Below are 115,343 nucleotides of genomic sequence, written 5' to 3' on the forward strand. Positions count from 1 at the left end.
GCGTATATTACGCGTTCCTCCTGCAGAGTCAACCTCTATTTCAGAAGTTTTTCTCCGGCGGCCCAGTCTCCTGTGCCTCTCAACCCGTTTCCCGTTGCCGGTGTGCCGTGTTGATGGAGGCGCATTATAGGGCGTTCTCGGAGGCTGACAAGTGTTTATTGCGAAAAGATTACCATTCGAAGTAATTTTCATCAATTCGCGCTATTTAGCTACGATTTGCCTGGTAACTGTGCAAAATCATTAGCAAAAGTACGTACCTGCTGCCAGTCCGTGTATTCAACCTCTTTGGTTGAATCGGTCTCACCGCCGGTCATGCGCATAATTAACTGAATCATAACGCGGTCAAACCAGCGATACCGCGGATAATAGAGCGCGCCCGCGAACACTCCACAGCAATCGGGTTGCCAGGGCGAGTGTGACAAGAACTTCTGCGTATAGGCATTGGTTTCAGGAGAACGCTTCTCAGGTTTGCGCGCCGTCAGGTTCACCGAAAAGAAACCGCTGGTACGCTGCTGCAAGTCATCAAGGTGTTGTTTGACGAACTTATCGACTACCGGCTGAAAATGGCCGTAGCGGATAGATGCGCCAATCAACACGCGATCATACTGTGCCCAGTCAGGCGGAGTGACATCCTGAATGTTCTGCACATCACATTGCTGCTGCTGACGGATCACATCAGCAATAGAAGAAGCAATCTTCTTTGTTTGTCCGTCGCGAGTGGAATAGAGAATCAGCGCTTTCATGTCAGCATCCTTATTAATTATTCACGCCAGAAAGTAGGCGTGAACAGCACCAGCAAGGTGAATACCTCGAGACGCCCGAATAACATGGTGGAAATAAGAATCCATTTCGCCACGTCATTCATTGAGGTGAAGTTATCGGCTACGACTCCTAAGCCCGGCCCGAGGTTATTCAGCGTCGCAGCAACGGCAGCAAAAGCTGAGAAGTCATCGACGCCGGTGGCAATGATCGCCAGCATGCTGATCAGGAACACCAGCGCATAAGCCGAGAAGAATCCCCAAACGGCTTCAAGTATACGTTCCGGCAGTGCCCGATTGCCGAGCTTAATGGTATAGACCGCATTAGGGTGAACCAGACGTTTAAGCTCACGGTTACCCTGCTTACATAACAGCAGTATGCGGATCGCCTTCAAGCCCCCCCCGGTCGAACCGGCACATCCGCCAATAAAAGCGGAGCACAACAGTAGTACTGGCAGGAATAACGGCCAACGTGCAATGCTGTCGGTAGTAAATCCCGCCGTCGTCGCCATTGAAACCACCTGGAAAAAGGCCTGGTTAAGCGTCTGCCAGCCGCTGTCATAAACATTATGGAACCAGAGCACCAGCGTACAGATCAACACCAGCGTCAGCTGAACGCCAATAAACATGCGGAACTCAGGGTCGCGCCAGTACACGCGCAGATTGCGTCCGCTTAACATGGCAAAGTGCAGGCCGTAGTTACAGCCAGAGATCAGCAGAAACACCGCCACGATGGTATTAATGGTGCCACTGTTAAAGTAGCCGATGCTGGCATCATGAGTTGAGAAGCCGCCAATCGCGATAGTTGAGAAACTGTGGCCGATAGCATCAAACGCTGGCATTCCCGCCAGCCACAATGCCAGCGCACAGGCCACCGTCAGCAGAACGTAGATCAACCAGAGTGTTTTGGCCGTCTCCGCGATACGTGGTCGCATTTTATTATCTTTCAGCGGCCCCGGCATTTCAGCGCGATAAAGCTGCATGCCCCCGACGCCCAGAATCGGCAGTATCGCTACCGCTAACACGATAATCCCCATGCCGCCAAGCCACTGTAGCATCTGCCGATAGAAGAGGATCGCCTTAGGCAACGTGTCCAGGCCCACCAGCGTAGTGGCACCGGTCGTCGTCAGGCCAGAGAAAGATTCAAAGAACGCATCCGTCACCGAAAGATGCGGCTGCTCTGCAAAGATAAAGGGCATCGCCCCTACGCTGCCCAGCACCGTCCAGAATAGTACGACAATCAAAAACCCTTCACGCGGTTTGAGCTCGGTTTTCTTTTTGCGATTCGGCCACCACAGTAACGAGCCGATGACCAGCGCCATCATAAAGGTCTGGCTGAACGCCCGCCCCGCGCCATCGCGATAAATTAATGCGACCAGGCCGGGCAAAATCATCGTCACTGAAAAGAGGATCACCAGCAGACCGACTATGCGGGTAATGGCGCGAAAGTGCATTCAGCCGTTCCTTTAAATAAAAAGATGAACATCAAGGTATGAGCGGGATCAGCGATAACGCGCCCCGACTAAAGTCTGACAGATTATTTTTGAATCCGTCGATCTGTCTGTAAGGTAGAGCCAGCGTCAACGCAATGCGATCCTGAAACTGACTGTCGGTCACCTTACCTTCAAAACGCTGTATCAGCCGTTCAATATCACTGAGCTGTGCATAGTCGCATTGCAAAGTGAACAATTTCATCAGCACTTTGCGCTGTCGCGGCAGCTGTTTCAGCCCCTGCTGGACGCCACCGCCATACGCTTTCACTAAACCACCGGTTCCCAGCATAATGCCGCCATAATAACGCACCACCACCGCGGTAATCTCGCCAATATTCGCGCCCATCAACTGCGCCAGCATCGGTTTTCCTGCGGTGCCTGAAGGCTCACCATCATCGGAAAAACCGAGCTGCTGAGAATCATCCGGCGCGCCCGCTATCCAGGCCCAGCAGTGATGCCGGGCCGCGGGATGCTCACTTTTAACCTGCTGGACAAACGCGCGCGCTTCCTCTGCACCCTGGGTATGTGCCAGGAGCGTAATGAAGCGACTCTTTTTAATCGTCTGCTCACTGCTGCTCAATGGCACAGCGGGAATATCAAAGGCTTCCATCAGGCCAGATGCAGATCGCGGGTCATGTTCTCAACGCGATGCGCATGGATCACCACGTTATCCTCGATACGAATCCCGCCATAAGGCCGAAGCGCATCAATTGCCTGCCAGTTAAAGTGCTGACTGAAACGACCTTCACGCAGCGGCGCCAGTAAAGAGTCAATAATATAGAAGCCCGGCTCAATGGTTAATACCATGCCCGGTTGCAGCACGCGGGTGCAGCGAAGATAAGGATATTGCGCTGGCGCGGCGAGATGAGTGCCCTGATCATCCTGCATAAAGCCAGCCACGTCATGCACCTGCAGACCCAGCGGATGCCCCAGACCATGTGGCATAAACGGACCGGTCAGATCTTCAGCCACCAGCGCTTCTTCGCTAATCCCCTGCACCAGCTCAAACTTCAGCAACATCTTCGCAATACGCTGGTGCATCTGGAGATGATAATCGGTGTAGCGCACGCCCGCTTTCAGCGTAGCGATCAGCGCAAGCTCTTCGGCGTTCATCGCCTCAACCATTCTGCCATAGAGCGAACTGCTCTGCGCCGCATAGCTGCGGGTCAGATCGGCGGCATAGCCAAGATACTCAGCACCGGCATCAATCAAAAAGCTGTGGCGCTTCGCCGGTGGTTGATGATCCAGCCGGGTGTAGTGCAGCACCGCAGCGTGTTCATTCAGCGCGATGATATTGCCGTAAGGCACATCAGTATCGCGATGCCCGGTTGCTGTCAGATAGGCCTGGTTGATATCGAACTCGCTTAAGCCTGCAGAGAATGCCTCTTTCGCTGCGCGATGACCCGCAACCGCCAGCTTTTGCGCCTGGCGCAGGCAGGCAAGTTCATACTCGGTTTTGATGCTGCGATGGAAATGCAGGAAGTCGATCACCGCTTTCGGATTGATATTGCCGGAAGTGATACCGAGCTGAGCCGCACGCGCGTTAACCGGGCCGATATAGGCGACGTTATCGCGCTGTGCAGGCAGCAGTTGCGCAATCTCATCGGCATTTTTCAGGCCGATAACCTCGACATCCCCGGTCCAGAAGCTGTCCGGCAACGGTTCAACGTTGTGCCAGTAATCCACCGGAGAGTAGAACCACAGTTTCGGTTTGTTCACCCCGTCAATCCACAGCCAGCAGTTGGGAACCTGCGTTACCGGCACCCAGGCCTTGAACTGCGGATTTACCTTAAACGGATAGGTGTGGTCATCCAGAAACACCGTCAACAATTCACCGGAATGGATCAACATCGCATCCAGTTTATTGCGTGCCAGCACCTGCTGCGCCCGTTGTTGCAACGTGGCGATATGCGCGTGATACAAGGTCTTCAGTGAATCCATGGACGTCTCTCCAGTGTCGCGAAATGGCCGCAAGTTTAGCATACCCCTTGTGCAGATGCCGAAGTCGGCGCAGCTGTGATCTTGTTAGCAAATAAGCAAAGAGCAGTTTGCAAATAATTAACATCGCTCCCACACTCACGATCATCTGGTATGACCAGATCACCTTTCGCGGTTTCAGGAGACGCACATGCTCTACCAAGGCGCTAACCTTACTCTTCACTGGCTGGACGATGGCATCGCCGAGCTGGTTTTTGACGCTACGGGCTCGGTCAACAAGCTCGATACGCAAACGGTCGCCAGTCTGGGCGAGGCGATTGCGGTGCTGGAACAGCAGCCAGCACTGCGCGGCCTGCTGCTGAGCTCCGCTAAACCTGCATTTATTGTCGGGGCAGATATCACCGAGTTCCTTTCGCTGTTTGATGCCCCCTCCGAAAAACTAAGCCAGTGGCTGAGTTACGCCAACAACATCTTCAACCGCCTGGAAGATTTGCCGGTACCGACTCTGGCCGCCATTGACGGCTATGCGCTGGGTGGCGGATGTGAATGCGTACTGGCAACCGATCTGCGTATCGCCACTGCTGACGCACGCATTGGGCTGCCGGAAACCAAACTCGGCATCATGCCGGGATTTGGCGGCAGCGTGCGATTGCCGCGCCTGCTGGGCGCCGACAGTGCGCTGGAAATTATTGCGGCGGGAAAAGATGTCGATGGCAATGCCGCTCTTAAACTCGGTCTGGTTGATGCGGTGGTGTCTCGCGAGAAACTGCGTGAGGCGGGGATCATCATGCTTAAGGCCGCTGCCACTGATGGCAGCTGGCACGCGCGCCGGGCCCCTAAGCTGGCTCCGCTGAAACTCAGCCCGATTGAAGCGGCCATGAGCTTCACTATCGCGAAAGCCATGGTGCTGCAAACCGCAGGCAAACATTATCCCGCGCCGCTGATGGCAGTAAAAACCATTGAAGCCGCAGCCAGTCTTGGCCGCGATGACGCGCTGAAACTTGAAACCGCAGCGTTTGTGCCACTGGCCCAGTCTGATGAAGCACGCGCGCTGGTGGGCATCTTCCTCAGCGACCAGTACGTAAAAGGTCTGGCGAAAAAGCGCGGCAGCGAAAGTGGCGCACCCGCTCAGGCGGCGGTGCTGGGTGCAGGCATCATGGGTGGCGGTATCAGCTACCAATCTGCCTGGAAAGGCGTGCCGGTCAGAATGAAAGACATTAATCCGCAGGCATTAACGCTGGGGATGAACGAAGCCAGCAAGCTGCTCAATAAACTGCTGGAGCGCGGCAAAATCGACGGCAATAAACTCGTCAGTGTAATCGCCACAATCCAGCCCACACTGGATTACGCCGGTTTTGAACAGGCCGATGTGGTAGTGGAAGCGGTAGTAGAGAACCCGCTGATCAAGGCCAAAGTGCTGGCTGAAACCGAACAGCATCTGCGTGAAGATGCGATTCTGGCCTCCAATACCTCGACCATTCCCATCAGCCAGCTGGCGCAGGCGCTGCAGCGCCCGGAAAATTTCTGTGGCATGCACTTCTTCAATCCGGTGCCGCGTATGCCGCTGGTAGAAGTGGTACGTGGCGAAAAAACCAGTGAAGCGACCCTGAGTAAAGTGGTGGCCTGGGCCAGTAAAATGGGTAAAACACCGATCGTGGTGAATGATTGTCCCGGCTTCTTTGTTAACCGGGTGCTGTTCCCCTATTTCGCCGCTTTCAGCCTGCTGCTAAGCGACGGCGCAGACTTCCTTCAAATTGATAAAGTGATGGAAAAACAGTTCGGCTGGCCAATGGGCCCCTCATGGCTGCTGGATGTGGTGGGCATCGATACCGCACATCACGCGCAAAGCGTAATCGCTGATGGTTTTCCGGATCGTATGAAGCATGACTATCGCGATGCGATCGATCTGCTGTTTGATGCCGGTCGTTTTGGCCAGAAAAATGGCAAAGGCTTCTGGCGCTGGGAAGAGGATAAAAAGGGCAAGCTGACAAAAGTGGCTGATACCGAAGTGAATACCCTGCTGGAGCAGGTCTGTCAGCCTAAGCGGGTCTTCAGCGACGAAGAGATCCTCAATCGCATGATGCTGCCAATGCTGAATGAAGTAGTGCGCTGCCTGGAAGAGAAGATCATTGCCTCGCCAGCTGAAGCGGATATGGCGCTGGTCTATGGTCTCGGCTTCCCGCCTTTCCGTGGCGGCGCTTTCCGCTATCTCGATACCCTGGGCAACAGCACTGTGGTGGATCAGGCCCGGCGCTATAGCGCGCTCGGTGGCTTATATGCCCTGCCTGCGCTGCTGGTGCAGAAAGCGCATCAGCATGAAAGCTGGTATCCCGCCGCCAAACCGATTGATGAAGCCGCGCTGAAAAGCGCCTGAGGGCAAAAAGATGGAAAATGTGGTGATTATTGATGCGGTGCGCACGCCAATGGGACGTTCAAAAGGCGGCGCCTTTCGTCACGTGCGCGCTGAAGATCTCTCTGCGCATCTGATGCGCGAACTCCTGAGCCGCAATCCGGCGGTGAACCCGACATCACTGGACGATATCGTCTGGGGTTGCGTACAGCAGACGCTGGAGCAGGGATTTAATATTGCGCGTAACGCCGCGCTGCTGGCCGAAATCCCGCACTCAGTGCCAGCCACCACCGTCAACCGACTGTGTGGCTCTTCAATGCAGGCGCTGCATGATGCGGCCCGCGCCATTATGGTCGGTGATGCGCAGTGCTGTCTGATCGGTGGCGTGGAGCATATGGGACATGTGCCGATGAATCACGGCGTCGACTTTCATCCCGGTCTGGGCCGTACCGTGGCAAAAGCAGCAGGCATGATGGGCTTAACGGCTGAAATGCTGGCGCGGATGCATCATATCAGCCGTGAGGAGCAGGATGCGTTTGCCCTGCGTTCGCACCGGCGGGCATGGCAGGCCACCCAGCGCGGGGACTTTGCAACCGAGATTGTCGCCACCTATGGTCACGACAGTGACGGTATTCTTAAACGCTATGACTTCGATGAGGTAATTCGCGAGGAGACCAGCGCCGAAGGGCTGGCGGCACTCCAACCCGCCTTCGATCCGGTTAACGGCACCGTCACGGCGGGTACGTCGTCGGCGTTATCAGATGGCGCGGCCGCCATGCTGGTCATGAGTGAATCACGCGCCCGTGAGCTGGGGCTGACACCGCGCGCGCACATCCGCAGCATGGCGGTGGTGGGCTGTGATCCTTCAATAATGGGCTATGGACCGGTACCGGCCAGCAAACTGGCATTGAAACGGGCGGGACTGAGCGTCAGTGATATCGATGTGTTTGAGCTGAACGAAGCCTTTGCCGCGCAGACGTTGCCCTGCATCAAGGACTTAGGTTTGCTGGAACGGATGGATGATAAGGTCAATCTGAATGGCGGCGCGATTGCGTTAGGTCATCCGCTGGGCTGCTCCGGCGCACGCATCAGCACCACGCTGCTGAACATTATGGAGCGACGCGATGCCCGTTTTGGCCTCGCCACCATGTGCATCGGCCTGGGTCAGGGCATTGCGACCGTATTCGAGCGTCTGTAATACGTTGAGTCTTACTTTGTCAGATTTACCCGCCGTGAACCGGCGGGTTTTTTCTGTCTGCTACAGGCTGCTAAAGGGAATCAGATAAAGGCAAACGCATCGCCATACATCTGTGACTCCACTGCGCCACGCTCGGCACAGAAACGATCGCGGGCAATCTTCGCCATCTCAAAACGTCCGGCGATGTAGATCTCATGCTCGCTGAGCGTACTGAAGTCCTGCATCACTGCCGTCAGAACCGTGCCTGAACGGCCCTGCCAGCCTGCTTCGGGCTGCTCGACCACCGGGATCACCTTCAGGTTCGGGTGCTTCACCGCCAGCGCATCCAGCTCTTCCATATCATAAAGATGCTTGAGTTCACGTCCGCCCCAGTAAATGGCGATATCACGGTCTGGCTGTTCCGCCAGCGCAGTTAGGAGAATCGAGCGGGCATAGGAGAACCCGGTGCCGCCTGCAATCAGAATCAGCGGCTTACTGCTCTCTTCACGCAACCAGGCATCGCCGTGCGGTATATCAACCGTGATCTGACGATCGTTACGGATACGATCCATGACGGCCATGGCATAGAGGTTCAGATCGGACGCGCCGATATGCAGCTCAATAATATCTTTTTCCATCGGCGTTGAGGCCAGTGAGAATGGACGCTTGTCACGCTCATCCATCACTACCATCAGGTACTGTCCCGCGCGAAAACTGAATTCCGCTTCAGGGATCAGGCGAACGCGATAGACCGTGTCGGTAATCGCCTCAACCGAAGTTACTTTACAGCTTAACGTTGTCATGCGTTCCCTCTGTCGGGTCGTCTTTGTGGTTGTGCTCGCCATCAACGCTGTGGCGGCTGATCAAAAATACCTAGCTCATCCCAGATAGCATCAATGCGCGCGGTGACCGCCGGATCTTTGACGATGGGGGTACCCCATTCGCGCTGCGTTTCACCTGGCCACTTATTGGTTGCATCCATCCCCATCTTCGACCCCAGCCCGGAAACGGGCGAGGCGAAATCGAGATAGTCGATAGGGGTATTTTCCACTAATACCGTATCCCGGGCCGGATCCATACGCGTGGTGATCGCCCAGATCACGTCGTTCCAGTCACGCGCATTAACATCATCGTCACACACAATAACAAATTTGGTGTACATGAACTGCCGCAGAAACGACCAGACGCCAAACATGACACGTTTGGCATGTCCTGCGTACTGCTTTTTAATCGTCACCACCGCCAGACGATATGAACAACCTTCAGGCGGCAGATAGAAGTCTACGATCTCCGGGAACTGCTTCACCAGAATCGGCACCAGCACTTCATTCAGCGCCACACCTAGCACCGCAGGTTCATCTGGTGGCCGGCCGGTGTAGGTGGAATGATAGATAGCCTGATGACGCTGCGTGATATGCGTAACAGTAAAGACCGGGAAGCTATCTACTTCATTGTAGTAGCCGGTGTGGTCGCCGTAGGGGCCTTCTGACGCCATGTCACCTGCTTCGATATAGCCTTCCAGCACGATTTCTGCACTGGCGGGTACTTCGAGATTGTTCGACAGGCACTTTACCACTTCGGTTTTATTACCACGCAGCAAACCGGCAAACGCATATTCTGACAGCGTGTCGGGCACGGGCGTCACGGCACCGAGGATGGTGGCGGGATCGGCACCCAGCGCCACGGAGACCGGAAAAGGCTCACCCGGATGCGCTTTAGTCCACTCCTGAAAATCGAGCGCGCCGCCACGGTGCGACAGCCAGCGCATAATCAGACGGTTTTTGCCGATCACCTGCTGCCGGTAGATGCCGAGATTCTGCCGCTCTTTATGTGGGCCGCGCGTCACGGTCAATCCCCAGGTAATCAGCGGGGCCGCATCGCCAGGCCAACACTTCATCACCGGAATGCGCGTCAGATCGACCTCATCGCCGCTGAACACCACTTCCTGACAGGGTGCATTGCGCAGGCGTTTGGTCGGCATGTTCAGAACCTGCTTAAACTGCGGCATCTTATCGAACAGATCGCGGAAGCCTTTTGGCGGCTCCGGCTCTTTCAGAAAGGCCAGCAGTTTACCCACTTCGCGCAGGGCGCTGACGTCCTCCTGGCCCATGCCCATTGCCACGCGCTTTGGCGTGCCGAACAGATTGCACAGGACCGGCATATCGTACCCTTTCGGGTTTTCAAACAGCAGAGCGGGGCCACCGGCACGCAGCGTACGATCGGCAATTTCGGTCATTTCCAGTTCAGGATCGATCGACTGGGTAATGCGCTTTAGCTCACCGCGCTGTTCGAGCAGCGCGAGAAAGTCTCTTAAATCATGATATTTCATGCGGCTTTAGCTTTCCGGCCAGAGTGAATCGGCCATTATAGGTCTGATTAAGCGGATATGCTGAGGTTTATATGGCAGCCTCACAGGCAGACATCAATTTCCAATCATCTTTGCTGCTGCCATCTGGCATGTTAAGAAAAGTCTCAGTTTATTTTCTTTACAGAACGCTTTACCCTGCCCCTGCGCTATAACTCTGGCAGCAGGTTTGCTATTCTTAGCGTCCATTCAATGGGAGCAGTTATGGAATCCTGGTACTTACTCTATTGCAAACGTGGACAGCTATTGCGCGCGAAGGAGCATCTGGAGCGGCAGGAAGTGCATTGCCTCAGTCCGATGATCGCTCTGGAAAAGATCGTGCGCGGTAAGCGCACCACGGTAAGTGAGCCACTGTTTCCAAATTATCTGTTTATTGAATTCGATCCGGAAGCGATTCACACCACGACAATCAGCAGCACGCGCGGTGTCAGTCATTTCGTGCGCTTCGGCACCACTCCCGCGACCGTGCCGTCGGCAGTGATTGAAGCGCTCGAGACCGACGTCCCGCAAATTCTGCTTGACCCTGAGACCCCCCAAAGCGGCGATGAAGTGGTCATCATCGAAGGGACGTTTGAGGGGCTGCGCGCCATTTTTGCCGAACCAGATGGTGAAACGCGCTCGATTCTGTTGCTTAATTTGCTGAACAAGCAGGTGATGCGCAGCGTTGATAACAAGCAGTTCCGCAAGATTTAAGCCAGTCTGAACAACGTCCGCGCATTATGATCGATGCGAACAGCCAGTTCCTCTACATTCTCACCCCGCCATGTCGCCACCTGATGCACAATATGCGGTAAAAAGCAGGGTTCATTCCGGCGTGAGGTCGGACGCGGGCGCATGTCGCGCGGCAGCAGATAAGGCGCATCGGTTTCCAGCAGCAGGCGATCGGCTGGAATCAGCGGCAGCAGTTCGCGCAGCTCCATGCCACGACGCTCATCGCATACCCAGCCCGTAATCCCCACCGATAATCCCATTGCCAGACAAACTTCCAGCTCGTCACGTGTGCCGGTAAAGCAGTGGATCACCGCACCCGGCAGTTTTGGCAGCCAGGGCGCAAGCACGGCAGCGAAACGTGCATGGGCTTCACGGCAGTGCAGAAACACCGGCATATTGAGTTCTGCCGCCAGAGCCAGCTGCGCGTCAAACGCATACTCCTGCTGCTCATGAGCCGACAGGTTTCGATTGAAATCGAGTCCGCACTCACCGATAGCAACCACATCCGGTTTTTCGGCCAGGCGACGCAGGGTGCTGGCGATTTCCGTTGACCATTCGCTGGCATGATGAGGATGAACGCCCGCGGTAGACCAGCAGAACCCTGGTTGATCTTCAGCCAGTCGCTGAGCCTGCTGACTCTCCAGCGCATTAGTGCCGGTAATAAGCATGCCGGTGACGCCCGCATCACGCGCGCGTTTAACCACCTTTTGCCGGTCAGAGGCGAATTGCGTGCTGGTCAGGTTCACACCGATATCAAACATAGTTTTTCCCACAGTTTATAAACAAAAACCGCCCAACAGGGCGGTTTGGATTGATCGCTTCCCGCCAGTGCGGGTAAAGCTGTCAGCATCAGGAGTCGGTGTTCTCTTCCTCATCCTGTGACCAGCGGCCTTTACCCACATAGTAACGGGAAAAGAATACGCCGACTTCAAACAGGCAGTACATCGGAATAGCGAGCAAAGTTTGGGAAAAAACATCCGGCGGTGTGAGCAGCATCCCGACGACGAAGGCGCCCACCAGAATATAGGGACGTTTCTTCTTCAACTCATCCGGGCTGGTGATCCCAGTCCAGCACAGCAACACAATCGCCACCGGCACCTCAAACGCCACGCCAAATGCCATAAACAGCGTCATGACAAAATCGAGGTATTTGGAGATATCTGTTGCTACGGTGACGCCGATCGGTGCTGTCTTGGTGAAAAAACCAAATGCCAGCGGGAAGACCACGAAATAGGCAAAAGCTACGCCAAAGTAGAACAGAAAGGTGCTGGAAAACAGCAGCGGCATCACTAGCTTGCGCTCATGCCGATATAGCGCCGGAGCAACAAACGCCCAGACCTGATAGAGGATCACCGGCACCGCAAGAAACACCGACACAATAATGGTCAGCTTAATTGGGGTGAAAAACGGCGATGCCACATCGGTCGCGATCATGCTGGATCCCACTGGCATCTGACTGATCAAGGGTGCCGCGACCAGCTGATAGATGTCGTTGGCGAAGTAAACCAGCATCAGGAAAATGGCTAATACGGCAATGATGCAGTTCAGTAGTCGCTTACGCAGCTCAATCAGGTGACTGATGAGCGGTTGGGTATCTTCAACGGCCATTATCGTTCATCACTTGCAGAAGAGGAGGATGTGGAATAACGCGCAGGATCGGCTGACCTGGAGATGTCGCCAGCGGGCGCCTGTGCCGGTGCGCTGGCCATAGCGGTTGGTGCTGCGGCAGAGGATTGCACCGCCGGACCTGATGAAACTGCTGAAGAAGCCGGTGCCGGAGCAGTGGCGACTGCAGAAGGTGCAGCAGAAGGTTGCACCGTCGCACCTGATGAAACCGCAGACGGCGTCTGTGCCGGGGCACTGGCCTGGTGTTCTGCAGTAGCCGGTGTCGCCGAAGGATCCGCCGGCGCAGGCTCAGATACCGGATGAGCCGCGGGCCTGTGCTGAGCCGAATGGATGGTGTTAGCCTCGTCTTCCTCTTTTTCAATGTCGATGCTCTGACTGACCGAGCGTTTCATTGAATCCGCAGTTTTACGCAGCTCTTCCATCGACTCTTTTAGCTCAGGTGAGAGCGTGCCACGGCCTGCTTCTTCCACCTTTTTCAGGCTCTCCTGCAACTCCTGAAGCTTGAGTTCCTGCGCCAGTTCATGTTGTACATTGGCTGCCAGAGAACGAATCGCCCTAATCCAGCCGACCACGGTTTTCACCGCAACCGGTAAACGTTGCGGGCCGAGTACAATCAGCCCGATCACGAACACCAATACCAGTTCACTAAAACCAATATCGAACACGGTTTACACCTGCTTATCGTTCTTGGTTTCTTCTTTATTAGCCGAAGTGTGCTGTTTGTCAGCCAGCGTTTTGGCAGCGAAGTCAGCGTCCTGCTCTTTCGGTTGATCCTTTTTATCATCCTCGTCACTCATGGCTTTTTTGAAGCCACGAATCGAAGAGCCTAAATCGGAACCCAGATTACGTAATTTGTTGGTACCGAACAGAAGTACAACAATCACGGCAATGATTAACAATTGCCAGATACTGATACCGCCCATGAGATAGCCTCTAATATTCTGTGAAAACGATGAGGTAATGCACCACAGAGTGCCCTTTTTAACCGGGCCTGAGCCAGCGACATTACCTTTTTTTAGACTGACGTGACAATCAGTTTGTCTTACGCCAGCCGATTAACCAGGAGACGATTCCCGCTGCCATCAACACCGCCGGGAAAAAGTCCCAATCCGATCGGGTGAGCAGCACAGCCGTTCCGCTTAACAATAACGTTGCACCGACGCCAAACAGGTAACGCGCCTGATGGTGACGGACGCGCTGCGCATTCAAATCGCCCACTAATTTATCGACGCTGTGCCGTAAAAGCTTGTGCTGCCGCATACTGTCGTAAAAGAGTTCTGGCAACTCAGGTAACTTTTCAGCCCAGAATGGCGCTTTTTCTTTAACCGCACGGATAATGGCGGGCAAACCGACCTGATCCTTAATCCACTCTTCCAGAAATGGCTTGGCTGTCTTCCACAGGTCGAGCTGTGGATAAAGCTGACGGCCAATGCCTTCAACATAGAGCAGCGTTTTTTGCAGCAGGACCAGCTGCGGCTGCACTTCCATATTAAAGCGGCGTGCGGTGTTAAACAGGTTCAGCAACACATGCCCGAAGGAGATCTCAGCCAGCGGCTTTTCAAAAATCGGTTCGCAGACCGTACGGATCGCAAACTCGAAATCTTCGACGTTGGTATCGGGCGGTACCCAGCCTGAATCAACGTGCAGCTCTGCGACCTTACGGTAGTCACGATTGAAAAAGGCGATAAAGTTCTCTGCCAGATAACGCTTATCTTCTTTGTTCAGCGAACCCACGATACCGCAGTCAATGCCGATGTATTGCGGATCTTCCGGATGTTCATAGCTGACAAAAATGTTGCCCGGATGCATATCCGCGTGGAAGAAGCTGTCGCGAAAGACTTGGGTAAAGAAGACCTGCACACCACGTTCTGCCAGCAGTTTCATGTTCACGCCATGACGCTCCAGCGTGGCAACGTCTGAAATTGGGATGCCGTAGATGCGCTCCATCACCATCATGGTTTCGCTGCAGTAGTCGGAATAGACTTCCGGCACATACAGCATGCGGCTATCTTCAAAATTCCGCCGCAGTTGGATGGCGTTGGCCGCTTCGCGTAACAGGTTCAGTTCATCAAGCAGGGTTTTCTCATAATCACGCACCACCTCGACCGGACGCAGACGACGGCCATCCGGCAGCAGACGCGGAACCCAGCGTGCCAGGCGATAGATCAGCTTCATGTCCGCTCTGATCACCGGCAAAATATCGGGGCGAATCACTTTGATCACGACTTTCTTGCCGTTTGATTTCAGCGTGGCCGTGTGCACTTGCGCAATCGATGCCGAAGCCAGTGGCTTAATATCAAAATCATCAAACCAGGTTTCAATCGGCGCGCCCATCGAGGCTTCAATCTGCGCTTTCGCTTTGACGCCATCGAACGGCGCAACACGGTCCTGCAGGATTGCCAGTTGATCGGCGATCTGCGGCGGGAAGAGATCCCGGCGCGTCGACAGCATCTGACCAAACTTGATCCAGACCGGTCCCAGCTGCTCCATCGCCATACGCATACGTGCGCCGGTCGGTTCATGCTGATGCAGATTCGGGATCCAGAAAACAGAGCGACGCCACAAGCGAAACAGGAAAGTGAGGCGTGTCTGAGGAATCAGTTCATCAAGGCCATAGGTCAGAAAGACCTTCATGATCAGATATAAGCGGCGGATCTCACCAAAACTCATTTTGCCTCCAGCTGCGCCAGACGCGCATCAAGCGCCTCAAGCGAACGTTCCATCGCGTCAACCTCCTCAGAAAACCAGGCTAATTCCAGCGAGCCAGGCGCAACACGCCACTCTTCGGTCATGGCCTGTCCGAGATAATTCTGGCGACGCTGCACCCCGCCTTTGAAAAAGCGGAAGGCCTGTTGTGAGCGCTGACTGATGCCCTGTGCAGCGATATCGCCGACCCAGGGAGCCAGATATTCTGCCGGATCCAGCTCAGCCAGGTCCATCAGCGCGGAGAAATGCTGCACCACCTGGAGGTCACCTTCAACCTGCAGCTCACCGCTGCGGATCAGCGGCGTCAGCTGCTGGCGATCGCGCAGCTTCGGCAGAGTTTTCAGCGAGGTGATCACCGTGCAATCACTGCGATCCTGCCAGTCCGCTAACACGTCCAACTGCTTTTCACTAAAGACCAGCACCAGCGGATGAGAGAACTCATTCAGGCGCAGCGTCAGCACTTTGCCATTCAGGCGTTGCCGCGCCGGTTTAAGGCCACGATCGCGATAGAGAATACGGTTCAGCGCCGTTTCCAGGCCCGCGGTAATCAAGGGCGTCAGGTTCATTACCATTTCACTCAGAACTTAAATCCACGATGCAGCGCTACGATACCGCCGGTCATATTGGAGTAAGTGGTATTTTCAAAACCAACATCGTTCATCATCGCTTTCAGGGTCTCCTGATCGGGATGCATGCGGATCGATTCGGCCAGATAACGGTAGCTCTCTGCATCCTGGGCCACCAGTTGTCCAATGCGCGGCAGAATGTGGAACGAGTAGGCGTCATACGCTTTGCTCAGCGGATCCAGTACCGGCTTAGAGAACTCCAGAACCAGCAGGCGTCCGCCCGGCTTAAGGACGCGGAACATAGAGGCCAGTGCCTTCTCTTTTTCCGTGACGTTGCGCAGCCCAAAGGAGATGGTGATGCAATCAAAGTAGTTATCGGGGAAAGGCAAAGCTTCTGCGTTGGCCTGCACATAACTCACGTTGCCTACCACACCCTGATTGCGCAGCTTTTCTCGGCCCATCGTCAGCATGGAACTGTTGATATCCGCCAGTACAACCTGACCAGTTTCGCCCACCAGGCGAGAGAATTTAGCGGTCAAATCGCCGGTCCCCCCCGCCAGATCCAAAACACGCTGGCCACGACGTACACCGCTGCTGTCAATGGTAAAACGCTTCCAGATACGATGAACGCCAAACGACATCAAATCGTTCATCAGGTCATATTTTGCCGCTACGGAGTGAAACACATCCGCGACTTTGTCAGCTTTTTCGCTTTTGGCGACCGTCTGAAAGCCAAAATGAGTGGTTTCCTGCTGTGATTCATCTGCCATCGGTTTTACCTGCTCCACAAACAATACTTCCCGAAGTGTATCAGAGTCACGGAAGTCAGGCACGCTGCGCCCGTACTATTCGTGGAGGCGTCTCACACGCTTCTCACTCTCATCCGCATCCCTGTCATCACCTGCATCGTCATCCGTCCGGTTTTCCGGCATGGCGCGTTCGGCCAGCTGAGGATTGATTGGCCGTTTAATCTCCACACCCAGCGTACGGAATCCTTCAGTCTGCGCAATCAGGTTGCCGCGCCCTTCTGCCAGCTTTTTCATTGCCTCGCGATAGCTGTTCTGCGCCTTATCCAGGCTATGACCAATGCCGCTCATGTCATCGACAAACAGCCGCATCTTGTCATAGAGCCGCGTTGCCCGATCGGCAATACGCTGCGCATTGCGGCTCTGATGCTCATAGCGCCACAGGTTATTGATGGTACGTAATGCCACCAGCAGCGTGGTGGGACTGACCAGCATAATGTTCTGCTGCAGCGCCTCGCCAATCAGCTCAGGCTGGCGGTCAATGGCCAGCAAAAAGGCGGGCTCAACCGGGATGAACATCAACACATAATCCAGCGACCGTAAACCGGGCAATTGTTGATAATCTTTTCGCCCTAACAGACGGATGTGCGCCCGCATAGCGCTGACATGCTCCTGGATAGCCTGCTCACGCTCGATCTCATCATCCGCATTGAAGTAGCGCTCATAGGCCACCAGGGTCATTTTGGCATCCACTACCACATCTTTGCCCTGCGGCAGACGCACAATCACATCCGGCTGCATCCTGCCCTGCTGTTCTGACTGAATGCTGACCTGGGTTTCATATTCGTAGCCTTCACGCAGCCCGGAGGCCTCCAGTACGCGACTCAGCACTACTTCACCCCAGTTACCCTGGATTTTATTGTCGCCCTTCAGCGCTTTGGTCAGATTGAGCGCCTCCTGCGCCATCTGCGCATTCAACTGCTGTAACTGCCGGATTTCATGGGTCAGGGTATGCCGCTCACGCGCCTCTGCGCCAAAGCTTTCATGAACCTGACGACGGAAGCCATCAAGCTGTTCACGCAATGGGCCAATCAGCCCGTCCAGACTTTGCCGGTTCTGTTCATCGACGCGACGGCCGCTGTTTTCAAAAATACGGTTGGCGAGGTTTTCAAACTGGGCACTAAGGCGTTGTTCGCTGTTAGTCAGCAGGCGCTGTTTCTCTTCCGCGGCGAAACGGGTCTCTTCAAGGCGAATGGTCACCTCGCGCAGCTCCGCTTCCTGCGCGCTGTTGACCTCCAGCTGATTGCGCAGTTCACGATTAAGCTGCTCACTTTCATTACGCCAGTAATCAAGCTGCTGCAGTCGCTCATTGGCGCCGCTCAGTGCCCCATGAAGCTGACGAAGCTCCTGTTCACGCTGTTGCGTCTGCTGCTGAAGCTGTTCGATTTGCTGCTGCTGACGCTGTTGCGCCTCTTCCAGCAGACGGCGCTCGGTCTGAAAACTGGCGACCTGATGGCCGGCACGTAACTGTGCCAGTATCCAGCCAATCCCTAACCCGGCAAGTGCCAGACAGGCGCTGATGATGATGTGCTGATCCATGATTTCCCCGCGACTCTGGCTGCTGAGGAAAAAGGTAGAGTCGCACTGTATGAATGTCCAGATAATTTTGCAAGACTCAGCGCCCTACAGTCCCACCCCTGTCGCTTTCCCGCCTGCCACTCATCAATCAGAAAAAACGGCATTGGCCGCAGCATTCACCCTTTTTCACCTGTGCCAGATAGCGCCAGGCCGTCTCTCCGGAGGTGATTGCTACGCGCTGTCTGCTGCCCTTAGCGGCGCTCGAGTCGGCACCACGCACAATAAAGCGCTTCACCTCAGGATCGTCCATCACCAGGAAACGCCACAGGGTCGGAAACAGCGTTTTCTTGTGGGACGTATCGAGCTGTTGGACGCGCGGCTGCTCAAGACGCTGCCAGACATGCTGCGGCACGCTGTCATCAAGGTTGAAGCGGCAGACCCAGCCGGGATTGAGCTCAGGTGCCACTTCAACGTTGTTAATTAAGGTTTCGCCGTAGCGCGGCTGATCGCTACAGAGGCAGAAAGCGATGACATTCTGCTGCAGATGAGTGAGATCGACAGGCTCAGGTTGCGGAGCGGTAAACGCGGCGCGCTGCCCCTGACTGAAACGCGCATCAGAGCGCATCAGCGGCGCCAGGCCATGACGCGCCACCTCGTCCTTTTTATCCAGCCAGCCGCACACGTCGGTTAAACCCTCCAGCCAGGTTTCAAAGGCCGTAGCCTGCACTGCGGGCGGCGACTGATAAATCTTCTGGTAGATTTTATCCAATTTCTTGTACTGGCCCAGACGCAGCAGGCAGAGCGCGTAGTCGCTCAGCACCTATATCTGATTGGGCATAAAGCGCAATACCTCTTCACAGCATTGGGTGGCCCTGCGTAGTCGCCCTGTTGCATGGCGGCACGGAAACGTTCGGCACCGCGTTCCAGCCGGGCATGGAATGCGGCAGGATTAGCGCCAGGGGCAGGACGTCGGACAGAAATGGTATTGCGCATAAAAACGCTCAGGTTTCACTGATACTACGCGCCGCTAACGACCGGCAGCGGGTTTTGAGTCCGGACAAAAAACCTGCTGCCAGATGCGGTCGTTATAGTAAGCGACGCGCCGCTTCGACCACAATCTTCACTGCATCATTTTCTGTCTGTTTCATAGTGACCGCATCCGGGATCTCTTTCTGAGTACGGTTCACAATGACGCCCGCCACCATGCCGGCGCGCAGACCCTGGCTGGCGCACATGGTTAACAACGTAGCGGATTCCATCTCATAGTTGAGAACGCCCATCTCCTGCCACTCTTTCATTGATCCCTTAAAGCGACTGACAACGCGACCCGAGACGGTGTCGTAGCGCTCCTGGCCCGGATAGAAGGTGTCAGAGGAGGCGGTGATGCCGATATGCGTTTTGGCACCGCAGGCTTCAGCTGCGGCAACCAGTGCAGTCGTGCAGGTGAAATCCGCCACTGCCGGGAACTCCATCGGCGCAAAATGCAGGCTGGCTCCGTCCAGGCGAACTGACGCGGTGGTCACCAGCACATCGCCGACATTGATATGCGGCTGGATAGCGCCAGTGGTGCCGACTCGCAGGAAGGTATCTACGCCAAGCTGTGCAAGCTCTTCGACCGCAATCGACGTAGAAGGGCCGCCAATGCCGGTTGAGCAGACAACGACGGGCTTACCATCAAGTTTTGCCAGCCAGGAGGTAAATTCACGGTGTGAGGCGAGATGCGTGGCATCTTCCATCAGTCCGGCAATTTTCTTCACACGCTCCGGATCGCCCGGCACAATCGCCAGGGTAGCGCCCTGCAGATCGGCTTTAGTCAGGCCAAGATGGAAAACGTCAGACTGTGTCATTTTCAGACTCCTGTTGAGGGAAGGTAGCGCGCCACTTTACGCCAGCACGCCCGATAAATATGTGACAACATTCACTTAAGAAAATGAAAGTTACATTTCGTGGAAGCAAAAATGCGATCTATACCACAAAATCACCTCTTCCTGGTCCGGATAGCCCTCGGTGAGGCTGTGTCAGGGACAGCGCAGTGCTAAAGAGGTGGATGATTATGTTCGCTGTTGATTCTGTTACCCAACACCTGGCGCATACACTTTCCGGCCAGGCTATAGTTACGTGATTGCGCAAATGATTGCACGGAGAGAATAATGAAACCCAGTGATAATATGGCACATAAACCGGCGACGGACGGCTTTGCCCCTGCCGTGCAACCCACCGCCTCCACCACCATTATTACCGACAGCCCGGCCATTCACGCGGGTGAAACCTCAGTGCCCAGCCAGGGCGAAAACATGCCAGCATTTTTTGCAAAACCGCACTCAGCAGAAGGCCCGTTGCCTGTCGTGCTGGTGGTGCAGGAGATCTTTGGTGTACATGAACACATCCGGGACATTTGCCGTCGTCTGGCGCTGGAAGGTTATCTGGCGATTGCACCTGAACTCTATTTTCGCGAGGGCGATCCGGCTGAGTATCATGATATCCCGACGCTGTTCACCGAGCTGGTCAGTAAAGTGCCGGATACCCAAGTGCTGGCCGATCTTGATCATGCTGCCAACTGGGCCGCACGTAACGGCGGTGATATCCGTCGCATGGGCATCACCGGTTTTTGCTGGGGTGGCCGCATCAGCTGGCTCTACGCAGCGCATAACCCGCAGCTGCGCGCTGCAGTGGCCTGGTATGGGCGGCTGACCGGCGAGCGCACGCTGAAGCAGCAGAAGCACCCTATTGATGTCGCGGTCGATCTGAGTGCGCCGGTATTGGGCTTATATGGCGGTCAGGATGAAGGCATTCCGCTGGAGAGCGTCGAGCAGATGCGTCAGGCGCTGCATGCCGCCAATGCGACCGCAGAGATTATCGTCTATCCCGAAGCCGGACATGCCTTTAATGCTGACTACCGCACGAGCTACCATGCTGAATCTGCCAATGATGGCTGGCAGCGGATGCTGACCTGGTTCAGGCAGTATGGCGTTGCATCGCAGTAACATCACGCATGCTCGCCGCACAGACTGCTGAACAGTCGAAATCAGGGTCAATCTGACCGTAACGGAGTAATTCAGGGAACATGGGCAGAAGAAGAAAACGTCCCGCGCTATGGACAAAAAACGCCGGGAACGTTTTTGAACAACGCAACGCGTTGGCCAGGCTACGGGCGCGCCCCAGGGATGAGGTGCATCATCGCGCGTGCTGAGCAGCCAGAAATTGGCTTAAGCGTCTTTCGAATCTGACTAAGTTTCCTTCGCAAGCTCAATTTCACAGCGGATCGGGGCAATATTTGTCATAAAACAGGGGCGCTTCTGCGCCCCTGTTTTTTCGTCACTCGACCAAATTTCCTACACCGTTTCACCTCGCAGCTTTTTCGCCGCCGTCACCATGTTCGCCAGCGCCTGACGCGTTTCCGTCCAGCCACGCGTTTTCAGACCGCAATCCGGGTTCACCCATAGACGCGATTCCGGGATCCGCTTCGCCGCCTTCCGCAACAGCGTTTCTATCCACTCCACGCTGGGAACGTTAGGCGAGTGGATATCATAGACGCCAGGGCCGATTTCATTCGGATAGTCGAGGTGTTCAAACGCCTCCAGTAGATCCATGTCAGATCGCGAGGTTTCGATAGTGATCACATCCGCATCCAGCGCCGCAATCGAGTCCATAATGTCGTTGAATTCGCAGTAACACATATGGGTGTGAATCTGGGTTTCATCCCGCGCTACCGCCGCATTCAGCCGGAAGGCCTCCACCGCCCAGTTCAGGTAGGCGGCCCACTCAGACTGATGCAGGGGCAGACCTTCACGCAGGGCAGGCTCATCAATCTGAATAATCCCGATGCCTGCTTTCTCCAGGTCCTCCACCTCATCACGCAGTGCCAGCGCGATCTGTTTCGCGATGGTTTCACGTGACACATCTTCACGCGGAAATGACCAGCAGAGGATGGTCACCGGCCCGGTCAGCATTCCTTTTACCGGCCTGTCGGTCAGCGACTGTGCATAGCGGGCCCACTCAACGGTGATCGCCTGCGGACGACTGACATCGCCGATGATAACCGGGGGTTTCACACAGCGTGAACCGTAGCTCTGAACCCAGCCATTCTGGGTGAAGACAAATCCCTCCAGATGCTCGCCGAAGTACTCAACCATGTCGTTACGTTCCGCTTCACCGTGAACCAGCACATCCAGCCCTAGCCGCTCCTGCTCAGTAATCGCCTGTTTGATATGTTCAGCGATACCGGTGCGGTAATGGTTGCTGTCGAGACGGCCCTGTTTAAAGTCGAGGCGCAGGCTGCGAATTTCAGTAGTCTGCGGAAAGGAGCCGATGGTGGTGGTGGGCCAGGCCGGCAGATTAAAACGCTGACGCTGTAGAATTGACCGCACCGGCCAGGCGCTCTGACGTTCACTGTGCTGAGGCGTGATGGCCTGCAGACGCTGGCCCACAGTCGCATTATGCACGCGACGGGAGTGCGCACGGGCCCGCACCGGTGTACTCCAGGCTTCCAGCGACACCACATCATTGTTATTCAGTGCCTGACTCAGCAACGAGAGTTCAGCACATTTCTGCAGCGCAAAGGCAAACCAGCTTTTGACTTCGTCATCCAGACGGGTCTCGACGCTCAGATCGATCGGACTGTGCAGCAGCGAGCAGGAAGAGCCAATCCACAGCTGTTCACGCTGGGTGGTCAGCGGTTGCAGACGACTGAACCAGCTGCTCAGATCGGCACGCCAGACGTTACGTCCATTAATCACGCCAAGCGACAGCAGCCAGTGGGCGGGCAGCTGCTGATTCAGTTGCTCAATATCATCGCGGCCATGCACCAGATCGACATGCAGGCCCTGCACCGGCAGCTCACGAATCACATCAATGTTCTGGCCGATACTGTCAAAATAGGTGGTCAGCAGCAGCTTGCTATGGCCTTGCAGTGCGTCATATGCCGGTTGAAAGGCGTCACGCCACGTCTGCGGCAGTTCCAGCGCCAGGGCAGGTTCATCAATCTGTACCCATTCGATGCCGCGCTTTGCCAGTTCCGCCAGCACCTGCTGATAGACCGGCAGAATTCCCTCCAGCAGCGACAGACGTTCAAACGGCTCACCTTTCACTTTACCCAGCCACAGATAGGTCACTGGGCCCAACAGCACCGGCTTGATTTTGTGGCCCAGCGCCAGCGCCTCATCCACCTCGTCCAGCAATTGGGTCCAGGTCAGTTTAAATGTCTGGCCCAGAGTAAATTCCGGCACCATGTAGTGATAGTTGGTGTTAAACCATTTGGTCATTTCAGCCGCTGCTGCAGGCTCGCCGGAAGGTGCGCGACCGCGCCCCAGACGAAACAGGGTATCGAGGTCAACGGTTCCTGCTTTGTTCTGATGACGCACAGGCACATTGCCCAGCAGCAGGCTGGTCGTCAGCACATGATCGTACCAGGCAAAGTCGCCGACCGGCAGCAGATCGACACCGGCCTCTTTCTGTTGTTGCCAGTGCCGGGCACGAAGCTCGCGGCCCACCGCCAGTAACGCCTGCTGGGTGCTGTCGCCCGCCCAGTAACGCTCCAGTGCTTTTTTCAGTTCACGGCGCAGGCCAATACGGGGAAAGCCAAGGGTATGGTTCAGGATAGTCATGTGTGGTTCTCCAGATAATCTTTCACTTTGGCTTAAGGGCAGCCAAAGATGTTTAGCCGTCCAGATGTTTACACTGCTATACTCTGCGGGTACTGTATGTTGCTCAAGCGCAATATGTTCATTTTCGATGTGAAGGACTCTCATGATCGAACTCAAGCACCTGCGGACGCTACAGGCTCTGCGCAATACGGGGTCGCTGGCGGCAGCGGCGGCCCAACTTCATCAGACGCAATCGGCGTTGTCTCACCAGTTCAGCGATCTGGAGCAGCGGCTGGGATTCCGCCTGTTCGTGCGTAAAAGTCAGCCGCTGCGCTTTACGCCTCAGGGTGATATTCTGCTGCAACTGGCAGAGCAAGTGCTGCCGCAGATTCAGCAGGCATTGCAAGCCTGCCATGAGCCGCATCAAACCACGTTGCGGGTGGCGATAGAGTGCCATAGCTGCATTCAGTGGCTGACCCCCGCGCTGGATAAATTCCGTCAGAGCTGGCCGCAGGTGGTGATGGATTTCAAATCGGGCGTGACCTTTGATCCTCAACCCGCCCTGCAACAGGGTGAGCTGGATGTGGTGCTGACCTCCGATATCCTGGCGCGCTCGGGTCTGTTCTACTCCCCGATGTTTGATTATGAAGTGCGGCTGGTGCTGGCAACAGATCACCCGCTGGCGCAGGTTGAGCAGATTTCGCCGGAAGATTTAGCCGATGAAGTGTTGATGATCTATCCGGTGCAGCGTCAGCGTCTGGATATCTGGCGTCACTTCCTTCAGCCTGCTGGCGTCAGTCCGGCACTGAAAAGTGTGGATAATACTCTGCTGATGATTCAGATGGTCTCGGCGCGTATGGGGATTGCCGCATTGCCGCATTGGGTGGTGGAAAGTTTTGAGAAGCAGGGTCTGGTGGTGACCCGCACACTGGGTGATGGCCTGTGGAGCCGTCTTTATGCGGCCGTGCGCGAAGGGGAGCAGCGTCAGCCGGTGCTGGAGGCATTTACCCGCTTTGCCCGTCAGCACGCCTGTGAGCATCTGCCTTTTGTGCGCGATGCCGCGCTGCCCGGAGCAGTGTTGCAGCGGTAATTCGACGGGCACAAACCTGCGCGAAGGCGGGCAAAATCCCCTATAATGCGCAGCCTGTCGACTGACCATGAGAAGATCTCACCATGACTAACAATGATATTCTGCGCAGCGTGCGCTACATGCTCAACCTGAGCGATGCCAAAATGGTGGAGATTTTTGCGCTGGCAGAATGTGACGTACCGCAGGCAGATATTCAGGCGTGGCTGAAAAAAGATGACGATGCCGCGTTCCGTCCCTGCCCCGATGTGCTGATGGGTTATTTTCTGAATGGCCTGATCTTTTACCGTCGTGGCAAAAGTGAAGATGCGCCCGCGCCGTCGATTGAGCGCAAGATGACTAACAACATCTTCATGAGAAAGCTGCGCATCGCTTTTGATCTGAAAACTACCGACATTCCTGATGTCCTGAAGCGCGTGAACTTTACCGTTTCACAGGCTGAGATTGGCGCGATTTTCCGCAAACCTGATCATAAGAACTACCGCGAATGCGGCGACCAGATTCTGCGTAACTTCCTGAAAGGGCTGGCGATGATTCAGCGTCCTAAGAGTGAGAAGCCTGCCTGATATCGTGCCATCCAGTCGGAAATGGCGAGTGGCTGCGTAAAGACGGCGTAAATCCATCCCTGGAGCCTCCAGCGCCGCATCCTTGCGGCGGACGCTTTACTTCTCAACCCGCCATCCACTCCTTCATATTCGCTCTGAGCCATTAATAATCGCGATGATGCTGTTAAGTCTCCAGGGCTGGCGCGTCTGAAGGGCGAAGCGTCCGGGCCCGGGATGGCCCGGCCGATACACAGGGAGGTGAGATTCCTTCGCGATCGGACGCGCCAGCCCGGGAGGCCGCACCCATGTTGCAGCACTGTTTATGATCGGTCACCGCGCCCCACCACCCAGCGCTTATGCACCCACAGCGAGGCGAGGATCACCAACGCGCCCGCAATAAAGCTTGGCCAGTGCGGTTTCTCCTGCCAGATAGCCAGATTCACCAGCAGCCCGGCAGGAACGTGCATGTTATTCATAATGCCCAGCGTGCCGGCATCGACCTGGGTCGCACCATAATTCCACATAAAATAGCCGAGACCGGAAGCCGCAATGCCCAGCCAGACCAGAATGCCCCACTGCAATGAGGTGGTTGGCAACTTCTGTGGATTGCCCCAGGCACACCAGGCGATCACCGCAATCAACACCGCACCCAGATAGAACCAGGAGAAGGCCGTGTGCTGCGGCATCGGACGAGTCTCCTGCAGACGCTTATAGCCCACCATTCCCGCCGCAAAGCAGATGTTTGCCAGTTGCACTAACAGCAGACCAAACCAGAAATGATCGCTGACTTTGTCATAGCGAATAATGGCCGCACCTGCCACAGCCAGCAGTGCACTGAAAATATAACCCATGCGCAGTGGACGGCGGCTAATCAGATCGTAAATCAGCGTCACATACAGCGGCGTCATCACCGTAAACAGCAGGAATTCCGACACGCTAAGGTAGAGATAGGCTTCAAAACTCAGCAGATACATCACACCCAGCTGCAGCATCCCGACCAGCATGTAAAGCAGCAGCGTTGAAAGGCGATGACCACGCCAGCGCAGGAAAGGTAAAAAAACCAGCGCAGCCAGCGCCAGTCGCATCAGTACAGAGAACCAGCTGTCCACCTGCCCGGCAAGGTATTCGCCAATCAGACTGAACGAAAAGGCCCACAGAATGGTGGTAATAATCAATAAAAACACGGTGACGATCCTGAAATTAACAGGCCGCCAGTGTAAACAATGTGCTGCCGTCAGGCTGCTAAATCTGGTTGACATCTGGTCACAATCCAGGCGATCAAAATACCTACCGGATTAACTGATTACACTCCCTGATATAACTGTCGACAGAAGGGATAATAAGCCAGATAAAATGCGTGAAATGATCCATGAGGTGATCACTTTCGCTCTCAATTGTAATAAAACTGTAACAAATGTGTCACTCATCACAGTAACGTTGCGTAGCTAACACTATTCTTTGCGCGAAATGGAACATCCCGCGTCCATTTCGTTCTGTTCTTTTTCCTGCCCCAACCTGCTGGGAATAAAAAACCATAATGTGCCCTGGAGGGCTTCACTGATGCTGAGTATTTTTAAACCTGCACCCCGTCAGCCGCAGGTGGCGGAGGATCACATTGATCCCCTCTACCGTCGTCTGCGCTGGCAAATTTTCATCGGGATCTTCTTTGGTTACGCCGCCTACTATCTGGTCAGAAAAAACTTCGCACTCGCCATGCCCTATCTGGTGGAGCAGGGTTTTTCACGTGGTGATCTCGGTTTTGCCTTATCCGGCATATCCATTGCCTATGGCTTTTCAAAATTCATCATGGGCTCGGTCTCTGACCGATCAAATCCGCGCGTCTTTTTACCCGCAGGCCTGATTCTGGCCGCGACAGTGATGCTGATTATGGGATTCGTGCCCTGGGTTACCTCCAGCATCATGGTGATGTTCGTGCTGTTGTTTATCTGCGGCTGGTTTCAGGGCATGGGCTGGCCACCTTGTGGGCGCACCATGGTTCACTGGTGGTCGCAGAAGGAGCGTGGCAGGATCGTCTCGGTCTGGAACTGTGCGCATAACGTGGGGGGAGGTATTCCGCCTCTGCTGTTCCTGCTCGGTATGGCGTGGTTTAACGACTGGAAAGCGGCACTCTACATGCCGGCATTTGGCGCCATTGCGATTGCGATTCTGGCCTTTGCGCTGATGCGCGACACGCCACAATCCTGTGGTCTGCCACCGATTGAAGCGTACAAAAACGACTACCCGGCTGATTACGATGCCAGCCACGAAGAGGAGCTGACGGCAAAACAGATCTTCATGAAATATGTGCTGCCGAACAAGTTGCTATGGTACATCGCGCTGGCCAACGTGTTTGTTTATCTGCTGCGCTACGGCATTCTCGACTGGTCGCCGACCTATCTCAGGGAAGTAAAACACTTCACGCTGGATAAATCGTCCTGGGCTTACTTCCTGTATGAGTATGCGGGGATCCCGGGGACGCTGCTGTGCGGCTGGATGTCCGACAAAGTATTCCGCGGTAATCGTGGTGCAACCGGCGTGTTCTTTATGACGCTGGTGACCATCGCTACCGTCATCTACTGGTTCAACCCGGCGGGCAATCCTGGTGTTGATATGGCCTGTATGATCGTGATTGGCTTCCTGATCTACGGCCCGGTGATGCTGATTGGCCTGCACGCGCTGGAACTGGCACCGAAAAAAGCGGCGGGGACGGCGGCGGGCTTCACCGGCCTGTTCGGTTACCTGGGGGGTTCGGTCGCGGCCAGCGCCATTGTCGGTTACACCGTCGATTACTTCGGCTGGGACGGCGGCTTCATGGTGATGATTGCCGGCTGTGTGCTGGCGGTTATTCTGCTGTTACTGACCATGGTCAGCGAACACAAACACAAAAAGAGCCTTGCCTGACGCTAAAAAAGGGCCGTATAACCGGCCCTTTTTTACGCTGACTGATTAGGCCAGATAGAGTGTGCGCAGCGTCTGTGGCACGGCATCATCGGCATTCGAACCAATCACATCCAGCTCCGGCAGGGTATCTTTCAACCGCTGATGGGCGTTCTGCATGATATAGCCCTTACCCGCCATGCTCAGCATCTCCACATCATTCATGCCGTCGCCAAAGGCGATACAGCTTTCCAGCGTATGGCCCAGTTGTTTCGCTACCGCTTCCAGCGCATGCCCTTTCGACACGCCACCCGCCATTACTTCCAGGCAGGTAGGCAATGAGAAACTGACATTAACCCGATCGCCCCAGCGCGCCTCAATCGCCTGCTCCATCGGGACCAGATGCTCGGGGTTTTCGCAGGTAAAAAAGACCTTGCTGATGTTGTCGGTTGGCAGCAGACCCGGCTCATAGACCTGATAGTTGAACACCGATTCGCGGAAATAGTCCTGCTCTGCCGGGCTTGAACGGCTGACAAACCACTCATCGTCACGGTAAACGTGGGTCAGAATATGGCTGTGATGGTATTGCAGGCCAAACAGGTCGCTGGCGATATCCTCATCCAGATTATGACTGAACACCAGCTCACCCCTGGCGTTATGAACGCGCGCGCCGTTTGAGGTGATCATATAAGCCGGAATCGCCAGGCTGTCACGCATCTGTCCGACATCGATATGATGACGGCCGGTGGCGAAAATAAAGTGAATATCTTTCGCGACCAACTGCTGCAGCGTTTCACGCGCAAAAGGCGTCAGGCGATGTTCGGGAGAAAGCAGCGTGCCATCCAGATCGGATGCGACGATGTGATACATGAAAACCTCGGGTATCTGGTTCTGCCGGCCTTCACCGGTCGGATAAATAACGTTAGTGATGCGATGAAAAAAAGTCGACCACTGCATTGAGTGCTTCGGCGCGCATCTCATCCTTTTCAAACAGGATCTCATGACGCGCACCGTCAATCACCCGTGGCTTATTGCCCTCACACGGATGACCCGCCGCCGCCATCGCGGCACAAAAAAGGTCCTGCGAACGATTGTCGACCACCCGATCATCGCTGGCCTGTAACAGCAGCAGTGGCGTGGTGATCTTATCAACCTGACTGATGATGTTGCGACCCGCATGGATGCCTTCGCGTACCCAGTGGTAGGTCGGCCCGCCAACGCGAATCGCCGGATCGTCTGCATAAAACCGCAGGTTACGCCGGTAACGCTCGGTACTGTGTGTCAGCCGGTTAATGCCAAACGGATGCGCGCGCCAGCGTCCAGTGCCAAGCGCATAGCCATCGCGCATTGCCGGACGTTTCTCCGCCCAATCAAGGATCCGATGGGCCAGAAAAGAGGGCAGCGGTAAGGCAATGCCAAACATCGGCGCCACCAGCGCGACCGCATGAAACGCCTGTGGCTGACGCGCCAGAAACAGCGTTAAGATTGCCCCACCCATCGAGTGAGCCAGCGCATAGCGCTGCTGATAATGGCCGCGGACAATCTCTTTCAGATAGAGCGTTTCAAGGTCGTCGACATAATGGGTAAACTCCGCCACGTGACCGCGGTGTGAATCTTCCAGCAGGCGATCGGAACGTCCCTGACCGCGATGGTCCAGGATCACCACATCAAATCCGCAGTAAAACAGATCGTACGCCAGCTCAGGATATTTTATATAACTCTCGATGCGTCCTGGCACAATCAGGATCACACGCTTGTGTTGCGGCGATGTGAAGCGCACGTAGCGCAGCGTCAGATTACCGACGCCGGTAAACTCACACTCTTCACGACTGTGCCAGAAATCGAGCAGCGGCCCGGTGGCGAAGGCAGCAAAGGCTTTTTCTCTTCGCAGCCAACTGGCTTTGTGTTGATTCATTCGCCCTCCTGATGACCGGATACTGAGTCCTGAATGCCATATGCAGGCCGTAGCGCCGCGCTTATTTCTGGCGTATTGTGTCACAATTCTGCGACTAAAGAGAGCCTGACCCATGACCATCGAATGGTGGCTGACCTATCTGCTTACCACCACAATTCTCAGCCTGTCGCCTGGTTCCGGCGCAATCAACACCATGAGTACCGGTATCAGCCACGGCTATCGCGGCACAGTGGCATCTATCTCTGGTTTGCAGGTCGGACTGGCGCTGCATATCGTGCTGGTCGGCATCGGACTGGGCGCGCTGTTTTCTCAGTCGCTGCTGGCATTTGAGATTCTCAAATGGGCCGGTGCTGCCTATCTGGTCTGGCTGGGTATTCAGCAGTGGCGCTCAGCAGGTGGCATCGATCTGGATGCGGTAGCCAAAGCGATGCCGCGTCGTCGCCTGTTCAAACGCGCCGTGCTGGTTAATCTGACCAACCCGAAAAGTATCGTCTTTTTGGCGGCACTCTTCCCGCAGTTTATCCAGCCACATCAGCCGCTGTTTATGCAGTATCTGGTGCTGGGCGTGACCACCGTAGTGGTCGATATCATCGTGATGATTGGCTACGCCACGCTGGCAACGCGGATTGCTGGCTGGATTAAAGGGCCAGAACAGATGACGTTAATGAACCGCATTTTCGGTGGGCTGTTTATGGCCGTGGGTGCGCTACTGGCCAGCGCCAGAAAAATCGCTTAATGTCTGACGCGCCGAATCCGGCGCGAAAGATCATCTTTTCTTCTCTATCCCCATTACAGCGCAGTTAGTGGCACCGCACGCAACACAATGATGCCCGGTTTCGACCGCATATATTCCCTGAACGGCGCATCGACAACTTTGCGATTAGCAGCCAGCGAAGAGGCATTCCTGAACCACAACCGGCCATCATGCCGGACGGCAATCCCTGCATGTGAGACATCCAGCCCCTGAGCGGTGGTGTAAACCCCAATGTAATCGCCGGTCTGAATCTGCTCCAGCACCTTTGGGGTGATCGCGCGGGCTGGAAGGTAAGACATACTGCGTGGAATCACCCCCAGACCAGGCACCTGTTCTTTTCCGCTGGCCTGACGATTCAATTGCTTCACCACCGTCACCGCATCCCGGCTGAGGGTACGGGTTACATCATCGGCATTATGTGGGCTATCGGCGAACCAGTCGGTAAAAAAGTGCCGGCGTTTAAGGTAACTGACCTCACCGTCGGCGTAACGGGTCCGAATCAGGTTAGCCTCAAAGCTGGCACGATCATGGCTGCGGCCCAGCGCCTGTACGTAATCAAGCAGTGTGAAACAATCCACACCATTGAAATTGATCACCAGCACTTCAGGAGTATCAGCCGAGCCGATCAGTGTATCCGCTTCATAAGGGGTACCGAGAAAAGCTGCAGAGATCTGGCTAATCTTTTCGCCCTGCTGCTCTGACGTCGGAATTCCCTGCGCCAGGATAACCGACACGCTATCTACTTTTGCCGGTTTAGAAACACGGTAATGGGCAGTATCGGGCGAGGCGCAGGCGCTGATACAGGCAGTTATGAATAGCAACACCAGGTTATTTACTTTCAACAGCATCTCCATAAAAAAATAGCCCATCGATACGACCTTACCGGAGGTCAGGGTTTCATTAATTAAAGAAGGGTGACTATTTAGCCGCGGCGGTAACAGAGAGGCATCAGCAGGCGCAGATTGTAACAGCCATCACACAGGGGAAGTTTCAGTGGGATGCGGCAGGAAGTGACGTTTCAGCCAGAGGCACAGCGCGCGCTCTGGCATAAGGGTGATAGCAGGACTTAACGCGAGATAATCAGGTGGATACCAAAACCGGCAAACAGTACGCCTGCCATGCCATCAACCCACTTCGCCAGTCGCTGATACTTAGTGCGCATCCACGGCAGCGCAAAAATAGCTGCCACCAGGGTAAACCAGGCAAAGGTTTCACCGACAATCAGCAGGAACAGACCCCAACGCTCCGCCGCGCCGACATCGTCACCGACAAACAGCGAGAAAACGCTGCCGAAGTAGATAATCGCTTTGGGATTTGAAAGGTTAGTCAGCAGTCCCTTGAGAAAGCTCATTCCACGTTTTGGCAGCTCAACCACCGGCTCATCTTGCTGCGGCTGTTTGTGACGCTGATGTGCCGAGCACATTAGCTGCCAGCCCATCCACAACAGATAGAGTCCGCCGCAGACCAGGATGATCTGATGCAGCCACGCCATTTTTTCCAGGATCAGATGCAGCCCCATTAGCGCAACACCCGCCCAGACCACAATGCCAAGAGTGATGCCCAGTACACCCATGATCGCTTCTTTGCGTGAGCGGCTGGCAGCGGTTTGTGACACGAAAAAGAAATCAGGACCGGGGCTCATCAACGCCACCAGATGTACCAGCGCTACCGTTGCGAATAACATCAGCATAATCAGTGTCCTTTACTCTTCATCAAGATGCTCTTTGATCATCACCAGGAAAGGTTTGCCAAAGCGCTCCAGTTTGCGGTGACCCACGCCGTTGACGCTGAGCATCTCGGACGCGCTGACCGGCATCTGCTCTGCCATCTCTATCAGTGTGGCGTCATTGAACACCACGTAAGGCGGAATATTCTCTTCGTCGGCAATCGCTTTTCGCAACTTACGCAGCTTGGCGAACAGTTTGCGATCGTAGTTGCCACCGTGAAACTTCGCCGGACTGCTGCTTTTTGTCTTCGCGGTAATCAATCGCGGCACCGCCAGCATCAGTGGCACCTCACCGCGCAGCACGGGCCGCGCTGCTTCGGTCAGCTGCAGTGCCGAATGCATGGCGATGTTCTGCGTCACCAGCCCCAGATGGATCAACTGACGTAACACGCTGACCCAGTGTTCGTGGCTCTGGTCTTTGCCCAGTCCATAGATCGGCAGTTTGTCATGACCCTGTTCACGAATACGCTGATTGTTGGACCCACGCAGCACCTCAACGATATAGCCCATACCGAATCGCTGACCTACGCGGTAGATGCCGGAGAGCGCTTTTTGCGCTTCAACCAGACCATCATAACGCTTCGGCGGATCAAGACAGATATCGCAGTTTTCGCACGGCTGCTGGCGACCCTCGCCAAAATAGTTAAGCAATACCAGGCGGCGGCAGGTCTGCGCTTCAGCAAACGCGCCCATGGCATTGAGCTTGTGGCGCTCAATATCCTGCAACGGCCCCGGCACTTTCTCTTCCAGGCATTTACGCAGCCAGGCCATATCAGCCGGATCGTAGAGCATCATCGCTTCGGCGGGCAGACCATCACGTCCCGCTCGTCCGGTTTCCTGATAATAGGACTCGATGTTGCGTGGGATATCGAAGTGGACCACAAAACGGACATTGGGCTTGTTGATGCCCATGCCAAAGGCCACCGTGGCCACCACTATTTGCAGATCGTCACGCTGGAACGCTTCCTGCACCCGGCCACGCTGTTCACTGTCGATCCCGGCGTGGTACGCACCGACGCTAAACCCGCGGCTCTGCAGTCGCGCGGCGGTGTCTTCTACTTTCGCCCGGCTGTTGCAGTAGATAATGCCGCACTTGCCGCGCTGATCCTGAACGTAACGCAGTAGCTGGTCGGTGGGTTTGAATTTTTCCACCAGCGTGTAGCGAATATTGGGGCGGTCAAAACTGCTGATCTGTATCAGCGGATTATGCATGTGCAGCAGGTTAACGATGTCATTGCGGGTGGTTTCATCGGCGGTAGCGGTCAATGCCATCACCGGTAACGCCGGGAAGCGCTGACGCATCTTTCCGAGTGCGCCATATTCCGGACGGAAATCGTGGCCCCACTGGGAAATGCAGTGCGCTTCATCCACGGCCAGCATCGCCGGCTGCCAGTGCGCCAGATTTTCCAGGAAGTTATCCATCATCAGGCGTTCAGGCGCGATATAGAGCAGCTTAACCCGTCCGGTGCGACAGTCAGCCATCACCGTCTGCTGCTGATCGCGCGTCATGGTGGAGTTAAGATAGGCTGCCGCCACGCCGTTCGCCAGCAGCTGATCGACCTGATCTTTCATCAGCGAGATCAGCGGTGACACCACCAGTGTCAGCCCTTCACGCACCAGCGCCGGAATCTGATAACAGAGCGATTTACCGCCGCCGGTGGGCATCACCACCAGACAATCGCGTCCGCTCAGCGCCTGATTAATGATCGTCTGCTGACCGGGACGAAACTGCTGGTAGCCAAAGGTATCCTGCAATACCTGCTGCGCCAGCGCTTCCTGATTGAGAACTGCCGAGGTTGCCACGCGATTCCTGTCTTACGTTAGGGATTAGAACAAGTCGTTAAGCGTTACACCCACGCCCAGACGCGTCTGGCGATGGTTGTAATCGATCAGTGATTCACCGTAGCCACTAAACACCTGAGTATAGAAGCGAACGTGTTCACTGATAGGGTAGCTCCAGCCCAGGGTAGCGCCGCCATAACCGCTGTTCCAGTTATAGTTACCCTCTACGCTGAAGATATTGTCGCCGAGCTTATAGCCCAGACGGGTACGGTAGTAACCCATGTATTTGGTGATATCGGGATTATCATCGCTGCTCGCCCCTTCAGGGATGCGATACCAGGGTTTGATTTCCGCCAGGAAGTTACCGTTCTCTGCCATCAAACGCGCATAGACACGGTTCCAGCTGCGCGAGGTCGGGTCGCTTCGTCCATTGGATTCATGATTCAGACCCACTTCGACATCACGCAGCGTCCAGCCCGCCAGCGAATAGTCGGTCGCCCAGCCGAGGAAGATCTGTGGCTCATAGTTGGTTTCACGAAATGGGGAGGACTCAGCGCTATTCGAAAGCTGCCACCAGGAACGCTGGGTGTATGAGGCCGCCAGCACCGAGTTGTCGCCCAGAATACCGCGCCACAACGGAAACGCCAGGCTGAGCTGGAATTTCACTTCATCTTTACGGGCATTTTCTCCCCAGTTATAGGAGGAGATCGCCTCTTTGTTCAGGTCGCTGGTATAGGTGTAGAGCAGATAGTTGTTCTCGTAAGGATAGAGAACAAACGGGTTGTCATGCTTCTCCAGCAGGTTAGCAATAATGCTGCCCTGAACCTGTGGCGCATCATGAACCTCTTTGATCTGAGCTTCATCCGCCTGCGCCAGCGCAGGAAATACCAACATTGCCGCCAGCAAGGCGCGATGCTTACGCATAAAATTCTCCGGTGAGCAGCTGCGTATCAAAATAACTGAATGGGTGTCGTAAAAAGCAGGCCATTCTACACGCAAATGGCAGTGAGCATGAGTGCTGATTTCTTAAACTGGAAACACCCTCGCAGGCGGCATAGAATACACAACTCATTAACGTTCCGCGCCCCTCTGGCCCGATTTTTTCAGGACACATCATCATGTCATCACCTGTGCTGACACAGCAGGATGCTCGCCAGCTGGTTGGCGAAATTTTCGTTTATCACATGCCGTTTAATCAGGCGCTGGGCCTGGAACTGATACGCCTTGATGCAGACTACGCTGAGATCAGCTTCAATAACAAAACCATGCTGGTGGGCAACCAGGCACAGCAGATTCTGCACGGCGGTGTTATCGCATCAGTACTCGATGTCGCTGCGGGCATGGTCTGCGTCAGCAATGCGTTAACCCGTCAGGAGAGCATCAGCGAAGCGGATCTGCGTCAGCGTCTGTCACGCATGGGTACCATCGACATGCGCGTTGACTATTTGCGTCCCGGACGCGGCGAACGCTTTACCGCGACCAGCAGCCTGCTACGCGCCGGTAACAAAGTCGCCGTGGCGCGCGTGGAGCTGCACAATCAACAGGGCGACTATATCGCCACGGCAACCGCCACCTACCTCATCGGCTAACCACGCCATAGAATGGATCGCATATGGATACGCAACAAACCCGCCAGGGCGTTGGCTTTGCACTGGGCGCTTACTTTATCTGGGGCATTGCACCTGCTTATTTCAAGCTGGTGAAACAGGTTCCTGCAACGGAAATCATGACGCACCGGGTGATCTGGTCTGCACTCTTTATGCTGTTGCTGATTACCCTGAGCCGCAGCTGGCCGGGTGTGCGCAGCGTGTTGCGGCAGCCCAAAAAAGTGCTGATGCTGGCGCTGACAGCAGCGACTATCGGCGGCAACTGGCTACTGTTTATCTGGGCAGTCAACAATCAGCATATGCTGGAAGCCAGCCTGGGTTACTTTATTAACCCGCTGATCAACGTGGTGTTCGGCATGCTGTTTTTGCGCGAACGCTTTCGCCGCCTGCAGTGGCTGGCCGTGCTGCTGGCAGCCGTCGGCGTGCTGGTGCAGCTGTGGCAGTTTGGGTCATTACCGATTATCGCGCTGGGCCTGGCGCTGAGCTTTGCCCTATACGGTCTGGTACGCAAAAAGATTCAGGTCGATGCACAGAGCGGCATGCTGATTGAAACCCTGTGGCTGTTTCCACTGGCGGCGATTTACCTGTTTGGCTTTGCCAACAGCGCCACCAGCCACTTATCCGCTAACCCGCTGAGTCTCAACCTGAAGCTGATAGCCGCGGGCATTGTGACCACCATTCCGCTGATGCTGTTTGCGGCGGCCTGCAGTCGTCTGCGTCTCTCCACCGTGGGCTTCTTTCAGTACCTTGGCCCGACGTTGATGTTTGTACTGGCGGTTGCGTTTTACGGCGAAACAATCACGCCAGACAAGATGGTCACCTTCGGCTTCATCTGGCTGGCGCTGCTGGTGTTTGTCTGCGATGCGGTGGCGTTTTCAATCCGTTCCCGGGCGCGCGTAGCGTGAAATAAAGCGCGCTAAAGCCGGGCCGGTCAGAAGGATAGTGAACAGACGCAACGTCTGCATCGCCATAACAAATGCTATGTTGACCTGGGTTCCCGCAGCAATAATCGCCACCGTGTCGAGTCCGCCTGGACTGGTGGCGAGATAGGCCGTCAGGAGATCGATATCCAGCATTCGCGTCAGCATCCAGGCCAGCCCGCCACACAGCAACATCAGCCCGAAGATGGAGGCCAGCATCTGCGGCAGCGTGCGCAGTGCCAGCAGAAAAATCGGGCGGGTGAAACGTAATCCCACGCTCCAGCCAATCAGCGCATAGGCCACGGCCAGCAGCCATTCCGGTACCTGTAATACCGCGATTTCGCTGCTGTTCAGTGCCGCACCCACCAGCGCAGGCAGCAGTAATGCACCAGAAGGAATGCGTAACCGGGTACCCAGCCACGCGCCCGTCAGCATCACCACCAGCGTAACAGCAAAGCCATAATTCAATGCGGGAAACCAGAGCAGCGAGACGTTGTGCGCCTCATCGCCCAGCCCGACCCGCGCCACCAGCGCGGCCGCCGAAGCGACAAACAGCACCCGCAGATACTGCATGAATGCGACCAGCCGCACGTCAGCGCCAAAGTCTCCCGCCATCGCCACCATGGCTGATGCCCCGCCCGGCGACGAGCCCCATGCGCCGGTCGGGCCAGGCAGCTGGCTAAAGCGCACCAGCAGAAAACCTGATAAGCCGCTGGCCGCCAGCGTCAGCAGCAGCACCGCCAGCACCAGTGGCCAGTCCTGAATCAGCGGTGTCAGAATCGAGGGCGACAGGCTCTGGGCAATCATGCAGCCCAGTACGGCCTGGGCAAGCAGGAACAGGCGTTTATCGATTCGCAGTGTGGCACCCGACAGCCCCATCACCACACCCACAATCATCGGCCCCAGTAACAGTGCGGCGGGCACATGAAAATAGTGCAGCACCGCGCCCAGCATTACAGAGATCAGCAGCAGCAGCGTCCACTGCACGCGCAACGAAAAAGCGTCCATAGGAAGTTAATTATTTGTAAAAACAGGAGGGGTCAGATTACGCAGAAATGCGGACGGGAGCCAGCATAACGGGCCATCTCAGATGGCCCGTGGCTTTTTATAGCCAGTTTTTACGCTTGAAGTAGAGGTAGGGTGCCAGCCCGGCCAGAATCATCAGGCCAATGGCAGCGGGATAACCAAAACTCCACTTCAGTTCCGGCATAAACTCAAAGTTCATGCCATAGCTGGAGGCCACCAGCGTCGGCGGCAGAAACACCACGGATACCACCGAGAAGATCTTGATGATGCGGTTCTGCTCAATATTGATAAAACCCATTGCCGCCTGCATCAGGAAGTTCACCTTCTGAAACAGCGATTCGTTGTGCGGCAGCAGCGATTCGATATCGCGCAGAATTTCACGCGCCTGCTCCAGCTGATTGCCCGGCAAGCGCGCTTTGCGCACCAGGAAGTTCAGCGCGCGCTGCGTATCCATCAGACAGAGACGTACCTTCCAGCCGATATCTTCCAGTTCTGCTAATCGCGACAGCGCCTGATCGTACTCTTCGCCCTGCTGACCTTCCATGATCACCCGGCTGAGTTTTTCCAGCGCGCTGTAGATGTTTTCGATTTCGTCCGCCAGCTGTTCGATTTTAGTTTCAAACAGGTCGAGCAGCAGCTCAAAGGCATTACCGTCAATCAGGGTCTGATTACGGGCGCGCATACGATAGAGGCGGAAAGCGGGCAGTTCACGTTCGCGCAGTGTGTAGAGGCGGTCTTCGCGGATGGTGAACGCCACGGTGGAGTTACCGGCGTGATCGTCAGCATCTTCATAAAAAAAGAAGGAGTGAATATGCAGACCGTCTTCATCTTCGAAGAAACGTGCCGAGGCCTCGATATCTTCCAGTTCAGGCCGTGTTGCCAGGCTCTGACCCAGTTCAGACTGCACCCGATCACGTTCCCCCTCTTCCGGCTCGATCAGATCGACCCAGACGGAGGTGGTCAGTTTGTCGTTTTCGTCTTCCAGCTCCAGTCGCGTCAGGCGGCTGTGATCCAGTTTAAATGCGCTCAGCATAGCAATACTCCCCATTGCAGACTAAATGGGACAAGGCAGTCCGCCGTTCCTCAACACGGAACGGGCAGCCTGAACACGGAAACAGAGTTTCAGGGATAAATCAGTGCTGACTCGTGCGACGGGATCAAAAAGGGAGGTCGCTGATAACCGCTAAGGCTACCCGCGTAAAGAGGTAGCCTTAGATGTTATTCCTGGTATCCAGGTCATTGAGCCAGCATCGACTGGGCGTGTCCAAGGCATTGTCCTCTCATGATAATAGTGGGCGCATGTTACGCTGAGACGAAAAAGCCGTCAACCGCACGCTAAAGCGTTTCCAGCTTAGCGTAAGCCGCCACCAGCCATTTGATTCCCTGCCCCTGAAACGCCACCTGCAGACGGCTGTGCTCACCGCTGCCTTCCAGATTAATGATGGTGCCTTCACCAAATTTTGCATGATGAACACGCTGACCCAGCGCGAATCCGCTGTCATTTTTGGTCATCGGGGCCCCCATCCGCTGATGGTTTACCGGACGGCTGACGCTGGCGCGCAGGCGCACCTCTTCTATGCAGGCTTCTGGCAACTCGCCGATAAAACGGGAAGGACGGTGATACACTTCCTTACCATAGAGTCGGCGGGTTTCAGCGTAGGTCAGCGTCAGCTTAAGCATTGCTCGGGTCACGCCGACATAAGCCAGACGACGCTCCTCTTCCAGCCGGCCACCTTCATCCAGCGACATCTGGCTCGGGAACATGCCCTCTTCCATACCGACGATAAAGACCTGACTGAATTCCAGCCCTTTCGCCGAGTGCAGCGTCATCAGCTGAACCGCGTCCTGCCATTTGTCTGCCTGACCTTCGCCCGCCTCCAGCGCCGCATGGGACAAAAAGGCCTGCAGTGGCATGAGATCTTCATCTTCATCCTGATAGCTGAACTGGCGCGTGGCGGTCACCAGCTCCTCAAGGTTTTCGATACGCGCCTGGCCCTTCTCCCCTTTTTCCTGCTCATACATCAGCCACAGGCCAGAATCTTTGATAACCCGGTCGGTCTGAACATGCAGCGGGAGTTCGGCGGTTTCGATTGCCAGTGAATCGACCAGTTCACAGAAGCGTTGCAGCGCAGAAGCAGCCCGACCTGCCAGCGCGCGGCTTTGCAGCAGTTCGCGCGTTGCCTGCCACAGCGTCATTTGACGTTCACGGGCAGTCTGACGCACCACGTCGAGCGTGCGATCGCCCACGCCGCGCGTCGGGGTATTTACCACGCGCTCAAATGCCGCGTCGTCATTGCGGTTCGCCATCAGACGCAGATAGGAGAGCGCATCTTTGATCTCCTGACGTTCGAAGAAGCGCATGCCGCCATAAATACGATACGGCATGCTGCTCTGCAGCAGCGCCTCTTCCAGCACACGCGACTGGGCGTTGCTGCGGTAGAGAATGGCGCAGTCGTTGAGTGCGCCGCCGTTCTCCATCCAGACCTTAATGCGGTTGACCACAAAGCGCGCTTCATCCAGCTCATTAAAAGCGCAGTAGATAGCGATCGGTTCGCCATCGCTGCCTTCGGTCCACAGTTCTTTACCCAGGCGACCATTGTTGTTGGCGATCAGAGCGTTGGCGGCTTTAAGGATGTTATTAGTTGAGCGGTAGTTCTGTTCCAGACGGATCGTTTCTGCGCCGGGGAAATCCTGCAGGAAACGCTGAATATTCTCGACCTGCGCGCCACGCCAGCCGTAGATCGACTGGTCATCATCGCCAACAATAATCACCCGGCCGCTGTCGCCCGCCAGCATCCGAATCCAGGCATACTGAATGTTGTTGGTATCCTGAAACTCATCCACCAGCACGTTGGTAAAGCGTTCGCGATAGTGATTAAGAATGTGCGGCTTGTTGAGCCATAGCTCATGGGCGCGCAGCAGCAACTCGGCAAAGTCGACTAAACCGGCGCGGTCACAGGCTTCCTGATAGGCCTGGTAGATGCGCAGCCAGGTCTGTTCAATCGGATTGCCGTAGCTTTCAATGTGCTTTGGCCGCAGGCCTTCATCTTTTTTGCCGTTGATGTACCACATGCCCTGACGCGCAGGCCACTGTTTGTCATCAAGGTTCATTGATTTAATCAGGCGCTTGAGCAGACGCAGCTGATCTTCGCTGTCGAGGATCTGAAAATCCTGCGGCAGACCGGCGTCAAGATGATGGGCGCGCAGTAAGCGGTGCGCCAGGCCGTGGAAAGTGCCGATCCACATTCCACCCTGGCTGGTGCCGATCAGATGCTCGATACGGTGACGCATCTCCGCTGCCGCTTTGTTGGTAAAGGTCACCGCCATAATGGAATAGGGTGAGCAGTTCTCCACCGACATCAGCCAGGCAATGCGATGCACCAGCACCCGCGTTTTACCACTGCCCGCGCCTGCCAGCACCAGCAGGTTACTGCGCGGAGCCGCAACGGCAGCGCGCTGATTGTCATTCAAACCATCGAGCAGTTCAGAAACGTCCATAAGCACCGTTTACCTAAGAAAAAACGCCGTCGTCGCGCTGTTTATTCCGCCGGCCGCCAGGCATTGTCGACGCAGATCAGGCTGCGGCACAGACGCCGGATAAGATACGGCGGCAAAGCAGAAAAGAGGAGACGACTGGATAAATTTACAGCCATTATAGCAGTGAGGTGAGTGATGCCAACCGCGAAATTTCGACATGCGGCAACAGGCGCGCATCCGGGATATGCATCAGGTTGCCCTGCCGCAGGTTAATCCAGCAGGCCTGCAGCCCGCACCGCAGCGAGCCCGCCACGTCGGTGGTCAGGTCATCACCCACGTGCAGAATATGGTGTGGCGCGATATCAAGGCGTTGCGCGGCAAGCTGATACATATCCTGCCACGGCTTGGCGCGCCCGTCTGGTCCGGCCCGCAGCGTGAAGCGGAAGTATTCTGCAATACCCATTTTTTCCGGGCAGGCGTTACCGTTGGTGACCGCCACCAGCGGGATTTTCTCCGCCAGCGCTTTGAGCGTCTGATGAGTCTCATCCGGCATGTCAACCTGACTCCGCCACTGATGGAATACCGCCATCACATCTGCCGCGCCCTCGGTGGCTTCAGCAGCAGAGAGGCCGATATTCAGCATCGCCAACTCAACCGAACGGCGTCGCCACTCCGAAACATCATGATAGATATCAGGTTCACGCTGCAGCAGTTCATCGCGCAAGCGCTGATAATCCTGCGGCGTGAAGTCACGCAGCGCCGGATGAAAAGCCTGCAGTGCGGCATGGGACTCAAGCGTGGTGCGACGAATCACCGGGTAGTTATCGTAGAGCGTGTCATCAAGGTCGAAGGTCATGGCTTTAATAGCTGACAGCGGACGATAAAACTTCATTCGTTCTTTCCTCGTTTGGCGCGGGGATGCGCAGCGTCATACACCGAAGCCAGATGCTGGAAGTCGAGATGGGTGTAGATCTGGGTGGTCGACAGGTTCGCATGACCCAGCAACTCCTGCACGGCGCGCAGGTCGCCACTGGATTCCAGCAGATGCGTGGCAAAAGAGTGTCGCAGCTTATGCGGATGGATATGGCTGGCTACGCCCTGCCTGATGCCCCATTCGGCAAAGCGTTTCTGCACGTTGCGGGGCGAGATGCGGTTGCCGCGCGTCGAAAGAAACAGCGCATCATCCTGGCCGCCAAAGGTTTCACGCAGCGGCAGCCAGTGCTGAATCCAGGTAACCGCCGTGCGGCCAATTGGTACGCGTCGCTCTTTGCTCCCCTTACCCACTACCCACACTTCGCCTGCATCGGGATCGACGTGCCGGCAATCCATATTCACCAGTTCAGAGAGACGCAAACCGCCGCCATACATCACTTCCAGCATCGCCCGGTCGCGCACCGCCAGCGGATCGTTAAGGTCGATCTCCAGCAGCTGATTCACTTCATCAACATCGATATTTTTAGGCAGATGGCGCGCTTTACGCGGCGTCATCACCCCTTTGGCCGGATTAGCGGAAAGCAAACCCTGGCTCACCTGCCAGTCGAGAAAACTGCGCAGGGCGGAGAGGCGTAACGCAAGGCTGCTGGCGGCCAGTCCGGCACGACGGCTGCGTGCGGCCATGCTGCGCACCTGCGCCGGTTCCAGCTGCGCCCAGCTGCTGAGCTTCATCTCATCAGCAATCGCCACCAGCGCGGTAAGCTGTCGCGCATAGCTGCTCTGGGTTAACGGACTGAGCTGGCGCTCCACTTTCAGGTAGCGCAGAAATCCGTCGACGGCCGCCTGCAGTGCGCTGCTCATGCGCGTTCAACCCAACGGGAAAGCAGGTCAGGCATCATCTGCGACAGATGCTGCAACAACAGTGTACCCATGCCAGATTGATAGTGCTGGCTGTCACGGCTGCTGAACACCAGCACACCGAGATCGCCCGCTTCGCCCATCAGCGACATCGCCACCGATCCGATCGCTTTGGCCTGTGGCAGCAGCAGCAGCAGTTCCGGCCCATGAATATTGCCGAGATAGTGATGCTGGTTACCGAAGCGCTGAATACGCAGCGGTTCAAACGCCTGACGCGACAGGCTCAGCTGAAAGAAATCGGAGGGCGCGCCGAGCAGCCATTTATCACTGAACAATCGCACGTTGGCTCCCGCCAGGCCCAGCTCACGCGCCCAGCGATGCAGACGGTTGAGCATATCCTGCAGCGAGTCCGCTGCGGCCAGATGGCTCTCCAGCGACAGCAAACGGTCAAACAATTCGTGGTTAGCGCTGGCCTGCTCCATCAGCAGCGTGATCTCTTCTTCCAGCCGCTGGATGTGGTTGCGTTGCCGCGCCATATGCCACTCAACCAGTGACACGCTGCCACGCACCGGATGCGGTACGGCCATCTGTTCAACTTCGCGGGCATTGCGGATAAAGAAATCAGGATTTTGCCGCAGATAATCACTGACGGCCTGATCGTCCAGCAGAACCGAACTGTCAGCCTGCTCTTCGATATTTTTCATAGATGAATAAACCCATCGTAGACGTGTGTCGCAGGCCCGGTCATATAGAGCGGCTGACCGGCGCCTTTCCAGGTGATATGCAGCGTTCCGCCGGGCAGATCGACACGCACTTTGGGTGCCAGAATGCCCTGCTGAATGCCGCATGCAACGGCAGCACAGGCGCCGCTGCCGCACGCCTGTGTTTCACCCGCACCGCGTTCGTAGACGCGCAGGTGGATATGTTCGGGATTGATGATCTCCATAAAACCGACATTGACCCGCTCCGGGAAGCGCTCATGGCTCTCCAGAATCGGGCCCAGCAGTTCGACCTGCGCGGTTTTGACACTTTCAACCTGAATGACGCAGTGCGGATTACCCATCGACACCGCACCCAGCATCACCGTCTGTTCAGCAACGCGCAGCAGATAGAGATTTTCGGCTTTGTTGGCGCGGAACGGCACCTGCTGAGGCTCAAAATTTGGCTCGCCCATGTTCACACGCACCTGGTCGTCAGGTGTGACGATCAGGACCATGCGGCCATTCTGCGTACTGACCCGAATTTCACTTTTATTGGTCAGCCCTTTCAGCTGAACAAAGCGGGCAAAACAGCGCGCACCATTGCCGCACTGTGCGACTTCACTGCCATCGGCGTTAAAAATGCGATAGTGGAAATCGAGATCGGGATCGTAAGGCGGTTCAACAATCAGCAGCTGATCAAAACCGATCCCCAGATGACGATCGGCCAGCCGGCGGATCAGTTCCGGCGAAAAAAAGACGTTTTGTGTCACCGCATCCACAACCATAAAATCGTTGCCGAGACCGTGCATTTTGGAGAACTGCATTTTTTGCTCCGCCGAATAAGCCATCAGATTAGTTCGCTTTTACACCTGAATTGCCAGTAACCAGCCCGCTGACATCGGCTTTAGTGGCATCCGCTTTCTGGCGTTCGGTTGGGGCTTGTTGTTTCTTCGGCTGATCCTTCGGCGGGAAGTAGAGCGGCCCTTTCAGACCACAACCTGCAAGGCTGATTACTGCCAGTGTCATGGCCAACAGGCTTATTACTTTCTTCATTCTTTATGCTCTTCATGTCCTTTACCTGGATGCTTATCATCGCAGTTGAAGGTGGAAAAGCAACAGGAAATCCCCGTAAATAGCGTGAACCGGGTGACAAGCCGGGAAGATAGCGGCCACCAGCGGAGAGCTGCCAGCCCGTCAGCATCAATGCACTTGATAGCGCGGTTGATAGTCGCTGTTGTCGTTGTCAGGCTGCGACGTACACAGCTGCGTCAGCGTCTGGCTCCGGAACGGAATCACCTGGAATCGTTCACCGGTGTTCACAATCTGGTAGAACTGCGGCAGGTTGAAGTTGATAAAACTCGAGCCATAGGTAAAGCGATCGTGCGATGAAGAGTAGAACCGGCTGACGTCGCGCACCAGCTCCTCTTTGCTGCCTTCACAGTGATGATAGACCTCAACCCGATTGGTCTCATCAAGGATGTAGATATTGAAGCCGCGCTCATCGGTGGTGTTTTCAAAGAAGAACTGAATAATGCCTTCGCTGGCATAGCCGTTAACAACCGGTGGCAACGGCGTCTGATTGGTTTCGACTTTGATCGACAAGCCATGCAGTTTGTTGTTAGAGATCGCACCATAAAACTCAACCGCGTTTTCCAGCTTCTGCACCGAGACGCTCATGCGCTCGAAGAAGAGCCCCCAGGTCTGGCCCGCCATGCGCAGCGCTTTAAAGCGGCCCGGCTCCTGACGCGTACTGGAGAGGCGCAGCTCAATGCACTCTGAGACCAGCTGCTGTACGCGCGTCCGAATCAGACCGCGCAGATGCTGGCTGTAGCAGAACACTTCCACCGTATCGGGCGGCGCGGCATCCTGATGCATCTTGCCGAGAATGGTTTTCAGCCCTTCGATCATCGCCTGTTCGCCGCTGAAATGCAGCGTACGCACTTCATTCCAGGAGTTACGATAGAGCAGGTCAATACTGCCAATCAGGCACTGCTGCTGCTGACCAAAGCTAAAGACATCCAGCTTGCGGAAGTCGAAATGCACCACCTGATTGCGGAAGGCCGCCGTTGGATCGTGCTCAAGGTTAACAATAATCGCGAGGTGTCGGATTTCACACGGGCTGTAAAGCGCTTTTGGCGTTGGCGAAGGCAGACGCAGCGGAAAGTGGCTGGAAACATCGTTGACCAGCTCCTGCAAACGCGCCAGATCGCAAATCTCATTGCCTTTAATATGCAGCCGGGTTTTACGAGTCAGCAGCCCATTGAACCACGCCCACGCCACCAGCTTGTTCAGGTAGCGGTTATATTCCAGCGGCTGATGGCTGATGATCGAATCCATGTCTGGTGCCTGGTTATAGAGATACCAGCCGGAACGATTGGCGCGGCCAGGTGGCACATGTATAAAGGTCAGATTCGGTTCAGAGAGATCGGGCGAAATCTGCGGATTCACCAGCGTCACTTTGCCCGGCAGCGCTTCAAACGCGGCATACAGTTTACGGGTCAATACACCGATATCCTGCGGGCTGGCGCTGACGCTTAAGTTGTTGCGGCGGGCAAAGCGGATCAGGTTGCGATAACTCTGCATCATCGCATCCAGCAATTCATTATGGGCTTCGCGCACCCGCTCGATTTTCCATTCAGCGCGGTTGTCCAGAATGGCAATCTTCTCTTCGTTCCAGCCCCACTCTTTGACCAGTTGCGATAAAATCTCGCGACGCCAGCCAGTGCGGTGCTGATGATCTTCTGTGCTGAGCTTTTCACACACTTTGAGATAGAAGCAGCGACGCACCAGGTCAAGACGCGGCTGATCGTCAACGCTGGTCAGATAGTGCGTGACGCGCTCCAGCATCATGCAGTAAGGATCAAGTCCGAAGCAGATGATTTCGCCGTCATGCAGGCGCTGTTTGATATCCATTGCCAGCAGTTGCGTGTTCGGGTATTCCCAGCTGTAGGCTTCCAGCAGCAGCGTTTTCAGTACGGCTTTATACGGAGAGTCGATGCTTTTATAGAGCTGCCACAGGCTGGCCCCGAAATACTCTTCCGCCGACAGCGTGCCGAGACCGCCAAGATCGAGCCACTCATTGGGGGTCAGAACGCCTTTCGCATACAGCGACATCACGTAGTCGTCGTAATGGTGCTCTTCTTCGCCCGGCACCATATTCCACAGGATGCGTTTACCCGCCATACGAACCGCGGTACGGTAAAACTCATCCAGCAGTAAAATGTGTTGTGTTGAACCGCAATCTTCACCGCCCAGACTGCCGCTTTCGTTGTGGCGGAAGCGGTTCTCATCAATCAGAAAGAAACTCACCTCCACGCCCATCGAAACGCACCACTTCTGCAGCAGCGTACATTTGCGCTGCAGATTCAGACGCTCTTCATTATCGAGCCAGGATTGATGGCAGACCCAGATATCAAGATCCGATACGCTGTTCTGGCCGACAGAGGAGGTGCTGCCCATGGAATAGATAGCCGTGATCGGCATTTCGCCTTTTGGCGCATCAGCATGGCGCAGGTCACTGTCAGCGGTGAGTTCGGCCAGCAACTGGCGTTGATTTTCATCAGGCGTGAAGAAGCTGATGCCATGTGGAACGCTACCTTCAAGGTAACCCGGCATCTGCGGATGTTGATAATGTAATAAGGTTGGCAGCAGACTGTAGACGCGCTGAAAAGCGGGCCCCATGGCAGCCAGCGCACGATCAACGCGCAGCTGGTTAATTGCATCCAGTCTCTGTTTCAGTGTCTCAATGTAGAGGTACAAGACGTTTCGCCTGATTGTCCCAGTGTTTAAGCACCCTGTTTCCACATTCTGCCGCTTATAGAGTAAAAAAATGGGCAGATAATTGCTGGAAACGTGATCAATCTAACACTCGTCAGATTGACCGTAAAGAAAGTTGCGCTACTTAACAGTTTAGCACGTTCTTACCCGCTTCCCGCCTTTTCAGCACGAGTTCCCACGTTATGGCTTGATAAATGGGCCTGAAACCGCCCGCAGGCCGTTTTCAATCCGTTGAAACTGACAGTATTCACCCAGAGATGATAGGATATTCAGTGAACGATAAAAATGGTTAACAGCATGTTAGACAAAATTTTCAGAATTGCTACAAGACAAAGCCCGCTCGCATTATGGCAGGCACATTATGTACAGCAACAACTCATGAGTGCCCACCCGGGACTTCGCGTTGAGCTGGTGCCTATGGTCACTAAGGGTGACATTATCCTTGATACGCCGCTGGCAAAAGTGGGTGGTAAAGGACTGTTTGTCAAAGAGCTTGAGCTGGCAATGCTGGATGGGCGTGCCGATATGGCGGTACATTCTATGAAGGATGTGCCGGTCAGTTTCCCTGAAGGTCTGGGCCTGGTGACCATCTGCGAGCGCGACGATCCGCGCGATGCGTTCGTTTCACATCATTATGACTCTATTGACGCATTGCCGCAGGGTGCCATTGTTGGCACCTCCAGTCTGCGCCGTCAGTGCCAGATTAGTGCGCGCCGTCCGGATCTGGTGATCCGCTCGCTGCGAGGCAATGTGGGTACCCGCCTCGGCAAACTCGATGCCGGAGAGTATGACGCGATCATTCTTGCCGTCGCCGGGCTGAAGCGTCTGGGACTGGACGATCGCATTCGCCAGGCGCTGCCTGCCGACGTTTCCCTGCCCGCCGTGGGGCAGGGTGCGGTCGGCATTGAATGCCGCCTGGACGACAGCGTCTTAATCAGCCTGTTACAGGCGCTGAATCACGATGACACTGAAGTCTGTGTCAGAGCGGAGCGCGCCATGAATACCCGCTTAGAAGGTGGCTGCCAGGTGCCTATCGGCAGTTTCGCGGTCCTGGAAGGCGATGATCTCTGGCTGCGCGGCATGGTCGGCGCACCGGATGGCCGGGTCATGGTAAGTGGCGAACGCCGGGGTCCCCGCACTCAGGCTGAGCAGATGGGCATTTCACTTGCCGATGAGCTGCTTAACGGCGGCGCGCGTGAAATCCTGAAAGAAGTTTACCAGGGGCAGCCGCCAGCATGACCATCCTGGTGACGCGTCCGGAACCCGCAGCGGCGGCGCTGGTGTCACGCCTGCATGCCCTTGGCAAGCAAGCGTGGAGCCTGCCGCTGATCGAATTTTCGCCGGGTGCTGACCTCGTCTCCCTGCCCCAAAAACTCGCCGGGCTTCGTGCTGGCGACCTCGTTTTTATCCTTTCGCAGCAGGTTATTCACTACGCGCAGCACGCTATCAAAGCATGGCCCACTGACCTGGACTATTATGCAATTGGTCGCAGCACCGCGCTGGCATTTCATACCGTCAGCAGTCAGCAGGTGACCTGGCCTCATGCTCATGAAACCAGTGAGGAATTGATCCAGCTGAATACGCTTCAGCAAATTGCCGGTAAACGTGCGCTGATCCTGCGTGGCGATCCCGGACGCGAATTGCTGGCAGAGACATTAACCCACCGGGGTGCGGAGGTGACGTTTGCTGCCTGTTACCAGCGCTGCCAGAAGCATTATGATGGACCAATTGAAGGCCGCCGCTGGCGCGATCGCGGTGTCTCTGTGCTGGTGGTGACCAGCGGTGAAATGTTACAACAGCTTTTTTCGCTGTTCCCCGCAGTTGATCGCGAGGAATGGCTGCTCAACTGCCGACTGATTGTCGTCAGTGAACGTTTGGCTACCCTGGCCGCAGGATTGGGTTGGCAGGATATTCAGGTAGCCGATGGTGCCGATAACGATGCGCTGCTGCGCGCGTTACGCTGAACTTTAACAATGGGATGTGCCACATATGACGGAACAAAAAGACTCCTCCGCCATGGTTGAAGAAACCACCCCAGCGGTCGACCGCTCTCCTTCCAGCAACAGCACACCACCGCGTAATGCGAAAAAGGGTGGCATGGTGTTGGGTGCAGTTGCGATTGTCATAGCGCTGGCGATGGGTGCGGGTTTATACCTTAACGGGAAACATCAGGCTGATTTACAGGCACAAACCAATCAGAAGCTGAGCGACCAGTTAAGCACGTTGCAGCAGCAGGCCAGCAGCGATAAACAGCAGCTGACACAGAAACTGAGTGGCGCAGAAAACGCCCTGCAGACAGCGCAGCAACAGCAGAATGCGTCAGCTAAAGAGCTGGAAACACTGCGTGAAAAAGTGGCCGTGATTTCTGGTAATGACGTTCGCAGCTGGTTGCTGGCACAGGCGGACTATCTGGTAAAACTGGCAGGCCGCAAACTCTGGAGCGATCAGGATGTCACCACCGCCGCGGCACTGCTGAAAAGCGCCGATGCCAGCCTGGCAGACATGAACGATCCCAGCGTCATGAATGTGCGTCGTGCGCTGACCCAGGATATCAGTAACCTCTCTTCTGTTACGCAGGTCGATTATGACGGCGTGATCCTCAAACTGAATCAGCTGTCGAACAACGTTGATAATCTGCGTCTGGCCGATAACGACAGCGATGATGCGCCGATGGACAGCGATGGCGGTGAACTGTCAGGTTCCGTACGCGAATGGCGTCAGAATCTGGTGAAAAGCTGGCATAACTTTATGGATGATTTTATTACCATCCGCCGCCGCGATAACACCGCACAGCCGCTGCTGGCACCTAATCAGGATGTTTACTTGCGTGAGAATATCCGCTCGCGTCTGCTGATTGCTGCTCAGGCGGTACCACGTCATCAGGATGAGATTTATAAACAATCTATCGATACCGTCTCCGCCTGGGTTCGCGCCTGGTACGACACCAATGATGCCGCGACCAAAGCCTTCCTTGCCCAGCTGGATGAGCTGAGCCAGCAGAACATCAATATGGACCTGCCGGATAACCTGGAAAGTCAGCCGTTACTGGAACAGCTGATGCAGACCCGCGTTCGGAACCTGTTAGCGCAACCTTCTGCCGCTGCTAATCAGCAGGGAGGCTAAGCATGCTTAAGGTATTTATCCTCTTTATCCTGCTGATTGCTGGCGTGGTGCTGGGACCGATGATTGCCGGTCATCAGGGCTACGTGCTGATTCAGACCGATAACTGGAACATCGAAACCAGCGTCACCGGCCTGGTCATTATCCTCATCCTCAGCCTGCTGGTGATTCTGGCCGTGGAATGGCTGCTGCGCCGCGTGCTTCACACAGGCGCGCGTACCCGTGGCTGGTTTACCGGACGTAAACGCCGTCGCGCCCAGCGTCACACCCAGTCGGCGCTGATGAAGCTGGCAGAAGGCGACCACCGTCAGGTGGAAAAACTGCTTTCTAAAGATGCCGATCATGCTGATGTGCCGGTGGCCAACTACCTGCTGGCAGCAGAAGCCGCACAACAGCGTGGTGATGAAATCCGTGCCAATCAGCATCTTGAACGTGCTGCAGAGCTGTCTGAAAACAATACCATCCCGGTGGAAATCGCCCGCGCACGTATTCAGCTGGCCCGGAATGAAGATCACGCTGCGCGTAACAGCATCGATCGTCTGCTGGAAGTGGCACCGCGCCACCCTGAAGTGCTGCGCCTTGCCGAACAGGCGTATCTCCGTACTGGCGCCTGGAGTGCATTGCTGGATATTCTGCCCGCCATGCAGAAGGCGCAGGTCGGCGATGAGCTGCATCGCGATGCCTTACAGCAGCAGGCCTGGCTGGGGCTGATGAATCAGGCGATGGCCGACCAGGGCAGCGATGGGCTGAAGCGCTGGTGGAACACTCTGAGCCGCAAAACCCGTCAGGATACGACGCTGCAAGTGGCCATGGCGGATCATCTGATTGAGTGCAACGATCACGACACCGCGCAGTCGATCGTGCTGGAGGGCCTCAAGCGTCATTATGACGATCGTCTGGTACTGCTGATGCCTCGCATTAAAAGCGGTAATCCGGAAGCGCTGGATAAGGCATTACGCCAGCAGATCAAACAGCATGGTGCAACGCCGTTGCTGCACAGTACGCTGGGACAGTTGCTGATGCGTCATGGAGAATGGCAGCAGGCGGCTGAAGCGCTGCAGCAGGCGCTGGCACAGCGTCCGGATGCCTTCGATTATGCGTGGCTGGCGGATATCTATGATCGTCTGCATCGTCCTGAAGAGGCAGCGAAAATGCGCCGTGAAGGATTACTGCTGACGCTGAAGAATAATCCCACCGTCTGATGCTGTTTCCAGAGGTGAAAAAGCCGGGCTCGCCCGGCTTTTTTGTGCCTGCAATCTGCCACCGCGCCTCCAAAGGCAAAAAAAAAACACCTGCCAGTGGCAGGTGTAAGATCAGGTCGGTAAGACAACCGGGAGGTACCTGACTCAACGTGGTGTCTGTTAACCCTGTAAGGCTTACGCGATACAGGCAGGCAGACAACAGGTACCGAAAATTGGCTCTGCATCATTCCCAGGTTTATGTAGCATCAGCAGACATAAGAGGTGGAATGAGCATCTACAGCAGAAGTATTGCACAAGCCGTGCCAGGTTAAGGTTTATTTTTAAAGTATTTATAAATCATCAGGTTAAATAGAGTGCTGAGTACTTACTCTGTGAGGCATTGCAGGAAGTGTCGGTGTCCAGCGACAGTAGTCACTTTTTCTGTCTCCTAATGGAGACAGCAAGGTCATCCTTACTGTTAAATTAACAATAACAATGACTTATTTGTCGGCAATTCGCGACGCTGACGTTCTGTTCAAACTGCGAGCGAAATCAAAGCAGAGTGACGCTGCAGCCATGGATAAACCCAACGCGAAGGGAGCACGGTCAGATCGGAAAGGTGCTAATGCCATCCGTGGCCGCTTGTCCCGCACCGTCTCTGGCGCGGGACGCTTTCCTCCTCTGCCCGTGCTCCCTGCGCGGGTTCGGATTTGCAGCAAACTTATCTCGCCATACCCACCCAAATCTTCCTACACAGGCTCGCATCCACTTTTCTTCAGACGAAAAAAAACCTGTCTTTTCAGACAGGTTTCTAAAATGGTCGGCGAGAGAGGATGACGCTGCTCTGCGAGCAGCGCCCTGCGGGCCGTTGCTAAAGCAACGTTGTCTCGCTTCGCTCGGCTCAAACCTCCTTCGGAGGTCCTCATCCTCATTTGCTACAGACGAAAAAAAACCTGTCCTTTCAGACAGGTTTCTAAAATGGTCGGCGAGAGAGGATTCGAACCTCCGACCCACTGGTCCCAAACCAGTTGCGCTACCAAGCTGCGCTACTCGCCGATTTTTTTAACTGTTTTGCCTGGTGCGAAGAGAGGGACTTGAACCCTCACGTCCGTTAAGACACTAACACCTGAAGCTAGCGCGTCTACCAATTCCGCCACCTTCGCGTATCCCAGCAAAATCTGGGGTGGCTAATGGGACTCGAACCCACGACAACTGGAATCACAATCCAGGGCTCTACCAACTGAGCTATAGCCACCACAATACTTAATGTTACAAGTTCAAAACCTGCAGCATTTAAATCTCTACTGCCAACTGCGGTAAATCAACCACCGAAGCTCATGCGCACAAACGATATGGCGCGCCCGACAGGATTCGAACCTGAGACCTCTGCCTCCGGAGGGCAGCGCTCTATCCAGCTGAGCTACGGGCGCGTAGCGCCGTTGCGGATGTGCATACTAGAGATAAGCGCCCATCGTGTCTAGTGCTTTTTAAATAAAAAGACGCGTTTGATTACGCTTTGTGCATTTTGTCGACAAATAGTGCATTTCCTTTTTCGCAACACGGAAAAATGCGGCATTTATCAGCAATATCAGAGATCGCCACGCCAGTGATAGCGTAAATATTTAAGCAGTTTTAATTGCCTGCGCAGGCGGCTCGGCTGCCGAATCAGACGATAAAGCCACTCCAGCCCCAGCCGCTGCCACATTTTAGGAGCACGCTTCACATGGCCGGTAAAAACATCGTACGTTCCGCCAACGCCCATATAGAGCGCATCAGGCCAGTGCGCACGGCACGCCAGCATCAGCAGCTCCTGACGCGGCGATCCCAGCGCCACGGTGACCAGCTTCGCGCCGCTGGCCGCAATCCGGGCAAACAGCGCATCCTGATCGGCTGGCATAAAATAGCCATCCTGCGCCCCGACAATATTCACATTCCACTGACGACGTAACTTATTGCAGGTTTCATCCAGCACTTGTTGGCGACCACCAATAAGAAACACCGGCGTTCCTTCCCGCCCGGCACGTTCCATCAGCGCTTCCCATAAATCTGCACCCGCAATACGCTGCACCAACGCCTGCGGATACTTTTTACGAATCGAACGCACAATACTGATGCCATCGGCGTACGCATATTCCGCCTGCGCTAACAGCATGCGTAATCCCTCATCCCGCTCAGCGGTCAGGATCTTCTCTGCATTAATCGCCACTAAAATGCCGCTGCGTTCGCACTGCGGCGGCATCAGAAAATTTACCGCTGACGGCATGTTTTCGAAGCCATACAACTCAACGCCGCGAATCCGGTACTGCGGCGTATCCGTTAACTTTGTCATATCTTCCGTCAATTCCAGAGGTTAATCAGATCGGGCTGTGCAACACTCGCCTGCTGCGGTCGCGAATCAAACCTGCGCGATCCAGTAACCAAAAAAGTAATTTAGCCATGCCCAGGCAGGCAGCAAAAATGATGCAGAAAAAGACCACGCGTGACCCGAACGCATCGAGTCCTTCGCGTGCCAGCACGATCATGTTAAAGACCGCGCCAAAACAGAAGCTTTGCAGGATGGCGCCGCTGTAACGGTTAGTTTCAAGACAACCACGCTGGTAGATCGCATCAAAGGCTTTAATAATCATCCCTACCGCGACAGCACCGACCGGAATCGACCAGACGCCGCCCATCACCACCAGCGACCCTATCAGCGTGGGTGAAATCGCCAGGCCAGAATGGTTGTTCAGCACTTCCCAGGTAAAGTAGTTTGCGCTGTTTAACACCGCCAGCGGCCGATCCGGCCAGAGCCAGGTCGGAATGAAAACGTAGAAATCACGCCACAGCGGCGCCAGCCCCTGAAACTCAATTCTGGCGTAGTTATCCAGCAGCAGGGCGAGATTCTCCCACGGCGAGAAGGTATCTCGCGTCAGATACAGGAAGGTATAGAACGCCTCGTCGCCCATGACGTCGAGGTTATAGCGGCGCAGCGCAAGCCAGAACATCCCGGCAATCGCCAGCACGCCCGCTGTTGCCAGCATCCACAGAGTGATCCAGCCACGGGTAATCCCGATAAACAGGAACAGGGCAAACGCAATAATGATATTGGCGCGGGTGCCCCCCACCAGCGCGTAGGTCAGCAAACCAAAGGCCACCGTTACCACCAGAAACAGCAGCCAGTTGCGGCGCGTCGGACTCAAAAAGTAGGGGATCAGCATCGCCGGAATAAAGAAATAGAAGAAGCGCTTAAGCGCTACGCCCGACACTTCGCTGGAGAAAATCTGATTATAAGCGGTCAGGCGGAACAGCAGAAAACCATTGTGGATAAAGAACACCGTCACGGTTCCCAGCGCGACCAGCGCCAGAATCACGCAGGTCAGGTGGGTTTCGACCCGATTCATTTGCAGCCAGGGCTTCGCCGGAGGCGCATTAGCGGGTTTCAGCCGCACTTTATAACTGGCGTAATAAATGGCATAAAACGCTGTGGCCGACAGCAGCGCCTCCAGCAGATTCTCCACCGGCACCACCTCAACATTAAAGCGAAACACCAGCACGGAAGTCAGCGGGAAACCGAAGTAAAAGGTCAGCAGGAACAGCAAGGTGAAGAACAGGTGGAAGCTAAAACGGACACGCTTAAACTCCCGCCAGGTCAGGGTCAGAATAAAAACCAGCGACAGCAGATAGACAACCAGCAGGCCGCCAAACTGCATAAGACTCATGATAACTCCCCTTCACTGATCTGTAGCGCTGCCCGCCAGCCTGCCAGATAACCCGGCGCAAAAAAGGCGATAGCCTGTTTATCACAGCGCATCAGTTGACGGCGTGCTTCGGCGATCACCGCAGGCGACAGCGTATCTTCACTGAATAATACCGGAAGCTGCTGCTCTGCCACATCACGCCAGAATGGATTCTTGCGGGTCAGGACAAACGGCACGTTGGCCTGGATTAGCAGGCAGAGCGTTCCCACCCCTTGCTGGCGTTCAAACATAAAATAACCGACATGGCAGCGTGCCAGCAGAGCTAAATAATCATCAAACGCCAGGCTTTCACGCATCAGGTTCACCTGACCCTGAGGGTACAGCGCATCAGCTGCGGCCTGAATCTGGCTGATGTAAATCTCATTGCCTGGCGGATAGCCCAAGGGGACCTCAATACGCACCTGCTCACCAAACTGCGCGTGAATCGCTTTTAAACCTTCAATATGTCGGTTACTCGGATCGCCCGAGTTGCCCAGCAGCAGTGTAAAAGGCTCAGACGGGAGAGACGCAACGGCGGCAGCTGGCATTCTGGTCGGGAAATAGAGCAGTGAACCGGGAACGCGGCGATGGCGCTGCTGGTAGTGATGCAGGTCGCCATGGGTCGCAAAAACCTGTGCAACGCGTCCCTGCGCTATCCGGCGTACCAGATAGAACAGGCGGAACTTCAGGCTGCGTGAATCCTCATAAAGATCGGCGCCCCAGACGTGCCAGAACAGCTGTGACCGGCGCAGCTTACCGCTGAGTAACGCTAGCCAGATCCACGGGTTAAACTGACCGTGGCAAAAAAAACGCTGCTGACGATTTCTGGCCCGCTGCAGTACCGCCTGTGCCAGCGCTTTTTTGCTGGCAAAGCACTCTATCTGCAACGCGCTGAACAGTGCCAGATTCTCTGGCTGCTGCGTAACCACCATAAAATGGCGTGGTGAAGCCGCGGGGTGCTCAACGCTAAGTACATCGTTGAAAAAACGCAGCACCGTAAGATTGTGGTGGGGAATATCTGATCCCAAAAGGTGAATTAAAGTCATTTTTTCCGGCAGTAAACAATAAAAGCGCCACAACACAGGGCAAAGTAAGCCATATAGGTAAACATATAGGCTTGCGCCGCACCCGTCGCGCCATGTAATGGGATCAACCAGCGTGAGAACAGGGTCAGCAACAGAAACTGGCTGATCTCAGTCAGAACATAAAAGCGCAGCGAGGCTTTGGCGATAACCAGATATCCGAAAACATAGGCTCCGACCTTAAACACATCGCCGCAAAGCTGCCAGACAAAGAGATCGCGCATCCCGCGAAAAGCGTCAGAGAACAGCAGGCTGATAGCGAAATCACGTAGCACCCAGACACCAACACTGGCAACCGCCACGGCGGGCAGCACAAAGCGCAGCGCCCGGCCAATCTCACGCGCGATGTCACGTTTGTTGTCGAGCCGCGCCAGCGTCGGCAGTAGCCAGACACTAAACGTCGCGGTAATAAATTGCAGATAGGCATCGGAAATGCTGGTCACGCCCTGCCACAATCCAACCTGCGCCCAGCCCTGCTGTTCCGCCAGCAGGTTACGCATCAACACCCAGGCGACCGGCAAGGTCACGGCAGTGATCAGCGCCATCAGTGTATATTTTGTCAGATTACGGGCCAGCTCAGGATGCCATTGTGGACGCAGCCAGCTAAGCGGCAGCGGCGCGCGGCGTTTCAGCATCATTAGCGCAGGCAGCAGCAGCAAGGCCGGTACCAGCGCCAGGCCAGTCAGTGCGCCCTGATAGCCGCCCAGCCACCAGCAAAGCAGATAGCCTGCCAGACCTATCAGACTGCCGAGAATCAGCGCCAGCGCATTACCGCGCGCGTCGCGATAGCCCTTCAGCAGCGCCAGGGTAAAGTTGGCCCAGGCGATGCCGAGCTGAAGAAACGCCACCACACGGATGACGCCCTGATAGCGATCGTGACCAAACAGCGCAGTGCTGATGGGGGCCGCCGCCAGCAGAAACAGCAGCGCCAGCACACCGGAAAAGCCCAGCACCATGGCCGATGCCGTGCCCACCATCGCCCGCAGTCGGGCTGGCTGCTGCTGATACTGTGCTACATAGGTGGTAACGCCATTGAATATGCCCGCGCCCGCCAGCACACCCAGCACGGTGATCAACTGACGGAAGTTCCCCGCCTGACCCACCCCTTCAGGTCCGAAGCTGACTGCCAGCAGTTTGATTACCAGCAGACCGGCCACAATTTTTACCAGCGTGGACGACGCGGTCCACACCGAGGCTCTGGCTAGTGACATCAGGAAAAGAAGCTCAGCAGCGAGCTAATAACCGTGCTCTGATTATTATCTGACAGGTTATAAAACAGCGGCAGGCGCAGCAGGCGTTCACTTTCCAGGGTGGTAAAGCGATCGTCGCCGACAAACTGCGAGAACCGTTCACCAGCGGGCGAACTGTGTAGCGGAATATAATGGAACACCGTCAGTATCTCGGCCTCTTTCATCCAGTCGATCAGCATCTGGCGATCGTCATGATCGCGCAACTTGATGTAGAACATGTGCGCATTGTGTTCACAGCTGGCGGGAATCGCCGGCAGGCTGATGCGTCCCTGAACCGCCAGCGGCTGTAATGCATCGTAATAACGCTGCCAGATGCGTAACCGCTGCTGGTTGATCCGTTCAGCTGCTTCCAGCTGGGCCCAGAGATAGGCCGCCTGCAGATCGGCCATCAGATAACTCGATCCCATATCGCGCCAGGTGTATTTATCGACCTGGCCACGGAAGAATTGACTGCGGTTAGTGCCTTTTTCCCGCACGATCTCGGCGCGCTCGACCAGGCTGGCGTCGTTAATGAGCGTCGCGCCGCCTTCGCCGCCAGCGGTGTAGTTCTTGGTTTCGTGGAAACTGAAGCAGCCAATATGACCAATAGTGCCCAGTGCTCGACCTTTGTAGCGTGACATCACGCCCTGTGCCGCATCTTCTATCACAAACAGCTTATGCTTCGCTGCCAGCGCCATAATGGTATCCATTTCACAGGCCACGCCTGCGTAATGCACCGGCACAATGGCGCGGGTTTTTTCAGTGATGGCCGCTTCGATCAGCGTTTCATCAATGTTCATGGTGTCCGGGCGCACATCGACAAACACGATGCGGGCGCCGCGCAGCACAAAGGCGTTGGCGGTAGAAACAAAGGTGTAGCTCGGCATAATCACTTCATCGCCGGGCTGCAGATCGATTAATAGCGCCGCCATCTCCAGCGAAGCGGTACAGGAGGGGGTCAGCAGCACTTTTTTGCTACCAAACCGCTGCTCCATCCACTGCTGACAGCGACGGGTAAATCCACCGTCGCCGCACAGTTTCCCGCTGTTCATCGCCGACTGCATATACTCAATTTCTGTGCCCACAATCGGGGGCGCATTAAATGGAATCATGACCTTTCCTGTAAAACCAGTACGCGGTGTTGTCGAGCCGGGCACCGCTGCGTAAATAGAGGCGCATCGCCATGAGATTACTGAGCTGGGTGGCAACCCGTAACTGAGTCAGTTGTCGTACCCGCGCCCAGTCTGCTGCCGCCAGCATCAGTCGCTGACCCAGCCCCTGGCCCTGCGCGTCAGGCAGTACGCCCAGCAGGCCAATGCGGGCATCGCCCTCCACCGCGCGTAGCGAAACAAAACCCTGCAACTGGCCCGAGTCATCACTCGCCACCAGACACTGATCATCAAACGTGCCGCGCACCGCATTTTCAATCCACTGCGCATAGAAGCGTCCGCTGGCGTCCGGGGCATACCAGGGGGCGCGAAAACGGCTCTGGCTGAATAGCTGAGAAGCCGCATCGCGCAGTAGCGGGATCTGCGCCTCCCGCGCAATGCGAATTCCCGCCTGCCGTTCAGTCTTTTTAATCGCCAGCGTCAGGTCCGCTTCGCCTTCTGCCAGCTGGAACTGATGCTGCTGCAGCGTATCGATTAATGCTGTCTCGCTGGCAGCGACTTTCATCTGAATCAGTGCACAGGGATGGTGCAGCGCCTGTTCCAGCGCGATGTCACCCATCGGCTCCAGCCGCACGGTTTCAACACCGAAGAACGCGCTCTCCCAGCTAAGGGGATTAATATTGACGTGGACGGGCATGTAATAAATCCAGCAGGTATTGGCCGTAGCCGGTTTTTGTTAGCGCTTCTCCCGCGGCCCGCAGCTGATCATCACTCAGCCAGCTGTTACGCCAGGCGATCTCTTCCAGGCAGGCAATTTTAAAGCCCTGCCGTTTTTCCACCGTCTGCACAAACATGCTGGCTTCCACCAGGCTGTCGTGTGTACCGGTATCCAGCCAGGCGAAACCTCGCCCTAGCAGTTCGACCGTCAGCTCACCGCGCTCCAGATACATCTGATTAATGGCGGTGATTTCCAGCTCGCCTCGCGCTGAAGGCTTAACCTGTTTCGCAAATTCGATAACCTGATTGTCATAAAAATAGAGGCCGGTTACCGCCCAGCGCGATTTCGGCTGCGGTGGCTTCTCTTCAATCGAGATCGCCTTAAAGTTATCGTCAAACTCCACCACACCGAAACGTTCCGGGTCCATAACCTGATAGCCAAACACCGTTGCGCCACGATTCTGTTCAACGACTTTCCGCAGCTTGGGGCTGAAGCCCTGGCCGAAATAGAGGTTATCACCCAGAACCAGGCAGCAATTATCATCGCCGATAAAAGATTCGCCGATAATAAATGCCTGCGCCAGCCCATCGGGATGGGGCTGCACCGCATAGCTGAGGTGTATCCCAAATTCACTGCCATCGCCGAGCAGTCGTTCAAACTGTGCCCGGTCTTCCGGAGTGGTAATTAACAGGATGTCGCGAATACCCGCCAGCATCAGTACCGACAGCGGATAGTAGATCATCGGTTTGTCGTAGACCGGCAGAAGTTGCTTTGATACTGCACGGGTTATCGGGTGTAACCGCGTGCCCGACCCTCCTGCTAAAATGATGCCTTTCATCGCTGCTCCTTACGCGGGTTTATTGCGATAAACCGAGGCGTTCGCCCTGATAGCGCCCCTCCAGAATGGCTTGCCACCAGGTGGGATTGGCCAGATACCATGCCACCGTTTTACGCATGCCGCTTTCAAAGGTTTCCTGCGGCACCCAGCCAAGTTCATGCGCAATTTTACTGGCATCAATGGCGTAGCGCTGATCGTGACCGGGGCGGTCAGTGACATAGGTGATCAGGTCGCGGTAATGCGCCAGCCCTGCAGGTTTCTGCGCTGCGGCCAGCTCTTCAAGCAGGCTGCAGATAGTTTCGACCACCTCAATATTGCGGCGCTCGTTATGACCACCAATATTATAGGTCTCGCCTGGCTTGCCCTGACTGACCACCTGATAGAGTGCACGGGCGTGATCTTCGACGTAGAGCCAGTCACGAATCTGCTGTCCGTTGCCATAAACCGGTAAGGCTTTTCCGTTCAGCGCATTAATAATGGTCAGCGGGATCAGTTTTTCCGGGAAATGGCAGGGACCATAGTTGTTTGAACAGTTGGTAACCAGCGTGGGCAGACCGTAGGTGCGCAGCCAGGCTCGCACTAAATGGTCGCTGCTTGCCTTACTGGCGGCGTAAGGACTGCTTGGCGCGTAAGGCGTAGTCTCGGTGAAATAAGTCTGGCTTTCATGCAAATCGCCAAAGACCTCATCGGTCGAAATATGGTGGAACAGAAAGGTGGTTTTGCGCGCGTTATCCAGGTTTTGCCAGTAAAAACGTGCGGCTTCCAGCAGTTGATAGGTCCCGACAATATTAGTCTCGATAAAGGCCACCGGCCCGTCAATCGAGCGATCAACATGGCTTTCAGCCGCAAGATGCATTACGCAGTCTGGCTGATGGCGGGCAAAAACCTGATCCAGCGCCGGGCGATCACAGATATCTACCTGCTCAAAACGAAAGCGGGACGAGTCGGCAACGCTGGCGATTGACGCCAGATTTCCGGCGTAGCTGAGTTTATCGACCACCACTACCTGATGTTCGGTTTCTGCGATCAGAAAGCGCACCAGCGCCGAACCGATAAACCCGGCACCGCCAGTGATCAGAAAGCGTTTCATCGCCAGACACCTTTGGTATCGACAATCCAGTTCTGCTGAACCTGAGTGGCCTCAATGGCGCGGAAGGCGCGGTGATCCACCAGCATCACCAGAATATCGGCCTGCGCCAGCGCCTGCTCGCTGGAGACCAGCTCAGCTTTGTCTGCCAGTACGTCAGCAAGCTGCGCAATGTGCGGTTCGACCACCCAGGTGGTGCCGCTATGCCACTCAGCAATCTTCTGCGCCACGCCCACTGCCGGACTTTCGCGCAGGTCATCGATATTGGGTTTAAAGGCCAGGCCAAAGCAGGCGATGGTCAGATCGCTGGCGCGCCTGCCAGTCTGCGTCAGGCAGTCCGCCAGCGCGGTTTTCACCTGGTCCAGCACCCACTGCGGCTTGGCATCATTGACCTCGCGTGCGGTGCGGATCAGACGGGCTAATTCAGGATTCTGCGCCACGATGAACCAGGGATCGACGGCGATACAGTGACCGCCGACGCCTGGACCCGGCTGCAGAATGTTGACACGCGGATGGCGATTCGCCAGCGCAATCAGCTCCCAGACGTTAATCTCCTGATCGGCACAGATCAGCGACAGCTCATTGGCAAAGGCGATGTTCACGTCACGGAAGCTGTTTTCTGTCAGCTTGCACATCTCGGCGGTACGGGCATTGGTTTCAACGCATTCCCCTTTTAAAAACAGCCGATAGAGCGCGCTGGCGCGGGCGGAACAGGCGGGCGTCATGCCGCCAATGACCCGGTCGTTATTAATCAGCTCAACCATCACCTGACCCGGCAGCACGCGCTCCGGGCAGTAGGCGATAAAAATATCGGGCGTCTCTCCGTGCTGCGGAAAGCGCAGGTCGGGACGCGCCGCAGCCAGCCATTCGGCCATTTTTTCGGTGCTGCCCACCGGTGAGGTTGACTCCAGAATCACCAGATCGCCTTTCTTCAGTACCGGCGCGATCGACTCCGCCGCGGCTTTCACAAAGCGGAGATCGGGTTGATGCGCATCTTTGAAAGGGGTCGGTACGGCGATAAGAAAGGCGTCGGCGGCTACCGGCTGCGTGGTGGCGCGCAGGTCACCACGCGTAACGGCGGCATGCACTACCTGATCTAAATCGGGTTCCACAATGTGAATCGCGCCACGATTGATAATTTCAACGGCGCGCGCGTTGATATCCACGCCCACCACTTTTTTTCCCTTTGAGGCAAAAACGGCTGCCGTCGGCAGCCCAATGTATCCCAGTCCAATCACGGAGATGGTTTCAAAACTCATAATTCGGCTCGGTTATCTTTTAAGGCTTGTAAAATACGACCACAGGCTTTGCCATCACCATACGGGTTATGGGCATGGCTCATCGCATGCCAGGCATCGTCGTCGCTCAGCAATTCGCCTACACTGGCTACGATTCTGGCGATATCTGTCCCCACTAGTTTAACGGTACCAGCATCAACCGCTTCAGGCCGCTCAGTAGTATCACGCATCACCAGCACCGGTTTACCCAGCGACGGGGCTTCCTCCTGAATGCCGCCAGAGTCAGTGAGGATGAGCCAGGCGCGGTTCATCAGCCAGACAAAAGGCAGATACTCCTGCGGTTCAATCAGGATGATATTTTCAATGCCACTGAGTATCCGGTTAACCGGCTCGCTGACGTTCGGATTGAGGTGCACCGGATAGACAATCTGCGTCTCGGGATGCTGGCGGGCAATCTGCGCCAGCGCGCTGCAGATACGCTCAAAGCCGCCACCAAAGCTTTCACGTCGGTGACCGGTGACCAGCACCAGTTTCTTATCCGGGTCGAGAAACGGGTATCGCGCTGCCAGCTGGGCATTCAGATTGCTGTCATCCAGCACCCGATCGCGAACCCACAGCAGCGCATCAATGACCGTATTGCCGGTCACGACAATGCGCACATCGGGCAGATTCTCCTGTAACAGATTCTGACGCGACCGTGAGGTGGGGGTGAAGTGCAGACGGGCAATATGGCCGGTGAGCTTGCGGTTACCCTCTTCCGGCCACGGCGAGGCGAGATCGCCGGTCCGCAGACCGGCTTCCACATGCCCGACGGGAATTTGCTGATAAAATGCCGCCAGGCTCGCCGCCAGCGTTGTTGTGGTGTCACCATGCACCAACACGATGTCCGGTTTGAAGTCGAGCAGCACGGTTTTCATGCCCTCTAAAATGCGGCAAGTGATCTCGGTCAGCCCCTGCTCAGGGCGCATAATATTGAGATCATAGTCCGGTTCCAGCTTGAACAGACGCAGCACCTGATCGAGCATTTCGCGATGCTGCGCAGTGACGCACAGTCGCGATTCAAAAGCGGGATCCTGCGCCAGCGCCTGAACCAGCGGCGCCATTTTGATCGCTTCCGGACGAGTACCAAATACGGTCAGAACTTTCACACTGTTTCTCTCAATTATGCGTGTCTGACATCAGACGCGGACGACGTGCCAGCGCCACTCCCGCGCCTGTTAATGCCCCAACGGCACCCCACATAATCATCATGAACAGACGTCGCGGACTGTCACGTGATACCGGCTCTTCCGGCGTACGCAGATAACGGTAGGTCTGGAACTTACTGTTCAGTTTTGGTCCGGTCTGCAGCGTGGTCAGCATTGCTCTGTTCTGATCATAGCTGATATCAAAGCTCGGACCGGTGGCGCGCAGGGTATCCAACTGTCCCTGTAAAACGGGCTGACCCAGCAGGAACAGGTCGCTGTCTGCCAGATTCTCACCCGCCTCACGCGTCTGTTTCTCATTGATGCCCTGCTGGCTGGCGATCTTCAGCGCCTGCTCCAGCCGATGTTGCTGGCGCTGGAACACCGCGTTAGCCACATCTTCCTGACGTTTCACCTGCGCCTGCAACTGGTCGGTACGCGCCCGCCAGGCACCTTTTAACTCATCATTCAGATGACGCGCGGTGCGCTCGCTGGCGTAGGCGATGTACTGACGCAGCAGGTTGTTGGCGTCGCCAGCGGTTTCTGCTTTGAGTTTGACGTTATCGGGCAGGTTATGTGCCGCGTCAGCGGGCGTGAACAGGATATTGCCGATCATATCGTCGAGCAGCGTGGCATCATTATGCGCATTGCCGGTTTTACGACTCTTGTAGTAATCCGTTTGCTGCCAGAACTCACGCCGCGTATCCCAGGAGGCAAGCTGCATAGTGAACTCCTGATACACCTGATCCATCACCGTAGGCGTAGGCGCAGCAAGCGTTAAGGCGTTGTTGCGTACATCCAGATTGGTCAGGAATTGCTGCTGCGCATAGTAAGAACCCAGCATGTTCACCGTCGGACGATCGGTGATTGCCGTGGTGCTCCAGACCTGTTTTAGCAGCAGTGTGGCCAGCCAGGCGACCAGAGAAAACAGCAGTGCAAGCCCGATGATCCAGCGCTTGCCACGCCATAAACGGCAGCAAAAGCTGCGAATATCCAGTTCGTTATCCACAACGTCAGAACGCATGGCAGAGTTATCCTTTATCAGCATCGGGTTCATTTGTTTTTTGCGTCGCGATGATGGCTCAGACGACGCTTGATGCGCCGGATACGTCGCGCCACGCGCCACGCATGTTTCAGGCAGTAGCCGTAAACCATAAAAGCCCCCAGGAACAGCAGCAGCATCACCCATTCCGGAATGAACGCCAGATATTCACCCAGCACACCAATACCTGCGAGGATGGCCGCCGCAACGGTAATCAGAACAAAGGCCTGACGTGAGCTAAAGCCAGCACGCATAATCAGATGGTGGATGTGCTGACGGTCAGCCGAAAACGGACTCATGCCTTTGCGCAGGCGGCGATACATAATCGCTACCATATCCATCAGGGGAATGGCGATGAGCCACAGTGCGGTGACGGGGGTAATGGGATGGCTCAGACCCTGCGTCGTTTCCAGCAGAATCCAGATAATGGTGAAACCGATCATGGTGCTGCCGGCATCGCCCATAAAGACTTTGAAACGGCGCCCAAGGAAGCCGAGGTTAAGCAGGATATAAGGCAGCGTGGCGGCAATCATCGCAAAACACCACATCGCAAGGCTGGTCTGGCCGTCGAAGTAGAGGATGATCCCCATGGCAGCAAAGGTGACCGAGGAGAGTCCGCCGAGCAGACCATCTATCCCATCCACCATATTAAAAGCGTTGATCGCGGCCCAGACGGCAAAAAGCGTCAGCACATAACCAAATGGCCCCACGATAAGTTCGAACGGGCCGACAATAAAGCCCAGACTGAGCAGATAGAGTTTTGCGCCAAACATCATCACCAGGGCAACAATGGCCTGCACCACTGCGCGGATTTTAACGCTGATATCGAAACGGTCATCCAGTGCGCCAACCAGCACCAGGACACCGGCACAGCCCAGATAGAGCAGCGCGTGTGGCAGGTAGTAGTTGGTAATGGCAAACGTAAAGCAGATACCTGCGAACACAGAAATGCCGCCCACCAACGGAATTGCGCCATGATGGCGTTTACGTGAGTTAGGCTTATCAACTAAACCAATTTTTTTAGCTGCTTTTCGAGCAAAAAAGAGGAAAGCCAGGGAAAAGAGAAAAATTAAACCAAGCTCAGTACTCATAGTGAGTAAATTCACGTTAAACGCTCTCAGCTAACATCCCGCACAACAATACGCGAAAATACGCGCCGATCGCTGTGTCAGATTCCGAATTCTGCATAAAGAGACAGACGAACGGTTAAACGTTCGCCATCGCTACCACAGTCATTATAAATGCTCCTGCCAGTGTTCAATCCTATAGCTCACAAATGAAAAACGCCACGTTGAGACGTGGCGTAAGGTCGATTTTCTGCGCATCTGGATTAAAAAAGCCGAATCTGTGGTTCGGCCTGGCAGTATCGGATTAAGAACGCTTCATCATGTCGAAGAATTCATCATTGGTTTTGGTCATCGCCAGCTTGTTGATGAGGAATTCCATTGCGTCGATTTCGCCCATCGGGTGAATAATCTTACGCAGGATCCACATCTTCTGCAGCTCTTCCTGAGAGGTTAGCAGCTCTTCTTTACGCGTACCGGAACGGTTGTAATCAATCGCCGGGAAGACACGTTTTTCAGCAATTTTACGGGCGAGGTGCAGTTCCATGTTACCGGTACCTTTAAACTCTTCGTAAATCACTTCATCCATCTTCGAACCGGTATCAACCAGCGCGGTCGCGATGATGGTCAGGCTACCGCCCTCTTCCACGTTACGTGCAGCACCAAAGAAACGCTTTGGACGATGCAGGGCGTTGGCATCCACACCACCGGTCAGGACTTTACCTGAAGCAGGAACCACGGTGTTGTAGGCACGCGCCAGGCGTGTGATGGAGTCGAGCAGGATGATAACATCTTTTTTGTGTTCGACCAGACGCTTGGCTTTCTCGATAACCATTTCAGCAACCTGAACGTGACGTGAGGCTGGCTCATCAAAGGTTGAGGCGATAACTTCACCTTTCACCAGACGCTGCATCTCGGTAACTTCTTCCGGGCGCTCGTCGATTAGCAGCACCATCAGCACGCAATCCGGGTAGTTATATGCCAGGCTCTGCGCGATGTTCTGCAGCAGCATAGTTTTACCGGCTTTCGGTGGTGCAACGATCAGACCACGCTGGCCACGACCGATCGGCGAGGCCAGATCGAGTACGCGGGCGGTTAAATCTTCCGTTGAGCCATTACCCCGCTCCATACGCAGACGTTTATTTGCGTGCAGCGGCGTGAGGTTTTCGAACAGAATCTTATTACGCGCGTTTTCTGGTTTGTCGTAATTAACTTCATTAACTTTCAGCAGCGCAAAATAGCGTTCACCTTCTTTTGGTGGACGGATTTTGCCGGAAATGGTGTCACCAGTGCGGAGGTTGAAGCGACGGATTTGGCTGGGGGAAACGTAGATATCATCAGGTCCGGCGAGGTAGGAGCTGTCTCCGGAACGGAGGAATCCAAATCCATCCTGAAGGATCTCCAGCACGCCATCACCGAAGATGTCTTCGCCGCTTTTCGCGTGCTGCTTCAGGATTGAAAAGATAATGTCCTGCTTGCGCATGCGAGCCTGATTTTCCAGCCCCATATTTTCGCCGAGAGTAATCAGCTCAGCAACCGGCGTATTCTTTAATTCGGTAAGATTCATAGTGATGGGTTCTTAAACTCGGGGTAATACTCGGAATGTTTTTCGTGAATGGTATGGCAACTAATCCATGCCGTTAATGGCTCTTTTCGGCTCTTCCCGACGATCATTGTATGGAATGGCGATCGGTATGCAGGGAGATGTCCGAATGTGATGCCAGAGTTGGAGCTAACCGTAAGATTGTTGAACCGTTCTATCTTTATAAGGTACAGGGCGACAGGCTTCAACAAGGGAAAACTTTAAGATGCTAACTACAAGGTAAGTTCGTAATGCAGTGTTGGTAACTTAGCACGCCTGAAAGCGAACGTCCAGCAGCGGGAGATAAATTCACTACTGCCAGACGTTCAGCCCTGAATTACGCCAGATTGGCGTTCAGGAACTCTTTCAGCTGGCCTTTAGACAGCGCGCCCACTTTGGTCGCGGCGACTTCGCCATTTTTAAACAGCAGCAGCGTCGGGATACCACGAATGCCATACTTCGGTGCCGTGCCTGGGTTATCATCAATATTCAGCTTAGCGATGGTCAGCTTGCCATCATACTCTTCTGCAACTTCATCAAGGATTGGCGCGATCATTTTGCAAGGACCACACCATTCAGCCCAGAAATCTACCAGTGTAACGCCATCGGCTTTCAGCACGTCGGTGTCGAAACTGTCATCAGTCAGATGAACGATTTTATCGCTGCTCATGTTTTACTCCACAAGATTATGCCTGGCGAATTGGCGTAAAATATACCAATGTTGGTTGACTTTATTTCATCGGATACGCTTTCGTAAAGCGATAGTAAGCTGATATTCTACCACACTATGAGCAAAACACACTTAACTGAACAGAAGTTTTCCGACTTCGCCCTGCACCCAAAAGTGGTGGAAGCCCTTGATACTAAAGGCTTTCAGTACTGCACGCCGATTCAGGCGTTAGCTCTGCCTTTTACGCTTTCAGGGCGTGATGTTGCAGGCCAGGCGCAAACCGGTACCGGCAAAACGATGGCGTTTCTGACGTCAACGTTTCATCATCTTCTCTCTCATCCTGCGGCGGAAGGTCGTCAGGTTAACCAGCCACGGGCATTAATTCTTGCGCCGACGCGTGAACTTGCTGTGCAGATTCATGCGGATGCCGAACCCCTTACCGCTTCAACCGGCCTGAAACTGGGTCTCGCCTATGGCGGAGACGGTTATGATAAACAGCTAAAAGTGCTGGAGCAGGGCGTTGATATTCTGGTGGCCACCACCGGTCGCCTCATCGACTATGCGAAACAGAATCACGTTAACCTCGGTGCCATTCAGGTCATGGTGCTGGACGAAGCCGATCGCATGTTCGATCTCGGCTTTATTAAAGATATTCGCTGGCTGTTCCGTCGTATGCCGCCTGCTACCCAGCGTCTGAGCATGCTGTTCTCCGCGACCCTTTCCTACCGCGTCCGTGAACTGGCATTTGAGCACATGAACAGTGCTGAATATGTGGAAGTAGAACCGGAGCAAAAAACTGGTCATCGCATTCAGGAAGAGCTTTTCTATCCGTCTAACGAAGAGAAAATGCGCCTGTTGCAGACCCTGCTGGAAGAAGAGTGGCCCGATCGCGCCATTATCTTCGCCAATACCAAGCACCGCTGTGAAGATATCTGGGGCCACCTGGCAGCGGATGGACACCGTGTCGGCCTGCTGACCGGCGACGTTGCTCAGAAAAAGCGCCTGCGCATTCTGGATGACTTCACCAAAGGCGATGTGGATATTCTGGTCGCCACTGACGTGGCTGCCCGTGGTCTGCACATTCCAGCGGTTACCCATGTCTTTAACTACGATCTGCCAGATGACTGTGAAGATTACGTTCACCGCATTGGCCGTACCGGCCGTGCGGGCGCCAGCGGACATTCTATCAGCCTGGCCTGCGAAGAGTACGCGCTGAATCTGCCTTCGATTGAAGAGTACATTGGCCATAGCATTCCGGTCAGTAAGTACAGCAGCGAAGCGTTGTTAACAGATTTACCGCCGCCTAAGCGTCTGCAACGTAGCCGTTCCGGCAATGGCCCGCGTCGCGGGGGGAATAACGCCAATCGTCGCGGTGCTCCACGCAACAACAACCGTAAACGTTCAGGTTAGGCCACCATGCTAAGCGCGTCGTCACTTTATGCAGCGATTGATTTAGGATCTAACAGCTTTCATATGCTGGTGGTGCGCGAGGTCTCTGGCAGTATTCAGACCATTGCAAAAATTAAGCGCAAGGTTCGCCTTGCTGCCGGTCTGGATAAAAATAACCTGTTGTCAGCCGACGCCATGTCACGTGGCTGGCAATGTCTCAGACTGTTTTCTGAACAGCTGCAGGATATCCCCTCCGATCAGATTCGCGTGGTGGCAACCGCCACGCTGCGTCTGGCCGGCAATGCGCAGACATTTCTCGACACCGCTCAACAGATTCTCGGCTGTCCCATCAACGTGATCAGCGGTGAAGAAGAGGCGCGTCTGATTTATCAGGGCGTGGCACATACCACAGGCGGCTCCGACCAGCGTTTAGTGGTCGATATCGGTGGCGGCAGCACCGAGCTGGCAACCGGCGATGGCTCGCATGCGTCGGTGTTGTTCAGTCTCTCGATGGGCTGCGTGACGTGGCTGGAGCGCTTCTTCAGCGATCGTCATCTGGCAAAAGAGAATTTTGACCAGGCTGAGCTGGCGGCACGTGAGATGATCCAGCCCATTGCCGCGCAGTTGCGTGAGCAGGGCTGGCAGGCCTGTGTCGGTGCATCAGGTACGGTTCAGGCGCTGCAGGAGATCATGGTGGCGCAGGGCATGGATGAGCGCATCACACTGAGTAAACTGCAGCAGCTAAAGCAGCGAGCCATTCAGTGCGGCAAACTGGAAGAGCTGGAAATCGAAGGGCTGACGCTGGAACGGGCGCTGGTGTTTCCCAGTGGCCTGTCGATCCTGATCGCCATCTTTCAGGAACTCAGCATCGATAGCATGACGCTGGCGGGCGGCGCGCTGCGTGAAGGTCTGGTCTACGGCATGCTGCATCTGCCCATCGACCGCGATATCCGGACCCGCACACTGCACAACGTCCAGCGGCGTTTCAGCATTGATGTGGAGCAGGCAGATCGTGTGCGTCAGCTGGCAGAGTGCTTTTTCCGTCAGGTTTCCACGCTGTGGAAGCTGGATCAGCGCTGTCGTGAGTTGCTGCTCAGCGCCTGTGCGATCCACGAAATCGGTTTGAGCGTCGACTTCCGTCATGCGCCACAGCATGCGGCGTATCTGGTGCGTCACCTCGATCTTCCTGGCTTCACACCGGCGCAGAAGAAGCTGCTGGCCTGTTTATTGCAAAACCAGAGAGGCAGCATCGACCTGGCTTTGCTGACTCAGCAAAATGCCCTGCCGCCGCGTCTGGCAGAACGGATGTGCCGTCTACTGCGGCTGGCGATTATTTTCTCCACCCGCCGGCGCGATGACACCCTGCCTGCGGTGCGGCTACAGGCAGACGATGATGCCCTGCATCTGACCCTGCCCGCTGGCTGGCTGGAGGCCCATCCACTGCGCAGTGAGCTGCTGGAGCAGGAAAGCCATTATCAGTCTTACGTCCACTGGTTATTAACCCTGTCGTAATCGCACTCGCGTGAGGCGAATATTCTTCGCCTCCAGCACCGGTTTAACTCTTTTTCGCCTTATCCAGCATCGCTCTCAGACCGGCGACCCGGCTCTGCCCGGTTTTCATCCGCTCCTCCGCACTAACCACTTTGCGCTCAGTCTCCCATTGCAGATCGTCCTGCGGCAGCTCCAGTAGAAAACGGCTCGGTTCAGGGCGAATTAACTCGCCATATTGCCGGCGTTCGCGACACAGGGTAAAAGTCAGCTCTTTCTGCGCCCTTGTGATCCCGACATAAGCCAGGCGACGCTCCTCTTCGATATTGTTCTCATCGATGCTGCTCTGATGCGGCAACAGTCCCTCTTCCATGCCCACCAGGAACACATAGGGGAACTCCAGACCTTTGGAGGCGTGCAGCGTCATCAGCTGCACCTGATCCAGCTCTTCATCGCTTTCGCCGCGCTCCATCATGTCGCGCAGGGTAAAGCGCGTCACCACCTGCGCCAGCGTCATTGGCTCATCGATATCGCTGCCTTCCAGCATTTCGGTCATCCACTGAAACAGCGTGTTGACATTCTTCATCCGCATTTCTGCGGCTTTCGGACTGCCGGAAGTTTCGAACAGCCAGCTTTCGTAGTCGATGCCGCGAATCAAATCGCGCACTGCGTTCACCGGCTCACGTTCGGTTAGCTGGATAATCTCATTCAGCCAGTGGGTAAACCGCTGCAGATGTTCCAGACCACGACCACTCAGCGTCTGCCCCAGGCCGACATCAAAACTGGCGTTAAACAGGCTTTTACTGCGCAGGTTTGCCCATTCACCGAGCTTTTGCAGCGTGGCCGGGCCAATCTCGCGGCGCGGCGTATTGACGATGCGCAGAAACGCGCTGTCATCCTCAGGATTGGTCAGTACACGTAGATAGGCGAGGAGATCCTTGATTTCGGGCCGCGAGAAAAACGACGTACCACCCGAGATGCGATAAGGGATGCGGTTCTGCATCAGAAACTTTTCAAAGGTCCGTGACTGATGGTTGCCACGGTAAAGAATCGCGTAATCTTTGTACTGCGTCCGGTTGATAAAGTGATGCGCGATGAGTTCACCGGTGACCCGTTCCGCCTCATGCTCTTCGCTGTTGGCCGTCAGCACTTTCAGCTCGCTGCCCTGACCCAGCTCTGAAAACAGCCGTTTCTCAAATACGTGCGGGTTATTGGCAATCAGGATATTCGCCGCTTTCAATATGCGCTGCGAAGAGCGGTAGTTCTGCTCCAGTTTCACCACCTCCAGCGCCGGAAAATCCTGGTTCAGCAGCACCAGGTTCTGCGGCCGCGCACCGCGCCAGGAGTAGATTGACTGATCATCATCACCCACCACCGTGAAGCGCGCCCGCGCGCCAACCAGCAATTTGACCAGCTCATACTGGCTGGTGTTGGTATCCTGATACTCATCCACCAGCAGATAGCGGATACGCTGCTGCCAGCGTTCACGCACCTCCTGATTACGCTGCAGCAGCAGCGTCGGCAGCAGGATCAGGTCGTCGAAATCCAGCACGTTGCACGACTTAAGATGTTGACTGTAAAGGGCATAGCAGTGGGCAAAAATAGTATCCTGCTGCGAGCGCGCCAGCGCAGCGGCACCCTGTGGATCGATCAGATCATTTTTCCAGTTCGAGATGGTGGAGATGAGCTGCTGTAATAGCGTCTTATCCTCTTCCAGCCACTCTTTTGTCAGCTCTTTCAGCAGGGCAAGCTGATCCTGATCGTCGAACAGCGAGAAGTTCGACTTCATGCCCAGCGCCGCCGTTTCGCGCTTGATGATCTCCAGTCCCAGGGTATGGAAGGTCGAGATTAGCAAGCCGCGCGCCTCTTTACGGCCCAGCGTCTGCGCCACACGCTCTTTCATTTCGCGCGAGGCTTTATTGGTAAAGGTCACCGCGGCGATATGGCGCGCCTGATAGCCGCATTCACGAATCAGATGGGCGATTTTATTGGTAATCACGCGGGTTTTGCCCGATCCCGCGCCCGCCAGCACCAGACAGGGACCGGTAACAAATTCGACGGCACGTTGTTGGCTGGGGTTTAAACGCATAGGAGAAATCGCCTGATTGAATCAAAAGAAAGGGGTTTATACTGGGCGGCAATTATACACAACCGAGATACCAACATGGCGAAAACCGCGGCGGCTTTACACATCCTGGTCAAAGAGGAAGCGCTGGCAAAAGAGATTCTGGCGAAACTGGCGAAAGGTGGCAATTTCCAGCAGCTGGCAAAGAAACACTCAACCTGTCCTTCCGGTCGCAATGGTGGCGATCTGGGCGAGTTCCGTCAGGGACAGATGGTGCCGGCCTTTGATAAAGCGGCCTTTACCTGCCCGCTGCTGACGCCTTACGGGCCGGTAAAGACCGGCTTTGGTTATCACATTATCAAAGTGCTCTATCGCAACTAATTACTTCTTCTGCTTCATCTGCTGCAGTACGTTGCTGCACTGATTGTCTTCATTATCACTTGGAGAGATCAGTGCCAGCAGCGCCGCCGCCGGCCCCACTACCGCGCCCAGCGCTACGGCCGCTGCACCACGTGCCAGCAGCGGCCCCGCTTTCACCCCCGCATCGGGATTTTTAAAGGTGCCGCGCACATAGAGCGGTGAGCGCAGCGTAACGATACGGATGCCCTTACTTTCCGGATTTACCGAAAGATCCAGCCGCTCACTGGCGAAGTTAGCGTTGCCTGACACATTGATAATCGCGTTCTCGGTATCAAATACAAACAGGTTGGGCAGCGCCACACCATTCTGCAATTTGATGTCAGTGGCTGCACAGTTGATGCGCACCTGATCATCGCCAAACAATTTCCCAACCACGTAGTTACCAACGTTGAGTCCGGCGATCTCCATCAGGCTACGGCTGATTAGACCATCATTCATCAGCAGCTTGAGTTGACCATTGCTGGTCGCCAGCAGATCGGCCACTGAGTTACCGGTACCGGTAAAGCTGGCATCGCCGTTGAGCTGGCCGAGACTGTTCTGCATCGCCTGCACATCCGGGAACAACTGACGCAAACGCAGTTTACGCGCATGTATGTCAATACGACCGCGCATCGGCGAGTGATCCCCCTCCAGCCGGAGGGTACTATTGAGATTGCCACCCGCAACACCAAAGCGCAGCGGGTCCAGCAGGAGATCCCCGTTTTTCAGCTGTAAGTGGGTGTAGAGATCGCTTAACGGCAGTGAATTGCTGTGTTCGATGCGTTTGCCGCTGAACTTCACATCGGCATCCATCACGTCCCAGTTTTTCGTGTCGAATTTATCGTGCGGCAGCACACGGTCGGCTGGCTGATTCGATTTCTCACCACGCCGGGCTTTAGCCTGAGCAGTTTTATCACTGCCTTTACCGGAGTCCACACCAATCAGCGGCCCCAGATCGGCCATGCGCAGCTGCTCAGAGGTCAGTTCGCCATTGAGTGTCGGGCGTGGTTTGACCTGACTGTAGATGAGTGAGCCATGAATATCGCTGTCGCCAATATGTCCGTTGAATTTCTCATAGCGGTAGACCGCGCCCTTTTCGCCACTGAATTTAGCAATCAGATGGCCATCGGTTTCATAAGGCGGTGTATCAGGTAACAGGACGCCAGTCAGACCATAGAGATTCGCCAGCGTATCGCCCGAGAAGCGCAGCCGCACATTCAGTCCGCCGAGGTTCATCGGATCCTGGATACCGCCGGTCACCTGAACGCGCGTGGTGCCGTTGCGCAGATCGGCCTGAATCGGGAAAGGGGTGTTCTGGCTGCGCAGCGAAAGCATACCGCCCGTCTTGCCCTCACCGCTGAGTTTCTCGTTATTGTAGGTGCCGCTGGCCTGCCAGCCAAAGACAAAGTCGCCCGCCCCCTTCTGTTGATCATTGCCCCCGGCAATCTGCGCATAAGGCACCGGTTTACCCAACGGATTAACCTGCACCGTGACATCTGCACGGTTAACGGCATCGCGATAACGGATTTGCCCCTGATCAAACAGAATATTATCCAGACGGAAGGACCATGCAGACGGCGCGGCGTTCTTTTCATCCTTGTCACTGCTGGCGAGATCGAACGTCCAGTTGTTCTTCTTATCGGCGGTCTGGATAAGCCGGGCATCGGGCCGCTGCAGCTTAATCCACGGGATAAAGAGCTCTTTGTGCAGCAGCGACAGCGGTGCCAGCGTGGCGTCGACCCGCTGCAGATGCACCATGGTGACATCAGAAATGTCGGGAGGATTACCCAGCATGATATCTTCCGCATGCACCTGCGGCCACGGCACCCAGCGCCGCCACCCCGACTCGTCGCGATTTCGTGCCCAGTTGATACCCAAATCCCCCCGTATCGCAAAGGGACGGTTTAATTCTGTAGAGACTTTCTGATTGATGGTGGGCTTCAGACGATTCCAGTCAAAGGTCGCGATAACGACGATAATCACCACGATCAATAACACCAGAATTCCTGCTACCCAACTGACTATTTTCCCGGTACGCGACATGACACTTTCTCCTTGCACATTCACGGTCTGCGTTAAAGATAGTCGAGACCACGGGCAACGGCATCAGGGAAGATGGATAGTGAGATGATTCAATTCAGAAAAGGGGGACCGGACGCGAAAAGTTGTAGTCCTGTGCAGCGATAGCTGGCGATGTTTTGACCTGCTGCCACAGCTTTTCCGTGTCTACGCCTTCAGAAATCACGCCGTTGCAGTCGCGATCGATCAGCGCCAGCAGCATTGAAACAGGCTCCGCCCTTCATCAATAGTGCCAGGCAGAATAAACAGGTCACGCGATAGCCTGGTGTAATCAACACTTATCAGTAATGCCTGTGCTAACGAAAGGAACAACCTGGCCATATGAAAATGGGGATTCTATCAGCCGTTTCGTTAGCATCATCGGCACAACGGGTCGGAATTAGCCGCTCTTATCCGACAGATCGGGACTATTTCTCACTACATGGTAAATTAAAACGGCGTTTTAAAATCATTGACGTCTGCCATACCAGGCGCGAGACTAACGCGATATTTCACTACAGGTCTGAAACCATGACGCAAAAGAAAATTGCCATCATTGGCGAATGCATGATTGAGCTGTCCGAAAAGGGTGAGAACATTAAACGTGGCTTTGGTGGCGATACGCTCAACACGGCCGTTTATCTTGCCCGCCAGGTTGATGGGCAGCAGTTGCAGGTCGATTATGTGACTGCGCTGGGTACGGATTCGTTCAGCGATCAGATGATCGCAGCCTGGCAGCAGGAGAAGGTCAATACTGACCTGATTCAGCGCCTCGACAATAAAATGCCAGGCCTGTATGTGATTGAAACCGATGCCGAAGGCGAGCGCACCTTCTGGTACTGGCGCAGCGATGCCGCTGCGCGTTACTGGCTCGACAGCCCGCAATCTGCAGAGATAGCCGAACAGCTGTCGCATTACGATTATCTCTACCTTAGCGGCATCAGCCTGGCGATTCTGCCGCCTGCCAGCCGTGAGAAGCTGATGAGTCTGCTGGCCCGCTGTCGCGCTAATGGCGGCAAAGTGATTTTTGACAACAACTATCGTCCGCGTTTATGGGCCGATCAGGCCAGCGCGCAGGCCGCTTATCGCGCCATGCTCAACTGCACCGATATTGCCTTCCTGACACTGGATGATGAACATCTGCTCTGGGGCGAACAGCCACTGGATGACGTTATCGCGCGTACCCGTCAGGCGGGTGCCAGCGAAATAGTGATTAAGCGCGGTGCAGACTCCTGCCTGGTAGCCACTGGCGATACGCCACTGATTGATGTGCCTGCGGTACGGCTGGCGAAAGAGAAAGTGATCGATACCACTGCCGCCGGTGATTCGTTCAGTGCCGGTTATCTGGCACGCCGTCTGACTGGCGCCTCTGTAGAAGCCGCCGCGCAGCGTGGACACCTGACCGCCAGTACCGTCATTCAGCATCGTGGCGCCATTATTCCGGCAGAGGCGATGCCGGATTAATCCGCCTCCTGTCAGGGGATTATTTTGTCTGGTGTAGCGAACCAGACCGATTATCCCCTCTTATTTCCCGGCAACAGAATACGGGCTAAATTTCGGTTAACAAAGCAACCTGTTCCAGCTATTTACGTTAAGCCAAAAATTTATCGTAAATGATCGTACAAGCACACAAACCCTCTTCAGCAGTTCTTATAAATTATCCAACAATATTAACCCGTTATATCGAACCTCCTCTCACCAGGCATAGTCCTAATCTGTCCGTTTTTGCCCTTTTCGGATGGACGATCGCCTGAAAAAAGACCATCTTTTAATCAACAACAGCAGGACGCTGTTCTCTCCGGCCGCGAACAAAAAAATTAAAATATCCCCCGCATCAGGATCTATTTATGCACACAGAAATTATTAATACCTGGCCACACGGTGATGCGCCAGGCGCCAGCGATTCGCGCGCACAGCCGCAGATTGTCGACATGGCAAAAGAGTATGAGCCTTACGATCGCGCAGCCACCGGCGTGCGTTGCCCGGAGATGGCGATCTGGCATCCGGTAGAATCAAATGGAATTACTCTGCTGGTCGCACCGGGCGGTGGCTATCAGCGCGTGATGATCGATCGTGAAGGCAGCGCCCTGGCGACCTTTTTTACCTCTATGGGCTACACCCTTGCAGTAATGACTTATCGCCTGCCCTATGACGGTCATCACGAAGGCCCTGACGCGCCGCTGGCCGATGCGCAGCGTGCCGTTCGCGTCCTGCGTGAACGGGCGCAGCGCGGCCTGAACGGTAAATACATTGTCATGATGGGCTTTTCGGCCGGCGGCCATTTGACTGCCAGTCTGGGTACGCGTTTCGCCGAGAAACTTTATCCGGTGCAGGATAGCGCAGAAAACTTCTCGCCGCGTCCGGATGCGCTGGTACTGGTTTATCCGCTGATCAGCATGCGTGACGGCATCGCGCATGAAGGTGCAAGAACCCGTCTGCTGGGTGCCTGGCCCGATCAGAAAACCATTGAAGCCTATTCAATGGAAACCCGGGTTCATCCGCTGGTGCCGCCGACGCTGTTGATCCACGCCGCCGACGATGATTCCGTGTCAGTCAATCACAGCATGGCGTTTTTCGGCGCGCTACGTGAGCATAACGTCCCGGCAGAAGTGCATTTCTATCAAAAAGGCGGGCACGGATTTGGTATCCGTGGCGTGGCAGATTTGCCCCTCGCCAGCTGGCCGATGTTAGTGACCGAGTGGCTCAGGGCAAAAACCTGACGTTAAGCCGCTGGGGGAACGTCTTTGACGTTGCTATCCGGCGGACTGGCTTCATTGCTGGTCGCCGGTGCCGCGGGTGGCGCCATCACTTTGTCCCAGTTGTTTTGCAGGATCTTCACGTTGGTTTCCGCTTCGCCTTCCGGTTGAATCAGGACCATCATCAGTTCCTGCGTCAGCTGCTGACGCAGCTCCTGATTTAACTGTTCACGGGTCAGACCGGCCAGGAAAGTCTGACGTAGCTTTTGATACTGCTCAGGCGCGATATCGACCACGGCGTTCTGCTGAGAGCGCAGGCGCTGACTCATCAGCACATCGGTATCGGTGCGGGCATAGGTGGTAAACAGCTTGTTCAGCTCCAGCAACTTCTGCGCCATCAGCGCATCAAATTCCTCCTGCGGTAAGCCTTTATCGCGCACGTTTGCCAGCTCATGCGCCACCAGGTTCATATTCTGCGCCAGATTTTCGTTGCGCCCATCCATGTTGATGGAGCACTGCGCACGCTGAAAGAGCACGCGGCAATCAAATCCGACCTGTATGCCCTGCGCCTTGCTGTCACTGAGCGCGCGCTGGACATGCCAGAACAGTGCTTCACGAGCCAGATCGCCCTGCCAGTAACGCTGCAGATTCTGGGAGTCACGAATCGGTTGCCACGGCGTATCCCACACCAGCGAGAGACGATCCTGCGTCATGTTGCCGCTGACCAGATTCACCGGCTCGTGCGGCAGCGGCGACAGGGTTGGCAGTGGCGCAGGCGTTTCACGTTTGCCGGTTAACGCTGAGAAAGTTTTGTTGATCTGCTCAGAGAGGTTACGACTGTCGACATTCCCCACCACGTAAAGCGTCATCGCATCCGGGGTATACCACTGACGATAAAAACCGTTGAGCTGGGTTAAATCGACCGGCGCGCGCGGAAGCGCAGCCGGGTCGTGCGCCAGCAGCGCGGAGCCTTTCAGGCGGTAGCGCCACCAGACATCCTGGGGATCTTTCGGCCAGGTCGCCACCGGATCAGACGCGGCCAGCGCGGTGTTGACCACCTCTTCGGTGAGGGTCATGTTGCCTGCCGTGGCCGCCAGCCAGTTCAGCGCTTCTTTTAGCAGCTCGGGGCGGTTATTCGGCAGACTCAGATTATATTGGGTGGAATCATAGGAGGCGATCACGGGCGGCAGCGGATGCTGAGGATCCATCGCCTGTTGCCATAGCGCACGCTGCTGATGGTTATCGAGCGCGGTGTTATGGACCATCGCCAGACGCGGCAACAGATGGCTAAAGCCGGTCTGTTGCGCACTCTCCACCAGCGAACCGGTATTCACCACCAGCCGCAGTTCAATACGGTCACTGGGGCGTTGCGGTGTGGCCAGTAACTGCCAGTTAAATCCATTATCCAGCTTGCCTTCCTGCCAGGCCGGATCCGGTTGCAGCGTTTCTGCCTGGAGACCAAAGCTGCTTGCCAGCACTAATCCACCAACCAAAAGCCGAAGTCTGGTGCCCTGCATGTGAACCCCTACTCAAATAATTCAAATATCGTTATCACTGGCGCATATTGCCGCTGTTATTAACGATTCGGCTGGCGCCGAATCGCGCTGTTATCCAACAACAAAGTGTTTGACCACAGGAAGCTCAGGATGTCGCGCAACGAAGTGAAAAACGTCAAAAAAAACAAGTAGGGTTTATTATGCAAATGCCCGCTGTCAGGGCAAGCGACAGCGAGCATTTGTGGGGATTTAAGTGAAATTCAATGATTAAATTGAAGATTCAGACGCTTTATTCTCCTTATTCCGGCCTGCCAGCGTGTCGGTCAGCTGTTTATGATCCAGCTGATCGACCCACTTCGCCACCACCACGGTCGCCACACCATTACCGATCAGGTTGGTCAGCGCACGGGCTTCGGACATAAAGCGGTCGATACCAAGAATGAGCGCCAGACCCGCCACCGGCAGATGTCCCACCGCAGAGAGCGTTGCCGCCAGCACGATGAATCCGCTACCGGTTACGCCAGCCGCACCTTTTGAGGAGAGCAGCAGCACCACCAGCAGCGTAATCTGATGGAAAATATCCATGTGCGCATTGGTCGCCTGAGCAATAAATACCGCCGCCATGGTCAGGTAAATCGACGTGCCGTCGAGATTAAAGGAGTAACCAGTGGGTATCACCAACCCTACCACCGATTTCTTACAGCCCAGCTTCTCCATCTTATCCAGCATGCGCGGCAGCGCTGACTCGGAAGAGGAGGTGCCCAGCACAATCAGCAGCTCTTCTTTGATGTAGGCGATGAACTTAAAGATGCTGAATCCCGCAAACAGACGTGCAATCAGCCCCAGCACAATCACCACAAACAGAATACAGGTGATGTAGAAGCAGATAATCAGCTGGCCGAGCTGCACCAGTGATCCCACGCCATACTTACCGATAGTGAACGCCATCGCGCCAAATGCGCCTATCGGCGCCAGACGCATAATCATGTTGATGATACCGAAAATCACTTTTGAGAAGTTTTCAATTACGTTGAAAATGAGCGTGCCGGAGTTACCCATACGATGCAGGGCAAAACCAAACAGAATGGCAAACAGCAGCACCTGCAGAATATTGCCGCTGGCAAAGGCGCCAATCACGCTATTGGGGATCACATCCAGCAGGAAGGCGACGATACCCTGCTGTTCTGCCTGCTGGGCGTAAATCGCCACGGCTTTGGCATCCAGCGTGGCAGGGTCAACGTTCATCCCGGCACCTGGCTGCATCACATTCACGACAATCAGGCCGATCATTAGCGCGATGGTGCTGACAATTTCAAAATAGAGCAGTGCAACCGCACCGGTCCGTCCTACCGCTTTCATACTCTCCATGCCAGCAATGCCGGTCACCACGGTACAGAAAATTACCGGGGCGATAATCATCTTGATTAATTTAACAAAGCCATCTCCCAGCGGCTTCATCTGGGTCCCTAACTCTGGATAAAAATGACCTAACAAAACGCCGATGCCAATCGCCATCAGCACCTGGAAATAAAGGCTTTTAAAAAGTGAGGTTTTCATAAACAGGTGTCCACTAACGCCGTGAGGTGATGTTGTCGGATTCGTTATTGTGACTGGCGGGCAACAGAGGTGGCGCCTGACAGTAACCCGAAAATAACACTCTGTTTACGTGATTAATACAGGGTGACAAACGCCCAGGAAATGATACCGACGTAATTCTGAACTGAAACGCTTCAGCACGGGGTTTTGTAACTAAAATTCTCGCAAAATCAATGAATCAGGCCATTATTGCGACAATGAGGCGTTTTCAATCCACGAATGATTGAATCGGCTCAGTGGTAGCGCTTCAGCATAGAGATAACCCTGCCCGATAGAGATACCGCGCGCCAGCAGCCAGTCACGCTGCTCCGCTGTTTCCACACCTTCGGCAATCACCTCCAGTTGGATAATCTCGGCGATGGCCGCTACGATGCAGACCATCGTGTCGTCATGCGGCAGCGCCGCCACAAAGCTGCGATCCATCTTCAGCTTGTTAACCGGCAACGCTTTCAGCTGATGCAGATAGTTAAGGTTGGAGTAGCCCATGCCGAAATCGTCCAGCGCGACCGCCACGCCGGTCTGTTGCAACATGCGCAGCATCGACATCGCCTGTTCCGCATCTTCAAGCTGAGCCGTTTCCGTCACTTCCAGCACCAGAGTGCCGGGTGTGATGCTGTGACGCGTCAGCAGAGATTGCAGATGAGAAACCACGCCCGTGTCCCGCAGTTGCACAGCGGAGATATTTACACTCAGCGGCAGCATAATGCCCTGTCGCTGCCAACCGGCCAGAATGCGGCACGCCTCTTCAAACACCCAGCGGCCAAGCGCGCTAATCACGCCAATCTCTTCCGCAGTGGCAATAAACTCTTCGGTCAGACCGTAACTGCCGTCTGGCTGGCGCATTCGCAGCAGCGCTTCCGCGCCGGTTAACGCGCCGGTGCGCATATCGACCTGGGGTTGCAGGTAGAGGGCGAACTGCTCATCGTGCAGCCCCTGCAAAATGTCATGCTCCTGGGTCAGACGTTTCTGCGCACGCTCGGTCAGCGCGGCGTCAAAGAACAGAATCTGATTTTTGCCCTGATGACGTGCCGACATCATCGCTGAGGTGGCACGGTCAAGCAGCTCATTAGCGCCCAGCGGCTGATCGTCGCGCAGCGCCAGACCGATGCTGAGGTTAGGGCGCAATTGCAGCTGATGCAGGTTGACCGGCTGATTAAGACGAATCATCAGGTTGCGAGCCAGGCGCAGCGCGCGAAACGGATTACTGGCGCGTTTCATTAGCAGGACAAAGTCGCTGATACTGGTCTGCGCCAGCAGAGTATGGTCATCCAGCGTATTGCGGATCTTTTCCACCAGCGTCAGCATCAGCGTATCGCGCTGTTCATCGCTCAGTACGCCGTTGGCTTCCTGCAGGGTTTCAATGCGGATCACCATCAGACCCAGTGGCTGTTCAGGGTTGCACATGAACTGATCGACCAGCGCCAGAAACAGGGTACGGTTGGGCAGATCGGTGACGGCAAAATGGGTGGTCAGCCGACTCATCTCATCATGTATCGACTCCAGCACCTGCTGATTGCGGTTGTAGCTGCGGATTAGCATGCCGATTTCGTCATCGCGGTGGCTCTGCGGAAGTGACAGTTTATGCGTCAGAATCGACTGCGGCGGTAGCTCCTGCAACTCGCGCGAGAGATTGCGCAACGGATGTACCACCAGCCGGTTAATGCACCAGCTGATTGCCACTGACAGGATGAGTGCCAGCAGCAGATAGGTGATAATCATGGTCGAAAGCGTGCTGAGAATAAACTGGTAGACACGCGTCGAATTAGCCTGCAACACCAGATAGGCCAGCGGTTTCGGCATCCCGGTATTTTCAACGGAATAGAGCGGCAGGGTAATCTGCACCGGCAGCTCAAACAGGCGCGCCACCAGACGCGGCACCGGTTTTTCCGTTTCGAAATCGGCATGCAATGCCTGAAACGCATTCGGCAGCACCACATCGGCACGCGATAAAATACCGGCAGGTTTCAGTGAATGAAGAATGTGTTCGGCCTGAGGAATATCGGCACGCAGCACCGCTTCCGACAGCGGCTGGCGGACGGTGTGTGCGATATTCTCCATCTGCTGGGCGTAGTCAATTCTGCGCTGCTGCACAAAATGAAACAGTTGGATGACGATAAAGATACTGATGGTGATAACCGCAACCAGCGAAACTGTCGCCATCTGCTTTATCGTAAGTGAACGGCTTACGCGCAAAAATTCTCTCCTGACGATGAAAAAAGCCCAGATAGCAGACAGTACAATGCCCGCCAGTATATCCCATAAACTGACTTTTTTACCGTCTGAAAAGTCCGGCTTTTTCCCGGTCGGGATTATTTAAAATCTGCGTAAGGAACCAGCGGCTGTGGCGGCATATCCAGATCCCCCTCCCAGCCCCCGGCAGCATAGCGTACATAGATCAGGCCGTGGCTCGGGGTGTAATCTTTCGCCTGCTGAATATCAACACCTGCCCCGATAAACCAGCCCGATGTCAGCCGTCGCTCAACCACCGCCTGCAGCGTGTAGCCGATACCGCCCCCAGAGCTGCTGGCGGAAGAGGGATTGCTGGCCAGGGCATAGCCCGGATTAACCGGATAACGCTGCTGCGCATCCGTTTTCGAATGTGACCACGAAACTGAACCGCCCAGATCAAATGACCAGTTCTCCGTACGCTGCCGCCAGGTGACCGGCACAGCAAAGGAGAGATATTGCTGCGGACTGTAGTACCCCCCCTGGCCAAAGGTGTAACCGCTGAGATCTTTCTGATAGTGCCAGAGCATACTGTTCAGCCCGACGGTCGCACGGCGGTTGTCGTTGTTGACCAGCTTGTAATAATAGCCGCCCATCAGGCGTTCGCGGCTGTTATCGGCGACGTTTTTACCGGTTATCTGATGTGCACTGATATCGCCCCAGACGCCATGCGCCCCGCCCTGATCGTAACTCAGCCCGATGCTGCCGCCGGTTGCCACCACGCCGCCCCAGCTTTTGCCACCGCTGGCTGCCGGATCGCGCGTCCCGGCATAGGAAAGCAGCGAACTGGCAATCGGCCTGCGTGAGGCGGTCAGCGTCACACCGAGCTGTTTCACATCGGTTTTCCAGCTCAGGCCGCCGGTCCAGTTAGTGACTTCAAAACCCAGCGGCGTCGTGCCAAGGTCGGCAGACCAGATAGCATTATGCCAGCCAGCAGCCAGCGCCGTGCCCCTGTCGCGCTGGTGGGCCTGGCGGTTACAGCCGCCAGAATTCGCATCGTCACAACTGCCAAACAGTGCGTCGAAGCTGCCATTACGGGTAGTAAACGTTCCTGCTGAGACGTCCACCCGGTCGAGACGGAAAAAGCCGCGCCCTTCGGCAAACGGCCTTTCTGCCTGCACCATGGTGGTATGCGCTGTAAAATCAGAGATGCCGCCGGTACCGCTGTTGCGTGAATAGTCCTGTTGCACCGTCAGCGTGGTCTGCTGCTGACGGTAGAGATCGGCCGTATCACTGCGCAGGCTCCGTTTAAGCCACTCATCCTGCGGATCGTTGCGGGTTGCGCGGCTGATGTTGCCACCGCTATCGATGCCGCTGGCCATCATCGCCTGACGATAATCTGCCAGCGCCCGTTCAGGCTGCTGCTGCGCGCGTTCCAGCCGGGCCGCATCACGAAACACCAGCGCCTTATCCTGTGAAGGCGGCTGCGAGGTGACACGCTGTTTCAGATCGGTGAATAGCATGGCAGCCCGCGTGGTTTCACCGACCGCCTGCCATGCCAGCGCAGCACGGCGATCCGCATTCACACTCGCCTCCACCGGCGGCTGTTGCGCCAGAGCCTGTCGTGCTTCGCTGTTGCGCTGCAGGGCAACCAGCGCTTCGATCCGTCCCAGTGCCGCATCGCCGTTGTCTGTCTGGCGCGACAGTACCTGCTGATAGCTCGCCAGCGCCTGCTGCGCATCACCGCGTGCCAGTGCCCAGTCGGCCAGCGTCAGGTCGCGTCGGCTGGAAACCGGCTGCTGATCAAGCAGCGTCACCGCCGCCTGCTCCTTCCCGGCGACGCGCAGCGCATCGGCCTGCGCAAAGAGCTGATTCTGATTCAGGCGATCAGCCAGCTGACGCATATCGCTGCTCCACTGCGCATCGGGTAGACGATGCAGCGTGGCCATCGCCTCGCTGTCGTTATCGTTGCCCGAGAACCAGAGTGCGGTCGCGTAAAGTGCAGTAGCGTCCTGCGGATGCTGCTGAGGTACCGCGCGCATCACTGCATTCGCCTGCTGCACGTCACCACTGTTACGCAGCGCGCCAGCCAGCCGGTAACTGAGCCAGACGTCATCCGGTGCCAGCTCCCGTGCCTGGCGATATTTATCTGCGGCCTGCGCCCAGCGAGCCTGCTGCGCCAGTGCATCCGCCTCAGCGCGCAGGCTGTCACTGCGCAGCGTCCGGATTGTGTCAGCCAGTGCGCGCTGCTGCCCGGCGGGTAAAGTATTAATAAACGCCATTTCACGGGCAGGCGAAACCGCCTGATAAAGCCCCGCCAGCCGACGCACCGCGGTGATATTCGTGCCATCCAGCCGTCGCGCGTTCTGCCAGAACTGTTCAGCCGCCGCCGTATCTTTGCGCGCCATCGCCACATCACCCAAGCCAATCAGGGCATAGCTGTCGCTGCTGTCATACTTTTGCGCTGCGCGATAGTGCTGTTCGGCACCCTCAACATTATGCTGCGCCAGCGCTTTATCGCCCTGCTCTATCGCCAGCCAGTAGTGACTGGTCAGAAGCAGCGACTGCCATTTGCCGATCAGCGTGCTCTGCTGACCCGCGTTAATGGCGCGTTCCAGCCAGAGAATCGCCGCTTCGCGCTGACCCGCGCGGGCCTGGGTCTGCCCCATCGCGCCCATTAATTCGGGATCGTTGGGATTCTCTTTCAGCGCCCGGTTAAGGGCGGCCATCGCATTGTTAACATTGCCGGTGTCAACCAGCGCCAGCGCATGCACTCGTTCGCGGTAAGCGGGATCGGCCAGCGTCGTCTGCTGCTTCGATAGCACCTCCACGCCCTGCTGGTACGCATCGCCATCGGTAAAAACGGCCAGATAAGCCTTTAGCTGCGCCACGCTGCTGTCGCTGACCGGCTGATCATTGATCTGCTGAAGCCAAAGTTCGGCGGCGGCGGCACGCCCGCCGTTACTGGTTGCCAGCTTTTTCAGCTGCGCTATCGCCTTTTCTGGCTGCTGTTGATTAAACGCCATACGTGCAATTTGTAGCTCAACCCCGATATTGCCTGGATAACGCTGTTCCAGTGCCTGAAGCTGCTGATAAGCCACACTCTCCTGGCCGGGAAGACGCGCCAACAGTCGCCAGTACTCCAGAGCAGTGTTCGGATCGGGAAAGATGCCATTGAACAGCGCATCATAAGCGTTTTTCGCCTCCGTCAGGCGGCCAGACGTGGCCAGCAGGCGCGCCTGCTGCAGTTGCTGCCGTCCATCGGATGACGTCAGTGTCAGGCCGACAACTGATTCACGCGTCTCTGCCGAGTCAGGCGCAACCTTTTTCAGTTGATCCAGCAGCAACTGCGCATTGGGGATATCGCCCTGATGCAGCGCCAGACGCAGACGAGCGGCCAGCACCTGGGGATTATCAGGATCGATCTTCTCCAGTCGATAGAGCGATTGCTGTACCAGATCGTATTTGTTGGTCGACTCGCCGGTGCGGACCTGTGCCAGCAGCCATTCGACCGGCGAGACTTCCAGTCCGTCAGTCGGTGCGGCCAGCCCCGGCAGCGCACTTAGCGCACCAAGCAGCATGCCCGCCCGTAGCACCTGAGCGTTATTCATCTTCATCCAGTAAACGACGTCGGGTAATAATTCGCATCAGACGCCAGGTCATCAGCGCGAACAGCACCACCACAAAGAGTGCGCAGAGTGCCAGCCAGAATGGATGGATCGAGAGTAGCGACCAGAGACGCTCCCACCACGGCAGATGACCAACATAGTAGCTCTCGCCAACCCGCAGACTGTTAACCCCTGACTCGCGGATAACCGCGGTAGATCCAGACATTGCGCCACGCTTGTCGCTGTCGCTCATCGCCTCGTTGAGCAGTTGCCAGCCACGCGGCGTGCCATCGGCGAGCAGTGCAACCACGCTGCGCTGATCGTAAAACGGCGACTGGAAGCCGATCACCGTTGCCAGCGGGCCGCGGGAGCTGATGGCAGTGGTGCTTTCTGCCGTCTGATCGCGACCACTTTGCGGATTCATCTGCGGCGTGATCCGGCGCACTGGCTCTTTCAGCCAGCTGGCGGTGGCGTCGACCAGCGCCGGAATCCGCTGGTCATCCTGAAGATCTTTGGGGATGACACCGATCATCAGCAGATCCACATCCTGCTTCTTCGCCGTGGCCCAGTCATCGGTCAACTGAACGCGCAGTGCTGGATAGCCGGTCTGTGCGCCACTATTGCCCATCGCATTCAACAATGTGCTGACCTGCTGGACATCCGGTTTTGGCGGCATCAGCACCAGGGTTTGCGCCAGATCGGCATAGCGGCTGAACGGGAAGCCCGCATTTGCCCAGGCACGCAGTGACGGCATTTCGATGTAGTGGCGATAGCCGGAAAAATCGATGCTGGAACTGTCGTCCACCACCACATGATGGCCGACCGGCGTCACGGTTTCACAACGCCCGTCAGCGTTGCCACCAATAAAGGTGTTGGCATAGTCAAAATCGAAGCGCAGTTGGTTCACCACACCCAGGCGTAACGCCGGAATCAGCAGTTCATGGTTTTTGTCCAGCATTCCCTGAATCAGGGGAATATGCAGCAACTGCTGACCGGCCGTGTTTTTAGGCGGTAGCGGATAATCCTGGATGAACTGATTATTCAGGTTCACCGCCAGCCGTGAGCCATCCGACTCGAAAGGCGCGGTAAAGCGGTAGCTCAGCTCCATGTCGATACCGCGCGCGCGAACCAAAAACAGATCGGGCGGCAGATTGAGGGTCAGGCTGACGGGATGAGGCTGCACACCATCAGACTGTAACTGATTCTCGTACTGCGTCAGCTCAGCGAAAGTGGTGCGGCGATCGGTTCGCACCCAGTTGGGTGCATCATAGGCCTGGCGCGGGGAGAGCAGCTTAACGCTGTCAATGGTTGAGATGTCTCCGCGCAGCAGCAACTCACCCTGCGCCATGCCCTGCACCGCCGTCAGCAAATCGTCGTCGTTGCGTCCCAGGATCAGCAGCATTTTTTCATAGGGACTGTCAGGCTGACTCACCATCTCCACGGTCGGCTTCACTACCGGCGGCAGATCTTTCAGGAAATCCGGGCGCGCATCGTTGGTGGCAAATACCACGGCATGCTGCTGTTGCGGCAGCTGATTGTAGAGCACCGGAAAACGCTGTCCGCGCCAGGCCGCTTTGCTGCCAAACCAGGAGGCGAGAATCGCTGCAGCACGCTGCTGCTTTATGTCTGGCTGGGCAGCAAACACCATTGGCAGGGTCAGCGGTCGCGGGTCGCGTGTATCAAAAAAGGGTTCCGGAAAATGGGAGAGGTCATTCTTCAACGGCAGTTTTTGCAGCGTCAGGTCGATGCCACTCTGTTTACCGATATCCAGCCAGATTGTGCTGTTAGCAGGATTTTCACATACGTTGGCGTAATGGCCCACCAGCTCAAAGCGCACGCGGTTAAAGTCGGCAATGTAACGAGGATCAATCGCCAGCTGCGTCTGAATCTCCTTACCCAGCTGGTCCGGCGTGATGGTTATCAGACCGATCAGCTCATCGTTGAGATAAACCTTCAGCTGCGACAGCACAGGCAGCAGCGCAGGAGAAGGCCGATAGGTGAGATTAAGCAGCGCACGCGTCACCACCTCATCACTGCGCACCCCGAACTCGATCTGCCCGCTGGTGCGCGTACCGCTCAGCGTCATGCTGCCCGGCGGCGGTGCCAGCTTAACAAAGCTCAGCTGACTGTTACGCAGCGGCGCGGCAGGCTGCGGCGGCAAAGATTGCACCGCGGTTTCTCCGGGGACACTGACCGGCGTATTTTCCTGCGCCAGGGCGCAACTCAGTGTTGCAGAGCCCAACAGCAGCGCAGCGACCCACCTGTTTACTCTCGTTATCGTCATATCATCAACTCAATGCGTTTTTTGAAGCTGGCACACGTCCGATGCCCTGCGGCAACAGCGAAGCCAGCCAGCTCACCCCAACGGTAAGCAGGTTAAACAGCCGACGTAACTGCGGCGGGCCATATTCCGCCAGGCGCAGGTAACCTTTGAAACCGAGGATCATGATATCGGCGAGGCTTTGCACCGGTTTATCTTCCGGAAAACCGTCCTGCCACAGCGCCCAGGTATCGGCACGGGCGAAGGTACACTGGATAAATTCAATATGCTGCTGGGTGGTCAGCTGATGAAGACGGACGCCAGCCCGACGGCCAAAGACACGCTGTACCTGGCAGGGGAAGCTGAACTCCTGCTGTCCACGACGCAGCAGCAGCCACACTTTTTCATTCTCACGCAGGGCGTCCGGTTCGCGCAGCTCCAGCCCGACGCCGCCATCCGAGTAATCACGCAGCGTGCAGGGCAGCATATGTCCATCTTCGCGTGCGATGGCGGCCGGCATGGCGATCTCTACCCGGTGCGCCTCGCGGATCTGCCGAGCTTCAACCGAAACCGCCACCGCGCCGCCAAGAATAATCATGTTATAGAGCACCCAAATCAGGCTTACGCATACCGTCAGTATCTCGTTGGCCGGGCCGTGCTGCATGCGCCAGAACGCCATCAACACGCCCGCCACATTGAGCAGAACCAGCAGCATATAAGGCTTGGTTATCACCCAGTCCAGATGCTGCTCCTCGACCAGTCCGCCTTTCGCGGTGACGTTAAACTTACCCTTGTGAGGATTGAACAGCGCCACGGTGGTAGGGCGGGCGATATACCAGGCCAGCACCGTCTCGTAGACTTCGCTCCAGAAAGAGTGACGCCAGCGCCCCTGAATACGCGAGTTGGTGAGGCTGGTATGCAGCATGTGAGGTAAAACATAAATGGCGATCGCCAGCGCAGGCGCGTAGATGATATAGGCATGGCAGAGTAAAAACGCCAGCGGCGCCAGCAGGAAGACCAGCCGCGGAATGCCGGACAGAAAGTGCAGCATGGCATTGGCATAACACAGCCGCTGCACCCACTTCAGCCCCTTACCCAACAGCGGGTTATCGAGGCGGAAAATCTGCACCATACCGCGTGCCCAGCGAATACGCTGCCCGATATGCGCTGACAGGCTTTCGGTCGCCAGCCCGGCCGCCTGAGGAATGCGGATGTAGGCCGAGGTGTAGCCGCGCCGGTGCAGACGCAGCGAGGTATGGGCATCCTCAGTAACGGTTTCTACGGCAATACCGCCAATTTCTTCCAGCGCGCTGCGGCGCAGCACGGCGCATGAGCCGCAGAAAAAGGTGGCATCCCAGGTATCGTTACCGTCCTGCACCAGCCCGTAAAAGAGCGACCCCTCATTCGGCGTACGGCGAAACCGCCCGAGATTGCGTTCAAATGGGTCCGGTGAAAAGAAGTGATGTGGCGTCTGCATCATCGCCAGGCGGGGATCTTTAATAAACCACCCCATGGTCATCTGCAAAAAGGCGCGCGTCGGCACATGGTCACAGTCGAATATCACCACAAATTCGCTGCGACAGTGCTTTTCCAGCGCGTGGTTGATATTGCCGGCCTTGGCGTGCTCATGCGTGGGGCGGACGACATAGTTGATACCCACGCTGGCAGCAAAGTCGCGAAATTCCTGACGGTCGCCGTCGTCGAGCAGATAGATATTCAGGCGATCTTTCGGCCAGTCGATGCCCATAGCGGCGTAGAGGGTGGGCCTGACTACACTGAGCGGTTCGTTGTAGGTCGGCACCAGCAGATCGATACCTGGCCAGCGATCCCGATCGCCAGGCATCGAAACCGGCTGACGGTTAAGCGGCCAGAGCGTCTGGAAATAGCCCAGCACCAGCACCACCCAGGCGTAAGTCTCTGCGGCAATAAGCAGCAGACCAAATATCAGGCTCAGCGGATCGTCCCAGTTCAGCGTCGAGGTATAGCGCCACCAGAGGTAGCGGCACGACACGGTCAGCGACAGCACTATCAGCATCATGGTGGGAAAACGCCCCGGTATGCGCCGTACCAGCATCGCCAGAGCCCAGAGCAGTACGACAAAGATAAACTGCGTCATCAGACCAAAGGGCTGGCTGATACAGAGCAGTGCCAGCAGTGAGGCAAAGAGGGCAGTAACGACGAAGAGGCTACGTCGCATCAGTGGCGACAGGCGCTTCAGCCGCTGTTCGATGCGTGCATCAATGCCCTGAGTTTGCGAGCGGGCAACAAGGTTGTCCAGCCAGCGATAGCCGTGGTGGCGCCAACCAGACAGTGCGCTCAGGCCCTTAACGCCGTTGCGCGCCTTAGCCTGGGGCAGCGGAATCACGATCAGCCACAGTGTCTGAATCAGATAACGTAAGATATCCAGCGGACGCGGACGCTCAGGTGAGATGTGCGGATAGAGGCGGCGGCGCTGCTGAATAACCCCCTGCCAGGCCGGACTTTCGAAGCGGAACAGCATCAGGCCCAGACCCGACCAAAACAGATGAAGTGCACTGGCAAAACGGGACGCGCCATTGCCTCGCGCTGTGGTATAGCCCCTGTGCAGCGATTGCCAGGCGGGCGCAGTCAACAGCCAGCGCAACGGATTCAAGAACGCACTCCCTTCAGATTGAGCAGTAGCCAGTTTGCCAGCGTGATGATCTCTTCACTGACTAACGCATGTGGCCGGTATTCACCGACCGGCTGCTTCATCATCAGCGCTTCTGCCAGTGCCTCATCCCGATGGATCAGCAGCGGTATCAGCTGAGTCAGCGAAGCCATCCAGAGCTGATGCAGATCCTGCTGCAGACGACTATTGGCATTAAACTGATTGATAATAAAGCGGGTACCCGCCGGAAAGCGGCGCTGGCTAAGGCGTAAATGACAATTGGCATCTGGCTGGGTGACACACAGTATGCCATCCAGTTTCGGATAGAGTGTTTCATGCCACGGCAGGGAGTCGGCGGGCAGATCGAAAATAATCCACTGATAGCGCGCCTGCAGGTCCGGTAATGCCTGGAGCAGAGGCGCGGCGATCGCCGCATTCTGACCGGTAATTGTCAAAGCATGTTGATGAGAAAGCACACCATGCGGTAGCAAATCAGGCCCCTCGGGATAGCGAAGTGCGCTGTGCTGCCAGGCTTCCCCCTCGCACAATGCCTTCATCCAGCCATTCTCCTGCTGAGCGGGCAGATTAAAATGCATGCCGAGCTGACTGACCGGCGAGCCATCGATCAGCAAGACCCGCTCGCCCAGGGCCGCCAGCGCCCAGCCCAGTCCGGCACAAAGCGAAGTCGTGCCGACACCGCCCCGCACGCCCTGAAGCGCTATCTGCGGCATCAGAGAGGTTGCTCAGGCTGGCTGGGAACCGTTTCCGCTAATAGCGGCCAGCGCGACACAATCTCTTTCAGGCGCTCTTCGCGCGCAATGTCGACATAGCGAAAAGAGAGCAAAGAAAATGCGTCACGCAAAGCGCTAATATCATCCTGACGATCGCCCTCGGCGGCCTCAGAGGTATAAAAATTTTGGTTTTTCATTACAGTTCGCCAAAAATAAAACAATGTCAGACTCAGAATGACCGCCAGCGCGCAAAAAAATGACGTTGAAAAATATTTCCAGCCACGCTGCATTTGCAGAACATTCTAAGCCAGCCTGTCATTAGCAATGTTTAAATTTCTCAGGTTACATCCAGGCCTGTCTATAATAAGCTAGCCTGGACTGGAAAAATAACGAATTCAATATGAAAAATTCTTTTTCGCTAGGGCTGTTGCATGTTCAGCCAGAATTAACGGCATTGCAAACGCCTGGCTGTTATTGGGTAACTTGTGCACGGCAGGATGATGCCCGCACTTTGATTCGACAGGTGATTTCACATCAGCAGGCCGTAACGCTGATCAGCGCTGATCAGCCGCCTCGTGATTTACTGACGCCCGACCCGATCGGCGGCCCTGACCGTATCCCACTGTTTTCACTTTCCAAAAGCAAACGGAGTCTTTTGCAACTGGAAGGTGATTTTCTGCGCACGCTCGGCAGTAAAAACGGGCTGGTGATATTTAACAGCAGCGCGGCACAGTGGGATAAGCTCAATGACGCCGAATTAACCCGGTGGATAAAGGGCATGCGCCACACGTTGCATAAAAGAAAACTCACACTTTTAATCGTCACTTCCGGCACCACCATAATAAACCTGAGTAATAATCTTCAGCATTATTTTCGTCAGCTGGATGGCGTTGCGCATTTGAGCTTTCAGCAGGATAGCTGGCAGTATCGAATTAACTGGTGGTATGCCGCGGCACGACTGCTTGCCGATCGTGCAATACGTCTGGGCTGTGAAAAGGATCATTTCTTTGCCCTTAATGAAAATCAGGAGCCGTTGAGCCTTAATGACGAGCAGCATTATCTCGCGGACAAAATAGTCCTTGAGGGCGCGCCACCGCTTTCACGCCAGTGGCAACTTTTCGATGATAATGAGCAGGTCTGGTTCCGGGCACAACAGGCCAATGCCGCAACGGTTATTTTCAGCCTGACCCGCAGCGATCATATCAACGAACTGGCGAAGAGGGTGCACAGCCTGCGTCGTGCACGCGGCAACGGCCTGAAAATTGTGGTGCGCGAGATGGGCGCCAGCCTGCGTTATAGCGACGAGCGCCTGCTGCTGGCCTGCGGGGTAAACACCATCGTGCCGACCAACGCGGCAATGTCGCGGTTTCTGACCACGCTGGAAGGTCTTCAGGGACAGGTGTTTAACCGTCGCGTCCCCGCCAGTTTTGAGGCGTTGACCGCCTCGATGCAGCCGCTGCATGAGAAAGGCTACCTGCGGCTTGACGCCTTCTGTCAGTCAGTCAGCCAGTTGATCAGTAATACCTTACTGCCGGAAAATGATAAGGGCCTGCTGGTGGCATTGCGGCCGGTGCCACAGCTTAAACCCCAGCAGATCCTGACGCTCTGCAAGCCGCGTCGCTTCGGCGATTTGGTCACGGTGCTGGAAGATCGCGTCATACTGTTTCTCTCCTCCTGCCGCTATAACGATCTCGATAAAGCCTTGAAATATATATTTTCTCTTCCTCACGACGAGCTGTTTGCAAACCGCATGGTCTGGTTCGAGGATAATCAGATTATTGCGGAAGTCAGCAATATTAAGAAACTGACGCCAATGGCGATTCAGGATCTGACACCGGTTTCAGAGACGGCTCGCACCGCCGTTGAGAGCCGAAGCGAAACGCAGGGACGTTCGGCACCGCTGCCCATCATTTTATTGCCGGAGAACAAAGCCTGATGACTCTGATGGACTGGGTACAAATTGCGCTACTGGTTTTTTTTATCTTGCTGTTTTTGAAGCCGTTATATCATCAATGGCTGCCCCGTCGCTGGAACGGCATCATGAATCGCCTGTTGCCTGCGCGCGCGCTCAAATCGGAAGGCCACTGGCAGCGTCAATCCTCTGAAACGGATGCAAAAAATTAATGAATAGTGATCAACCCGCGGCGATCTCCTCTTCCTATTTCTGGTCTTCCTGGCGCGGACTGGCTGGCTGGAATTTCTACTTTTTAGTGAAGTTCGCCCTGCTTTGGTACGGCTATCTCAACTTTCACGCCCTGAGCAACCTGGTATTTCTCGCCTGGCTGCTCTTCCCGCTGCCGTCGATACGCCTGCATCGTCTTCGCCACTGGCTCTCGATCCCTGTCGGTTTCGCGCTGTTCTGGCATGATACCTGGTTACCGGGACTCAGCAGCATTCTCAGCCAGGGCGATCAGCTGGCGGGCTTCTCCGCAGCCTATCTTCTCGATCTGGCAGACCGTTTTATCAACTGGCAAATGGTAGGTGCCCTCTTTGTCCTGCTGGTTATCTATCTCTTTATTGCGCAGTGGGTGCGTATCACGGTGCTGGTTTCGCTGATGCTGCTCTGGCTCAACGTGCTGACTATTGCTGGCCCGGCAATGTCACTGCTGCCGACCCGCGCAGCCACCCCGCAGGTGGTACTGAATCAGACTCCCGCCGCCACCAGTCAGGCAGCTGCCGTGACGGATGGACTCGATCAGTCGGCCGCGCCCACCAGCGCCAGCCTGACTACATGGCTCAGCCGTTTTTATGAGAGTGAGCGTAAGCGCGTCACCCATTTTCCCGACAGCCTGCCGGCCGATTCGCAGCCGTTCGACATTCTGGTGATCAACATCTGTTCACTCGCCTGGTCCGATATGGATGCGTCCCAGCTGCGTAATCATCCGCTGTGGCAGCACTTCGACATCATGCTGACCAACTTTAACTCCGCCACCAGCTACAGCGGACCGGCGGGGATTCGTCTGCTGCGTGCCAGCTGCGGTCAGACCTCACACAGTGACCTCTACAAACCCACTGATTCACGCTGCTACCTGTTCGATAATCTGGCGAAGCTGGGCTTTAAAGAGCAGCTGATGATGGATCATGCTGGCGTGTTTGGTAATTATCTCAAGGAGTTGCGCGAGAGTGGAGACGTTCAGGCGCCGCTGATGTCGCAAGCGGGTATTGCGCCGGAGTTGACCTCATTCGACAGCTCGCCGGTGTTCAACGATGCCCAGCTGATGCAGCGCTGGCTCGACGATCGCAGCAAGAGCAGCGATGCACGCAGCGCCACCTTCTACAATCTGATCCCGCTGCATGACGGCACCCGCGAACTCGGCAGCACCAAAACCGCCCCCTGGAAGCCGCGCACTCAGTTGCTGTTTGATCAGATCGACGCTTTCCTCACCCAGCTGGAGAAATCGGGTCGCCGGGTGATGGTACTGGTGGTGCCGGAGCATGGCGCAGCACTGCAGGGCGACAAAATGCAGATGTCAGGCCTGCGGGATATTCCCAGCCCTGGCATTACGCATGTGCCGGTGGGGATTAAATTTGTCGGCATGAAAGCACCGCATCAGGGACAGCCACTCAATATTGATGCTCCGACCAGTCTGCTGGCAGTCTCAGAAATTGTGTCGCGCGTGGTGGATGGACAGGTATTTAATGCGCCGAATGTGAATATGTCGGTGCTGACTGACAAGCTTCCACAGACGCCGGTGGTGTCAGAAAACGACGGTGCGGTGGTGATTATGTATCAGGGCAAACCCTGGATCAGGCTCAACGGCGGCGACTGGGTGCCTTATCCGGAGTAACGCATTAGCGCCGGGCAGCAGAGCCACGACACGGCTGTTAAGGGCATGTCAGGCGCGTCTTAGCGCCTGGCATGCCTGGCTATCGGCGGCAGCACGCAGCCAGCGCCACCGTTCTGCAGGTGATCAGCGCTTCTCCTGAAATGCCTGCCAGGTCAGCAACTGCAGACTGGCAGAAAAGTAGTTCTGATCCGCAGCCAGCTTATCGCTCAGATAGCCAGTTTCATTCAGCGTCAGGTCACGAACCGCCAGCAGACCGCCCTCCAAATGGTAAGGTGCAGGGGCATTCGCCAGCACGTCAAACCAGGCGGGGGTTAGCATCCGGCTGTAACCCTGCCAGACGCGCTGAAACGGCACCAGTGCCAGGCTGTGCGGATCGTACCACCCGATGTTCAGTGGTACGCGAATCGCGTCGTAACTGAAGCGGTTCGAATAGCCGACAGCTGGCGCAACCGAACCGTCGGCATTCAGCGCGACCCAGTCCAGCGGCAGGCCGGTTTTGCCAAAGCTCAGCTTACCCAGCAGGTCAAAGCCGTCGTTAATCAGCGTATCCCAGACCTGAAGATGGCTGCGTTCGCCAAACTCCCGCCACGCCTGAAACAGGAAGTAAGAGGGGTTGAGCACCACATAGCTGGCTTTATTAAAGCCCTGCGCGCCCGGCAGCATGACAGTGTGGCCGCCAAAACTCGTGACATTCAGCTTGATGATGGCGCGCTGAATACGGTCAGATGCCTGCTGGTAGCTCTCCACCTGCCATTTCTGTGCGGCACGCTGTAGCGCCCAGGCCAGCAATACATCGCCATCCGAGGCGTTATTCTTGTCGGCAACCGGATTGTCACTACCCGGCACATAGCGCCAGTAGAAGAGTTCGGTCTGCGGATTCCGCAGCTGGCTGCGGGTCCACTGCCACAGCCGATCAAAGGTGGCGCGGTCGTCGTTGGCCACCGCCAGCAACATGCCATAACCCTGACCTTCAGTGTGACTGACATTGTTATTCGCGGTGTCGGTGATCCGCCCTTCAGTGGTCACAAAGCGACTTTTAAACGTGTCCCAGCCGCTGGCCGTCGCCTGCGCGCTGCAAGCCAGCAGTAAAACAGAGCAGATCCAGCCCAGCCAGAGTGGTTTACGTTTCATTTCTAATCCTATTGATATCGATAGTGCAGCGTGCTGCCCTCGTTGAGTTCAAGTGTAACCGGCACAATGCTGCTGCCGCCCTGGCCCTGCAACCAGCCTGAAAAAAGTCCCGCCATCACCGCACCAAACGCCGCCTGCCAGTCAGCGGGAGAAGGGATATTATCGCCGGCCGGTAAGGCGTGATACGCAATCAGTAGCGCCTTCTCTTCTGGCTGAAGCTGCACAAAGCCCCAGTTAAAACGCGCCAGCTGCAGATTGCACTCGCGCTCCAGATCCTGCACGGTGCGCGACTCTGGCAAGGGATAGCGGGTCGCCAGCGATTCACCCATCTTATACAGAAAGGCTCCCGCCTCCTGGTGACCGGCGTTGGCGATCATCCCGTCAATCAGCACGCTGACCAGGTCGAACCAGCCCGGCTGATAAGGATGCGAGACCCCCGAATGCTCACTCATTACTTCTCTCCAAACAGGTAACGGACATAGAGCTGCGCGCGGCTTTCATTGTAGTCACCAAAAGTGTCATAACCCAGCTGGCCGCCAATCGTCACATCTTTATTCAGTTTGTAGTCAGCACCGGCATGCAGGTTATAGCCGATGCCGTTTTTACTGCTGCCAGAGTAGTACGCCTCTTTCACGCTGCCGCTGGCAGCAAGGGATTCCAGCTGAGACTGCAGGCTGGCATCTGCCGGGAAATAAGCACTCTTATCCTGACTGTAAGTCTGATAACCGACTGCACCGCCAATGTTCACGTTTAAATCCTCAAACTTGCGTGAGAATTCCACCGGGAACGAGACCGACGCGTAGTTCTGCGGGCTGAAGTAGCCGCCCTGTCCGTAACTGAAGTAGCTGAGGTTTTTCGAGAAGTCCATCCATGACAGGCTCATGCCCACTTTCAGCTCGCGATCCTCCGTGTGGAACGGACGGACATAGGCGCCGGCAGTTGCCTGCAGGTTGTTGTTGCTGGCGACATTCTCGCCAAGATAGCTGTACGCGCCCGCCCCGGCGTAGAACCCCGCATCGCCATTGTCATAACTTAACAGGGCGTTAGCCCCGTTCTTCGTGACACGCCCCCAGCGTTTGCCGCTGGTTTTATCTTCTGCGCCGACGTAAGAGAGCAGGCTGTCGGTAATCGCGCGGCGCTCACCGGTCAGAATCAGCGTCAGGAAGTCGGTGAGTTTCGGTGACCACTGCACGCCACCGACCAGGGTACTGAGATCCTGGCCCAGCGGCGTACTGCCGAGATCCACTTTGTAATTGTCGTCCTTCAGCGCCAGATTCAGCTCCACGCCAGAGGCGGTTTGCGAATCGGTGGTGGCGTCAGGCTGGTCATTCACCGTCGCACCGCCTGCGGCCACTACCCTGCCCTGACTCAGCGCATTGGTGCCGAAACGACGCCAGGCATCGCCTGCACCACTGCCAGCCATCAGTGACACCGGCGTGGCGGTAAAGTCAAAGCGCGCCTTTCCAGACGGCACGGTAGAGAAGGTCAGCGGCGCTTTAGCTTCATTCAGCTTACTTAAACCGGAATCGCCATCACGACTGCGCACCTGCGCCATACCCTGACTCCAGGTACCGGTTTTCTCCTGCAACGTATCCATCAGGGTGTTGACGTCGTGCAGAGTCTGTAACTGTTGAGACGTGATTTCGCTGCCCGCTGTGGGTTCGTCCTGAGCCGCAACGTTAACAGGGGGCGCCTGCCATGGCAGCACGGTGCCGTAGCGGGACGGCGAATGTCCCACTGGCGAGGTAGTCCGGCTGATAAACGGATTATCCGCCAGCGCCAGTCCGCCCACTGTCGGCACGCTACCAGGCTGAGCGCCCTGCAGGCCAATCAGCTGCCCGCGTGCTGAACGCAGATAAGCCATCGCCTGTGAATGCTCGCCATTCGCTTCCGCGACCCGCGCCAGCAGCAACAGACGATCCGGCGTCTGAGTCGTAGTGTTAAGGCCACGACTCAGTTCGTTAGCGCGCGGCACATTGTTCTGTGCCAGCGCGACGTTGATGGCTCCGACGCGCGCATCCTGCGTCGGCGTATCCTGGGTCATCAGGTAGTCATACACCACGCCCGCATCCCGGTTCATCCTGCCGTCCTGGTAGAGACGGGCCATCGCGAACATCAGATCGCGGTTCTGGGGATCCTGTTGCAGCGCACCCATCAGCTTGTCATACGCCACTGCGTACTGCCGCTGCTGCCGCAAGCGATCCACTTCGTTGATCAGATAACCGTTGCGAAGACCAGCCAGTTGCGTCGGGGTACTGCGTGCCTGCAGTTCCGGATTGCTGAGAAAGCGCTGCGCCTCACTGCCCAGGCCCGCCTGATTGAGCACCGTCATCTGCGCCGCATAATCGCCCGCATTGCCCTGCACGCCACGCTGCAGGTTAGCCCGCACCACCGACACCGCACTGGTGAGATCGCCCGCCTGCGCCAGCTTCTGCGCCAGGTTTCCGGCATCCACCGGATTGGCAGGCGGATTGACCGTGAGCGCCTTCAGGGTATTGGCGGCGGCCACCGTAGCGCCCTGCGCCAGATAGCGATCGGCCATGCTCATCTGCAGATTGAAATTAACCCGCTGTGCCAGTTCTCGCATCGCCGCCGTCTTCGTGGTAGCCGGAATGCGTGACAGCAACGTGCTGGCCTGCTGCCAGCCACCGCTTTCGCTGGCGTTGAGCGCCCCCGCATAAAGCTCGCTGGTGCTGGCCCCGTCGCGCATCACCGGCTGCATCACATTGGCCGCCAGCAGCGTGTCGCCCTGCTGACGATAAAGCCGGGCCAAATCGAGCCGCAGCCAGCCATCCGTGGGAGAGCGCTGAATGCCCTGTTGCAGCGTTGCGATGGCCGCGGCGTTGTTACCGGCCGCCATCTGACGCTTCGCCTGCTGACGCAGCGCATCGGCTTCACTGGCCTGTGGCGTGACGCTCCGGCGGACGCTTTCCGGCAGAGCCCCCAGCAGCGTATTCGCTTCGGCCCCCCGATTCTGCTGACGCAGAACGTAGAACAGCCCCTCTTTGGCACTGCGGTTATCCGCATCGCTTTGCAAAATGGTGCGATAGAGTTGCTCCGCCTGCGCCGGCTGATTGATGCGGCGCAGCACGTCGGCACGGAACAGTCTGGCGGCCAGCCCTTTTTCACCTTCAGCCTGGAGCAGCGGTTCGCTTAAGGTCAGCGCCTGCGCACTGTCTCCGCTTTTCAGCGCCGCCTGAGCGCTGGAGAGTTGTGCATAAAAGCGGGCATCATCCGCCTGCTGCTGACGCGATGAACCCTGCTCGCCGCCGAGCCGGGCGGCACGCTGCAAATAATCGGCCGCTTCCTGATAACGTCCGGCACGCTGGGCCACATAGCCCATGCCCGCTAACGCATCGGCATCCTGCGGATTGGCCCCCAGCACTTTTTCAAAACTGGCCTGCGCCCCCCTGACGTCACCGCTGTTCAGCGCACTGAATCCAACCCCTTTTTCTGCTCCGCCGACGTTTTTACGGTAATAGTCGATGACTGCGGCGTCCTGCGGATGACGCTGCTGCCAGGTCTGATAAAGCGCCGCATCTGAAGGCTGTGGACCCAGCCACAGCAGCGCCTGGCGCAGCGAACGATCGGCATCCTGATTCCCACTCGCCAGCGAACTCAGCACCTCAATGCCTTCACGACGGGTCGATGCCTGATAAGTCAGCGCTTTACCCAGCGCCAGCTTTGCACCGGTGTCCTGCGGATGCTGAGCCGCAAACTGCCGTAGCGCCTCAACCGCCTGCGGCAGCAGCGTCCGGTCGCCCGCCATGGTGAGATAATATTCCGCCGCGACGCTGGCGGGTGGCTCATTGCCGCTGAAGGTATTGCGCCAGGTCTGTAACGCCGCCGGAATATTGCCGCTGCGCGCCTGCTGACGCGCCAGTGAAAGCTGCGCCTGCGGAATAGTCTGCATCTGGCGCGCATTATCCAGCTCGTCAAGATGCGGATTATCAGGGGAGACCTGACTCAGACGGCTGCGATACTGTGCCACCGCCGCATTGTCGCCGCCCTGCTGTGAATAGAGCGCCAGCAGATAAAGCGCCTGGGTGTTGTTGGGTTCAACCATCAGCACCTTTTCCAGTGAGGCTTTCGCCAGGTCGTCATGCGCTTTCTGATGCCAGTAGGACGCCTGATCAAACAGCGCCTGCAACGCCGGATTCTCACTTTCTGCCGCCAGCAGCGGCGGAGACAAAGTCAGCGCGCTGCCCAGCAGTAACGCCTTGCGGATACCGGCATTTAACAGATTTTTTTTCATTATTCTTATCCTTACTTCCTGCCGGAATCACGGTCCTGCTCTGGGTGCAGACGACGCCAGGCATGACGCTTTAGCATCACCCAGACCGCACTGCCCACCAGCGCAGAGAGCAGCATTGCCACCACCGCCAGCAGCACCGAGTGCTGGTTGGCATACCACACCACCATCATGTACCAGGGCAACTCTCCGCTGGGGAACTGCGCACCGACGCGGAAACTGCGCATACCGTTTTCGTCGGTAATAATCGCGGTATCACCACGCACCGCGGCGTTAATCTGCGCTGAACTCAAATCGTTATGCAGTCGCAACAGCTGATCGTCGCTGGTTGCCACCGTCATCACCACCAGCCGATCGCGATTCCACGGCGAGCGATAGCTGAGGAAACCACGCCATGATTCATTGGAAGAGAAGTAACGATCGGCATCCAGCTGCTGACGACTCCAGTCACCGGTTAGCCAGCCGCGTAATTTTTCCAGCGTATCCGGCTCTTTCACCCCAAAGGTGGTGCCCGTGGCGTCATAAGGTGACGCCGCCAGCATCGCCTGATTAAAAGCGCGATTACCGGTGGTGCTGACCGCCAGCAGATCGCTCTGCTGTATGCGCGCCAGATGGGTACCGCCGCCGGGCAGACCAAACAGCACCTGATTTTGCGTCAGTGCTATGCCGGTGGCATTACCGGCCCGCGCCGCCAGGTCCAGCAGCGTCGACAGCTCGGCATCGCTGGGCATTTCAGGCAGCAGCAGCGTGGTCTGGCCGAAATCGGCCAGCCGCGAGAACGGGAAAGAGGCCCCCACAAAGTAAGCGAGGTTCGGCAGCATGCTGAAGTGACGGGTATGGCTCAGATCGATCCACGAGTCCTCTTCAATCCGACTCTTGATATTGTTGTTCAGTAACACGCCGCAGGGTGCATCAGCCCGCGGTTTGATATTGAAGTAGAGCGCCAGCTGATTGTCGCCATAGATCAGATAGGGTTCGAGATTAAGCTGATACTGCTCCTGCCGCGCATCACCGCCCAAACGATGCCAGGCGCTCTCCAGCAGGCCAACTTTGTTCACCGTCAGGTTACGCAGGAAAGTGCCGTTCAGCATGACGTTAAGGAACGAGTTATCCTCATCAATCCAGCTTTCTGACGGGAAGCGATAGTGCAGATTGACCGGTACCGTATTGCCATCCCACAGGAACAGGTCAGGCGCGGCGCGGAAGTTCACGCGCAGCGCATCATGCCAGATGCCGCTGCTGGTCAGACTCTGATCTTTACGCAGCAGTTCGCTCAGGCGTACCGGGCGGTCGGTGTTAATCCAGCGCGGTGCATCGTAAGGTTTGCGGTTTACAATGGTCTGCGCGGGGACATGCAGATGACTCTCATTGGTCGCGAGTGGCTGCGTCGTCAGCCGGTTTGCCGCCTGACGCAGCTGGTCGTCATTGTGGCCACTGACCAGCAGCAATTTGTAAACCGGGTTATTGGGATTATCCACCACCTGCAACATCGGGCCGTTACTGGCCGGGAAAGTCAGGGCGCCGATTCGGTCGCCAGGATGACCAAACAGGATGCCGTTATTTTCCGGTAGTTCGCCGCGCACCACCGGGAAACGGATGCCGCGATAATCACTTTGAATGCCGAGCCAGGAAGCCACCAGTGCCGCCGCGCTGACGGCATCGGGTGAGACGTTACTGGCAAAGCCGACCGTAACGGTGGCCGCCGTCATCCGTTGAGGATCAAGGAAGGGGCGCGGGAAATTACGCAGGCTGGTGCCGATATTGAGCTGCTGCCCCTCAAGGTGCAGCGAGGTGTTCGGCAGAATAGTGACCTGATACTGCTGTGCGCTCTCTTTCTCACACAGCAACTTATCCGCATCGTTGATTTTAAAACTCAGGTTGTTGTTTGATACCACCATCGCCGCCGGAATATCCAGTTCATAGTCACTGACGTCGCTGTCAGTGGCTCCCAGCGGCAGCGTACCGAGCGGCTGACCATTCAGCATTAGCTGCAGCGACGTATTACGTGCCGCCAGAGCGGCTGAAACACGCAGGGTCAGATTGAGTCGCGCATTGGTAATGACTTCATCGTTAGGCAGGGTAAAGGTGATGCCCGACTGCAACTGACCACCGGTCAGCGTGATGCCGCGCGACTGCCCCATCTGGGCCACTGAAATTACGCTGCTGATCGGCTGATTGATGGCCGCCGTGATCGGCGGCTGCGGTTCTGCAACCGGCGCAGTCGCCTGGCCTGGCGCGTAGGGTAGCGCACTGGCGGCCGCTGCCAGCGCCGGATCGGCACGGCTCAGTCCCTGCGGCAGGGGCACCGCTGACAGCGCGCTGCTGTCCTGCGTCACGGCTCCTGGGCTGGACGTCGGCGCTGGGGTCGGGGCAGAAGCCGCAGTCTCACCTGTCGCTGAGGTCATCTGAGGCGCTGATGTCGCCTCACCAGCCGGTGCGTAAGAGGGCGTTGTTGATGCCGGCGGGGTATTCGGTGATGCGCCCTGTGGTGCCGGTGCCGGTGCAGATTCTGCGGATTGTGTCGCAGCGGCCGTCTTGTCCGCGGGTGGCACTGACTGCGCTGCAGACTCTCCACCGCTGACCGGAGTCGTCACCTGGGCTGAACCTGCCGCCTGGGTGGCAGATGTCCCATTATCTATGGGGGACACAGATTGCGTCGCAGGCGCCCCATCGCTGCCCGGAACCTGATTGACCTTTTCCGCACTGACTGCGGTATCAGCAGACTGAGCAGTTGAAGCGGTTGACGTGGCATCAGGTGGCGTCGGGGCAGCGCTATTCACCGGTGCAGCACTGCTGTTATCAATTGCAACCGCGGTTTCCGCGCCAGCCGGCGTAAGCCATAACGCTGCGATCAGTGAACTGGCCAGCAACGTTTGCGTCAGGATCTTCATGCCGCGCCATCCTCTTTGGCTGCCGCGGCAACCGGGTCAACTTTTTTACGTTTATCGTGGCGGCCTTTCCAGGTCAGCCAGAACAGCTCAAACACAGTACGGATTATGGTGCCCAGCGAAATCAACGGGTTGTCCTGCTTATACTCCGGCTGAATCCAGGCATCTGCACGCGCCAGCACCACACGGACCAGTTCACGACGGCGCGCCAGCGGCATGGCCTCGAAGCGCAGACGGATGCTCTCCTCATCGCCGGAAATCTTAGTGACCGGGATGGTGATCGCGCCTGATTTCAGCAGCAGATCAATCTCTTCAATCTCATCCGACTCATGACGTCCATCGGGCGCATTGAGTTGCGCGCCCCCCATCGAAAGGTTACTGGTCTGGGTGCGCGATGAAATGCCGCTGGCGTAATGAATAATCGCCGGAATTTGCGCTTCAACGCGGATGGTTTTACGCACCTGCTTGGTTTCACGCGCCACGGCAATCGCCGCCATCAGAATGATCAGGCTGAAGATCGCCCAGCCGACGTTGAGTGCAATAACGTAAGGATCGACGCCAAAATAGTCATGCATCACTGCACGCACCACGCCAGCCACAATGCCAATGCTCAACAGCAGCGCCACAATTACGTGCGGACGCACGATGTGGAAATCGAAGAAGCCCTGATCCAGCACACCGCCTTTATCAGTCACGTTAAACTTGCCATGTTTGGGTGACAGCAGGGTCAGAATAGTCGGGATGACCAGATGGAAGCACATCACCGTCTCATAAATCTCTCCCCAGAAGGTGTACCGGAAACGGCCATTCATGCGCGAGTTAACGTAGAGCGACATCACCAGGTGCGGCAGTACATAGGCAAAAATCAGCGACGCCGACGAGTGAATAATATTGAGGTTAAACAGCAGGTAAGCCAGCGGTGCGGTCAGGAAGGCAACACGTGGCAGGCCGAACTGGAAGTGCAGCATGGCGTTGAGATAGCAAAGACGCTGCTGCCACTTCAGGCCACGGCCAAACAGCGGGTTATCAACGCGGAAGATCTGCGTCATACCGCGCGCCCAGCGGGTTCGCTGAATGATATGCAGACCGAGGCGTTCGGTTGCCAGACCGGCAGCCAACGGGATCGACAAAAAAGCGGATCCCCACCCCAGTCGCTGCATTTTCAGGGCGGTATGCGCATCTTCGGTGACGGTTTCAACGGCAAAGCCGCCGATCTCTTCCAGCGCTGAACGCCGGATAACCGCACAGGAGCCACAGAAGAAGGTGGCGTTCCAGTTGTCGTTCCCCTGCTGCACCGGACCATAAAACAGCGAGCCTTCATTCGGAATGCTGCGCGCGGCGCGCAGGTTACGCTCAAAGGGATCGGGGGAATAGAAGTAGTGCGGCGTCTGTAACAATGCCAGCTTCGGATCTTTCAGGAACGGTCCTACCGTCGCCTGCAGGAAGGTACGGGTCGCTACATGGTCACAGTCGAAGATGCAAATCAGCTCACCTTGGGTGATTTTCATCGCATGGTTGAGGTTACCGGCTTTGGCATGTTTGTTGTCGTCACGGGTGATATAACCTACCCCGACATCCGCCGCAAAGCGGGCAAATTCGCTGCGCCTGCCATCATCCAGCAGATAGACCCTGACTTTGTCACGCGGGTAGTCAATACACTGCGCTGCCAGTACGGTGTCGCGCACTACATCAAGACTTTCATTGTAGGAAGGCACATAAATATCGACCGTCGGCCACAGACGGGTATCGTCCGGCAAGGGTTCTATGGTGCGTTTTAATGGCCAGGTGGTTTGCAGGAAGCCGAGAATTAAAATCAGCCAGACGTAAAGCTCTGCCAGATATAAGCCAATCCCTAAAATAGCTTCAACTTCGGAATTAAAGTGCAGCGTCTCGGTGGTACGCCACCAGATATAGCGGCTGGACATCAATGCAGAGAGAATCACCATCACCACAGTTATTTTGCGGCTCTTGCTGAAACCCAATAAAAACATCATGCCGATACTGATCAGACCAAAAATATACTGTTTCTGACTGTCCATCGGCGTAATGATAATTACCGCGGCAACGGGTGCAAGCACCAGCAGCAGCAGGCAAAACCCGATTTTACTCATGATTTACCCTGAGAAGCGCTGTGTAAGTCAGTCGCCTGGCGAAACCTGACGACTAAAAATGATTTGTGCGGATGGAAGCCTGAACTTCGCCATTACCCACGGTGATATTCAGAATGCTGCTGACGCGTTTCGCGATCAGTTCAATATCAAATGCCGCTGCTGAAGCGGGACTGAAATCGTAAACAGACTGCTGGGAAGCGTTGGCTTCACCCACACTCTCATCACGGTGAACCACGCCCAGTAGATTATCGCCCAAGCGCTGCTGCATAAACGCGGTGACATCGCGATTAATATTCCGGCGGTTGTCACACTGGTTCAGGACAAAATAGTGACCCTGCTTATTATTGAGCGGTTTACCGATCATCCGGTTCTCTTCAATCTGCGGTAATAACGACACTGACGCGGTATCCGCTAACATCACCACTAAATGCATATCGGCCAGCGCCGTCATTGCTTTAAGGGCCGGGCCGGGTCCCGGCGGAAAATCAGCCACAATCACCAGGCCGGGATAATTGAGCACCGTATCCAGACCGCGCTTAATAAAGTGGGGGTCTTTCATCAGGTTCTCTTCGAACCGTTCGCGCTGCGGCTCCGTGACGTTACCATAGGGCAGGACAAAGATATTGCCGCCGGTCGTGAGAATTGACTGACTCCAGTCCGCCTGCTCTTCTGAGCGCGCCACGAATCCGCGGCCATCGTGGAGCGGCACGCCAAAGTGAAGACGGAGCGCATTCTGCACATCAAAATCAATGGCCAGAACTTTGCTGCCGGAACGCGCCAGACTCCAGGCCAGATTCGCCGCCAGCGTGGTTTTTCCCACGCCCCCCTTCGGCGAGCACACACAAACTAACGGCATAGCGCAATCTTCTCCAGTAACGGTTTGAGTAAGGTTTCTTTCGGCAGATTAATATCGCGTGAGCGGAATAGCGCACTAAACCTTCCCGGCTCAGAATGGGGTCCGGTGGGCGCAATAACGGGCTGAAGATCCGCCACAGCAGCGGGTCGCACCGGCTCACCACGCGGTGCAGCCGCAGGCTCAGCGACTTTTTGTGGTTTTGGCGGCGGCGGAAATAAGGATGTAGGATCCCTTTCAGCCTGACCAGCAGCAGGCAGGGTGCTGCCTGACAGGCTATCGAGAATCGAACTGCGGGTAGCCATTGCGGGTTGCGCACTGAGCGTGGCGTAGCGTGCCGGTGCCTCAGGCGGGGGGGCCGTAAACTCATCACCGCGCAGCGGCTGAGGTTGCGGCAGGTCAATACGCTGGCCACCCTCAAATGGGGTCTGATGTTCCTCTTTCGCCAGCTGGCGAATCAAAGCCCATTTACTGTGTTCCGCCGCTTCCTGCGTCTGGCCAGACATATCTTTAAAGTCGATGTCGAGCGTTTGCGTTTTCTCCTGAAAACGCTGCAAATCATCGTAATTATTCTTCATGCGTCGTGGCCTGCAACAAGGGGCGAATTTTCCTGGAATATAACACATCCCCTTAATGACAGTCAGAAAAACCTGATTACAAAAAAAGCACATTCAATAAAATAGTTTAATCATAAAGATTCATTCCTGGCGTAATAAAGCCGCTATTAAGTCATTACCCCTCAGTATTAATAAGTGATGTTTAAGTTAAATTGATTAGCACTGTTTTAATAATCTGCCGGAAAATGCCGCTCTGACAACCACTGGCACAGCCAGCACGGCTAATATAAAAGTGGTTCAGGAAAGATAAGGTTGCCGCATGCACAAACCAACGTTGCATGCTGCAATAAGGGATGGATGGCATTTAACTTTTTTCCGCTGCAAATATCGCCAGCAAAAAAAACAGGTTAAGCCTGGTAACGGAAAAAAGAGGGCAATAACCTGAAAGCAATGGCTGACCCGCCAGCGGTGCGGTCGTGAGCTGAATTGAGAAAAAAAGCTCCAGAAAGGAGCCTTCGGCTGGGGAGTTAAGATAGCGAACAGACTCAGGGAGCATACGCCTTGCGCAAAGACGCAAAAGACGCCATCCCTGGCAGGCTCAGCGCGCGGGCCATCTATGGCGCGCGATGCTTTGCTACAGGCGTATGATCCCATCGCTTTCAATTTTGTGCGGTCTGTATACTTCAGAACGCGCCGCTAACCCTCAGCTGACTTTTTCTGCCACGCCAACTGGCTGATTCTCATCCTGATCAACTGCGAAGCAGGCAATCTCCTGACCGCCGTAGTTTTTCAGCTTCGGCTGTAACTGCACGCAGGTGCCAAAACGTCGGTGGCAGCGCGCATTGAAGGCACAGCCTGGCGGCGGATTGAGCGGGCTGGGCAACTCGCCGGTCAGCTTAATGCGCTCACGACGGTCGTCAGGGTTAAGTCGCGGCGTGGCTGACAGCAAAGCCTGGGTATAAGGATGACGCGGGTTGGCGAAAATCGCCGCTTTACTGCCCTTCTCTACGCAACGGCCGAGATACATCACCATCACCTCATCGGCAATGTGTTCCACTACCGACAAATCGTGCGAGATAAAGACGTAAGAGAGCCCCATCTCCTGCTGCAGATCCATCATCAGGTTAAGCACCTGGGCACGCACCGACACATCAAGCGCCGAAACCGGCTCATCGGCTATCAGCACGTCCGGATCGAGCATCAGCCCACGAGCGATAGCGATACGCTGACGCTGACCGCCTGAAAACATGTGCGGATAGCGGTCGTAGTGCTCGGTTTTCAGGCCGACTTTCGCCATCATCTCCAGCGTCTTCTCGCGGCGTTCCGCTTTAGTCAGCTGAGTATTGATTACCAGCGGCTCTTCCAGAATCTGGCTTACTTTCTTACGCGGATTGAGTGAGCCATACGGATTCTGGAACACAATCTGGATTTTCTGACGACGCAGCTTCTGCGCCTGGGGATCGTGCTTCAGCAGATCCTGGCCATGCCAGTAAAGCTGCCCTTCAGTCGGGGTTTCAATCATCGTCAGCAACCGGCCCAGGGTGGATTTACCACAGCCTGACTCGCCGACGACCGCCAGCGTTTTGCCGCGTTCCAGATTAAAAGAGACGCCATCCAGCGCTTTGACCAGGCGCTCCTGACCAAACAGCCCTTTCTTAACCGGATAGTGCTTCTTCAGATCAATCGCCTGCAGCAGGAACTGATCTTTCGTGGTTTCATGACTCATAAGTGGGTCTCCCGGCATCGTCCAGCGGATAGTGACACTTGGACTGGCGTCCTGGAATGGTTCGCAGTGCAGGTTCTTCCTGACGACAAAGGTCAGTGGCATAGGGACAGCGTGGGTTAAGCAAACAGCCAACCGGGCGGTCATACTTGCCCGGTACCACGCCAGGTAGTGAGGCCAGACGCGCTTTATCGGCCGCAAACTCCGGCAGCGCGCGCAGCAGCGCCTGCGTATAAGGATGGCGCGGCGCTTTAAAGATATCGGTCGCTTTCCCGCTCTCCACCACCTGACCGGCATACATCACGATGATGTGGTGCGCCGCTTCTGCCACTAGCGCCAGATCGTGGGTAATCAGAATCAGCGCCATGTTCTCCTGCCGCTGAAGATCCAGCAGCAGTTCAATGATCTGCGCCTGGATGGTTACGTCGAGCGCCGTGGTCGGCTCATCGGCGATCAGCAGCTTAGGCCGACAGGCGATCGCCATAGCAATCATGACACGCTGACTCATGCCACCCGACAACTGGTGCGGATAAACATCGAGCCGTGACGCAGGATCGGGAATACCGACCTGATTCAGCAGGTCGATCGCCCGCTGATGCCGGGTGCGTTTATTGCCACCCTGATGCACCTTGATCGCTTCCATAATCTGGAAGCCCACGGTATAGCAGGGGTTAAGGCTGGTCATCGGGTCCTGAAAAATCATCGCCACTTCTGCGCCCACCAGCTGGCGGCGCTCGCGTTCGGAGATGCGTTTCAGATCGCGCTGGTTGAACTCCAGCTTCTCCGCCATCACTTTGCCGGGGAAATCGATCAGCCCCATGATCGCCAGTGAACTTACCGATTTACCGGAACCCGACTCGCCCACGATACCCACGACCTGGCCCTGCTCAACCTGATAACTGATGCGGTCAACCGCGCGGAACGGTGCTTTATCGTCGCCGAAATGCACCGACAGTTTGTCTACATTTAATAACGCCATCTCGGTACCTCTTTACTGCTTGAGTTTCGGGTCGAGGGCATCACGCAAACCATCGCCCATCAGGTTAAATGCCAGCACGGTAAGCAGAATGACCAATCCGGGGAAGGTCACTACCCACCAGGCACTTTGCGCATACTGCAGGACGTCGGAGAGCATGGTGCCCCACTCCGGCGTTGGCGGTTGCGCACCCATACCGAGAAAGCCCAACGCCGCCATATCAAGAATGGCGTTGGAGAAACCTAATGACGCCTGCACGATCAGCGGTGCAAGGCAGTTAGGCAGAATATTTACGAACATCTGGCGCAACATACCGGCACCGGCCACGCCGGAGGCGGTCACATAGTCGCGGTTCACTTCCACCAGCACCGCAGCGCGGGTCAGACGGATATAATGCGGCAATGCCACAAACGTCAGCGCGATTGAAGCGTTAACAATTGAGGGGCCAAAGATGGCGACCAGCACCAGCGCCAGCAGCAGACTTGGCAGTGCCAGCATGATATCGACCAGACGCATGATAGTGGCATCGACCACGCCGCCGAGATACCCGGCCACCAGACCAAATATCACGCCGAAAATCAGCGACAGCACCACCACCAGACAGCCAACCAGCAGCGACAGGCGCGCGCCGTACATCAGACGCGACAGCACATCGCGGCCCACATCGTCGGTGCCCAGAATGTAGCTCCAGTTACCGCCTTCCTGCCAGACCGGCGGATGCAGCAGCGCATCTCGGAACTGTTCGGCAGGGGCATGCGGGGCCAGCACATCGGCAAAAATGGCGCACAACAGCACAATGACGATGTAAACCAGGCCGACGACAGCGCCTTTGTTACGTTTAAAGTAGTGCCAGAATTCCTGAAACGGGGTCATCGGCTTGGGTGCAACGGTAACGCTGCCGGGATCAATAACAGACATGATGCCCCCTTATTTCTTGTGACGTATGCGCGGGTTAACCACGCCATACAGCAGATCAACCAGCAGGTTGACCACAATAATCAGTACTGCGGTCAGCAGCACACCGCCCTGCACCACCGGATAGTCACGGCGCTGCAACGCTTCAATCAGCCAGCGACCCAGACCCGGCCACGAGAAGATGGTTTCGGTCAGAATCGCCCCGGCCAGCAAGGTGCCGACCTGCAGGCCGATCACCGTCACCACCGGCAGCATGGCGTTGCGCAGCGCATGCACTACGATCACGCGCATCCGCGTCAGGCCTTTGGCGCGCGCTGTACGGATGTAATCTTCACCCAGTACTTCGAGCATCGCCGATCGCGTCATACGCACAATCACCGCCAGCGGAATGGTACCGAGCACGATGGCGGGCAGGATCATGTGCATCACCGCATCATGGAAGTCGCCCGGTTCACCCCAGAAGAAGGTATCGATCAGCATAAAGCCGGTCAGCGGCATGCTGTCATCCAGGAAGACGGTGTCGCCGACCCGCCCGGAAACCGGCGTCAGGTTAAGTTGTACCGAAACCAGCATAATCAGCATGATGCCCCACCAGAAGATTGGCATGGAGTAGCCGGTCAGTGAGATGCCCACGGCGGTGTGATCGAAAATTGAACCGCGCTTTACCGCCGCCATGACCCCAACCGGGATACCAATGGCCACGGCAAATATCATGGCGCAGATGCCGAGTTCCAGCGTCGCTTTGAAGCGCGGAACAAACTCCTCCCAGACCGGGATGCGGCTCTTCAGTGAAATGCCCAGGTCGCCATGTAATACGCCGTTAATGTAGTTCAGGTACTGTTTCCACAGCGGCTGATCCAGACCTAACAGCGCCATTAACTGTGCATGGCGTTCAGGAGAAATACCGCGCTCGCCTGCCATGATCAGCACCGGGTCGCCGGGGATCATGTGAACAAACGCGAAGGTGAGTAATGTAATGCCGATAAACGTTGGGATGACAAGGCCCAGACGTCGGAGTATGAACTGCAGCATAATCCGGGTTCTCTCTTGTCCGCGCGACCGTCGCCGCGAGGGTTGTTATTGCTTACATCTGACGATCGGGCAGGCCCGCCCGTGACGCAGACAGGCTACGCCTCTACCGTTTCCAGTAAAACAGGGAGATAAAGCCGGGGCGACGCGCAGCCGCCCCGGAAAAGGCGACAATTATTCTTTAATGTCTACCTGAGCAAAGTAGTGTCCGCCCAGCGGATCGACTTTGTACCCGGAGACTTTCTTGCTGACCGGTTCGTATACCGTTGAGTGCGCGATCATCAGCGCCGGTGCCTGGTCATGCATCACAACCTGTGCCTGCTTGTAGTACTCGATGCGCTTCGCCTGATCGGCGGTAGCACGCGCTGGCTGGATCTGATCCTCAAAGGATTTATCACACCAGCGCGAGTAGTTAGAGCCATCTTTTGCCGCTGAACAGCTGAACAGGGTGGCCAGGAAGTTATCTGGATCCCCATTGTCGCCGGTCCAGCCCATCATGACGGTCTGGTGTTCGCCCGCTTTGGCGCGCTTCAGATATTCGCCCCACTCGTAGGTGACGATTTTGGCTTTTACACCAATCTTCGCCCAGTCGCTCTGGATCATCTCAGCCATGCGGCGCGCGTTCGGGTTGTAAGGTCGCTGAACCGGCATTGCCCACAGGTCGATAGAGAAACCGTCTGCCATGCCCGCTTCTTTCAGCAGCGCTTTAGCTTTCTCAGGATCGTAGGCGTAGTCTTTCACCGCGTCGTTATAGCTCCACATGGTAGGTGGGATCAGGTTTTTAGCAGGCTGACCCGCCCCCTGATAAACGGCATCGATAATCGCTTTTTTGTTCACCGCCATGGTCAGTGCCTGACGCACTTTCAGGTTATCCAGCGGTTTTTTCTCAACGTTGTACGACAGATAGCCGACGTTCAGGCCAGCCTGCTCATACAGGTTGATGTTTTTGTCCTGTTTCATACGCGCGATGTCAGCCGGGTTTGGATATGGCATCACCTGACATTCGCCCTTCTGCAGCTTGGCGTAACGCACCGATGCATCCGGGGTAATCGAAAAGACTAAGCGATCGATTTTCGGCTTAGTGCCCCAGTAATCCGGGTTCGCCTTGTAAAGGATGCGCGAATCCTTCTGGTACTGCAGCAGCTGGAACGGACCGGTACCCACCGGATTCAGGTCGACGTTTTGCGGGGTGCCCGCTTTCAGCATGTTGTCAGCGTACTCTTTCGACAGAATCGAGGCGAAGTCCATGCCAAGATCCGCGAGGAACGGCGCTTCAGGACGCGTCAGCACAAAGCGCACGGTGTTCTCGTCCACTTTCTCAATTTTGCTGATCAGCTTAGGCATGTCCATGCCTTCGAAATATTCGTAGCTGCCACCGGAAACGCCGTGATAGGCGTTATTTTTATCCAGCTGGCGCGCGAAGGTGAACACCACATCATCCGCGTTGAAGTCACGCGTTGGTTTGAAATCTTTAGTGGTCTGCCACTTCACGCCTTTGCGCAGGTGGAAGGTATACGTCTTACCATCTTCACTGACATCCCACTTCTCTGCCAGCGCAGCGTGCAGTTCAGTAGTGCCAATAGTGAACTCAACCAGTCGGTTGTAGATCTGACGTGAGCTAGCATCGTAGGTGGTGCCCGAGGTGAACAACTGCGGGTTAAAACCTTCCGGAGAACCTTCTGAACAGTAAACGAGAGTTTTTGCCTGAACACCGGCGGCGACAGTCATAGCAATCAGGCTCAGACCGACCTTCAGCATCCCGGATTTAGCCAGGGAGTTGATCATGCTTTTGCTCCATTGTGATGTGATGTTGTGTGTATTGCCCGACCTCTGATTTTTTTATGCGGTTCAGGCGTACCACCGAACAGGTGGTTAAAGCGCGCGACGTTTTTTTTGTTTTTTCTGATGCGGGTTAGCATTCAGAAAATTCCGTTACGGCGCTTTTATTGACGCATCAATTTGTCAACAGTTGCAAAGAACGTCAATACAACGGTTACTTATTTACACAGAGTGTGAGGGATAGCATGCAACGGTAATAAAAACCGTTTCAGTCTAAAAGCCATACAATGTACACCGCGACTGACCTGATTTCCGTGCA

General features: G+C 55.9%; 92 protein-coding genes, 4 tRNA genes, 1 other RNA gene and 1 pseudogene. 22 read left to right on the forward strand and 76 right to left on the reverse strand.

Annotated elements, in window-relative coordinates; all coding sequences use genetic code 11:
• Positions 1 to 209 precede the first annotated feature (209 nt).
• From hemG to pepQ, 4 genes are read right to left on the reverse strand one after another with little or no spacing between them, the layout of a single operon-like run.
• The gene (gene hemG, locus WFO64_RS14860) at positions 210 to 743 is read right to left on the reverse strand and encodes a menaquinone-dependent protoporphyrinogen IX dehydrogenase (RefSeq protein ID WP_337012872.1); all 534 of its coding nucleotides are present in this window, start codon (positions 741 to 743) and stop codon (positions 210 to 212) included.
• Positions 744 to 760: 17 nt separating this feature from the next.
• Positions 761 to 2,212 (reverse strand): Trk system potassium transporter TrkH, encoded by a 1,452-nt coding sequence (gene trkH / locus WFO64_RS14865; protein ID WP_337012873.1) that lies wholly within the window; start codon positions 2,210 to 2,212, stop codon positions 761 to 763.
• A gap of 31 nt (positions 2,213 to 2,243) precedes the next feature.
• On the reverse strand, positions 2,244 to 2,861 hold the full coding sequence (locus WFO64_RS14870) for an IMPACT family protein (RefSeq protein ID WP_337012874.1): 618 nt from the start codon (positions 2,859 to 2,861) through the stop codon (positions 2,244 to 2,246).
• Entirely contained in the window at positions 2,861 to 4,192 is a 1,332-nt protein-coding gene (gene pepQ / locus WFO64_RS14875) for a Xaa-Pro dipeptidase (RefSeq protein WP_337012875.1), read from the reverse strand. Before pepQ ends, WFO64_RS14870 begins: the two co-directional genes overlap by 1 nt.
• 187 nt (positions 4,193 to 4,379) lie before the next feature.
• On the opposite strand from pepQ, the gene fadB reads away from it, so the two are divergent.
• Complete coding sequence (gene fadB, locus WFO64_RS14880; RefSeq protein WP_337012876.1) at positions 4,380 to 6,563, forward strand: fatty acid oxidation complex subunit alpha FadB; 2,184 nt, start codon at positions 4,380 to 4,382, stop codon at positions 6,561 to 6,563.
• A 10-nt stretch (positions 6,564 to 6,573) separates the two neighbouring features.
• Positions 6,574 to 7,737, forward strand: coding sequence for an acetyl-CoA C-acyltransferase FadA (gene fadA, locus WFO64_RS14885; RefSeq protein WP_337012877.1), 1,164 nt, complete (start codon positions 6,574 to 6,576; stop codon positions 7,735 to 7,737).
• Positions 7,738 to 7,817: 80 nt separating this feature from the next.
• Here the strand turns inward: fadA and fre are convergent, their stop codons facing one another.
• Together fre and ubiD are read right to left on the reverse strand one after the other, a co-directional pair.
• Entirely contained in the window at positions 7,818 to 8,519 is a 702-nt protein-coding gene (gene fre, locus WFO64_RS14890) for an NAD(P)H-flavin reductase (RefSeq protein ID WP_337012878.1), read from the reverse strand.
• A 41-nt stretch (positions 8,520 to 8,560) separates the two neighbouring features.
• A complete protein-coding gene (gene ubiD / locus WFO64_RS14895) occupies positions 8,561 to 10,045 on the reverse strand; it encodes a 4-hydroxy-3-polyprenylbenzoate decarboxylase (protein ID WP_337012879.1) in 1,485 nt (494 codons plus the stop codon).
• A gap of 240 nt (positions 10,046 to 10,285) precedes the next feature.
• Between ubiD and rfaH the strand changes: the two genes are divergently transcribed.
• Positions 10,286 to 10,774: a transcription/translation regulatory transformer protein RfaH gene (gene rfaH / locus WFO64_RS14900; protein ID WP_337012880.1), complete on the forward strand. Its 489-nt coding sequence runs from the start codon at positions 10,286 to 10,288 to the stop codon at positions 10,772 to 10,774.
• Here the strand turns inward: rfaH and tatD are convergent.
• The 10 genes from tatD to udp all read right to left on the reverse strand — a co-directional run bounded on the left by tatD (position 10,771) and on the right by udp (position 19,861).
• A complete protein-coding gene (tatD, locus tag WFO64_RS14905; protein ID WP_337012881.1) occupies positions 10,771 to 11,553 on the reverse strand; it encodes a 3'-5' ssDNA/RNA exonuclease TatD in 783 nt (260 codons plus the stop codon). The genes rfaH and tatD overlap by 4 nt on opposite strands.
• Positions 11,554 to 11,641: 88 nt before the next feature.
• Positions 11,642 to 12,400 (reverse strand): Sec-independent protein translocase subunit TatC, encoded by a 759-nt coding sequence (gene tatC / locus WFO64_RS14910; protein WP_337012882.1) that lies wholly within the window; start codon positions 12,398 to 12,400, stop codon positions 11,642 to 11,644.
• Positions 12,400 to 13,083: a Sec-independent protein translocase protein TatB gene (gene tatB / locus WFO64_RS14915; RefSeq protein WP_337012883.1), complete on the reverse strand. Its 684-nt coding sequence runs from the start codon at positions 13,081 to 13,083 to the stop codon at positions 12,400 to 12,402. The genes tatC and tatB overlap by 1 nt, the downstream gene beginning before the upstream one ends.
• Positions 13,084 to 13,086: 3 nt before the next feature.
• Entirely contained in the window at positions 13,087 to 13,341 is a 255-nt protein-coding gene (gene tatA / locus WFO64_RS14920) for a Sec-independent protein translocase subunit TatA (protein ID WP_337012884.1), read from the reverse strand.
• 109 nt (positions 13,342 to 13,450) lie between these two features.
• Entirely contained in the window at positions 13,451 to 15,088 is a 1,638-nt protein-coding gene (ubiB, locus tag WFO64_RS14925; RefSeq protein ID WP_337012885.1) for a ubiquinone biosynthesis regulatory protein kinase UbiB, read from the reverse strand.
• A complete protein-coding gene (gene ubiJ / locus WFO64_RS14930; RefSeq protein WP_337012886.1) occupies positions 15,085 to 15,690 on the reverse strand; it encodes a ubiquinone biosynthesis protein UbiJ in 606 nt (201 codons plus the stop codon). The genes ubiB and ubiJ overlap by 4 nt, the downstream gene beginning before the upstream one ends.
• Positions 15,691 to 15,701: 11 nt before the next feature.
• The gene (gene ubiE / locus WFO64_RS14935) at positions 15,702 to 16,460 is read right to left on the reverse strand and encodes a bifunctional demethylmenaquinone methyltransferase/2-methoxy-6-polyprenyl-1,4-benzoquinol methylase UbiE (protein WP_337012887.1); all 759 of its coding nucleotides are present in this window, start codon (positions 16,458 to 16,460) and stop codon (positions 15,702 to 15,704) included.
• Between the two features lie 75 nt (positions 16,461 to 16,535).
• Positions 16,536 to 18,035, reverse strand: a complete 1,500-nt coding sequence (gene rmuC, locus WFO64_RS14940) for a DNA recombination protein RmuC (protein WP_337012888.1) — start codon at positions 18,033 to 18,035, stop codon at positions 16,536 to 16,538.
• Positions 18,036 to 18,162: 127 nt separating this feature from the next.
• A complete protein-coding gene (locus WFO64_RS14945) occupies positions 18,163 to 18,834 on the reverse strand; it encodes a hypothetical protein (protein ID WP_337012889.1) in 672 nt (223 codons plus the stop codon).
• Positions 18,835 to 19,099: 265 nt separating this feature from the next.
• Positions 19,100 to 19,861 carry a uridine phosphorylase gene (gene udp, locus WFO64_RS14950; RefSeq protein WP_337012890.1) on the reverse strand — a complete coding sequence of 254 codons (762 nt, stop codon included), beginning with the start codon at positions 19,859 to 19,861 and terminating at the stop codon, positions 19,100 to 19,102.
• 303 nt (positions 19,862 to 20,164) lie between these two features.
• Here udp and WFO64_RS14955 point away from each other — a divergent pair, with 303 nt between their 5' ends.
• Positions 20,165 to 20,998 (forward strand): dienelactone hydrolase family protein, encoded by an 834-nt coding sequence (locus WFO64_RS14955; protein ID WP_337012891.1) that lies wholly within the window; start codon positions 20,165 to 20,167, stop codon positions 20,996 to 20,998.
• A gap of 348 nt (positions 20,999 to 21,346) precedes the next feature.
• Here the strand turns inward: WFO64_RS14955 and metE are convergent, their stop codons facing one another.
• Positions 21,347 to 23,617 carry a 5-methyltetrahydropteroyltriglutamate--homocysteine S-methyltransferase gene (metE, locus tag WFO64_RS14960; protein ID WP_337012892.1) on the reverse strand — a complete coding sequence of 757 codons (2,271 nt, stop codon included), beginning with the start codon at positions 23,615 to 23,617 and terminating at the stop codon, positions 21,347 to 21,349.
• Between the two features lie 142 nt (positions 23,618 to 23,759).
• On the opposite strand from metE, the gene metR reads away from it, so the two are divergent.
• Both metR and WFO64_RS14970 read left to right on the forward strand, forming a co-directional pair.
• Positions 23,760 to 24,686: an HTH-type transcriptional regulator MetR gene (gene metR / locus WFO64_RS14965; protein ID WP_337012893.1), complete on the forward strand. Its 927-nt coding sequence runs from the start codon at positions 23,760 to 23,762 to the stop codon at positions 24,684 to 24,686.
• A gap of 83 nt (positions 24,687 to 24,769) precedes the next feature.
• Positions 24,770 to 25,249, forward strand: coding sequence for a DUF1456 family protein (locus tag WFO64_RS14970; protein WP_337012894.1), 480 nt, complete (start codon positions 24,770 to 24,772; stop codon positions 25,247 to 25,249).
• Between the two features lie 299 nt (positions 25,250 to 25,548).
• On the opposite strand, the gene WFO64_RS14975 is transcribed toward WFO64_RS14970, so the two are convergent.
• A complete protein-coding gene (locus WFO64_RS14975) occupies positions 25,549 to 26,412 on the reverse strand; it encodes a carboxylate/amino acid/amine transporter (protein ID WP_337012895.1) in 864 nt (287 codons plus the stop codon).
• Between the two features lie 376 nt (positions 26,413 to 26,788).
• Here WFO64_RS14975 and glpT point away from each other — a divergent pair, with 376 nt between their 5' ends.
• Complete coding sequence (gene glpT / locus WFO64_RS14980) at positions 26,789 to 28,129, forward strand: glycerol-3-phosphate transporter (protein ID WP_337012896.1); 1,341 nt, start codon at positions 26,789 to 26,791, stop codon at positions 28,127 to 28,129.
• 45 nt (positions 28,130 to 28,174) lie between these two features.
• Here the strand turns inward: glpT and yigL are convergent, their stop codons facing one another.
• A complete protein-coding gene (gene yigL / locus WFO64_RS14985) occupies positions 28,175 to 28,975 on the reverse strand; it encodes a sugar/pyridoxal phosphate phosphatase YigL (protein ID WP_337012897.1) in 801 nt (266 codons plus the stop codon).
• Positions 28,976 to 29,027: 52 nt separating this feature from the next.
• Complete coding sequence (pldB, locus tag WFO64_RS14990) at positions 29,028 to 30,020, reverse strand: lysophospholipase L2 (RefSeq protein ID WP_337012898.1); 993 nt, start codon at positions 30,018 to 30,020, stop codon at positions 29,028 to 29,030.
• 112 nt (positions 30,021 to 30,132) lie between these two features.
• Here pldB and rhtB point away from each other — a divergent pair, with 112 nt between their 5' ends.
• Positions 30,133 to 30,756: a homoserine/homoserine lactone efflux protein gene (rhtB, locus tag WFO64_RS14995; protein WP_337012899.1), complete on the forward strand. Its 624-nt coding sequence runs from the start codon at positions 30,133 to 30,135 to the stop codon at positions 30,754 to 30,756.
• Between the two features lie 53 nt (positions 30,757 to 30,809).
• On the opposite strand, the gene WFO64_RS15000 is transcribed toward rhtB, so the two are convergent.
• The 4 genes from WFO64_RS15000 to pldA form a co-directional block, all read right to left on the reverse strand.
• Complete coding sequence (locus tag WFO64_RS15000; RefSeq protein WP_337012900.1) at positions 30,810 to 31,643, reverse strand: DUF1460 domain-containing protein; 834 nt, start codon at positions 31,641 to 31,643, stop codon at positions 30,810 to 30,812.
• A gap of 197 nt (positions 31,644 to 31,840) precedes the next feature.
• On the reverse strand, positions 31,841 to 32,464 hold the full coding sequence (gene rhtC, locus WFO64_RS15005) for a threonine export protein RhtC (RefSeq protein WP_337012901.1): 624 nt from the start codon (positions 32,462 to 32,464) through the stop codon (positions 31,841 to 31,843).
• Positions 32,465 to 32,476: 12 nt separating this feature from the next.
• Positions 32,477 to 34,303 carry an ATP-dependent DNA helicase RecQ gene (gene recQ / locus WFO64_RS15010; RefSeq protein WP_337012902.1) on the reverse strand — a complete coding sequence of 609 codons (1,827 nt, stop codon included), beginning with the start codon at positions 34,301 to 34,303 and terminating at the stop codon, positions 32,477 to 32,479.
• Between the two features lie 24 nt (positions 34,304 to 34,327).
• Positions 34,328 to 35,206, reverse strand: a complete 879-nt coding sequence (gene pldA / locus WFO64_RS15015; protein WP_337012903.1) for a phospholipase A — start codon at positions 35,204 to 35,206, stop codon at positions 34,328 to 34,330.
• A gap of 194 nt (positions 35,207 to 35,400) precedes the next feature.
• Between pldA and WFO64_RS15020 the strand changes: the two genes are divergently transcribed.
• Positions 35,401 to 35,871, forward strand: coding sequence for a thioesterase family protein (locus tag WFO64_RS15020; RefSeq protein WP_337012904.1), 471 nt, complete (start codon positions 35,401 to 35,403; stop codon positions 35,869 to 35,871).
• Between the two features lie 23 nt (positions 35,872 to 35,894).
• Positions 35,895 to 36,794, forward strand: coding sequence for an EamA family transporter RarD (gene rarD / locus WFO64_RS15025; RefSeq protein ID WP_337012905.1), 900 nt, complete (start codon positions 35,895 to 35,897; stop codon positions 36,792 to 36,794).
• On the opposite strand, the gene WFO64_RS15030 is transcribed toward rarD, so the two are convergent.
• The 10 genes from WFO64_RS15030 to WFO64_RS15070 all read right to left on the reverse strand — a co-directional run bounded on the left by WFO64_RS15030 (position 36,765) and on the right by WFO64_RS15070 (position 47,563).
• Positions 36,765 to 37,817, reverse strand: a complete 1,053-nt coding sequence (locus tag WFO64_RS15030; protein WP_337012906.1) for an AbrB family transcriptional regulator — start codon at positions 37,815 to 37,817, stop codon at positions 36,765 to 36,767. The genes rarD and WFO64_RS15030 overlap by 30 nt on opposite strands.
• 97 nt (positions 37,818 to 37,914) lie before the next feature.
• Entirely contained in the window at positions 37,915 to 38,868 is a 954-nt protein-coding gene (gene corA, locus WFO64_RS15035; RefSeq protein WP_337012907.1) for a magnesium/cobalt transporter CorA, read from the reverse strand.
• A gap of 178 nt (positions 38,869 to 39,046) precedes the next feature.
• Positions 39,047 to 39,103 carry a YsgD/CorL family protein gene (gene ysgD / locus WFO64_RS22590; protein WP_369690086.1) on the reverse strand — a complete coding sequence of 19 codons (57 nt, stop codon included), beginning with the start codon at positions 39,101 to 39,103 and terminating at the stop codon, positions 39,047 to 39,049.
• A 67-nt stretch (positions 39,104 to 39,170) separates the two neighbouring features.
• Complete coding sequence (uvrD, locus tag WFO64_RS15040; RefSeq protein WP_337012908.1) at positions 39,171 to 41,333, reverse strand: DNA helicase II; 2,163 nt, start codon at positions 41,331 to 41,333, stop codon at positions 39,171 to 39,173.
• 154 nt (positions 41,334 to 41,487) lie between these two features.
• Positions 41,488 to 42,204, reverse strand: coding sequence for a 5-amino-6-(5-phospho-D-ribitylamino)uracil phosphatase YigB (gene yigB, locus WFO64_RS15045; protein WP_337012909.1), 717 nt, complete (start codon positions 42,202 to 42,204; stop codon positions 41,488 to 41,490).
• A complete protein-coding gene (gene xerC, locus WFO64_RS15050) occupies positions 42,201 to 43,106 on the reverse strand; it encodes a tyrosine recombinase XerC (RefSeq protein ID WP_337012910.1) in 906 nt (301 codons plus the stop codon). Before xerC ends, yigB begins: the two co-directional genes overlap by 4 nt.
• Positions 43,103 to 43,807 (reverse strand): DUF484 domain-containing protein, encoded by a 705-nt coding sequence (locus WFO64_RS15055; RefSeq protein ID WP_337012911.1) that lies wholly within the window; start codon positions 43,805 to 43,807, stop codon positions 43,103 to 43,105. Before WFO64_RS15055 ends, xerC begins: the two co-directional genes overlap by 4 nt.
• Positions 43,804 to 44,628 (reverse strand): diaminopimelate epimerase, encoded by an 825-nt coding sequence (dapF, locus tag WFO64_RS15060; RefSeq protein WP_337012912.1) that lies wholly within the window; start codon positions 44,626 to 44,628, stop codon positions 43,804 to 43,806. Before dapF ends, WFO64_RS15055 begins: the two co-directional genes overlap by 4 nt.
• A 28-nt stretch (positions 44,629 to 44,656) precedes the next feature.
• Positions 44,657 to 44,857, reverse strand: a complete 201-nt coding sequence (gene lptM / locus WFO64_RS15065) for an LPS translocon maturation chaperone LptM (RefSeq protein ID WP_337012913.1) — start codon at positions 44,855 to 44,857, stop codon at positions 44,657 to 44,659.
• 147 nt (positions 44,858 to 45,004) lie between these two features.
• Entirely contained in the window at positions 45,005 to 47,563 is a 2,559-nt protein-coding gene (locus tag WFO64_RS15070) for a class I adenylate cyclase (protein WP_337012914.1), read from the reverse strand.
• Positions 47,564 to 47,878: 315 nt separating this feature from the next.
• Here WFO64_RS15070 and hemC point away from each other — a divergent pair, with 315 nt between their 5' ends.
• The 4 genes from hemC to hemY are packed head-to-tail and all read left to right on the forward strand — an operon-like array spanning position 47,879 to position 51,903.
• Positions 47,879 to 48,820: a hydroxymethylbilane synthase gene (hemC, locus tag WFO64_RS15075; protein WP_337012915.1), complete on the forward strand. Its 942-nt coding sequence runs from the start codon at positions 47,879 to 47,881 to the stop codon at positions 48,818 to 48,820.
• The gene (gene hemD, locus WFO64_RS15080; protein WP_337012916.1) at positions 48,817 to 49,545 is read left to right on the forward strand and encodes a uroporphyrinogen-III synthase; all 729 of its coding nucleotides are present in this window, start codon (positions 48,817 to 48,819) and stop codon (positions 49,543 to 49,545) included. Before hemC ends, hemD begins: the two co-directional genes overlap by 4 nt.
• 25 nt (positions 49,546 to 49,570) lie before the next feature.
• The gene (gene hemX / locus WFO64_RS15085; protein ID WP_337012917.1) at positions 49,571 to 50,704 is read left to right on the forward strand and encodes a uroporphyrinogen-III C-methyltransferase; all 1,134 of its coding nucleotides are present in this window, start codon (positions 49,571 to 49,573) and stop codon (positions 50,702 to 50,704) included.
• A gap of 2 nt (positions 50,705 to 50,706) precedes the next feature.
• Complete coding sequence (gene hemY, locus WFO64_RS15090) at positions 50,707 to 51,903, forward strand: protoheme IX biogenesis protein HemY (protein ID WP_337012918.1); 1,197 nt, start codon at positions 50,707 to 50,709, stop codon at positions 51,901 to 51,903.
• Positions 51,904 to 52,699: 796 nt separating this feature from the next.
• Here the strand turns inward: hemY and WFO64_RS15095 are convergent.
• From WFO64_RS15095 to trxA, 19 genes are all read right to left on the reverse strand, one after another.
• A non-coding RNA gene (locus WFO64_RS15095) (RtT sRNA) lies at positions 52,700 to 52,829 on the reverse strand.
• 32 nt (positions 52,830 to 52,861) lie between these two features.
• Positions 52,862 to 52,938: transfer RNA gene (locus WFO64_RS15100), tRNA-Pro, on the reverse strand.
• 20 nt (positions 52,939 to 52,958) lie between these two features.
• Positions 52,959 to 53,045, reverse strand: a tRNA-Leu gene (locus WFO64_RS15105).
• A gap of 16 nt (positions 53,046 to 53,061) precedes the next feature.
• Positions 53,062 to 53,137: transfer RNA gene (locus WFO64_RS15110), tRNA-His, on the reverse strand.
• A 98-nt stretch (positions 53,138 to 53,235) separates the two neighbouring features.
• Positions 53,236 to 53,312, reverse strand: a tRNA-Arg gene (locus WFO64_RS15115).
• A gap of 158 nt (positions 53,313 to 53,470) precedes the next feature.
• Entirely contained in the window at positions 53,471 to 54,211 is a 741-nt protein-coding gene (wecG, locus tag WFO64_RS15120; protein ID WP_337012919.1) for a lipopolysaccharide N-acetylmannosaminouronosyltransferase, read from the reverse strand.
• A 25-nt stretch (positions 54,212 to 54,236) separates the two neighbouring features.
• The gene (gene wzyE / locus WFO64_RS15125; protein ID WP_337012920.1) at positions 54,237 to 55,580 is read right to left on the reverse strand and encodes an ECA oligosaccharide polymerase; all 1,344 of its coding nucleotides are present in this window, start codon (positions 55,578 to 55,580) and stop codon (positions 54,237 to 54,239) included.
• Positions 55,577 to 56,644 (reverse strand): TDP-N-acetylfucosamine:lipid II N-acetylfucosaminyltransferase, encoded by a 1,068-nt coding sequence (locus tag WFO64_RS15130; RefSeq protein ID WP_337012921.1) that lies wholly within the window; start codon positions 56,642 to 56,644, stop codon positions 55,577 to 55,579. The genes wzyE and WFO64_RS15130 overlap by 4 nt, the downstream gene beginning before the upstream one ends.
• Positions 56,641 to 57,891, reverse strand: coding sequence for a lipid III flippase WzxE (gene wzxE / locus WFO64_RS15135; RefSeq protein WP_337012922.1), 1,251 nt, complete (start codon positions 57,889 to 57,891; stop codon positions 56,641 to 56,643). The genes WFO64_RS15130 and wzxE overlap by 4 nt, the downstream gene beginning before the upstream one ends.
• Positions 57,891 to 59,021, reverse strand: coding sequence for a dTDP-4-amino-4,6-dideoxygalactose transaminase (gene rffA, locus WFO64_RS15140; protein ID WP_337012923.1), 1,131 nt, complete (start codon positions 59,019 to 59,021; stop codon positions 57,891 to 57,893). The genes wzxE and rffA overlap by 1 nt, the downstream gene beginning before the upstream one ends.
• The gene (gene rffC, locus WFO64_RS15145) at positions 59,008 to 59,715 is read right to left on the reverse strand and encodes a dTDP-4-amino-4,6-dideoxy-D-galactose acyltransferase (RefSeq protein ID WP_337012924.1); all 708 of its coding nucleotides are present in this window, start codon (positions 59,713 to 59,715) and stop codon (positions 59,008 to 59,010) included. Before rffC ends, rffA begins: the two co-directional genes overlap by 14 nt.
• Positions 59,693 to 60,574: a glucose-1-phosphate thymidylyltransferase RfbA gene (gene rfbA / locus WFO64_RS15150; RefSeq protein WP_337012925.1), complete on the reverse strand. Its 882-nt coding sequence runs from the start codon at positions 60,572 to 60,574 to the stop codon at positions 59,693 to 59,695. Before rfbA ends, rffC begins: the two co-directional genes overlap by 23 nt.
• 19 nt (positions 60,575 to 60,593) lie before the next feature.
• Positions 60,594 to 61,664, reverse strand: coding sequence for a dTDP-glucose 4,6-dehydratase (gene rfbB / locus WFO64_RS15155; RefSeq protein WP_337012926.1), 1,071 nt, complete (start codon positions 61,662 to 61,664; stop codon positions 60,594 to 60,596).
• On the reverse strand, positions 61,661 to 62,920 hold the full coding sequence (gene wecC / locus WFO64_RS15160; protein WP_337012927.1) for a UDP-N-acetyl-D-mannosamine dehydrogenase: 1,260 nt from the start codon (positions 62,918 to 62,920) through the stop codon (positions 61,661 to 61,663). Before wecC ends, rfbB begins: the two co-directional genes overlap by 4 nt.
• Positions 62,917 to 64,047 (reverse strand): non-hydrolyzing UDP-N-acetylglucosamine 2-epimerase, encoded by a 1,131-nt coding sequence (gene wecB, locus WFO64_RS15165; RefSeq protein WP_337012928.1) that lies wholly within the window; start codon positions 64,045 to 64,047, stop codon positions 62,917 to 62,919. Before wecB ends, wecC begins: the two co-directional genes overlap by 4 nt.
• A gap of 10 nt (positions 64,048 to 64,057) precedes the next feature.
• Positions 64,058 to 65,107, reverse strand: a complete 1,050-nt coding sequence (gene wzzE / locus WFO64_RS15170; protein ID WP_337012929.1) for an ECA polysaccharide chain length modulation protein — start codon at positions 65,105 to 65,107, stop codon at positions 64,058 to 64,060.
• A gap of 29 nt (positions 65,108 to 65,136) precedes the next feature.
• Positions 65,137 to 66,216, reverse strand: coding sequence for a UDP-N-acetylglucosamine--undecaprenyl-phosphate N-acetylglucosaminephosphotransferase (gene wecA, locus WFO64_RS15175; RefSeq protein ID WP_337012930.1), 1,080 nt, complete (start codon positions 66,214 to 66,216; stop codon positions 65,137 to 65,139).
• A gap of 280 nt (positions 66,217 to 66,496) precedes the next feature.
• Positions 66,497 to 67,756 carry a transcription termination factor Rho gene (rho, locus tag WFO64_RS15180; protein ID WP_003851960.1) on the reverse strand — a complete coding sequence of 420 codons (1,260 nt, stop codon included), beginning with the start codon at positions 67,754 to 67,756 and terminating at the stop codon, positions 66,497 to 66,499.
• Between the two features lie 352 nt (positions 67,757 to 68,108).
• A complete protein-coding gene (trxA, locus tag WFO64_RS15185) occupies positions 68,109 to 68,441 on the reverse strand; it encodes a thioredoxin TrxA (protein ID WP_003851963.1) in 333 nt (110 codons plus the stop codon).
• A gap of 117 nt (positions 68,442 to 68,558) precedes the next feature.
• On the opposite strand from trxA, the gene rhlB reads away from it, so the two are divergent.
• Both rhlB and gppA read left to right on the forward strand, forming a co-directional pair.
• Complete coding sequence (gene rhlB, locus WFO64_RS15190) at positions 68,559 to 69,851, forward strand: ATP-dependent RNA helicase RhlB (RefSeq protein ID WP_022624852.1); 1,293 nt, start codon at positions 68,559 to 68,561, stop codon at positions 69,849 to 69,851.
• Positions 69,852 to 69,857: 6 nt separating this feature from the next.
• A complete protein-coding gene (gene gppA, locus WFO64_RS15195; RefSeq protein ID WP_337012931.1) occupies positions 69,858 to 71,342 on the forward strand; it encodes a guanosine-5'-triphosphate,3'-diphosphate diphosphatase in 1,485 nt (494 codons plus the stop codon).
• 43 nt (positions 71,343 to 71,385) lie between these two features.
• Here gppA and rep read toward each other — a convergent pair whose 3' ends face one another.
• Positions 71,386 to 73,407 carry a DNA helicase Rep gene (rep, locus tag WFO64_RS15200; protein WP_337012932.1) on the reverse strand — a complete coding sequence of 674 codons (2,022 nt, stop codon included), beginning with the start codon at positions 73,405 to 73,407 and terminating at the stop codon, positions 71,386 to 71,388.
• Between the two features lie 75 nt (positions 73,408 to 73,482).
• Between rep and ppiC the strand changes: the two genes are divergently transcribed.
• A complete protein-coding gene (gene ppiC / locus WFO64_RS15205) occupies positions 73,483 to 73,764 on the forward strand; it encodes a peptidylprolyl isomerase PpiC (RefSeq protein ID WP_337012933.1) in 282 nt (93 codons plus the stop codon).
• Here ppiC and WFO64_RS15210 read toward each other — a convergent pair whose 3' ends face one another.
• Together WFO64_RS15210 and WFO64_RS22595 are read right to left on the reverse strand one after the other, a co-directional pair.
• Positions 73,765 to 75,825, reverse strand: a complete 2,061-nt coding sequence (locus WFO64_RS15210; protein ID WP_337012934.1) for an AsmA family protein — start codon at positions 75,823 to 75,825, stop codon at positions 73,765 to 73,767.
• Positions 75,826 to 75,888: 63 nt separating this feature from the next.
• A pseudogene (locus WFO64_RS22595) lies at positions 75,889 to 76,134 on the reverse strand (cyclic-guanylate-specific phosphodiesterase); the annotation flags it as partial.
• Positions 76,135 to 76,371: 237 nt separating this feature from the next.
• Between WFO64_RS22595 and WFO64_RS15220 the strand changes: the two are divergent.
• Both WFO64_RS15220 and WFO64_RS15225 read left to right on the forward strand, forming a co-directional pair.
• Entirely contained in the window at positions 76,372 to 77,304 is a 933-nt protein-coding gene (locus WFO64_RS15220) for a sugar kinase (RefSeq protein ID WP_337012936.1), read from the forward strand.
• A 383-nt stretch (positions 77,305 to 77,687) separates the two neighbouring features.
• Positions 77,688 to 78,560 (forward strand): alpha/beta hydrolase, encoded by an 873-nt coding sequence (locus WFO64_RS15225; protein ID WP_337012937.1) that lies wholly within the window; start codon positions 77,688 to 77,690, stop codon positions 78,558 to 78,560.
• Positions 78,561 to 78,562: 2 nt separating this feature from the next.
• On the opposite strand, the gene WFO64_RS15230 is transcribed toward WFO64_RS15225, so the two are convergent.
• From WFO64_RS15230 to bcsR, 8 genes are all read right to left on the reverse strand, one after another.
• Positions 78,563 to 80,053: a M16 family metallopeptidase gene (locus WFO64_RS15230; protein WP_337012938.1), complete on the reverse strand. Its 1,491-nt coding sequence runs from the start codon at positions 80,051 to 80,053 to the stop codon at positions 78,563 to 78,565.
• Between the two features lie 246 nt (positions 80,054 to 80,299).
• On the reverse strand, positions 80,300 to 81,589 hold the full coding sequence (locus WFO64_RS15235; RefSeq protein ID WP_337012939.1) for a dicarboxylate/amino acid:cation symporter: 1,290 nt from the start codon (positions 81,587 to 81,589) through the stop codon (positions 80,300 to 80,302).
• Between the two features lie 225 nt (positions 81,590 to 81,814).
• The gene (gene hmsP / locus WFO64_RS15240) at positions 81,815 to 83,821 is read right to left on the reverse strand and encodes a biofilm formation regulator HmsP (protein WP_337012940.1); all 2,007 of its coding nucleotides are present in this window, start codon (positions 83,819 to 83,821) and stop codon (positions 81,815 to 81,817) included.
• Between the two features lie 116 nt (positions 83,822 to 83,937).
• Positions 83,938 to 87,405, reverse strand: coding sequence for a cellulose synthase complex outer membrane protein BcsC (bcsC, locus tag WFO64_RS15245; RefSeq protein WP_337012941.1), 3,468 nt, complete (start codon positions 87,403 to 87,405; stop codon positions 83,938 to 83,940).
• Complete coding sequence (bcsB, locus tag WFO64_RS15250) at positions 87,398 to 89,686, reverse strand: cellulose biosynthesis cyclic di-GMP-binding regulatory protein BcsB (protein WP_337012942.1); 2,289 nt, start codon at positions 89,684 to 89,686, stop codon at positions 87,398 to 87,400. The genes bcsC and bcsB (WFO64_RS15250) overlap by 8 nt, the downstream gene beginning before the upstream one ends.
• A gap of 4 nt (positions 89,687 to 89,690) precedes the next feature.
• Positions 89,691 to 92,294 carry a UDP-forming cellulose synthase catalytic subunit gene (bcsA, locus tag WFO64_RS15255; protein ID WP_337012943.1) on the reverse strand — a complete coding sequence of 868 codons (2,604 nt, stop codon included), beginning with the start codon at positions 92,292 to 92,294 and terminating at the stop codon, positions 89,691 to 89,693.
• The gene (gene bcsQ / locus WFO64_RS15260; protein ID WP_337012944.1) at positions 92,291 to 93,022 is read right to left on the reverse strand and encodes a cellulose biosynthesis protein BcsQ; all 732 of its coding nucleotides are present in this window, start codon (positions 93,020 to 93,022) and stop codon (positions 92,291 to 92,293) included. Before bcsQ (WFO64_RS15260) ends, bcsA (WFO64_RS15255) begins: the two co-directional genes overlap by 4 nt.
• Entirely contained in the window at positions 93,022 to 93,219 is a 198-nt protein-coding gene (gene bcsR / locus WFO64_RS15265) for a cellulose biosynthesis protein BcsR (protein WP_337012945.1), read from the reverse strand. The genes bcsQ (WFO64_RS15260) and bcsR overlap by 1 nt, the downstream gene beginning before the upstream one ends.
• A 203-nt stretch (positions 93,220 to 93,422) precedes the next feature.
• Here bcsR and bcsE point away from each other — a divergent pair, with 203 nt between their 5' ends.
• The 3 genes from bcsE to bcsG are packed head-to-tail and all read left to right on the forward strand — an operon-like array spanning position 93,423 to position 96,810.
• A complete protein-coding gene (gene bcsE / locus WFO64_RS15270) occupies positions 93,423 to 94,958 on the forward strand; it encodes a cellulose biosynthesis protein BcsE (RefSeq protein ID WP_337012946.1) in 1,536 nt (511 codons plus the stop codon).
• Complete coding sequence (bcsF, locus tag WFO64_RS15275) at positions 94,958 to 95,146, forward strand: cellulose biosynthesis protein BcsF (RefSeq protein ID WP_337012947.1); 189 nt, start codon at positions 94,958 to 94,960, stop codon at positions 95,144 to 95,146. Before bcsE ends, bcsF begins: the two co-directional genes overlap by 1 nt.
• Complete coding sequence (gene bcsG / locus WFO64_RS15280; protein ID WP_337012948.1) at positions 95,146 to 96,810, forward strand: cellulose biosynthesis protein BcsG; 1,665 nt, start codon at positions 95,146 to 95,148, stop codon at positions 96,808 to 96,810. Before bcsF ends, bcsG begins: the two co-directional genes overlap by 1 nt.
• 123 nt (positions 96,811 to 96,933) lie before the next feature.
• Here the strand turns inward: bcsG and WFO64_RS15285 are convergent, their stop codons facing one another.
• The 12 genes from WFO64_RS15285 to dppA all read right to left on the reverse strand — a co-directional run bounded on the left by WFO64_RS15285 (position 96,934) and on the right by dppA (position 115,030).
• A complete protein-coding gene (locus WFO64_RS15285) occupies positions 96,934 to 97,941 on the reverse strand; it encodes a glycosyl hydrolase family 8 (protein ID WP_337012949.1) in 1,008 nt (335 codons plus the stop codon).
• A gap of 8 nt (positions 97,942 to 97,949) precedes the next feature.
• A complete protein-coding gene (bcsD, locus tag WFO64_RS15290) occupies positions 97,950 to 98,393 on the reverse strand; it encodes a cellulose biosynthesis protein BcsD (RefSeq protein ID WP_337012950.1) in 444 nt (147 codons plus the stop codon).
• Positions 98,393 to 102,196 carry a cellulose biosynthesis protein BcsC gene (locus WFO64_RS15295; protein ID WP_337012951.1) on the reverse strand — a complete coding sequence of 1,268 codons (3,804 nt, stop codon included), beginning with the start codon at positions 102,194 to 102,196 and terminating at the stop codon, positions 98,393 to 98,395. Before WFO64_RS15295 ends, bcsD begins: the two co-directional genes overlap by 1 nt.
• Positions 102,197 to 102,207: 11 nt before the next feature.
• Positions 102,208 to 105,084, reverse strand: coding sequence for a cellulose biosynthesis cyclic di-GMP-binding regulatory protein BcsB (gene bcsB, locus WFO64_RS15300; RefSeq protein ID WP_337012952.1), 2,877 nt, complete (start codon positions 105,082 to 105,084; stop codon positions 102,208 to 102,210).
• Positions 105,081 to 107,192, reverse strand: coding sequence for a UDP-forming cellulose synthase catalytic subunit (bcsA, locus tag WFO64_RS15305; RefSeq protein WP_337012953.1), 2,112 nt, complete (start codon positions 107,190 to 107,192; stop codon positions 105,081 to 105,083). The genes bcsB (WFO64_RS15300) and bcsA (WFO64_RS15305) overlap by 4 nt, the downstream gene beginning before the upstream one ends.
• A gap of 52 nt (positions 107,193 to 107,244) precedes the next feature.
• On the reverse strand, positions 107,245 to 108,048 hold the full coding sequence (gene bcsQ, locus WFO64_RS15310) for a cellulose biosynthesis protein BcsQ (RefSeq protein WP_337012954.1): 804 nt from the start codon (positions 108,046 to 108,048) through the stop codon (positions 107,245 to 107,247).
• Positions 108,039 to 108,623 carry a cellulose biosynthesis protein BcsO gene (bcsO, locus tag WFO64_RS15315; RefSeq protein ID WP_337012955.1) on the reverse strand — a complete coding sequence of 195 codons (585 nt, stop codon included), beginning with the start codon at positions 108,621 to 108,623 and terminating at the stop codon, positions 108,039 to 108,041. Before bcsO ends, bcsQ (WFO64_RS15310) begins: the two co-directional genes overlap by 10 nt.
• A gap of 682 nt (positions 108,624 to 109,305) precedes the next feature.
• A complete protein-coding gene (gene dppF, locus WFO64_RS15320) occupies positions 109,306 to 110,328 on the reverse strand; it encodes a dipeptide ABC transporter ATP-binding subunit DppF (RefSeq protein ID WP_337012956.1) in 1,023 nt (340 codons plus the stop codon).
• Positions 110,318 to 111,304: a dipeptide ABC transporter ATP-binding protein gene (gene dppD / locus WFO64_RS15325; protein WP_337012957.1), complete on the reverse strand. Its 987-nt coding sequence runs from the start codon at positions 111,302 to 111,304 to the stop codon at positions 110,318 to 110,320. Before dppD ends, dppF begins: the two co-directional genes overlap by 11 nt.
• A gap of 12 nt (positions 111,305 to 111,316) precedes the next feature.
• Positions 111,317 to 112,219, reverse strand: a complete 903-nt coding sequence (dppC, locus tag WFO64_RS15330; RefSeq protein ID WP_337012958.1) for a dipeptide ABC transporter permease DppC — start codon at positions 112,217 to 112,219, stop codon at positions 111,317 to 111,319.
• A gap of 9 nt (positions 112,220 to 112,228) precedes the next feature.
• On the reverse strand, positions 112,229 to 113,248 hold the full coding sequence (dppB, locus tag WFO64_RS15335) for a dipeptide ABC transporter permease DppB (protein ID WP_337012959.1): 1,020 nt from the start codon (positions 113,246 to 113,248) through the stop codon (positions 112,229 to 112,231).
• Between the two features lie 171 nt (positions 113,249 to 113,419).
• Positions 113,420 to 115,030, reverse strand: a complete 1,611-nt coding sequence (gene dppA, locus WFO64_RS15340) for a dipeptide ABC transporter periplasmic-binding protein DppA (RefSeq protein ID WP_337012960.1) — start codon at positions 115,028 to 115,030, stop codon at positions 113,420 to 113,422.
• Positions 115,031 to 115,343: the final 313 nt, after the last annotated feature.

Source organism: Pantoea sp. AS142 (genome assembly GCF_037152305.1).
Classification (GTDB): domain Bacteria; phylum Pseudomonadota; class Gammaproteobacteria; order Enterobacterales; family Enterobacteriaceae; genus Pantoea.

Excerpts from the sequence above, each read along its gene's own strand:
- wzyE (WP_337012920.1), bottom strand. The coding sequence starts at position 55,580 with ATGAGTCTTATGCAGTTTGGCGGCCTGCTGGTTGTCTATCTGCTGTCG.
- wzzE (WP_337012929.1), bottom strand. The coding sequence starts at position 65,107 with ATGCGTTCTGACGTTGTGGATAACGAACTGGATATTCGCAGCTTTTGC.
- WFO64_RS14870 (WP_337012874.1), bottom strand. The coding sequence starts at position 2,861 with ATGGAAGCCTTTGATATTCCCGCTGTGCCATTGAGCAGCAGTGAGCAG.
- ubiD (WP_337012879.1), bottom strand. The coding sequence starts at position 10,045 with ATGAAATATCATGATTTAAGAGACTTTCTCGCGCTGCTCGAACAGCGC.
- glpT (WP_337012896.1), top strand. The coding sequence starts at position 26,789 with ATGCTGAGTATTTTTAAACCTGCACCCCGTCAGCCGCAGGTGGCGGAG.
- fadB (WP_337012876.1), top strand. The coding sequence starts at position 4,380 with ATGCTCTACCAAGGCGCTAACCTTACTCTTCACTGGCTGGACGATGGC.
- WFO64_RS15210 (WP_337012934.1), bottom strand. The coding sequence starts at position 75,825 with ATGTCGCGTACCGGGAAAATAGTCAGTTGGGTAGCAGGAATTCTGGTG.
- gppA (WP_337012931.1), top strand. The coding sequence starts at position 69,858 with ATGCTAAGCGCGTCGTCACTTTATGCAGCGATTGATTTAGGATCTAAC.
- bcsE (WP_337012946.1), top strand. The coding sequence starts at position 93,423 with ATGAAAAATTCTTTTTCGCTAGGGCTGTTGCATGTTCAGCCAGAATTA.
- bcsF (WP_337012947.1), top strand. The coding sequence starts at position 94,958 with ATGACTCTGATGGACTGGGTACAAATTGCGCTACTGGTTTTTTTTATC.
- rhtB (WP_337012899.1), top strand. The coding sequence starts at position 30,133 with ATGACCATCGAATGGTGGCTGACCTATCTGCTTACCACCACAATTCTC.
- trkH (WP_337012873.1), bottom strand. The coding sequence starts at position 2,212 with ATGCACTTTCGCGCCATTACCCGCATAGTCGGTCTGCTGGTGATCCTC.
- rfaH (WP_337012880.1), top strand. The coding sequence starts at position 10,286 with ATGGAATCCTGGTACTTACTCTATTGCAAACGTGGACAGCTATTGCGC.
- tatC (WP_337012882.1), bottom strand. The coding sequence starts at position 12,400 with ATGGCCGTTGAAGATACCCAACCGCTCATCAGTCACCTGATTGAGCTG.
- rarD (WP_337012905.1), top strand. The coding sequence starts at position 35,895 with ATGGATACGCAACAAACCCGCCAGGGCGTTGGCTTTGCACTGGGCGCT.
- trxA (WP_003851963.1), bottom strand. The coding sequence starts at position 68,441 with ATGAGCAGCGATAAAATCGTTCATCTGACTGATGACAGTTTCGACACC.
- xerC (WP_337012910.1), bottom strand. The coding sequence starts at position 43,106 with ATGAGCAGCGCACTGCAGGCGGCCGTCGACGGATTTCTGCGCTACCTG.
- dppD (WP_337012957.1), bottom strand. The coding sequence starts at position 111,304 with ATGGCGTTATTAAATGTAGACAAACTGTCGGTGCATTTCGGCGACGAT.
- rffC (WP_337012924.1), bottom strand. The coding sequence starts at position 59,715 with ATGCCCGTCCACGTCAATATTAATCCCCTTAGCTGGGAGAGCGCGTTC.
- bcsQ (WP_337012954.1), bottom strand. The coding sequence starts at position 108,048 with ATGCCGTTAGTTTGTGTGTGCTCGCCGAAGGGGGGCGTGGGAAAAACC.
- bcsG (WP_337012948.1), top strand. The coding sequence starts at position 95,146 with ATGAATAGTGATCAACCCGCGGCGATCTCCTCTTCCTATTTCTGGTCT.
- ubiE (WP_337012887.1), bottom strand. The coding sequence starts at position 16,460 with ATGGCAGATGAATCACAGCAGGAAACCACTCATTTTGGCTTTCAGACG.
- bcsQ (WP_337012944.1), bottom strand. The coding sequence starts at position 93,022 with ATGCCGCAGATAGCGCTTCAGGGCGTGCGGGGCGGTGTCGGCACGACT.
- WFO64_RS15220 (WP_337012936.1), top strand. The coding sequence starts at position 76,372 with ATGACGCAAAAGAAAATTGCCATCATTGGCGAATGCATGATTGAGCTG.
- WFO64_RS15295 (WP_337012951.1), bottom strand. The coding sequence starts at position 102,196 with ATGAAAAAAAATCTGTTAAATGCCGGTATCCGCAAGGCGTTACTGCTG.
- bcsD (WP_337012950.1), bottom strand. The coding sequence starts at position 98,393 with ATGAGTGAGCATTCGGGGGTCTCGCATCCTTATCAGCCGGGCTGGTTC.
- WFO64_RS15230 (WP_337012938.1), bottom strand. The coding sequence starts at position 80,053 with ATGCAGGGCACCAGACTTCGGCTTTTGGTTGGTGGATTAGTGCTGGCA.
- corA (WP_337012907.1), bottom strand. The coding sequence starts at position 38,868 with ATGCTGAGCGCATTTAAACTGGATCACAGCCGCCTGACGCGACTGGAG.
- lptM (WP_337012913.1), bottom strand. The coding sequence starts at position 44,857 with ATGAAGAAAGTAATAAGCCTGTTGGCCATGACACTGGCAGTAATCAGC.
- bcsB (WP_337012942.1), bottom strand. The coding sequence starts at position 89,686 with ATGACGATAACGAGAGTAAACAGGTGGGTCGCTGCGCTGCTGTTGGGC.
- WFO64_RS15020 (WP_337012904.1), top strand. The coding sequence starts at position 35,401 with ATGTCATCACCTGTGCTGACACAGCAGGATGCTCGCCAGCTGGTTGGC.
- tatD (WP_337012881.1), bottom strand. The coding sequence starts at position 11,553 with ATGTTTGATATCGGTGTGAACCTGACCAGCACGCAATTCGCCTCTGAC.
- fre (WP_337012878.1), bottom strand. The coding sequence starts at position 8,519 with ATGACAACGTTAAGCTGTAAAGTAACTTCGGTTGAGGCGATTACCGAC.
- rfbB (WP_337012926.1), bottom strand. The coding sequence starts at position 61,664 with ATGAAACGCTTTCTGATCACTGGCGGTGCCGGGTTTATCGGTTCGGCG.
- udp (WP_337012890.1), bottom strand. The coding sequence starts at position 19,861 with ATGACACAGTCTGACGTTTTCCATCTTGGCCTGACTAAAGCCGATCTG.
- WFO64_RS14970 (WP_337012894.1), top strand. The coding sequence starts at position 24,770 with ATGACTAACAATGATATTCTGCGCAGCGTGCGCTACATGCTCAACCTG.
- dppC (WP_337012958.1), bottom strand. The coding sequence starts at position 112,219 with ATGTCTGTTATTGATCCCGGCAGCGTTACCGTTGCACCCAAGCCGATG.
- rffA (WP_337012923.1), bottom strand. The coding sequence starts at position 59,021 with ATGATTCCATTTAATGCGCCCCCGATTGTGGGCACAGAAATTGAGTAT.
- hemC (WP_337012915.1), top strand. The coding sequence starts at position 47,879 with ATGTTAGACAAAATTTTCAGAATTGCTACAAGACAAAGCCCGCTCGCA.
- dapF (WP_337012912.1), bottom strand. The coding sequence starts at position 44,628 with ATGCAGTTCTCCAAAATGCACGGTCTCGGCAACGATTTTATGGTTGTG.
- rho (WP_003851960.1), bottom strand. The coding sequence starts at position 67,756 with ATGAATCTTACCGAATTAAAGAATACGCCGGTTGCTGAGCTGATTACT.
- rfbA (WP_337012925.1), bottom strand. The coding sequence starts at position 60,574 with ATGAAAGGCATCATTTTAGCAGGAGGGTCGGGCACGCGGTTACACCCG.
- pepQ (WP_337012875.1), bottom strand. The coding sequence starts at position 4,192 with ATGGATTCACTGAAGACCTTGTATCACGCGCATATCGCCACGTTGCAA.
- rhtC (WP_337012901.1), bottom strand. The coding sequence starts at position 32,464 with ATGCTGATGTTATTCGCAACGGTAGCGCTGGTACATCTGGTGGCGTTG.
- wecA (WP_337012930.1), bottom strand. The coding sequence starts at position 66,216 with ATGAGTACTGAGCTTGGTTTAATTTTTCTCTTTTCCCTGGCTTTCCTC.
- bcsC (WP_337012941.1), bottom strand. The coding sequence starts at position 87,405 with ATGAATAACGCTCAGGTGCTACGGGCGGGCATGCTGCTTGGTGCGCTA.
- hemY (WP_337012918.1), top strand. The coding sequence starts at position 50,707 with ATGCTTAAGGTATTTATCCTCTTTATCCTGCTGATTGCTGGCGTGGTG.
- wecC (WP_337012927.1), bottom strand. The coding sequence starts at position 62,920 with ATGAGTTTTGAAACCATCTCCGTGATTGGACTGGGATACATTGGGCTG.
- ppiC (WP_337012933.1), top strand. The coding sequence starts at position 73,483 with ATGGCGAAAACCGCGGCGGCTTTACACATCCTGGTCAAAGAGGAAGCG.
- pldB (WP_337012898.1), bottom strand. The coding sequence starts at position 30,020 with ATGAATCAACACAAAGCCAGTTGGCTGCGAAGAGAAAAAGCCTTTGCT.
- rmuC (WP_337012888.1), bottom strand. The coding sequence starts at position 18,035 with ATGGATCAGCACATCATCATCAGCGCCTGTCTGGCACTTGCCGGGTTA.
- bcsB (WP_337012952.1), bottom strand. The coding sequence starts at position 105,084 with ATGAAGATCCTGACGCAAACGTTGCTGGCCAGTTCACTGATCGCAGCG.
- dppB (WP_337012959.1), bottom strand. The coding sequence starts at position 113,248 with ATGCTGCAGTTCATACTCCGACGTCTGGGCCTTGTCATCCCAACGTTT.
- yigB (WP_337012909.1), bottom strand. The coding sequence starts at position 42,204 with ATGAAGTTTTATCGTCCGCTGTCAGCTATTAAAGCCATGACCTTCGAC.
- WFO64_RS15130 (WP_337012921.1), bottom strand. The coding sequence starts at position 56,644 with ATGACTTTAATTCACCTTTTGGGATCAGATATTCCCCACCACAATCTT.
- yigL (WP_337012897.1), bottom strand. The coding sequence starts at position 28,975 with ATGTATCACATCGTCGCATCCGATCTGGATGGCACGCTGCTTTCTCCC.
- ubiJ (WP_337012886.1), bottom strand. The coding sequence starts at position 15,690 with ATGAACCTGACGCCCTTGATTACCGCGGGCCTGGAAACGGCGCTGAAC.
- hemG (WP_337012872.1), bottom strand. The coding sequence starts at position 743 with ATGAAAGCGCTGATTCTCTATTCCACTCGCGACGGACAAACAAAGAAG.
- WFO64_RS15225 (WP_337012937.1), top strand. The coding sequence starts at position 77,688 with ATGCACACAGAAATTATTAATACCTGGCCACACGGTGATGCGCCAGGC.
- rep (WP_337012932.1), bottom strand. The coding sequence starts at position 73,407 with ATGCGTTTAAACCCCAGCCAACAACGTGCCGTCGAATTTGTTACCGGT.
- dppA (WP_337012960.1), bottom strand. The coding sequence starts at position 115,030 with ATGATCAACTCCCTGGCTAAATCCGGGATGCTGAAGGTCGGTCTGAGC.
- pldA (WP_337012903.1), bottom strand. The coding sequence starts at position 35,206 with ATGCGTAAGCATCGCGCCTTGCTGGCGGCAATGTTGGTATTTCCTGCG.
- fadA (WP_337012877.1), top strand. The coding sequence starts at position 6,574 with ATGGAAAATGTGGTGATTATTGATGCGGTGCGCACGCCAATGGGACGT.
- uvrD (WP_337012908.1), bottom strand. The coding sequence starts at position 41,333 with ATGGACGTTTCTGAACTGCTCGATGGTTTGAATGACAATCAGCGCGCT.
- tatA (WP_337012884.1), bottom strand. The coding sequence starts at position 13,341 with ATGGGCGGTATCAGTATCTGGCAATTGTTAATCATTGCCGTGATTGTT.
- wzxE (WP_337012922.1), bottom strand. The coding sequence starts at position 57,891 with ATGTCACTAGCCAGAGCCTCGGTGTGGACCGCGTCGTCCACGCTGGTA.
- WFO64_RS15235 (WP_337012939.1), bottom strand. The coding sequence starts at position 81,589 with ATGAAAACCTCACTTTTTAAAAGCCTTTATTTCCAGGTGCTGATGGCG.
- WFO64_RS14955 (WP_337012891.1), top strand. The coding sequence starts at position 20,165 with ATGAAACCCAGTGATAATATGGCACATAAACCGGCGACGGACGGCTTT.
- WFO64_RS15055 (WP_337012911.1), bottom strand. The coding sequence starts at position 43,807 with ATGAAAAATATCGAAGAGCAGGCTGACAGTTCGGTTCTGCTGGACGAT.
- wecG (WP_337012919.1), bottom strand. The coding sequence starts at position 54,211 with ATGACAAAGTTAACGGATACGCCGCAGTACCGGATTCGCGGCGTTGAG.
- hemX (WP_337012917.1), top strand. The coding sequence starts at position 49,571 with ATGACGGAACAAAAAGACTCCTCCGCCATGGTTGAAGAAACCACCCCA.
- WFO64_RS15030 (WP_337012906.1), bottom strand. The coding sequence starts at position 37,817 with ATGGACGCTTTTTCGTTGCGCGTGCAGTGGACGCTGCTGCTGCTGATC.
- bcsO (WP_337012955.1), bottom strand. The coding sequence starts at position 108,623 with ATGAAGAATAATTACGATGATTTGCAGCGTTTTCAGGAGAAAACGCAA.
- bcsR (WP_337012945.1), bottom strand. The coding sequence starts at position 93,219 with ATGAAAAACCAAAATTTTTATACCTCTGAGGCCGCCGAGGGCGATCGT.
- hemD (WP_337012916.1), top strand. The coding sequence starts at position 48,817 with ATGACCATCCTGGTGACGCGTCCGGAACCCGCAGCGGCGGCGCTGGTG.
- WFO64_RS15285 (WP_337012949.1), bottom strand. The coding sequence starts at position 97,941 with ATGAAACGTAAACCACTCTGGCTGGGCTGGATCTGCTCTGTTTTACTG.
- WFO64_RS15000 (WP_337012900.1), bottom strand. The coding sequence starts at position 31,643 with ATGGGCTATTTTTTTATGGAGATGCTGTTGAAAGTAAATAACCTGGTG.
- bcsA (WP_337012953.1), bottom strand. The coding sequence starts at position 107,192 with ATGAGTAAAATCGGGTTTTGCCTGCTGCTGCTGGTGCTTGCACCCGTT.
- metR (WP_337012893.1), top strand. The coding sequence starts at position 23,760 with ATGATCGAACTCAAGCACCTGCGGACGCTACAGGCTCTGCGCAATACG.
- rhlB (WP_022624852.1), top strand. The coding sequence starts at position 68,559 with ATGAGCAAAACACACTTAACTGAACAGAAGTTTTCCGACTTCGCCCTG.
- metE (WP_337012892.1), bottom strand. The coding sequence starts at position 23,617 with ATGACTATCCTGAACCATACCCTTGGCTTTCCCCGTATTGGCCTGCGC.
- ubiB (WP_337012885.1), bottom strand. The coding sequence starts at position 15,088 with ATGAGTTTTGGTGAGATCCGCCGCTTATATCTGATCATGAAGGTCTTT.
- dppF (WP_337012956.1), bottom strand. The coding sequence starts at position 110,328 with ATGAGTCATGAAACCACGAAAGATCAGTTCCTGCTGCAGGCGATTGAT.